This is a genomic window from Cellvibrio sp. UBA7671 (assembly GCA_002483145.1).
Lineage (GTDB): Bacteria > Pseudomonadota > Gammaproteobacteria > Pseudomonadales > Cellvibrionaceae > Cellvibrio > Cellvibrio fibrivorans.
In genome coordinates, this window is sequence record DLHJ01000002.1 from 230,686 (window position 1) to 346,028 (window position 115,343).

Below are 115,343 nucleotides of genomic sequence, written 5' to 3' on the forward strand. Positions count from 1 at the left end.
TATGACTTGATCACTGTGCAGCAGCCTGTTCCCGGTCAGTGGAAAGTCAAAACTGATATGGCGCCCAATAGCCGCGTTACGGTAGTGAGTAATTTACAGCTAGTTGTTGCACCTCTGAAAAGCAACATTAAATCCAATCAGGCATTGGATCTTGCCTATTCGTTTCAAGAGAATGGTCAAACGATTACCAATAAAGATTTTCTGGATTTGTTGACCGGTAAGGCATTGGTTTCCAATCAAGCCTCCCATGAAGTAACGGAAATTGATTTGGCAACCGCTGCGTCTGCCGATGGTATCTTCCAGCATTCCCTAAACGGTTTTGGCAATGAAGGGGAGTACGATGTCACTGTCGTGATCGATGGAAAAACCTTCAAGCGCGAATTTGTCCATCACGTCAATATTACTGATTCAGCATTTAAGCTGGAAAAGCGCGTAGATGAGGCTGATGGTAAAAAGACCTACATGTACACACTAACCGCTGATCTGGAAACGGTTGATGTAGACAAGACCAAAGTGACTGCCGTAATTAAAAACTCCAAAGACAATAACCTGGAGCGGCAGCTAAACACGATTGGTAAAGATCACTGGGAGTTCTCATTTACGCCGGTGCAGGTAGCGCGTTATGACATTGTGCTGCAAGTTGAAGGTATGCAAATTGATGGCAGCCCACTGACCGAAACCATCAAAGCAGATCAATTCTATTTTCCGGATGAGGCAAGCGTTCTTGCTGCTGAACAACCAGTAAGTGAGGCGTCTTCATCGGTAGCTAGCGAACCCGCTGCTGCAGCGGATCCTGCAACTGAAAAAGAGCCTGAAGCTGAAGAGGAGTCGGATAATTTATTGCTGTATATCAGTATCGGTATTGGCAATTTGTTGGTGTTGGTGCTGGGGTACGTTGCCTATCGCCTGATCGCAGGCAAGGGCAATAAAGATGAATTGGCAGAAATTGAAAAAACGCTTGCAACGGATTCCGGTAGTTTGAAAAAAGACGCGGCCAAAAAAACGGCTATTGATGTCTCGGATGACCAGACGGCACATATACCTATGGGAGATATGTCGGGTTCGGAGATGAGTATGTCTGACGATTTGATGGCGGATAATTTATTTCCATTGGATAATTTGGATGATTCCGATAGCAACAAAAAATAAACTCCCTTATGTCTGTAATTGATTCCGTTTTTCTATCTACTGGTGATAAATCCTGTGTTTTTCAACCGGTTGAGTCAGAGCGTTTCGCACTGGTTGACCGTTTCTATCGCGCCCAGGGTTACAAAGTAAAATGCGGTGTGAATGAGCGTGTTTATGCTATGGCTGATAAAGATGGAGCCTTTATCGCTGCGGCTCGCTTGGTACCGCAAAGTTCAGGGCATTACTGGATGCGCAATTTGTTGGTCGCGAGCGATTGGCGCGGGCAGGGCATAGCAACCTGGTTAATGCTGAAACTCTTGCCTGATTTGACTCCGCGCCGCTGCTATTGTTTTGCTCTTCCACACCTGGGTGATTTTTACGCTGCATTGGGTTTTGTGCAAAACCCATCACACTGCCCTGAAGATATTCTCCGTACTTACAATACTTATCGCACCCGTGGCCGCGATTGGGTGCTTATGGGGTATATTCAAAGGTGAACCATTTTTTGCAATCCCCGCCATAGGCAAAAGCAAATGGCTGAGGGTTTGATCCGTATCTATAGTCATTTCAAATCATGTTGTTACTATTAATAAACAAGTAGGTTAATAAGGAGCCGCTTATGAATATTGATATCGGTATTTCCCAGCAACATCGCGAGGAGATTGCCCAAGGGTTGTCACGTTTATTGGCTGATACTTACACCCTCTATTTAAAAACCCACAACTTCCATTGGAATGTTACCGGCCCTATGTTCCAAACACTGCACCTGATGTTTGAAACCCAATACAACGAATTGGCACTGGCGGTAGATTTGGTGGCTGAGCGCATCCGCTCTTTAGGATTTCCTGCGCCTGGAACCTATAAACAATACGCCGCACTCAGCAGCATCAAAGAGGAAGATGGGGTCCCTGCTGCTAAAGACATGATCCGTCTGCTAGTAGAGGGTCAAGAAGCAGTGGTGCGCACAGCGCGCTCGCTATATCCCTCAGTTGAAGCTGCTAGTGATGAAGCCACCGCTGATCTGCTAACCCAGCGAATCCAGCTTCACGAAAAAACAGCTTGGATGCTGCGCAGTTTGCTAGAGTAAATCGCACTCTCGTGTTGAAGTAGATTATCTTTTATATCTGATAAACCCGGCTTGCCGGGTTTTTTATTGTTTAAAAATTAGGCGTACAACTAGGGATTTTTTGTTAGAACTCTGTCGTAAAACTGGGATGTGAGTAAATTCGCTACAAATTTTTACTAGTGAAATTGGCGTTGAATTTTATTTTAACTACTTGATTTTTATGACTGTTTTAGGGTGATTTAAATAAATTTAATTAACTGAACTTCCCATGTTGAACATTAGTGCCTTACTAGGACGCTGGTTTGACGCGAACTTGTGACTATGTAATGGGCTGAGAAGCTTTAAGCGACCAGCCTACTACAAAGGCAAGACCAGTATGGTAACTGGCTAAGGGATACGGCAATCCCAGGACATCTACTCCAGGAGAGTGATCCCGCACAGCAGGTTACGATAACAATAAACGGTTTGAGGATAAGTTCATGCAAAGACCAATCAACTTTAAGAAGAAGATCATCGCGAGCGCTATCGCAACCTACGCTTTGGCCGGGTTCAGTGGCGTAGTACTTGCACAAGACGGTAGCGTAGAAGAAGTTGTTGTTACCGGTATTAAAGGCTCATTACAGCGTGCAATGGATGTGAAGCGCGAGGCAGTCGGCGTAGTAGATGCTATCTCTGCCGAAGACATCGGTAAGATGCCTGATGCCAACCTCGCGGAATCCCTGCAACGTATTCCCGGTGTGTCTATTGACCGCGTAAACGGTGAGGGTAGTAAAGTAACTGTTCGTGGTTTGGCAGGTGACTACAATCTGGTAACCCTGAACAGCCGTCAAATGCCGGCTTCATCTTTCGGTACCAGCCGTTCATTTGATTTTGCAAACTTGGCTTCTGAGGGTATTTCAGGTGTACAAGTTTACAAAAGCGGCCGTGCTGATGTGCAATCCGGTGGTATGGGTGCATTAATTAACATCACGACTCCTCGCCCGCTTAGTAGCCCGGGCTTGAAGGCTGTTGTGGGTGCTAAAGCAGTAAAGGATGAGTCTTCTGTAATGGAAGACGACTTGACTCCGGAAGTATCTGGTTTGTTCAGCAATACGTTTGCCGACGACACTATCGGTATTGCCCTGACTGGTAGTTATCAGGAGCGTAACAGTGGTGACCGTAACGCCAACGTTGGTGGATGGTTCTCTCACACCAAAGACGGTGGTGACTGGGCTGGCGTACCGGATAGTGAAAAACCCAGCGGTGATCGTGCTTACGCGATTCCGGTAAACATTGGTTATTCAGTGACCGAAGTTAATCGTAAACGCTTAAATGGCCAGTTTACGCTGCAATATCAACCTGTTGAGCAATTGACGGTTACGGCGGATTACTTGTACGTGCAGCAAGAAACCGAAACCAATCGTTTTTCAAGTGGGATGTGGTTCACTCGTGCAAGCGGTGTAGATGTTGAGTGGAGTGATACCAACCCGGCTTACCCAGTTTCTTACACTGAAAATACTGGTTGGCACGAACTCGATAACTCCTTGAACTACAATTTGGCCGAGTCAAACCTCAAGTCAGCTGGTTTGAATGCTAAATGGGATGCCACTGACAATTTGACTGTTGAATTTGACGGTCATAATTCGACCTCATTCTCAGGTCCAAATGGCAAGTGGGGCAACGGCAACACCTTTAACATGGGTGTGTTTGATAACTACCGTGCCAACGTCGACTTCACTGGTGACTTCCCAATCCTCAATGTGGGTTATCAGGATGGTCGCACTGGGGCTATTCCGGATGTTTCCCGTGCGCAATTGACTAACAACGTATTCCGTGTGCAGCTGCAGGACTCCTCTGTAGACGAGTACCAGTTGAAAGGCACTTATACATTTGATGATAGTTTCATCGATAACATCAAAGCGGGTGTCGGTACGAATGAAATCACTAACCACTACTTTAACTTGGGTGTTCAAGCGCAAAACCAAGGTAGTTGGAATGGTGTACAGGGAGCCAACGGTATAGGTGATATTCCCACCTCTTATTGGAAGATTGACCAGTTCTCCAAATATTTTGACAACGGTGCGACTGGAAACTCTGGATTCCAAAACAATTTCATTCACGGCAACTGGAATGATTTGTTGGCGATTGGTGCCGAGTTGTATGGAACAGATGGCGGTGATTGCCCAAGAGCATATTGCACATCTTATGATCCGACCAAAGCAAACGATGGTTTTGCGGATCAATCAACTATCGAAACATCTGATTTTGCTTATTTACAAGCGAGCTTCAAGCAAGATATTGCTGGTATGCCAGCAAACTTGGCCGTAGGTGTACGTTATGAAACGACTGATGTTGAGTCGTCTTCATACCTGTCTACCTATACTCCGTACATTCGTTGGAATGGTGGTAACGAGTATGCGCTATTACCATCAGGCAGCAACGATGAGACAACTTACGGCGATTACTCCAAAACATTGCCCAATGTTGATTTCGACATTGCACTGACAGATGACGTTAAAGCTCGTGCGTCTTTCAGCAAAACGATTGCGCGTCCAAACTACAATGACATCAAAGGTGGGTTTGTTTGGAATACTGCACCACGTATTGCAATGGGAGAAGCTTCAGCCGGTAACCCGGATTTGGATCCGTTAGAGTCAACCAACTACGATATCTCTGCTGAATGGTACTACGCAGATGCGAGCTATGTGTCTCTTGGGGTATTCAAGAAAGACGTAGTTGATTTTATTGGCACTGACAAATTGCCACTGCCCAACAGCGGTTTCCATACGCCAGTGAATGGTCCAAGATGGAAAGCGGCAGTTGCAGCGGTTGGTACTGATCTGCTTGCAATTCAGAATTACATTCTGCAGAACTACCCTGCGAGTGTGAATCCGGCGACGGGTCACATATTCGCATTAGCAGAAGATCCAATTTTGCCATTTGAAGTTAACAGCCCCGTTAACAACAAAGACGCATCGTTAGACGGTGTTGAACTTGCTCTCCAGCACACCTTCGGTGAGTCTGGTTTTGGCTTCCAGGCTAACGCCACTAAAGTGGATTCCGATACCGAGTACGATAACCTGTCAAAAGCGACTCAGTTTGCGATTTTTGGTTTAAGCGACTCGGCTAACTTTATCGGTTTCTATGATAAAGATGGTTTGCAAGTGCGTATCGCATACAACTGGCGTGACAGCTTCCTGGCTAGCATTGGCGACAGCGCGGGTTCAAACCCTGTTTACACTGAAGAGTACGGTCAAGTGGATGCGAGCGTGAGCTATGACTTCACTGATAATTTGACGGTCTCTTTAGAGGCGTTGAATTTGACTGACGAAACCATGCGTCAATACAGTCGTCATGAGAATCTGGTGCGCAATTACTGGGAAACCGGTGCTCGTTACAACCTGGGTGTTCGTTACAGCTTCTAATATGTGGAGTTGGAGTTAAAACCGGAAAAGCCGCTGGGAACAGCGGCTTTTTTAACCGTTTGCGTTAGTCTTATTTCTGTATATGCTGCTTACCAATAAAAAAGATTAGCAATTTATAGGGCGTTTATGACTGATCATATAACCCGGGTTGTAATAGTGGGCGGGGGCTCCGCAGGTTGGTTAGCGGCGGGCATTATTGCAGCGTCAAGCCCGGTTCATGTTCATGTAAGCCTCATAGAATCCCCTGATGTCGCTCCTATTGGCGTTGGTGAAGGCACTTGGCCTACCATGCGCGCAACTTTGCAATCAATGGGCATATCGGAAACGGATTTTTTCCGCGAGTGCGATGCCAGTTTTAAACAAGGCTCAAAATTTTCGCGCTGGACGAGTTTGTCAAAAGACGATGATTATTATCATCCTTTCACGCTGCCGGCCAAATACCATGAAATTAATCTGGCACCTTTTTGGTTGCCCTTTAAAGATAAAATTGCTTTTGCAAATGCAGTTTGCCCACAGGCAGTCATGTGCGATTTGGGTTGTGCACCCAAACAAATCACCACAGCAGAGTTTGCTGCTGTATTAAATTACGGATATCACTTGGACGCAGGAAAATTTGCGCCATTTTTGCATAAGCACTGCGTTGAAAAATTAGGTGTTACTTACATTAGTGCAAATGTCACCGCAATTAATTCTCATGAAAATGGTGATATTCAATCGGTAAATACGGATACCCAAGGTAAGGTTGTTGGTGATCTGTTTATTGACTGCACAGGGTTGTCCTCATTGCTGCTCGGAAAACATTACAACATTCCATTTTTATCACAAAAAAATGTCCTTTTTAATGACTCCGCCCTTGCTGTTCAGATCCCTTACGCAGAGGGAGCCGATGCTATAGCATCGCATACGCTATCAACGGCGCAAACCCATGGATGGATTTGGGATATAGGTTTGCAGTCACGTCGTGGCATAGGCCATGTTTTTTCAAGTAACTATACTACTGATGAGCTTGCTGAGCGCGAGTTACGTAAATACATCGCCCCTACGGTGGGTGAAAAAATGGCGGAAGAGTTATCCGTTAGGAAAATTTCATTTAATCCGGGGCACCGCAATATTTTCTGGCATAAGAACTGCGTTGCAATTGGTCTGTCTGCCGGTTTTATAGAGCCATTGGAAGCGACCGCACTGGTATTAATCGAACTCTCGGCAAAAATGATTGCTGAGCAGTTTCCTGCTAATCGCAGTGCGATGGATATTGTGGCTAAACGATTCAATAATACGCTACATCATCACTGGAAACAGATAGTCGATTTTCTAAAGTTGCATTACGTGCTAACAAAACGCACCGATACTGAATACTGGCGCGACAACTGTCTTGCGGGCACTATTCCCGATAGCTTGCATGAATTGTTAGCGTTGTGGAAAGTGCAGTCTCCCTGGGTGCACGATGAAATACGGCGCGAGGAAATGTTTCCATCGGCCAGCTATCAATATATCTATTATGGTATGCAAAGCACTACAGATGTCGTGGCTGCAGATAGCAGCGCGCATGGCAATAGCAAGCGCCTATATGATAAAAATTTGAGGAAGGCGGAAGCGTTGTTTATAGAAAATGCCCAGTACATCCAGCAATTAAAAAAAGTATTACAGCCTAATCGCGATCTGATCAACAAAATAAAACAACATGGGCTGCAAACCATTTAAGCCCAATTATAACGATAGCGGAAACGCTTTATCCGGGAGATATCATGCCTAATTTTGCTTTATTAAATAACGTTGCCCATAAAAATCTGCGTGTGATTCGCGATAACACCGTGCAGTTTGGCGATAATGAAAGATCTGTTGTGACATTTCCGCAAGAGTTCCGTGCAATCCAAAATGAATACCCCATATTTTTTCAGAAAAATGCAGAAACTGGAAAGTTTATCCCTATTGCATTAATGGGACTTCGCCAAAATGAAAATCTTTTTTTATCTGAAAAGGGGTGGGATGCGCAATATGTTCCAGCCTCAGTAAGAAGACGGCCTTTTTTAATTGGAGTGCAGCCACCTAAACCGGGCGAAGGTAATCAGCCAAACCGTATGGTGTATGTCGATATGGATAGCCCGCGTGTCAATGAAGCGGTAGGAGAGCCAGTATTTTTACCGCATGGTGGCTACTCTCCTTATTTGGAATCTATAGTGGATTTGTTGGAGTACATCCAATATGGAACAGAATTAAATGACCAATTTATTGATGTGCTATTGGCATATGAACTGTTGGAAGTGGTCACACTTGAGATCACACTGAAAAACGGCGAGCGCAATAATCTTGCAGGGCTTTACACCATTAACGAAGACAAGCTTAGTGGCTTGGCAGGTGGTGCAGTAGCAGATTTGCACACCAAAGGTTTTATGGAGTGCATCTATATGGTGTTGGCTTCTCATTCCAATGTCATCAAATTAATTGCCCGTGTTGAGGCGAGGTTGTCAAGCCAATAACCAACATCGCCAAGTTGTTTTTATGATTAACATTGATAAAAAAGTGAAGGTTATTGAAGGCTGCACGCCTGATAAAATCCCCGATGAAGTATTGGCTTCATCGGAACCGTTGATTTTGAAAGGTTTGGCATCCTCTTGGCCAATTGCACAAGCTGGTTTAGCTTCTCTTGAGGAAGTTGAAAAGTACTTGTTGAAATTTTACGAAGGCCAAGAGGTGGTAGCCTTTTTAGGTAAACCTGAAAATAACGGTCGCATTTTTTACGATGAAACCCTCACAGGGTTTAATTATGATTCTGTCTCGACAAAATTGGATTTTGCATTAAAACAATTGCGTCAACACGCCGAAAATTCCGCCCCCCCCACGATTTACATAGGTTCTACATCGGTCGATCAATACTTACCGGGGTTTCGTGCAGAGAATGATATCGCTTTGGGCGAGCACAATCCGTTGGTCAGTATTTGGATTTCCAACAAATGCCGCATCGCTGCCCATTGGGATAGTCCGTTGAATATTGCTTGCTCGGTTGTCGGGCATCGCCGTTTTACCCTGTTTCCATTTGAACAGATGGAAAATTTGTATGTTGGCCCTTTGGATAAAACACCTGCCGGGCAAGCCATTAGTCTGGTGGATTTTTATAATCCCGATTTCGAAAAATTTCCGAAATTTAAAGATGCATTACCCTATGCACAGATTGCAGATTTGGAGCCCGGTGATGGGTTATTTATTCCCAGTATGTGGTGGCACCATGTTGAAAGTTTGGATTCTGTAAATGTACTGGTTAACTATTGGTTTAAAGGTGCCCCCGGATTTTTTGGGAAGCCGGTAAACGCACTTTTTAATGCAGTGCTATCAATTCGCGATCTTCCACCTGAGCAACGTTCTGCCTGGAAAATGATCTTTGATCATTATATTTTTGATTACAACAAAGAAGACTTTGCTCATATACCTGAACAAGCCCAAGGTGCGATTGGCGATTTGACAGATGATAATGCCCGAAAAATTCGAGCACGACTGCTGAATCAATTAAACAGATGAGTCATTCATCCAGATAATAAATGTTTAACTATTTTTGGTAATACTATGATCGGTGGTCAAGCAGTAAAAAACGTGGTGATTGTTGGCGGTGGCACCGCGGGTTGGATGGCAGCAGCTTCTTTCGCTAAATTATTAGGGAAAAGTATTTCTGTTACCTTGATTGAGTCAGATGAAATTTCAACCGTTGGTGTTGGTGAAGCTACTGTACCTCCTTTAATATTGTTAAATCGCTATCTTGAAATAAATGAACAGGAATTTCTTGCGTTTGTTAAGGGCAGTATCAAACTAGGGATTTCTTTTGAAAACTGGAAAAACGTTAACGAAAACTACTTCCATATGTTTGGTACACCAGGTAAAGACACTTGGGCAGCAAGTTTTCAGCATTTTTGGCTGCGTGGAAAGGAGTTGGGCGTTAACCATCCTTTGGGTGATTATTCGCTGGAGCACAAAGCAGCAGAGCATAATAAATTTGCGCACATGCCCAATGCGTCGCTCAATTACGCTTACCATCTTGATGCCGGATTCTATGCGAAATTTTTGCGCAACATAGCAGAGCAGGCAGGTGCGACTCGCATTGAGGGTAAGGTTACCAATGTTTCTCTGGATAAAGATGACTATATTAAATCCATTGAATTGGCATCTGGCCACATAGTTGAAGGCGATCTTTTTATTGATTGTTCTGGTTTCAGGGGGTTACTTATCGAACAAGCGTTGCATACGGGCTATGAAGATTGGTCACATTGGTTGCCGTGCGATAGTGCTGTGGCTGTGCAGACTGAATCAGTGCGTGACCCTGTACCTTACACTCGTTCTATCGCTCATGCTTCAGGGTGGCAATGGCAAATTCCGTTGCAGCACCGGGTAGGTAATGGTTTGGTGTACTGCAGCCGTTATATATCTGACGATGACGCGAAAAAATTATTGTTGGATAATATACAAGGGCGTTTGATTTCTGAACCAAAAATCATCAAATATCGCACTGGGCAACGCCTTAAACATTGGAATAAAAACTGTGTTGCATTGGGGTTAGCGAGTGGATTTATCGAACCCCTGGAATCTACTAGCATCCATCTGATTCAGCGAGGAATCACTCGCTTGATTCAGATGTTTCCATTTGCAGGTATTCGAGCTTGTGATGTGGACGAATATAATGAGCAGATGAAAGTGGAAATTCTGAACGTGCGGGATTTTATCATTCTGCACTATCATTTAACTGACAGAAACGATAGTCCATTCTGGCAATACTGCAGAAATATGGATATTCCCGAATCACTTGAACACCGCATGAGAATGTTCCGCGAGACAGGCAAGGTGTTTATTAAATCTTATGAATTATTTTCGGAAGCTTCCTGGTTGCAGGTCATGGTGGGGCAGGGTTTAATTCCTGAAAATTATCATCCTGTGGCGAATGAAATTCCGGCAGACGACTTGGTAAAATTTCTTGCGGAAATCCGCACGCAAGTAAATCAAAACCTGCCAAAAATGCCTACGCATAAAGATTATTTGGACTTTTATTGCAAAGCGAGCGATTGGAATTAATCGTTTTTATTATTTTAAATAAACGAAACTGTTTAACGTTAGCCGCCCAACAATCGGGTTGGGGCGGAACTGGAAGTTCTCTGGAATAGATGCGGAGTGAAGTACATCACTAGGGTACATAATCAAACGATTAAAATTGGACTCATAACGGGCAATTTCCTCGTAGTATTGGTTGGAGCCATTAATATATTTTTTATGCCAACTCGTATCCTGCGCCTCTTTTGCAAGATGTTCCCCGTATATATCCATTCGCTCAGGTGAAAGCAGTTCAAATCCAGTTGCTCTATGCCGATAAAGAGATGTACCACCTTTTTCTGGTGTGCAAAGGTAATGTACACACGCCAGCTTTTCTTTGTGAATCGTATCGACATGCGGGCGCGATTGCGGCAACGCTAAACGGGCCGGTGGAGTGAGTATCAATGAATAGGTAGATTGGGAATAATTGATATTTTCTCGCGTAAGGCTAAACGCTTCACAAATTATATCGGGTAAATAAGTTTGCAATGCCTGGCTATAAAACTCAGGTACATGAGATTGTATTCCGGGGTAATAATCCGTCCCATCGCTAAACTCGCCAAATTTCACCGCGTAGCCCAATAAAGCTTCCGCTTCGTGTAAAAAATTATCGATTACCAATACAGGTACTTTTTCATTGCCAACAATCTCAATGCGATAACGGAACTGTGGGTGCAGCGGCGGCAAGAAATTGTTATTGGACATGTTGTTGAACTCATGGTTTTTATACCGCTCATTATCACTTATTCCGAAACCGCCTTCCATGTTAATACTGGTTTTAGTGATGGGGGTTAAGCTTATGCTTTTGGTAAGCATTATTTGAATCACCAATCTTCCTCGCTGTATCATCCCCACCCAGAGTCACCGGCACCCTTAATCCTTATGGTGCCAATGCAGCAATCTGGGTCGATATGTCAAATATGTGGTTAAGTTATAAACAATCCATCGTCAACGTGATGGGGCAGGATCGGCACAATCTCACGCGCCGGCTGGGCGAAATAGAAAAGCTTGCACGTGCGGAAAAGCCCTATGATCAGGCTTTGGAGAAATGGCATAGCCAATTGGCTCGCTCACAAGCCGCCGTGGCGCGTCGTCAGCAACTGGTTCCTCTCGACATTGAATTCCCCAATTTACCCGTCTGCGAAAAACGTGAAGAGATCGCACAGATTATTGCCAACAATCAGGTAGTAGTATTGGCGGGTGAAACTGGTTCGGGCAAGACTACCCAAATCCCCAAAATTTGTTTAACCATCGGTCGTGGTGTGAGCGGGTTGATTGGCCACACCCAACCGCGCCGTATTGCCGCTAATACCGTTGCCAATCGCATCGCTGAAGAATTAAAAACCACGCTCGGTGAAAAGGTGGGCTATCAAGTTCGCTTTAGTGATCAGTCCAATGAAAATACCCTTATCAAAGTAATGACCGACGGTATTCTGCTGGCCGAAATCCAGCACGATCCTTATTTGAATAAATACGATACGCTCATTATCGACGAAGCCCATGAGCGCAGTTTGAATATCGATTTTTTGCTGGGTTATTTAAAACAACTTCTCCCCAAACGCCCTGATTTAAAATTAATTATTACCTCCGCGACTATCGATCTCGAACGTTTCTCACAACATTTTAATAACGCACCGATTATTGAAGTTTCCGGTCGCACCTATCCGGTTGAAGTCTGGTACCGTCCACTCTATGAGTTTGAGGGCAGCGACGAGAGTGAAAATGAACCCGACCAATACGCGGCGATCGTCGATGCGGTACACGAAATTGAATTGCACGAAAAGACCGGTTCGGGTGCTCGCGGTGGCGACATACTCATTTTTTTAAGTGGTGAGCGCGAAATTCGCGAGGCCGCCGAAGCGCTGCGCAAAGCACAGTTTGCGCATATGGAAGTAATTCCTTTTTATGCGCGCTTGAGTTTGGCGGAGCAGCAAAAAGTATTTGCACCTCACACCGGGCGGCGCATTGTATTGGCCACTAACGTGGCAGAAACCTCGATTACTGTGCCTGGAATTCGCTATGTAATTGATCCGGGTTTTGCGCGTATCAGCCGCTATTCCTATCGCACCAAAGTGCAGCGCTTACCGATTGAACCTGTTTCACAGGCTAGCGCCAATCAGCGCAAAGGTCGTTGCGGTCGTGTCGCTGAAGGTATTTGTATCCGCTTGTATAGCGAAGACGATTTTAATTCGCGCCCGGCATTTACCGATGCAGAAATTTTGCGCACCAACCTCGCTGCCGTTATTTTGCAAATGTTGCAATTGCGCATGGGCGATATCCATAAATTTCCATTTATCGATGCACCTGATCATCGTTTGATTAGCGATGGTTTTAAATTGCTGGAAGAATTACATGCGGTCAATGCCAAAAACCAGCTGACACCAGTGGGGCAGCAACTCAGTAAATTGCCATTGGATCCGCGCCTTGCCCGTATGTTGCTATCAGCACAGGAGCAATCCTGTGTGCGTGAACTATTAATTATTTCCAGTGCGCTCTCAGTACAAGACCCGCGCGAGCGCCCCGCCGAAAAACAACAGGCAGCCGATCAAAGTCATCGCCGTTTTTGGGCAGAGCACACGGATTTTGCCGGTTTTGTAAACCTGTGGGATTATTTTGAAACCCAGAGACAGGAACTCACGCAAAACCAATTGCGCAAACTCTGCAAAAAAGAATTCCTGTCTTATTTGCGCTTGCGCGAGTGGCGCGATGTGCATCATCAGTTGTGCGTTGCAGTGAAAGATCTCGGTATTCGCGTTAATTCTGAACCGGCTAATTATGAATCGGTGCACAAGGCATTGTTGACCGGCTTGCTCGGCAATTTGGGTTTTAATCATGAAGAGCGCGAATATCTGGGCGCACGCAACCGCAAGTTTGCAATATTTCCGGGTTCATCGCTCGCCAAAAAAACACCTAAATGGATTATGGCGGCAGAGCTGATTGAAACCTCTAAATTGTTTGCCCATACGGTTGCCAAAATCGAACCAGAATGGGTCATTGCCGCTGCTGAACATTTGGTGAAACGCCAGCATTTTGAGCCGCACTATGATAGCCGCAGCGGCCAGGTGATGGTGTTTGAAAAAATTACACTCTATGGTTTGACCATCGTTGAGAAAAAATCGGTCAGCTATAGCCATATAGATCCAGTGCAGTGTCGCGAAGTATTTATTCGCGCGGCTTTGGTAGAAGGGCAGTATGACCAACACCCCAAACGGAAAAGTTTGCAGAATAAAAATCCTGACACAGACTTTTTTATACATCAGCAACAGTTGTTAAAAGAACTGGAAGATCTCGAATCCAAAGCGCGTCGCCGCGATATCGTGGTGGATGAGCAGGTGATTTTTGATTTTTACAACGAGCGCATCCCTGAGTCTGTGGTAAATCTTGCCGGGTTTGATGCATGGCGAAAAAAAGCGGAACAGCAAAATCCGAAACTATTATTCCTGACGCGAGAGATTTTGATGCGTCACGGCGCGGGTGATATCACCCAGGCGCAATTTCCCAATGAATTGGAATGGCGCGGTATGGTATTTCCACTGAGTTACCATTTTGAACCAAACCATGCTTTTGACGGTGTGAGCATTCACGTGCCCATGAGTGTTTTACATCAAGTTCCGGAGCAGCGTCTGGAATGGTTGGTGCCGGGTATGTTGCGTGAAAAATGTATCGGCCTGATTAAATCCCTACCTAAAACTGTGCGCAAACATTTTGTTCCTGTGCCTGATGTGGTGGATAAAATTCTTGCCACTTTGTCACCTGACAATAAGCCCTTGACCGAAGCGCTGGGCCTGCAATTAAAACGCTTGACCGGTGTAGAGGTGTCCAAAGAGGCTTGGCTTGAAACCAGCGTGGATGATTACTACCGCTTTAATATCCATGTGGTGGATGACAAAGGCAAGGTCATCGCTAGTGGCCGCGAACTGGCGCCACTGCGCGATAAGTATCGCGAACGTGTACAACAAAATATTCAATCTGCCGCTACCAATATTGAACGTGATGGCATAGTAGCGTGGGATTTTGCTGAGTTGCCGCAAGCGATTCAATTGCCTCGTGGTGGAATCAGTATTCGCGCTTATCCGGCATTGGTTGACAAGCAATCCTCAGTTGCACTGCAAGTGTTAGATAATCCATTGCAAGCATTGGATATAACCCAGCGTGGACTCGCGCGTTTGGTGTATTTGTCACTAGCGCAAACAGTTAAATATTTGCAGAAAGAGTTATTGAAAGGGCAAGAGGTTGCATTGACTTTAGCGGGTATTGGTAACCGCGAGCAAGTGGCCGACGATTTAATTATGGCGGCGATCAAACAACTTGCTTTACCTGATCAGAAAAATTTACCTCGCACCCAAATTGCTTTTGATGAGCGGGTTAATCTTATTAAAGAAAAATTAATTGCTTATGCACAAGATTTGGCGAGCTATCTGGTTAGCAGTTTGAAATTATTGGTTGATGTTAAAAAACAAGTCAAGCAACAAAAAAATATGTTGGTGTTAGCGTTTACGATTAGTGATATCAATCAACAATTAGCGCAGTTGTTTTATCCCGGATTGGTGTATAAAACGCCTGCGCTGTGGTTGCAGCAATACCCGAAATACATGCGCGGCATCCAACAGCGTTTGGAGAAAGCGGCGTTGAACCCGCAAAAAGATAAACTTCAACTAACGGAAATAGTGCCGCATTGGCAGCGGCTAGTGGATTATCTGGCGAAAGAGGGCGATTACCGGTTGGCGCAGAATACGGCACTGATGGATTACCGTTGGTGGATTGAGGAGTTGCGGATTTCGCTTTTTGCGCAGACCCTCAAAACCCAGGTTCCGGTATCCGATAAGCGGATGGATAAACAGTGGGAGCAGGCCATGTTGGAGGCCCAAGGTTAAGAAATGTTGATCCCTTGTAACAAATCCGGGTGTGTTGAGTCTATCCTGTAACCATATGGTGGTTAGCTGTTGGAGTGTCCATAAAATCGGATGCATCCGCTAGCTCTACTGCCTTGGCTATGATAGTTTTCTTACGGCTTGAACAGCCCCTAACGACACATAACACGCTGGAGTTCATTATGAATAACAAAATTGCTTCTCTGTCTGCTTTGGTTGGCGCTGCTTTTGTAGCATCGGCGGCGTTGGCCCCAATGGCAACAGCGGCAGATGCCACCTTTGCTGCCACCTCGTTAAACGCAGGTTATACCCTAGCGGATAACGCCGATAAAACTGATGCCGAGCACAAGTGCGGTGAAGCCAAATGCGGCGCGGATAAAAAAGCCGAAGGCGAGCACAAATGTGGCGAAGGTAAATGCGCTGCTGAGCATAAAAAAGCGGATGGCGAAGGAAAATGTGGTGAAGGCAAATGCGGTGAAGGTAAGTGTGGTGCCGATAAAGCCGAGAAAAAAGACGAAGCTAAAGAAGAGAAAAAAGCTGAATAATGCCAGCGCATTCTTTGGTGGATTATTCTGCTGCAATCGTCGGTGCAGGTTTAGGCCTGCGCCGGACGCTGCTAAATACCCTTGAAGAATCCACGCCAGACGATATCCATTTTATGGAAGTGGCACCGGAAAATTGGATTAATGTCGGTGGTCGTCTTGGTAAAAAATTTCGCGCTTACACTGAGCGTTTTCCGTTTGTCTGCCATGGTTTATCCCTCTCAATTGGTTCGCCCGCACCACTGAATACAGATTTGCTACACTCAATAAAAAAGCTGATGCAAGAGCACGGTATCCGTTATTACAGCGAGCATTTAAGTTATTGCAGCGATGACGGGCAGCTCTACGATTTATTGCCCATTCCTTTTACCGAAGAAGCCGTTGACTATGTCGCCGCGCGTATCCAGCAAGCGCAGGATATTCTTGGCCAGCGCATTGCCATCGAAAATTCTTCTTACTATTGCGCACCACAGCAGGAAATGACGGAAAGTGAATTTATCAATGCCGTCATCAAAAAAGCAGACTGCGCGCTCTTGCTTGACGTAAATAATATTTACGTTAACAGCATTAATCATAATTACGATCCCTACGAGTTCCTATCCAGCTTGCCTGGCGAGCGCACCGCTTACATTCATATTGCAGGCCATTACAAAGAAGCCGAGGATTTGCGGGTAGATACCCATGGCGCACCGGTAATTGCATCGGTGTGGGATCTGCTCGACAAAACCTATGAACTGTTTGGTGTAAAACCGACGTTGTTGGAGCGCGATTTTAATATTCCACCGCTGCCAGAATTAATGGCGGAGTTAGATGAAATCAAAACACGCCAGCGCTTGTCTTCGTCAATCAATGTTCGTGCTGGTCTATAGCATCATGAAATCGTTTCAAGAAACCCAACTGGCATTTACCCAACATTTGCGCGCCCCCGATCGCTACCCTGCACCAGCAGAAATGAACGATACGCGGATGGGTATTTATCGCGACTTGATTTACAACAATATTGAAAGTTTTATCGCCAATGTATTTCCTGTTCTGCGTTCACTGCTCAGCGACGGGCATTGGCATTCGATGGTGCGCGATTTTATTCATCGCCACCGCTGTCAAACGCCGTATTTTTTGGAAATCAGTGAGGAGTTTTTGCAGTATCTGTCGCAAGAGCGTGGCATGTGCGATGGCGACCCGGCATATTTGCTTGAACTCGCACACTATGAGTGGATTGAGTTGGCGCTGGATGTGAATGAGGCGAGTATTCCAGCGGTTTCTGCCTATCCAGAAACGCCGCTTCTATCTAAACCACGTGTTTCGCCTTTGGCTGTGTGTTTAAGCTATCAATATCCCGTACATAAAATCTCTCCCCGCCATCGACCTCTGGCACCAGAGCTGACACGGTTAGTGGTATACCGCAACCGCGAGGATAAGGTGCGTTTTATGACGGCTAATACTATGACGTTGCGCCTCTTACATTTGCTGCAAACCAACCCCCAGGCTACCTTGGGGGACCAACTGCAACTTATTGCCACCGAACTGCAGCACAACCAACCTGACGTTTTGTTTGGTGAAGCTCAGGTGCTCATTAATGAGCTGTTTGCATTGGATGTCATCAGCCATTTTGAGTAAGGGATATCCGTGACTACATTTTCACTGGTGATTTTTGCAGCCATTTGGTTATCAAAAGCGCAAAAATAGTGCAAAAAGTTTGGTCTTTTACCCTAAAACCACGTTTAATCACAAAATTAGGGCAAATTTCTTTATATAATCCGCCCGCGACATTCAGAGTGCGTTTTGTCATCTTTCTGTAACTTTATGGTCACACAATGGCAACACCCCTGAAACACAAATGTCATTTTATTAATAACACCTGACTCCCGGTGTTCAGGGTCTGAACACCAAACACACACATCCAGGAGACGACTCCATGAAAAAAACATTATTGGCTCTGGTCATTGCATCTGTACTTCCCGCCGCTGCGTTCGCCGACGTTATCGTTTATGGTAAAGCAAATGTGTCTGTGCAAAGCACCGATGAAGCTGCTCTTTCCAGCGCTAACGGCAACCAAGCTGACGGTAGCAAAGTTGAATTGCTGAGCAACGCATCGCGCATTGGTGTTAAAGGTGGTGAAGAAGTTAATTCACAGCTGAAAGTAATTTATCAATTTGAATACCAAACTGAAGTGGATGATGGTACCAACGGTAGCCAGACTTTTGGTCAGCGTAATATCTATTTGGGTTTGCAAGGCTCTGCCGGTACTATTATGGGCGGTCACTTTGATACCCCGACAAAAGTCGCGCAAGAAAAAATTGATTTGTTCAACGATCTGGAAGGTGATATCACACATATATTCAAAGGTGAGATTCGTGCGAGCAACATCGTTCAATACGTAACTCCAACCTTTGGCGGTGGATTCTCTGGTTCGGTTGCTTATGTGACTGAAGAAAATGATGGTGTGACCAAAAAAACCGGTGAAACAGGTAACGGTATTTCTGCATCATTCGGCTACAACAGCCCAACGTTTTATGTTGGTGTAGCTATGGATCAGGACGTTGAAGCTGAAGGCGTTGATTTGATTCGTGTGGTTGGTCGTTTGACTCTCGGCGCTTTCCAGTTAGGTGTGTTAGGTGAGAATTACGATAACGGTGTTGCCGATGAAGAAGATGGTGCACTGGTTTCTGCATTGTGGAATGTAACTGACAAGTGGGCGGTAAAAGCACAACACGGCAGCTCAGAAGTTAGATGGATTGATGGCGAAAGCAGCAGCATTGGTGTGGATTACAAAATGACCAAGAGCGCTACTTTGTTTGGTTATTACACCGTGGTAGAAAATGGCCAGCCAGATTTGGTTGCTGTAGACAACTACCGCGATGATAACTACGCTGGTATTGGTTTGGATTACAAATTCTAATTGTTGTAGTTCTTACTATGCGAAAATAAAGGGTGCCTCGGCACCCTTTCTTGTTTGTACGTAATTTTGATAAGTAGCTAAAAAGAGGTGATGCGATGAAATGGTTACTGACAGTTATTATCAGTGCGTGTTGCGCTACTCAGTCCTATGCCGATGACACCTGTGAAAATGCTGTTGACGCGGCCGATTCAATGAATGTAAACCAGCAGAATTGCGATTACACCGATGAAGGGCTTAATGGGGTTTTACACAAAGCCTTTAAAAAAGGTAGTGAAGGGGCAGTGCTGGAAACGGCTATAGAAAATTCTGCTGATGAGAAAATCCCAGCAACAGGAGGAGCAAAAAATCTCCCAGGTAACTCCCTACAAGCTAAAAAAGTTTTTTCACTCAGTGTTGAAGTGGATCAATGGTCAAGCGTCGCTTTAGCGCGCACGCAGTTGTTGCCTAAAGCTATGGAGCGATGCGCAAACGGTTTTTCCGTGATACGTGAAAATTATCGGCCGCTGGCGATGGGAAGAATTTCGCTGGTGATAGAATTTGTCTGCCTTGATTAACTAATTGTGAAGTGTAAAACAAAAAAAGGCCGCAAATGGTGCGGCCTTTTTTGTGGGATAAAAAATCTATTTTTGGTAATTAACCACGGCGATGTAGTGCATGGCAGTCGGTTTGTCTTGCACAAATCCGGGAATAAATTTGGATTTTTTCAGCGAGCTTTCTATGCTTGCTGCGTCTGCTTGTTTGCGTAGCGCGGCTTCGATGGTGCTCACAGTTTCCACTTTGCCATCGGCTTCAATGTTTGCCATAACGCGGGTCATTTTGCCTTCGGCAAAAAATAACTTTCCGTCACCGTGTTCTTTGGTGGAGTAGGTGGCATACCAATCACTGGTATCCAACCGCTCTTGCGGTGCGTAATAGTGAGTACCGTGTTGTGCTTGCAGAGTGCCTAAATTGGGTAGCAAAACAATCGGTGCCTGTGTGCCGGCCAGTGAATAGACAACACGCATTTGCATTCTCACCGGAACGGCTTTGCCATCAATAGTGGCGGGGGTGAAGGTGGCTGACTTGAGTGCGGATTCCGTTACTTTTTGCATGGATACCAGTGGGCTGTTTTCATAGCAGGTGACTGCGTTGATATTGCCGGTGGTCATTACATCAGCCTGGCAATAAACCGCGACGGTTTTTACGCCCTCGCCAAACGAGGCCGGCATAGTGATTTGTTTACCCAGAGTTTCTTCTGCATTGCCAAACTTTGCTGGAGTATAAGCTGCTGCATAACTCGCAATGGGTGCAATAGCCGCTAGTATTACCAGTGAGCGAATGGTTTTTTGTAGGAAATTTTTAGTCATAGTGTGCTCCTCGTGAATTATTAAACGGCTATCTGCACCCTTCTGGGTCATTGATCTCCGGCTTCATTGTTAGATTAGCACTCGGCTTAGCACACTAATGTGAATAGTTTGTGACACTTTTTGATTTAAATAGAAATAATTTAAAAATATTTAGTTATTTCTGTGATTTTGATTATAAGTTTTGCCCCGAACTAGGGGCGATTGGTTTTTTTAGTGTCCCTGAATATGTATTTTGGCTGCTTAAATCACCGTTTAAAAAGTATAGTTCTGTATTTTGGTGCGAGGCAGTCAATTTCTGTGCACATAAAAAAACCACCCTAAGGTGGTTTAATTGGATGGGGCTATTTCCGATTTCCTACCGGTAGATCCACTGCCTAGTAGGTATATTTCACATCCAGGCCAAAGCTGGTTCCTACCTGTTGTTTTAAAATTGTTACATTTTCACCGTTGGAATTTACTTGTTCGAATATACGCTCCTCATTGAGGATGTTACCGATTTTCACTTTGGTAGTGAGATTGTCAGTTGCGTACCAGGAATAAGTTATGTCCAGTGAGTTGAATGGTTGCTCGTAGGCGTCTTGATGGTTACCGATACTGCGTGCAGCAAAAAATAAACGTTCACCGAACAAGTTGTAGATCAATGATGCACTGTGTTGGCCATCGTCCGAATCAAAGCCCAGTTGGGTATTGAGTACGTATTCCGATTGACCGGTCATGCGCCGAATATTGTTGGTATAACCCAAGCCTTCTGCTGAAATAATTTCTGAATCGCTGAGTGTCAGGTTGGCGGACACAAAAAAGCCGCCGCTCAAATCGCGTAATGCTTCCAATTCAAGGCCGTAGATCTCACCGCTGGCAGAGTTTTCAAAGGTGAGTATTACGTCGTCATCCGAGCCGGGTAGGCGAGTGCTTTCAATGGGGTTGGCGATATCCTTGTAAAACAAAGTTGCGGTAAAGTTATTGCCGCTATCAAAAAACCACTCTGCTCGCACATCGTAGTTTTTCAATTCAGAAAATAACAAGCCCGAGTTGCCTTTCACTTTCATGCCTAATTCGGTGTCGATATAGACTACATCCGACATTTCGCGCAGGTCAGGACGAACAATCGTTTCGCTCGCATTTAAACGAAGTTGGAATACTTCCGTATTCATAAAACCTTCGTTCATATAAGTCACTGCGAGTGATGGATACCAATCATCCTGAACGATGCCATAGCGTTGATTGGGGTTTTCGGTAATGTCTTTAATGATTTTCAACAAGCTGTTGCCGGTGTAATCGAGCAGATCGACCGGTAATAAACCTTGTTTGAAAGTCTCTTTGCGTGCACCGCCAGAAATACGCCAGGTATCATTCCAGTTTGCATCAAACATCCCGTATGCGCCTTCGATAATTTGTCCGGCCACGTAACTTTCTGTACCAAATCCACCGCCCACACTCAATTCAAAATTATTATTGAGGTTGCCGATAGTGTTGTTATTCAGTACATCGCCTACATTGCCCGCTAATACCGCGCTTTGGTTGCCTGAGCCGTCAATGTTTGCGGTATAGCCATAATATTCGCGCGATTTTTCGTTGTAGTTGAAGCCGCCAGAAAGTGTTAATTCCAGGCTATCAAACACCAAGGGTACTTTGGCATTCCAGCCGTTGCTGATGACATTGTCTTCCAGGTTCAGGAATTCAAAACTTGCCATTGCCGCACGGGGAGAAAGCTGGGTGCTTATCAGCGCACCTGTTGTGGGGTCTACAGTATTGTCGCCAGCAACCAGTGTGTGATTGGGGACATCGGTCTTTACGGTTGAGTCAGAATAAAACCAATCAAATACCAGGGTATCCAAATGGGTTGAATTAAATTGATCGAATTTGTGTTCGCCCGTCGTTTGCGCGACTTCCAATTCGCGGTTTTCCATACGCGTTTCATAAAATGCGTATTCGCTGCCTTCTGCAAGTGTGTAATTGCTGCCGTTAAATCCGGTTTTGATGAGCGCTTCGTCGTAAATATGCTCTATGTGATAGAAGCTCGCCTGCAGTTTGTGCATGTCGGTGTATTCCAAGCTTAAATTGCTGGAAAGTAACTGACGTGTTTCTTCACTGGTGCGTGCAGTTTTTGAGTAGCGATCATCCGGAGAGCCAATATCGCGACGCTCCTGATCTTTATTGCGCCACTTGGTGTCTTGGCCGAAGTTGGCAACTGCGCCGAATGAGAGCTCTTCGTTGATATCCCATTTGTTACCGAGCGCAAGGCTGCCGGCATAATCAGCCGGTAGCGACTTCTTGTAAATCTCAACATTTCGATTTAATGAGAGAATTAAATCGCGATTGGTTTGTTGGGCAAATGCATCGCGTTCTGCAGTAGTTGCTGATTGATTCGCGCGTTTGTAGAAATCACCGATTCGTTGCTCGCTGACTACACCCTGATAAGTATTCAGCGCATTTTTTAGTTCCGTTGGCATATTGTATTTATCGCCGTGGCTGGCGTGCGTCAGGCCGTCATCGCTTTCGCTATTCATCCCGCTGCCCATTGAAACACTGAAGAGCAGTTCATCGGGGACACCTTTGGTACGCACATCAATCGCGCCGCCACCGAAATTTGCTGCCAGTTCTGGTGAGTAGGCTTTTTGTACTTTTAATGATTGAACGATAGAGGACGGAATCAGATCCAGTGGCAATACGTTGCGGGTCAACTCAGGTGAGGGGACTGCGGCACCATTCAAGGTCGTGCTCATGTAGCGTTCGCCGAGGCTGCGTACATATGCATATTTGCCGTCGAGCAGGGTGACGCCAGTTACGCGAGTTAAAGCTACTGCTACGTTGGAGTCGCCGTTACGGGCGATCTGGTCGGAACTCATCAGGTCAGCGGCAAAGGCTTCTTCCATGCGTTCAGTGACAACGGATTGGGCGGCACTCTGCTGCCTGCCGGTCACCAGCATTTCTTCTACAACGGGAGCATCAATTTGCGGTAATTCGAGTGCGGGGACTTCAACTTTTTGTTCTGTATCCTGGGCGAGAGCAATCTGGCAAATACCCAGAGAAGCGGCGGTGATGGCCAGGAAAAGCTGGCGTCGCTTGGTATTTAATGTCTGCATGGTTAAAACCTTGTATGAGCGAGGCTGTGATAGGGAGCTGCTTACGACAGAGGCGCCCGGAGGCGCCTCTGTCTGGGATCACAGGCGGTTTATGTTCTTTCCCAATTAGAGGCCAACAGTCCAGCCAGATACCCAATCATTAGCTTCTGATGCTGCACCAATGTGAGTTGGATTGGTAAAGAAGGTGCTGGTGCCTGCTGCGGGTACTGCACCTGCTACAAAGCTGTCAGCCAATTTGCTTACATCAAACACCGGGATGGTAATCGCAGCAGTAGTTGCGTCAGTGATGGCTGCCAGGGTCAGATATGCCTTGTCACTGGTTGCCAGATTTTTCAGTACGCTCACCGGCAATTGGTTGGCGGCAGTAACCACGTTGTTGTTGCCATTGGTAGCTGATGCCAACCAGGCAGCGGTGGTAAAGCCTGCATTAGATGGATCAACTTTTGATTGCGCTACACCAGCAGTACCGGCAAACAGGTTGCTCTTTGCAACTGACCAGCCGTCGGTAGCACCTTTGATCGTTTGTGGGCCTTCAGTATCGTTAAACGTGAACAATGCTTTTGAAGCCATGCTCGCGGCATTTGAAGTGACTACGCTGTTGTAGATCTCAACAAAGAAACCTTCGCGGATCAACAAGCCCAGTGAATCGCCATCTGGTGATGGGGTAGTTCCTTGGTTTCTGGTGACATTATTAGTAACGCAAGTCAGGTTAGAGATGCGCAGTTTGGTGAGAGGAGCTATATCGTCTGCACGGCCGACACCAGTGTTATCTGCTTCGACACAGTTATTGCCGCCTACACCTGTAGGATGCACAGACAATGCAAACTGGATGTTGCCTTTATAGCCATCGGTAAAGTCAAATGAGTCATCCGAAGTGCCCACAGCAACGATGTGTTTGGCACTTACCGCACCACCGAACCATTCAAAGCCATCGTCTTGTGCTGAGTAGGCTTGTACATAATCGATAATGGTTTTTGAACCTACACCGTTCAACGTCAGAGCATTCAGCTCGTTACCTTCAACTACTTTGTAGCCAGCATGTTTGATTACAACATATTTGAGTACGCCTGAGCTCTCAGCATTGTTGGCGCCACCGTAAGTGCCAGGTAAGCCTTCAGATGTGATATGGCAACCGTGTACGTTGTTAGCTGTTGTGAGGCGTTGGGCATCGGTACATTTGTTGGTAATACCGTTACCGTTGATTTGGATACCACCCCAGAGGCCACGATCAGCGATAGTTGCTGAGTTGTCGCGCAGGTCTTTTACGCCAGAGAAAATAATTGGCTTGGCTTTGGTGCCTTCGGCGATAATCTTGGAGCCGCGTGCGATACGCACGTAATCTTCACCGCGTTCAAATGCTAGTTTCGCGCCGGCAGCTACCGTCAATGTTGCCCCTTCGCCTTCCTGTGGAATGCGTTTGCCTGCTGCGGCAACGTTGCTATCTACATCTTCACCAATAAACAATGCACCTTGAAAAATGTGAACGCCGCCATCAGCCAGCTCCGGAACAAACAGGCTTACCTTTAATTGTTTCGCACTTGATGCAAAAGAGGTGTTGTAAACGCAGTTTTTGCCATCCTGAGTACCTTGCAGTTTTTGTCCATCTTGTTCGTATTGGGCGCAAGGATTAACTGCCGGGGTGGTAGTAGGTGGGTTGTTAACAGTCGTGTTGTTAGAATCAGTCACAGTGTTGCTCGGGTTCAGATTGACATCACCACCGCCGCAAGCCGCCAAAGTTGCAGCCAATACATTCAATGCAAATAGGTTTTTCAGTTTCATGAGGTCACTCTCTTCTCAGTTTCACAAGGGGTGTAAGGAAAATGTGAACGCAGTGTTGTTTCGCGTTTGTGGCGCTATCTTCAGTGACAAATATGAAATTTAAACGACAGATTTGTGAAAGATTTATTGCTGATATGTGTCGTTAATGTTTCAAATGGCAGCTAAACCCCTCATTTGGCAGGTTGGTTTGAAACACATTGAAATGTTGCAATTTGTAACGGCAGGGTGTGGATTGCACTAAATTGGGTTGTTCAAGCTATGGCGATTCGCTAAAGTGGCGCTTCCTTAAAGCGTTACTTTATGAAACGCTTCAATTGCGCATTACTGCGTCTCAGGGACATTATGAAATCCATCGTCAAATCTTTGTTTGCTCTTCTCTCTCTTGGTTTTGCCACCCCTTACACCAGCTTGGCGCAAACCGAACAGAATCCGGACCCTTGGCAAGGGTTTAATCGTGCAGTGTTTACGTTTAACGATACGGTTGACCGTTGGACCCTGAAGCCCCTGGCTAAAACCTATAAGTTCGTGATGCCTGATCCGTTGGAGATAGGTGTAAGCAATATTTTCAGCAATATTATGGAAGTGCCCAATACGATTAACGGTGTATTGCAAGGGGATTTAAAAGGTGCCGCACACGATACGGGCCGCTTGCTGGTAAATACCACTCTCGGTATCGGTGGTTTGCTGGATGTTGCGCAGTATATGAATCTGCCGGCAGATACCCCGGAGGATTTTGGACAAACTCTGGCGGTTTGGGGCGTGGGGCAAGGGCCCTATTTGGTATTACCCCTGTTCGGGCCAAGTACGGTGAGAGATGGTTTTGGCAAACCGGTAGACTATTACACCAATCCCACTACCTACATCGATCATGTCCCTACTGATAACACGGTGATGGCTGTTTCATTGACTAGTACCCGCGCGAGGCTATTGGAGCTTGAGAACGGTATAACCGGCGACCGGTACGTTTTTGTCCGTGATGTTTATTTGCAACGTCGCGATTACTTGATCAACAACGGTGAAATTGAGGACGACTTCGGCACGGAAGAGTTTGATGAAGAAGATTTTGAAGGGGAGTTTTAACCGGACGGCTACTGTAGAGTAGCCGTTTTTGTATTGGGCTGTCATGTGAACTAGCTGTCTTAGGGAAGGATCTGGAGTATTTCCAATCCTATTACATAACCCCCAGCCTCATTAGTCGTTACCCGAGCTACTCTTGTTTTTGCTTTCAAGGTTGGGCTGTGGCCATGGTCAGAAGAAACCTCCACCTCTGCCTCGGTACCAACTTCAAGACTTTTTTTAGTCTCCACCTGTAGTCCGCCGCCACTTAAGTCAAGGCATAGACCCTCTATGATGTCCGATGAAGCAGCCAATTTGGCATTCAAGGGCGCGCCGATTTTCATACGGATGAAATCGCGCTTTTCGCTGTAAGGCTTATCGTTAATCCCCATAGCTTGTTCCTCGTTATTGGTTGTTGTGTTCGTTATTGGTACTGGTGGGTTGTTTGATCTGAAGAAATCCAAATCCCACTGCTTGTGGCGATGGTCTAACCTAAACACAACTGAGTGTAGCACAGCCCCCCAAATAGCCAGAGTTCAGTGAGGGATTTCTGCGTGCTAACAGTGTTACAAACAAGCGGCGAAAAAAAACCGCGCAGGGCGCGGTTTTTTATAGCTACTGGTTTGGACTCTGTGCAATTAACGCTCAAGGTACTGGAGTTTGCCTGGCACTCCATCCCATTCTTCCGCATCAGCGGGAGAGTCTTTGATCTCGGTAATATTTGGCCAGACCTGTGCCAGCTCGGCGTTCAGCTCCAGGAATACCGCTTGGTCTTCTGGTAATTCATCTTCCGAGAAGATGGCGCCAACCGGGCATTCAGGTTCACACAATGCACAATCGATACACTCGTCCGGGTGAATCACCAAAAAATTGGGGCCTTCGTAAAAGCAATCAACCGGGCAGACTTCAACGCAGTCTGTGTGCTTACATTTGATGCAATTTTCCCCAACTACAAACGTCATAGGAGACTCCCACAAGTAACAGAATTCGATAGTCAATGCGCCAGCTCAATCTGACGCAACGCAAGAGCGCGCATTCTAAACAGCCAAATCCGGTTTGGGTAGGCTTTTTGCTTTGAATCACCCTCGAAAAACCATCATTTATGCTCGAAAAAGCGTAGTTGAGAATCGTTCTTTTTGAATACCGATTTGGGTGATAACGCATATTGAGCGTATCTATACCCACGCTGTTATTTTCCGCGCGAATAAAGTTCTTTTAATCGGTATAAATGCTCCAGTGCTTCGCGTGGAGTCAGGTTGTCCGGGTTAATTTTCTTGAGTGCATCCAACACTGGGTTGGGTAACGCATCAAATAAACCGGACTGCGCGGGAGAATCGACCAGCACCGATGCAGATGCACCCACGTTAACCGGATCAGTCAATAACACCGGTGCAGGTGCTGATTTAATCGAATGCGGATGTTCGCCATTTTCCAGCAGATGCAACTGTTGCTGCGCTTCCGCCAATACTTGTGCAGGAATACCTGCAAGTTTTGCCACCTGCAAACCATAACTTTTGCTGGCAGGCCCTTCCTGTACTTTATGCAGGAACACAATATTGTCTTTGTGTTCGGTTGCATTCAAATGCACGTTGGCTATACCCGTCACGGTTTCCGGCAGCGTGGTGATTTCAAAATAATGTGTAGCGAATAATGTAAAAGCTCGCACTTTTTCGGCGAGGTGTTTGGCGCAAGCCCAGGCGAGTGACAGACCATCAAAGGTGCTGGTACCGCGCCCGATTTCATCCATCAACACCAAACTGCGCTCGGTGGCGTTATGCAAAATATTGGCGGTTTCGGTCATCTCCACCATAAAGGTAGAGCGACCACCAGCCAAATCATCGGCTGAACCAATGCGGGTAAAAATGCGGTCAACAATTCCAATTGTCGCTTTTTGCGCAGGCACAAAACTGCCGATGTGTGCGAGCAGTGTGATCAACGCTGCCTGCCGCATATAAGTCGATTTACCACCCATATTCGGGCCTGTGATGATGAGCATGTGGCGCTGCGGATTAAATTCAAGATCGTTCGGCACAAAGGGTGCCGATGTAACTTGTTCCACAACGGGATGGCGCCCGCCAATAATATTAATGCCTGCGCGCAAGGATAATTCCGGCTTACAAAACCCGAGCGCATCGGCGCGTTCTGCGAGTGTGGCGAGCACATCCAATTCGGCAACGGCAGCAGCTGAATCCTGCAATGGAATTAATTGCACATTCAAAATATCAATCAATTCTTCGTAGAGCGCTTTTTCGCGCGCGAGTGCACGGCTTTGCGCTGACAGCGCTTTATCTTCAAATTCTTTTAATTCGGGAGTGATGTAACGCTCGGCATTTTTTAAGGTTTGGCGACGAATATAATCCGCTGGTGCTTTTTCCGATTGCGCCGTTGTCAATTCAATAAAATAACCGTGCACACGGTTGTAACCAACTTTTAATGTCGGGATACCCGTGCGCTCACGTTCACGTGTTTCCAAATCTAATAAATACTGGCCCGCATTCGTGCTGATATTGCGCAGGTCATCCAGCTCGGCATCGTAACCTTCGGCGATAACACCGCCATCGCGAATCACCACTGGCGGGTTTTCAATAATCGCGCGCGATAACAACTCTACCAAATCAGGAAAGGTCGAAATTTGCTGCGCGAGATTTTTTAACTGCGATGAATTTTTATGAGCTAACTCATTCTGTAATTCAGGATAGGTGCCTATCGACATCAACAAGCGCGATAAATCGCGCGGGCGCGCTGAGCGCAATGCAAGGCGACCAAGGATGCGCTCCATATCACCGACACGTTTTAAAATGCCATTAAAAATTTCAAACGCATAATTGTGTTGTAACTCAGCGATCGCATCCTGCCGGCCAATTAATAAATCCAGATCGCGCAGTGGGCGATTCAACCAGCGGCGCAATAAACGGCTACCCATGCTGGTAGCGGCGCGATTTAATACAGAAAATAAAGTGTGTTCATCACCGCCCGTTAAATTGATATCGAGCTCCAAATTGCGACGAGTTGCTGCATCCATAATGACCGCTTCATCGCGGTTCTCATGCGCAAGGCTGCGCACATGGGGCAGCGCAGTGCGCTGGGTTTCGCGCGCGTAACTTAATAAACAACCGGCAGCACAGAGTGCAGTTTTTAAATGGTCGCAACCAAACCCCGCTAAATCTTTGGTGGAAAATTGTTGAATTAACAACCGCTCGGCGGTTTCCAAATCAAATTCCCAAGGGCCGCGGCGACGTAAACCTTTGCGATTTTCTACCAATGCAGGCGTTGTGATGTGATCGCTAATCAATAATTCCGCGGGACTCAAACGCTGCAATTCCCCCAGCGCCGATTCCAAACCTTCAACTTCCAAGACCAGAAAACGACCGCTGGCCATATCCAGTGATGCGATTCCGAACGTCTCACCAGATTGATGCAACGCCACTAACAAATTATCGCGCCGTGAATCCAGCAGCGCCTCATCGCTCACGGTACCCGGAGTCACAATGCGCATCACTTTGCGTTCAACTGGCCCCTTGCTGGTTGCGGGGTCGCCAATTTGTTCGCACACAGCGACAGACACACCTTCTTTCACCAGTTTGGCGAGGTAGCCATCGGCCGAATGAAATGGGATTCCCGCCATAGGGATTGGTTCACCATTGGACTTTCCGCGTGCAGTGAGGGTGATATCCAGTATCTCCGAAGCGCGTTTGGCATCGTCAAAAAACAGCTCGTAAAAATCCCCCATGCGATAAAACACCATCTCGTCTTTATGCTGGGCTTTGATGCGCAGATATTGCTGCATCATAGGTGTGTGATTATCGTTGGCTTCGATGGTATTGGACATGGAGGTGACCGCTGGAAGTGGAAAACTGGCGGGCATTCTACGGGATTCGCTGGTCTATCAAAACCCTAAACAAAAACGGCAGGGTTATACAACAACCTGCCGTTTGTTGGTTTTTTGAGCGTGTTTATCAACCGATAAGCGCCTTATAGAGATTAAACACTGATATCCCGCTAATCAGTAATCCCACCAAAATCAGTAAGGTTCTGGTCGAAAACTTTTTGCACGCATAGGCCGCAAAAGGTGCTGCGAATAACCCGCCTACAATCAGGCCTGCAACCACATGCCAGATAGTTTCATCGACCAAAATAAACAGCGATGCAGCGCTGGTCAGGGTGAGGAAGAATTCAGCAAAGTTTACCGAGCCAATCGTGGTGCGCGGGTCATGGCCTGTGCCGACCAGTGTGGTGGTAACCACAGGTCCCCAGCCGCCGCCGCCCGAGGTATCTACAAATCCACCTACCAGCGCCAATTTGGCAACGTGTTTAGGTTCTTCTTTGCGGGTGGCTATGTGTTTACGGAAGGCTTTGCTCAATACGTAAACGCCCATCAACAATAAATATACGGTGATAAAGGGTTTGAGGATTTTGCCATCCACTTGTGTAACCAGCAGTGCGCCCAGTAGGCCGCCGATAATGCCGGGCACCAACAGGCGTACAAAAAGCTTTTTATTCACATTGCCGAATTTTGCGTGAGTAATTCCCGATATGCCGGTCGTAAATACCTCTGCCATGTGAACAGATGCGGTAGCAAGCGCAGGGGACGCTCCAGTCGCTAATAAAAAACTGGTAGAGGTCAAGCCATAAGCCATGCCTAATGCGCCATCGACAATTTGCGCCAGCAGACCGACCAGTAATGCATTCCAGAACATGGAATCATCCAGTGTGGTTTTAATGGTGGTAACACCGTCATCCCAACTGTTGCCAAATACTTGCGCCACACCAAACCCAACCAGACTGATTAAGGTCAGTATCGCAAACCAGACTGCAGTACGAATAACGGGATGATTTTTTTCTACTGGAGGTATGCCCAGTGCCTCATGTTCCTGATTGACGGGGCTATCAGATAAATCAAGGTTGCGGATTTTCATTATATTTTCCAGTTGTCTGGTTGGTCACGATGGAGCTATTGATCGCTTTGCGAAAGTGGCTGCATCCTATCCAGTCATATCTAATCTGGGAAATACCAAGTTCTTATGTGCTTATAACTTTCTGTGCGCACATGTTTGGTTCTAAGCAAAGACCAAAATAATCTTTTTAGATTTTCAGTCTGCCTTCTAGTATTAAATCCAGCTCACGTGAGTCATCTATAGCTACATACTTATCAGCAACCCAAAGGAGGTAATAATGAGTTTACGTTTAGGCGATGAAGCACCGGACTTTACCCAGGAATCCACCCAGGGTCCTATTAGTTTGCACCAGTGGCTGGGCAATAGCTGGGGCGTGTTGTTTTCACATCCGGCAGATTTCACTCCCGTGTGCACAACCGAGTTAGGATTGACGGCAAAATTGAAAGAGGATTTTGCCAAGCGCAATGTCAAGGCCATCGCATTGAGTGTTGATCCGGTAGATTCACACAACCGCTGGATTAACGACATCAACGAAACCCAATTAACCCAAGTGAATTTTCCGATTCTGGCTGACGCTGATCGCAAGGTCGCAACCCTGTACGACATGATCCATCCCAACGCTAACGCGACATTAACTGTGCGTTCATTGTTTATTATTGATCCGGCGAAAAAAATCCGTTTGATCATTACTTATCCAGCAAGCACCGGTAGAAATTTTGATGAAATTTTGCGTGTGATAGATTCATTGCAATTGACTGAGCATCACAAAGTGGCAACGCCGGGTAATTGGAAATCCGGTGACGATGTGGTGATTGTTCCTGCACTGCAAGATCCGGAAGAAATCGCGCGCGGTTTCCCCAAAGGCTATAAAGTTGTTAAACCCTATTTGCGGTTAACGCCGGATCCGCGTGCGTAATTCATCTGGTCAAAGCTCCGCGACGGGCAACCAATACAACGACAAAGGCGCTGGAAGCGCCTTTGTCGTTTTTGTATTTTATTTTTCCAATTTTCTTGGGTTGCGCAAAATTATGACAACAAAATATATCGTTGATGCCAATTACCGTTTTATCGCGGCTTATCAAGAGGTCAATGCGCGCATTAACCAACGTCAACAAGCGCTGGCGTTGTACGTCACGCTAGTCGTAAGTTTGTTGGCGGCGTTAGTCGCACTTAAACCCGGCGCGGGTGGGGCAGATGTACCGGTTGAATGGTTGATCGCCGGGTTTCCGGTTGCCTCGATCTGCCTGGCTTTTTTAAATTATAAAGCCGAGCGGGCGATTACCAATTTGCGCCGCTTTCTCTCGGCGCTGGAGCAATTAAATAACGCGCACGATGAATTGCCCAGTTATAACACTCACCCAACTTGGGCGCAGGGCGCCAACAAGGCGCGGCGCTTTCACGATTACGCCAGTGCGGTTCTGGTGGCAGGGGGAAATGTCATTGGCTTGGGTGCAGTTGTTAAAATTTATCCCGAGCGCATTGCAGAGACACCGCTTGCGCTCTGGTTGTCGATTGCCATCGCGGTTATTTCACTGGTTATTTTATTAGTGACACCGCACTGGAGTTACAAACCGGAACTGCAGGATAAATAAATTTATTTCCGGGCAAGCCGGTGGCAATTAAGGCTGTTGGCTTGCCGGATAACACATAGCTAATGCGATCGCTTGCCTGTTTACTTTTCCACAATCCCGCCAGCTACGCAAAAAAACCGCCTGCTGAGAAATCAACAGAGTGGTTGCTTATTTAACAGCACGGCGCACCTGTTTTTTTTCATGCAACAAAAACCTGTAATTCTCCGTTCAATATTTCTATTGATTTCAACAGTTTATAAAAAATAAAACGATTGCATCACTCTGGCATAGATGCTGCTAAATAGCTCTTAACAGAGAGCCATTGCTGCAGTACACAATGCTGATTAATGGCTCGCTCATCGTTGTAATTTCTGTCGCCACAAGCGGCTTCTGTTGACCCGATAAGGGTAGGGAGAAATTTATGAGTGCCCGTGCATACTCTGAACCGCATCATTATGATCGCCGCCATGCGCGCAACTTGTTGCGTAACACCGTGCCTGCACCGGTCGCACGTAGATCAGCGGAAATTATTACGCTGATACCGCGCGAATTTAACCGCGACAAACAAATCGAATTGGTTTATCCACCAAAATACAAAGGTGCATTAAGCACGCTTGCGCTGTTGTTAATTGTTGGATTGCACTTTGCAACGTTTGCGTATTTTTATTTCAAACCGGAAGCGCCCATTACCCAAGCGGAAATTCCACCTATGACGGTAGAGTTATATCGCCCTTCGGTTGAGCCGCCACCTCCACCGCCCAAGGAAGAGCTTCCACCTCCACCACCAAAAGTGGAAAAACCCAAACCGGTAGAAAAACCAAAACCGAAACCAGTAGAACCAACACCGGTTCCTGTGGTTGAGAAAGTCGTTGAGCCACCGCCACCTGTTGCTCCGCCACCACCACCGCCAGTGACTCCTGCAACGGCTAATCCGGGTTACTTGCGTAACCCTGCACCGGAATATCCAGAGCAAGCAGTAGAGCGCGGTTGGGAAGGTACAGTGATTTTAAATGTGCATGTATTGGGTAACGGCAAACCATCCAGTGTGGAAATCAAAACATCCAGTGGCCGTAAAGTGCTGGATACCGCCGCGATTCAAACCGTAAAACGCTGGTCATTTGTCCCAGCCAAACAGGGCGAAACACCCATCGATTCCTGGGTTGAAGTGCCGATTGATTTCAAACTTTCCAATACCTGATTGCATGTTTGTCACTCCTGCGAAAGCAGGAGTCCAGCAAGTTTTAATGGATGCCTGTGTGCACAGGTATGACGGAGATGTAGTTGTAGAAATTTTTATTTATTCGTTATTTTTTAAGGTGTATTTATCATGTCTGAGTTGTACCAACATATCGTTGAATGGACCCTGTGGGCGCTGATCGCTTTTTCAATAATTACCTGGACGCTGATTGTAATCAAAGCGGTTCAACACATATTGCTGTCGCGCCAGAACCGTAGTTTTATCAAAACGTTTTGGAGCGCACCGGATTTGCATGCGGCAGCATCATTAGAAAAATATGTAGGTGCTACTGCCCGGGTTGCCGCAATTGGTTTCCAAACCTTGCGCAATGCGGACGCAAGCCCCGCAAATGATTTGGAGCACAGTTGGGATCGCCAGGATTTACTGGAGCGTCATTTGCGCCAGCAAATCCAGAAAGAGCGCCGCTCATTGGAAAATGGTTTGGCGATCCTCGCATCTATCGGCAACACTGCGCCTTTCGTAGGGTTGTTCGGTACAGTGTTCGGCATTATTCAAGCGCTTACTGCAATTACCGCGAGCAAATCTGCCAGTATTGAAGTGGTTGCCGGCCCGATTGGTGAGGCGTTGATTGCAACCGGTATTGGTATTGCGGTCGCAGTTCCTTCAGTGCTTGCGTATAACTTTTTCTTGCGCCGTTTAAAATTAATTGCGGCCGATTTAGATGATTTTGCAACTGATTTTGTTAGCCTTGTCCAAAAAGCCGGTTTCCGTATCAAAGCAACTGCGCCAGTTATTAAAGCCGGCCAAGTACAACCTCCGCGTGGCGATGCTGGCAAAACTGAAAACGGCAAAGAGGTATTTGCATAATGGCAATTTCCAGTGGTGGTGGCGATAGCGATGAAGTATTAAGTGAAATCAATATTACGCCCATGGTGGATGTAATGTTGGTGTTGCTGGTGGTGTTTATTATCACCGCACCGCTAATGACCAATGCAATAAAAGTAAACCTGCCGGATACGGATGTTACAGTGCAAATTGAGGAGCCGAAAAAACCGGTCGTTGTCAGTGTGGATGAGCAGGGTAGGATTTATCTTGATAAAGATGAATATTCGCTGGATGTGATTGAGAGCGAATTGGCCAGCCGAAAAGCATTGGATCATGAAATTCGTTTGAATTTGAATGCCGATGAAACCGTTCCCTACGGTACGGTTGCAAAATTGATGGTGCTTATCGAAAAGGCAGGTATACAACGCCTATCTTTTATAACTGAAAAGCAGAATTAAATCGAAGCGACAATGATTTCGTCGTTTTTGACTAGAAAATATCAACAAGGATGTTGGTAGTATCATTTTTAGTATCCTATTGTAACTTCCTTGGATGCCCCCTTTTTGTAAATTAAGTGAGTGCATTTTGCCAAATACCCTGTACAGGAAAAAATTGGTTATTGTTGGTTGCGGTGCTGCGGCAACCTTGTTATTAGCCGAATTAGCTGAAACCCTTGATTCCCCGCTTGAAATTTATCTTATCGATAATAATCCCTCTGCACCTTTAGGTCTCGCTTACTCCGTTAATCACCCTGCATTTGTTTTAAACGTTGCTGCAAAGCGTATGGGGGCTTATATCACCAAGCCTGATGATTTTTATCAATGGTTATTGCAGGAGCCAATGCACTGGCGCGGTCTGTATCCCGATTTTGCAGACGTTAATTTTGCGCCAGATGATTTTGTTCCTCGCATGATTTATGCCGCATATCTGCGGAAGGTATTTTCACGCTCTGTATCCTTATTGGAACAAAAAAATATTCGTATTATCCAACTAAAAGAACCGGTGGTTGCGGTTGCGCCCTTGGCAGATGAGGCTGACGTACAGGTTTGCGTTAGCACCCAGCAGCAAAAAATTCAGGCAGACATAGTGGTGTTTGCAACAGGCAATAACCCTGCACAGCATATAGCCAGCACATGCTGTTTCGATTCGCCTTACACAGCAGCCTTTTTAAACCAGGATTGGTCTAGCTTGCATCATGTTGCGATTGTGGGCGCAGGCTTAAGTATGATTGATGCGGTGCAATTTATTTCCAGTCAGGGTTTTACCGGAAAGTTCCAGATTTTTTCCCGTCATGGCCTGCTGCCTTTGCCGCACAGTAATGAGCAGCCTATGGCTGCAGCTCCTCCGCTTGATTTAAGTAGTGTGGGCAATACCGCGCGTCAGGTTGTGCGCGCATTGCGTTTTTATGTTGAATCCAATTGCCGTGCTGGTTTTGAATGGCAGGAGAGCATTAATAAAATACGCCCACATGTCAGCTATTTATGGGCGAAGCTAACGGCCGTCGAGCAGCGCCGTTTAACCAAGGCATTACCTTGGTGGAATATTCATCGCCATCGCATTCCACCCCATGCCTATGCAAACCTGCAGCAATTGCGTGAACAAGATCGCCTAACTATTACTCGTTGTCCGGTAACGGCTATTGAGCCGCTCAACAACGGATTTCAGCTGCGATCCAGTTGTCCATTAGATGTAGATAAGGTGCTGACTATTAGCGCCGATAAAGTCGTTATTTGCAGTGGTTACGCACCGGGTGTTAATCGGATAAAAAATATTGGCGAAAAATTACTGGCTGCTGATGATCATCTGCGTCAGTCGTTGGTGAAAAACGATACTACTTTTTCAATCTCTGCTACGCATAACATTTTTGCCTTAGGTCCTGCTTTGTCGGGTTTGTTATTTGAAACCACTGCTTTGCATGAGACAAGACAGCAGGCTAATGCGATTAGCGCTGCTATCTCTGCTTTGTTGATCAACTAAGAGCACGCCCGTCATCATGAATGGCGCTATAAAATTGATTAGCCCGCAAAACTGGGATTCAAATTTTGTAGTTGATCTTCCTGGTCAGAATTATCACCCGCACGGGTAAAGCCAGCATCGGCAAGCAGTCCATGGCGCTTTAACAGAGTGCGCATGACGTTGCGTGAAATCCCCAGCAACGCAGCACCGTGAACCTGATTGGAGCGCACGTGCGCAAAGGCTTCATGCACAATCAAACTTTCCAGTTTGTCAAAGTGGTCGCTATCACCTTGCTCGGCAAACAGGCGGCGCAATTGTTTGGCAATTGCTGTCATGGGATCATCGCTATTGCCTGAGCCATTATCGGAATTATTATCCGAACCATTTGATGGTCCCTGCTGCGCAGCAAAACCTGAATGGTTGAACGTGTGTGCTTGGGTGTTTGCACTGTGCAATGGTTGATGTACTGGTTGTGGCACTTGTTGGTGCTGCGTACCAGTATTCCAGCCACCAGTGACTTTTAAATGTGCGGGTTCGATTTTGTCGCCACTGGAAACCAGCAATGCAAAATGCACCACATTTTCCAATTCGCGAATATTGCCCGGCCAGGAATAAGTCAGCAGCAATTCCACTGCGCCGGCAGAAAATTGTGGCTGGCGATAACCCATGCGCTGGCTGTAGGTTTTTAAAAAATGTTCAGCAAGTGGTAACACATCGCCCGGCCTTTCACGCAGTGGTGGCAGTTTTACTTGCGCGATATTGATCCGGTATAGCAGATCGCGGCGAAAATGTCCGGCAGACACGGCGTAATCCAGATCAACGTTGGTTGCGACAACCAAGCGTACATTCACTGGAATGCTTTTGCGCGAGCCAATCCGGACCACTTCTTTTTCTTGCAATACACGCAGGAGTTTTACTTGTAAGGGCAGGGGAAGATCACCAATCTCATCGAGAAATAAAGTGCCTTCGTTGGCGGCTTCAAACCAGCCTTCGCGTTTTCCCACAGCGCCGGTGAATGAACCTGCTTCGTGGCCAAATAGTTCGCTCTCAGCTAACTGATCGCTAATCGCGCCGCAATTGACTGCAAGAAAAGGGCCTTTGCGTCCGCTGAGTAAATGGATATGACGCGCGACTAATTCCTTACCTGTGCCTGTTTCGCCACCAATTAATACCGGAGCATCGCTAGGTGCGATTCGCTCGATATATTCCAATAAGGTTGCTGAAATGGGATCGGAGAATACTAACGCTTTCGCTCTTACTGAGAGCGGTTGCGCATTACCTCCTTCCAGGGATAAGAGAACCGGTTGTTTATTTTCCTGAATCACGATGGTTCCTCAAATTAATAGAGTGCGAGAAATTGCGTATTAATAAGCGCATTCTAGTCGTTAATGCCTGACCTTAATAAGGAATTTAAATCTATAAACTTATAACCAATTTACAAATAAAAACATGCTTAAAAAATATTAACCAGTGAAGGTTTTTGCGCAAATTAATCGCTAATTAAGCAGTGGTATAATGGATTTGTGATGTTGTTGAAAAAGCGGTTTGTGAGTGTTCGTTTGGATGATGAATTTTGTGGGGGGAAGAGGGCAGCATTGCAGAATAAGAATTCGTGGTGGGAACTTCCCACCACGATGTTTTGTCGTTTAAAGATTTATTTTTGCAAAAATATTTTTGAATTGGTGGGTTTAGCGTACACCGACGCACCTACCGACAAATTCAAATTGCGCTCCTGCGCACGCGGCAATTCCACATGCAGTGCATCTTTGCTGAGTTGATGTAAGAGTTCAATGCGCAATACCGAGCCTGCTGTGCTGACATGGGCAACACGCGCCGCGATGGCTCCTTCGCTATCGACTTCACTCAATTCAATGTCGTGCGGGCGCACATAAGCGATAGCGGCCTGGTCCTGCACACTGTTGTGTTCCGGTGCGGGCAATTTGTAATCGCCAATATGAGCCCAACCGTTATCGACACGGCTGTGGAATAAATTCACCTGGCCAATAAAATCGTACACAAATGGGCTGGCGGGATTGTTGTAAATATCATCCGGTGAACCTATTTGTTCGATGTTGCCTTTGTTTAATACCACGATTTTATCGGCCACTTCCATTGCCTCTTCCTGATCGTGGGTTACAAAGATGGAGGTGATGTGCAGTTCATCGTGCAAGCGGCGTAACCAGCGGCGCAAGTCTTTACGTACTTTAGCGTCGAGTGCACCGAAAGGTTCATCGAGCAATAATACTTTTGGTTCAACTGCCAGCGCGCGTGCCAAGGCAATACGTTGGCGTTGGCCACCGGACAGTTGATGTGGATAACGATCCGCCAACCAATCCAGTTGCACCAGCTCCAATAATTCATGCACACGTTTTTTAATGGATTCGTTGGTGGGGCGCGTCTCTTTCGGGCGCACCGTCAAACCAAATGCAACGTTGTCGAATACCGTCATGTGGCGGAACAATGCATAGTGTTGAAATACAAAACCCACATTGCGTTCACGCACATGCACATTAGTGGCATCTTCACCGTGGAAGTGCACACTGCCTGCATCGGGGTTTTCCAACCCGGCGATAATACGCAACAGGGTAGTTTTACCACAGCCCGATGGGCCGAGCAGGGCGACTAATTCACCGGTGGGGAAATCCAGTGACACATTATTCAAGGCAGTAAAATTGCCAAAGGTTTTATGCAGATTGCGGACTTGGATGCTCATACGGTTGTTCTCGCAAATTAGTTAATTACTGTGCACTTGCCGCACGCACGGCCAGTTCATGTTCGCGGGCGGCTTTCCACTCCAGCAAACTTTTTAATACCAGTGTCACTAATGCCAATAAGGCCAGCAGCGATGCAACGGCAAACGCGGCGGCAAATTGATATTCGTTGTACAGAATTTCAATGTGTAGCGGCAGGGTATTGGTTTGCTCGCGGATTTTTCCCGAGACCACACTCACCGCGCCAAACTCGCCCATCGCACGCGCATTACACAAAATCATGCCGTATAGCAGCGCCCACTTAACTGATGGCAAGGTCACGCGCCAAAACATTTTCCAACCGCTGGCACCCAGGGTAATCGCCGCTTCTTCTTGCTCCTTACCTTGCTCTTGCATCAGTGGGATTAATTCCCGCGCTACAAATGGAAAGGTAATAAACACAGTGGCGAGCACTATGCCCGGTACGGCAAACATAATTTGAATATCGTGATCGCCCAACCAGGGGCCAAAAAATCCCTGGCGACCAAACAGCAACATATAAATCAAACCGGCAATAACAGGCGATACTGCAAAAGGTAAATCAATCAGCGTGATCACAAATTGTTTGCCGCGGAAATCAAATTTGGCGATAGCCCAGGCTGCAGCTAAACCAAAAATCACATTGCAAGGCACCGCAATCGCGGCTGCAATCAATGTCAGTTTTATCGCATGTGCAGCCGCAGGTTCAGTAATTGCGGCAAAATATACCTGCGCCCCTTTGGCAAAGGCTTCGGTAAACACAATCACCAAAGGTAAAAATAAAAACAGGGCAAGAAAGGTTAGTGCAATGCTAATTAACACTACGCGCACCCAGGTTGCTTCACTGGTGGCTGCATGTGCAGCGCCAGTTTTGCGTGAATTCAGTGATGAAACAGCACCGGCCATGATTAACCTCCTGTGCGCTTATGGCTCCAATGCTGGAGCAAGTTAATGAGCAGTAATAACACGAAGGAAAATATCAACATGACCGTACCGAGTGCAGCGGCACCGGCGTAATCAAATTGTTCGAGTTTGGTCATAATCAACAGCGGTGTGATTTCAGTTTTGTAGGGCATATTGCCGCTGATAAATACCACAGAGCCGTATTCGCCAATCGCGCGCGCAAATGCCAAGGCAAATCCGGTTAATAGTGAAGGCAAGAGTGCAGGCAATAACACGCGGCTACATGTTTGCCAGCGCGATGCGCCCAAACTCGCAGCGGCCTCTTCCACTTCTGCTTCCAGATCAGCAAGTACGGGTTGCACAGTGCGCACGACAAACGGCAATCCGATAAACGTGAGCGCAACCGTTACACCCAGCCAGGTATAGGCGACTTTGATATCGGCCAACCAAAACCATTGGCCAACCCAACCTTTGGTGGTGTAAAGCGCGGTGAGTGCAATACCGGCTACGGCAGTGGGCAAAGCAAAGGGTAAATCTACCAATGCATCGATCACGCGTTTGCCAAAAAAATCGTAACGCACTAACACCCAGGCGACGATTAAACCGAAAACCAAATTAATACTAGCGGCCGCAAGCGATGCACCAAAGGTTAATTGGTAACTGGCAACTGCACGGGGATTACTGACGACCGCCCATAATTCCGGCCAACTCAGTTCAAGGGATTTAAGTACCAGGCCTGCCAGTGGAATAAATACAATTAAACTGGCGTAGAGTGCGGCGAGGCCGATGGATAAACCAAAACCGGGTAGCACCGATTTTTTCACCCAAGGTTTTTTGGGTTTTGGGACGGGCGATGATGTGTCGAACACCGCAGAAGCTATCTCACTCATTTACAACTCTCTTTGAGTACCTGTGGTCAGGAAACTGATGATTTTTAATCCCCTCCCGGCCTCCCCTTTTTCAAAGGGGAGGAGCTACTCTCCTAGGATATAAGCGGAGGGGAGTCAATCTCCCTCCCTTTAAGCGGGGCGCGTAGCCGGAGGGTCGGGGAGGGATTTAAAAATAATTATTGATAAATCTGATCAAAAATACCGCCGTCGCCAAAGTGGAACGGTTGTGCTTTAGACCAGCCACCAAAATCGTCGATTGTCACCAGCTCCAATTTTGGAAATGTTTTTGCGTGGGCTTCGGCAACCTGTGCATCGCGTGGGCGGTAATAATGTTTTGCCGCGATGTTTTGGCCTTCTTTGGTGTAGAGATATTCAAGGTAGGCTTTAGCTACTTCATAGTTGCCGTTGGCTTTTGCATTTTCATCGACCACTGCAACAGAAGGTTCAGCCAAAATTGACAGGCTAGGCACCACAATTTCAACTTCATCTGCGCCTAGTTCGTTAACTGCCAAAAACGCTTCGTTTTCCCAGGTAATTAAAATGTCACCAATGCCGCGTTGTACGAAAGTAGTAGTCGATCCGCGCGCACCGGTATCCAGCACGGGAACATTTTTAAACAATGCGCGCACAAATTCTTGTGCACCTGCATCGTCCTTACCTTGTTTTTTGGCGAATGCCCAGGCAGCCAGGTAGTTCCAGCGTGCGCCGCCAGACGTTTTTGGATTAGGGGTAATCACTTCAACGCCTTTTTTGGTCAAATCATCCCAATCTTTAATATTTTTTGGATTGCCTTTGCGGACTAAAAATACAATGGTCGATGTATAAGGAGCGCTATTTTGCGGCAGCTTGGTCACCCAGTCTTTCGGCAACAGATTGCCAATACTGGCGATAGGATCGATATCGCCTGCAAGGGCAAGTGTTACCACATCAGCGCGCAAGCCATCGATTACCGCGCGCGACTGTGCACCTGAACCACCATGTGATTGATCCACACTTACGTTGTCACCGGTTTTTTCTTTCCAGTGCTTTGCAAAGGCAGCATTGAAATCACGATAGAGTTCGCGGGTTGGGTCGTAAGAAACGTTTAACAGGGTAATATCTTTTGCAAACACACTGCCTGCAATCAGACTGGCGGCGATGAACGCAGCGGATTTAATAATTAATTTCATAATATATCTCTCTCAAGAATTAAATTCGTTTTAAAAGCGGAAATCAAAACCCAGCGCTGCTGTGCTATCCGTTGTGGCTTTGGTGCTGATCTTGTCATCACCATCTACTTCTACACTGGCGAAATAACCAAATACACGGGTGCCTGCGTTGAAGTTGTAATCCAAACCGACGGCAATACCCTCCAATTCAGCATCGGCATAAAGCGCGTTGGTTGGAGTGGTGGTTGAACTCGCGTATTGAATTTTGGCGAGCCATGGACCGGCAATTTTCCATTGCGCATTCAATACATAACCGTCTTGTTCTTTAAATGCGTTGCCGGAGGCGCCGTCCCATTCAGAGAGTGGGTTTAAACCGTTTTGCGCACCGAGGGTGGTGCCGTTAGTGCCAACAAAAGTGGATAAGCCACCGAGGCTATCAACATCTTCGTGGCGCTCAGCGGTTTGGTAAATTGCGCCGAGTTTTACCGCACCGAGTGTAACTTCACCTACTGCGCGTAGCGCATCAGTGGTCACAACGTTGTTGTCATAACCAACACCAACAAACCACTTGGCTTTACCGTAAGTCACTGAGACTGATTTACCCGAAGCAAAATCATTGTCGTCTTGCTGGTTGGTTGCACTGACCGGAACACCAGTTTCTTCCGCTTGAATTGCCGCGAGGTTTACTTCCAATCCGCCAAACCAAATAGGTGAGGTGTATTGGATAACATTGTCCGGGCGGTTTTCTCCGACGATATAAGTCCCTATATCGCCTAATGGTGAATCGTTGAAACGATCAACATCCGTGCGCAGTACCGTGTTGGTTTGCAGGGTTTTTAATGGGGTATCATTTTTACCCACAAGGATTGAACCCCAATCGCCGCGCAGACCACCAAAAATATTACGCTGGCTTAATTCGCGGCCATTGCTGTTGGTGCCGTTGTCTACATCCACACCGTATTCCAAACGGTAGAACACAGTTACGCTGGATGACGCATCAAAATCGCCTTGAATCCCCAAGCGTGAACCTGTGCTTTCCAATGCAAATGTATCTAATTCTGTTGTTACACCGGTTGCACCAACATGTTTATAGGTAGTGGCGCCTGCAGCGGTAGGGTCGAAATTAATTTTTTCCAAATCATATTGATTGGCAGTTAAATGGATTTTCCCGTAGAGCGTTGGAAAACCGGCGAATGCATTGGCTGACAGTGCAATACCTACAGCAGCGGTTAATGCATTGCGCTGAAAAAATTTTCTTGCAACGAGTGATCGCACAACCGACCGGGGTGTTTGAAATGACATGCTAATCTCCAAAAATTCACATATCACCTCCGGTGGTCCGGTCAGTGGCGTTTTTGATTGTTTGTTGTTAATTTTTACTTAAAACTTTGCTGACTACTTGGTGCTTACACCTTTTTCCCAGCGTCTTTTTTCGCGGCGTTCAATCTGCACTACCTGGCCATTGTGAATTTGTATTTCCAATGAGCCGAATTGAATGAGTGCCAGTTGTTGCTTGATCTCTTCCAATACATCTTCTGGAATAGCTGCCTGCCCGGTGCGGTAAGTTTCCATAACGACATCTCTATTGCTAAATATTTTTCAGGCCTATTGTTAAGTATTTACAAAAAGTCCTGCTTGGTGTCGCCATCATATTCAACTGTTGTTAAAACTAAAAAGACTGATTATTTATTAGCTTATAACGTCGAATTGATGGCTATAGCCGTCAAGTTTTTTGGGAGGCATCCAAAAGTGTGGTGATCAAATTTAGAAACGGAAATCCAGTCCGACAGTTAATACATTGTCGGTAGTGGCTTTGGTGCTGATTGCCGCGTCGCCCTGGGTTTCTACTTCGGCGTAGTAACTGAATAAGCGGGTTGCATCGTTTAGTGCGTAATCCAGACCGACTGCCAATGCATCAAGGTCGACGTCGCCATAGGTTTCATTACTGGGAGTTGAGGTGCTGTTGGCGTATTGGAATTTGGCTGACCATGGGCCGGCAATTTTCCACACACCATTTAATACATAACCATCTTGCTCTTGGTAGGCGGTGCCTGCAGCGCCATCCCATTCAGAGAGTGGGTTTAAACCATTTTGTGCGCCCACGGTGGTGGGCGTAGCGTTAACGAAGGTACCGAAGCCGCCAAGGGTGTCGTAGTCTTCATGGCGTTCCGCAGTTTGGTAGATAGCGCCCAATTTGATCGGGCCAAAAGTGACTTCGCCAATTGCGCGCAATGTATCGCTGTTAACCACATTGCTTTCATAGGCAGCACCAATGAACCAGCCAGTCTTGCCGTAGCCGACAGACACAGATTGGCCGGAGGCGAAATTGTTGTCGTCCTGTTGGTTGGTTGCGCCCTGTGATACACCGGTCTCCTCGCCTTGGACTGCGGCCAGGTTAATTTCCAAACCGCCAAGCAGGATGGGCGAGGTGTATTGGATAACGTTATCGACGCGGTTTTCGCCCACCAGGTAAGTACCAATATCCGCCAGTGGCGCTTCGTTAAAACGGTCAATGTCGGTACGTTGTACTGCAGGAACATAACCATTTTTCACGATGGTGCCGTTGCGGCCAGCGAGTGAGCGCAGCGGCGTATCGTTTTTACCGGCGAGCAGCGCGCCCCATTCGCCGCGCAGGCCACCAAAAATATTGCGCTGTACCAATTCGCGGCCATTGCTGTTGGTACCGTTGTCTGCATCCACGCCGTATTCAACGCGGTAGAACACATTCACACCGGCGGCCGCATCAAAATCGCCTTGTACGCCCAGGCGTGAGCCAATACTTTCAACGGTGAAGCTGTCCAGTTCGGTTGTGACATCGGTTGCGCCAATATGGCGATAGGTAGTAGCACCGGCAGCGGTGGGTGCGAACGCAATTTTTTCAAAATCGTATTGGCCTGCGGTCAATTGCAATTTGCCGTAAAGGGTAGGGAAACCAGCCAATGCATTGGCAGAAAGTGCCACGCCTACGGCGGCACCCAGTGCGGTGCGGGTGAAAGAATTTTTGGTGTGTTGTGAGCCAGTAACTGACCGGGTACGTGCTAATGACATGCTAATCTCCAAAAAAAGACATATCACCTCCGGTGGTCCGGTCAGTGTTTTATTTAGGTTATGTAAATCAATATTCAGTGTTATTAAAACAAGGCGTACTACTTTTTAACCGCAGCGACTTATCTGGCGTTGACGCCTTTGTCCCAACGTTTTTTTTCTCTGCTTTCCAATTGCACTATATGGCCGTTGTGAATCTGGATCTCCACTGAGCCGTAACGGATATGCGCTAGCTGGCGTTTGATTTCAGCCAGCACTTCGTCGGTGGTGCTTTCTATCTCTGGACGATGGGTTCCCATAACTAACCTCACAGGAATTAATCAATGCGTTATTCAGGTGGGGGTACAGGTACTTTTTCCTGAAGTCGGCGCAATCATAGGGTTGATGTTTTAAAACGAAAAATACTGATTTTTTATTAGCTTATAACGAAGTTTATAAGCCTTATGCGGAAAGTTTATTTGCCAACACTTATCTGCTTGGAATTCAGCAAATTCATTTTTTTCTGCTCAAAAAACAACACTCGCGCGCGGCGAGTGTTGTTTTTGGTTGCTTTTTATACCGGTTTAATCATCAGGGTTTTGCATAAATTTTGTCGAAAATGCCGCCGTCGCCAAAGTGTTCGGGTTGCGCCTTGCTCCAGCCGCCAAAGTCACTGATGGTTGCAAATTCAATGGTAGGGAAGTTTTTCGCAAATTCCTTGGCAACTTGTGGATCGCGTGGGCGGTAGAAATTTTTCGCGGCGATTGTTTGGCCCTCTTTGGTGTAGAGATAATTCAAGTACGCTTCTGCAACACCTGTGGTGCCTTTAGCGGTTGCGTTTTTAGTCACTACTGCAACGGGTGGTTCAGCGAGGATTGAATAAGAAGGATAAACAATTTCGATATCGTCAGTCCCTGCTTCCTGTATCGCCAGGTGCGCTTCATTTTCCCAGGCTAGCAGTACATCACCAATTCCGCGCTGTACGAAGGTGGTGGTTGAGCCACGCGCACCTGAATCGAGAACGGGAACATTTTTGTACTGCTTTTTCACAAACTCTTGTGCGGCGGTATCAGTGCCTTCGTGTTTTTTGGCGTAGGACCAAGCAGCCAAATAATTCCAGCGCGCACCTCCTGAGGTTTTAGGGTTGGGAGTAATCACTTCCACACCGCTCTTGACCAAATCGTTCCAATCCTTAATCGATTTTGGATTTCCCTTGCGCACCAAAAACACGATAGTCGATGTATAGGGTGCACTGTTGTTCGGAAGAAGTGATGCCCAGTTGTCTGCGAGCAATTGGCCTTTGGCGAGCGGATCTATATCGCCAGCGAGAGCCAGTGTCACTACATCAGCTTTTAATCCATCCAATACCGCGCGCGCCTGGCTGCCAGAACCGCCGTGAGATTGTTCCACTTTGACATCGTCCCCGGTTTTGGCTTTCCAGTGTTTGGCAAAGGAGGTATTGAATTCGCGATAGAGCTCGCGGGTCGGGTCATAGGACACATTTAACAGGGTAACGTCTTTTGCCCAGCTGGCAGAAGTGAGCAAGACGGTTGCTGCGAACAGCGCAGCGCGTTTTCTTATCAATTTCATAGTGTTTCCTTTGGAGTGGTAGATCTACAGATTAATGTCCGGTGTTTTTTTAGTGTCAGGTACATCCATGTGTTTCACGTGTTCTGTGAAAAATCCTGTGTAACACCGCTAAAGCCAGATCTATGCCAGAGTTTTTTTGAAAAATAATCTGCTTGTTTCAAAACACTTTGTTTTAAGCGACGAACAAATTGGTATAAGTAAAAGCGGCAGCGTGCCCCGTAATTTTTCTCGAAAATAATGGATTATTTTTTTACAAATTAATCCATTAATAATTATTTTGTTTTTTCATTTTTTGAACAAATGATTATTGTTAGTGTTCAAAAATGAGCTTTTTGGTGGATGTTCTTTGTTGCATTAAAAGCAATTCAGGTTCTCGGATTGTTTAAATATAAGCAAATTTCAGTCGGCGTTTTTTATCGAGAATGCCCATATCTTTCGTAAGGTTATGTGCACTTCTTAGTTAAAGAAAGGTAAAGTGATCCGCAACTGAGAAACTTTAGCGTTATGTTATGAGTCACATACCGGTTCATTAATCCCATCAGCAGTAGCGGGGTAGCTAGTCGCTGCTGTTACTTTATTAACTCTTGCTTTTATTGCGGTGATGAATGATCAATCTGTTACAGAGAGGGAAGCGATATTTAACCGCCAATGTGCTTTGTGTAAGAGCGCTCTGGTTGAGTGCGCTGGTAACTTTTTTATTTTCCCCAAATGCATTGTCGATTTCTGATCGCGCAGCAACACCCCAAGTGGAAGCTCAGCTCATCGCATCAGTGGCTGGTGTGCAGCCCGGTATGGAAATTTATCTGGGTGTTAACCAAAAAATTATTCCCCATTGGCATACCTATTGGACCAATCCTGGTGATTCAGGTAATGCCACCACTATTGAATGGACGTTGCCAGAAGGCGCGACAGCGAGCGATATTATCTGGCCCGCACCCAGCCGTTTTTCGATGGGCCCCATTACCAATTACGCCTATGAAAATGATGTCACCCTGCTGACCAAAATAAAAATTCCCGCCGATGCACAACCCAGTGAACAATTTACCGCGCAGGCATTGGTTGATTGGTTGGTGTGTGAAGAAGAATGCATTCCGCAGACGGTTGAGTTGGCGTTAAGTTTACCGATTGTTGCAGTCGGCGAATCAGCTGGTGTTGGCGATCCGCGTATCGATGATGCCTTGGCGCGCTTGCCGGTCGCCAGCCCTTGGGAAATCCGCGCAACACAAACTGAAATCGATCCTGCAACTGCCCAAGGTGAATTAACTCTGCATATTCCTTTGTCGGAGGCGCAACTCGCGCAGGTAAAGGACATCTGGTTTTATCCCTATGACTGGGGGCGTATCCAACAAAGCAGTGAGCAGTTGCGCAAACCGGTTGATGGCGGAATTGAGTTGCGTATTAAAACCGGTGAAGCACCGCTGAAGATTGGTGATGCAGTAACCGGCGTTTTAGTGATTACCGAGCAGTCAGGTGAGGTTACAACACAAAAAATCACGCGCGGATTTGAAGTGGATAGTGTGTTGCAACTTGCAAGCAACAACACGTCCGATACTGCTCTTGGTTTTTTCACGGCGCTATTTCTCGCGCTGATCGGCGGCATTATTTTAAATCTTATGCCCTGCGTGTTTCCGGTGTTATCGATTAAAGCCTTATCACTGGTAAGCCACAGCAACCAAGGTGCAGCGCAAATTCGCGCCCACGGCGTTGTCTATACCCTGGGTGTGTTGGCGAGCTTTGCGTTGCTGGCGCTGCTGCTGATTGTACTGAAAGCCGGTGGTGCACAAATTGGTTGGGGTTTCCAATTTCAATCGCCGCTATTTGTTTTAGCCGTTGCCTATTTAATGTTTGCGGTGGGGTTGAGTTTATCCGGCGTATTTTATGTTGGTGGTTCAGTGGCGGGTGTTGGCTCGTCGCTTACCGAAAAGCCCGGTTATAGCGGCAGTTTTTTTACCGGCGTGCTTGCCACTATTGTTGCAACACCTTGTACGGCACCTTTTATGGCGGCGGCACTAGGTTATGCACTTGCGCAGCCTGCAGCAAAATTGTTGGCAATTTTTTTAAGCCTCGGTTTGGGTTTGGCGCTGCCGTATTTATTGCTCACCTGTTGGCCTCGCTTACAGCGCTGGTTGCCGCGCCCCGGTATGTGGATGGAGCGTGCCAAACAAGTATTGGCTTTTCCAATGTATGCCGCTGCTATTTGGTTGGTGTGGGTATTGGTACAGCAGGCAGGAGTTAATTCAATTGTGATTGCATTGGGCGGCATGTTGTTGATCGCTTTTGCAGCCTGGTTGTATAACACCACCTTGTTATCCAGCACGCGCGCGCGCAATGCAGGAACTGTGTTTGCATTGGCATTGCTCTTGCTCACTTTGGGAATAAGTTATGCGGGTATCAATTCCAGCACTGCCAGTGTTGTAAATGCAACAAAAAAGGGCTCGGAAAAATCAGCAGAGCAAAATTGGGAACCCTATAGCGAAGCGCGCTTGAATGAATTATTGCGCGAGGGAAAACCAGTGTTCCTGAATTTCACTGCATCCTGGTGCATTAGTTGTTTGGTGAATGAACGTGTCGCGCTGAGTGATGCCAGAGTAAAGGAAACCTTCATGCAAGAAGGCATTACCTATTTAAAAGGCGATTGGACCAATCGCGATCTGGCAATTACCCAATTCCTGCAAAAATTTAATCGCAGTGGTGTACCGCTCTATGTGTTCTATCCAGCAGGGAAGTCAGACCAACCGGCAGAGCTGCCGCAAATTCTTACGCCGGACATGGTTATTTCGGCGGTGACTGATTCATCATCTCATTAACTTGCTAAAGGAGTAATTGCCATAAAAAACACAGTCCGTTGTCAATTTAATCTCTAACCTTAATAACTTTGATAGGAGTCTTTTATGTCATTCTTAAAAATCGCCGCCGCAAGTCTTGCACTTGCCTTTGTTAGTTCGCATGTAATGGCTGAACCGATTATCGATAAAGCCGCGCCCACTTTTTCTGGTAAAGCGGCTGATGGTTCAACCATTAATCTCGCCGATTTAAAAGGCAAAACGGTTGTGCTGGAGTGGACCAACCACGATTGCCCTTATGTTGTTAAACATTATGATAAAAGCAGTAACATCCCGAGCCTGCAGAAAGATGCAACTGGTAAGGATGTTGTTTGGTTGCAAGTGATTTCTTCTGCACCCGGCAAGCAGGGTAATGTTGATGGTGCAACTGCAATTAGCTTGAATGAAAAGCGCGGCGCAGCACCGACCAATACTATTTTGGATGCAGACGGTACTATCGGAAAGCTGTACAACGCCAAAACTACACCTCATATGTTTGTTATCAATCCCGAGGGGGTGTTGGTATATAAAGGTGGCATCGACAGTATTAAAACCGCCGATCCTGCCGATATTTCAAAGGCAACTCCCTACGTGAAAGAAGCGCTGGAAGCTCTGGCCGCCGGTAAGAAAATCCCTAACCCAAGCACTGCGCCATACGGTTGCTCTATTAAATATGCGGGTTAAGTAAAGCCGCTTTTGCTAGCTACTAGAAACGGGTCGCATGCGGCCCGTTTTTTATTTCCCTGATGTAAAAAGCAATACCGGGCATAACATTAAATCAACCATCTCTGCTTATTTAACAACAAGAAAAAATGCTTCTGTTTCTTTTCAATCAGTCTTGCTACATGTCTCGTCCTCTCGCAATTTTAGCCTTGGCGCTAATAACAATAAAAATTTCCCACTAATCAATAACTTATTTTTTATCAGTACTAATTTCCTCTGTGTCTAAAATCTGGCGCGACTTTTGCGAAGTGCCTATGCCGATTAATGACCGGCAAGGCGAACACTAACACGCCTTTGCCCGTAAAGCCGGTTGCACTTGTGGTTCGATTACGTTTTACGGGCACAAGGATGCGTGACGACGCCGAACGCTAATCTTGACCGGCAAAGGCTCACAACACCTGCGCCGGTCTTTTTTCGGTTTTTAGATTACTGGCAATTCAACTGATCTCTTGAGGAAATATATTAATGAAACACTCTGTGGCATTTTTGCCAGCAACCCTGGCTAAAGTTATTAATGGAATTGCCGTAGCTGCCATTTCAGGTTCCGCACTATTTTCATTAAGCGCTTCTGCTGCCGATGCGACGGCTCCGACGATTCCCGGCGTTACTGCGGCGGGTACAAAAGTAGAGTTCATCCGCGAAGGTTTTGAGGGCACTGAAGGTCCTATCGCCGCGCCGGATGGCAGTTTTTTGTTTACTGAAACGCGCGCTAATCGCATTACTAAAATCGCAACCGATAACAGTATTTCCACCTTTTTGGAAAATTCAAATGGCTCCAATGGCCTGGCTTTTAATGACAAAGGCGAGCTGATCACAGTGCAGGTTAACAATAACCAAGTGGGTATTATCTATCCCAAGGGCAAAGAAAAAGTATTTGTTAAGGATTACGAAGGTCAGCCATTCCAACGTACTAACGATTTGGTGTTGGCGAAAAATGGCGGTATCTATTTTACCGACAGTGGCCCAAGTGCTGATGTAAAAGCAGCGCCGCGTACCGGGGTTTATTACATTAGCCCTGAAGGCAAAACCAAGCGGGTAGTGGATATTAATAAAATTGCCCGTCCTAACGGTATTCAATTAAGTCGTGATGAAAAAACCTTATATGTTGCTAACACTAACGGTGAGTATGTTTTGTCTTATCCGATTAAGTCTGATGGCACCTTAGGCGAAGGTAAAAACTTTGCAAAAATTCCTGGTGGATTGCAAAAAAATGAGCAGGGTGTGTCATCCAGTGGACAAGATGGTTTAGCAATTGATGCCGAAGGGCGTTTGTATGTGACTTCAAACGCGGGGGTTGACGTGTTTGATGAGCAGGGCAAATTCCTCGGCGGCATTCCTGTGCCACATAAGCCACAAAACGTCGCCTTTGCCGGTAAAGATAAGAAAACCCTCTACATTGTTGGCCGCGGTGCAGCGTATAAAGTAGCGGTACTCACACCGGGTTTTGCCGGTCGCGTTAAATAACTTACCACTAGTTCATGGGCTGGCAGCCGCCAGCCTCCACCCGTTTCAGGGAGCAATTCATGACACGCAAAACAGCTGATGATTTTCATCCGGAAGTATTAAAACTGTTTGACCAATATGTACATGGTCAGGCATCGCGCCGCGATTTTTTAACCGGCGCAGCAAAGTATGCCGCACTAGCGGGTGTAACCGCGACGGGATTGCTGACTGCACTCAGCCCGCAATTCGCGGAAGCCCAGCAAGTAAAGCCTGATGATGCGCGTATTAAAGCAACTTATGTAGAGATTGATTCGCCCAACGGCAATGGCAAAATTCGCGGTTATTTAGTGAGCCCTGCAAACGCCAAAGGCAAACTACCAACGGTGTTGGTAGTGCATGAAAATCGTGGATTGAATCCGCATATCGAAGATATTACCCGTCGCCTGGCGCTGGATAATTTTATCGCCTTTGCACCTGATGCGCTGTTTACTCTGGGTGGTTACCCTGGCGATGAAGACAAAGCGCGCGAGTTGTTCCAAAAACTCGACCAAACCAAAACCCAGGAAGACTTTGTGACGGCGGCAGAATATCTGCAGAAATTACCCGGGGGCAATGGCAAGGTGGGTGTAGTCGGCTTTTGTTACGGTGGTGGCATTTCCAATTTTCTAGCGACTCGCTTGCCTGATCTCGGAGCGGCCGTTCCGTTTTACGGCCGTCATGCAGAAACAGCGGCAGTGGCCAAGATAAAGGCGCCGTTGTTAATACATTTTGCCAGTGAGGATGAGCGCATCAACGCTGGTTGGTCGGAATATGAAATTGCTCTGAAATCGGCAGGCAAAAAGTTTGAAGCCTATATTTATCCGAATACCCAGCACGGTTTCAATAACGATACGACGCCACGCTTTGATGAAAAAGCCGCCGCATTGGCGTGGAAGCGTACGGTCGATTTCTTTAATAAACACTTGCGTGGATAATTAATACGCGTTTAGCGACTAGGTTATTCAACGCACCTCGCAAATAATTTAAAAGACCCTGCATGAAAGTTAATTTTTATTGAGCAATCCACATTGCAGGGCGAATTCTATAGAGGTAAATTCAACAATTAAAAAGGCATTTGACGGCCATCAGCAATAACCGCGCCATCCGGTGGTTGCAGGATTTATGTGGGTTGTGTAAGTGTGGTGTTGCATTTTTTTTGAAAACTAAGCAGATTGCGTTGACTAAGCAACATCTTAATGTGTGATAAGTAGCCCGTAAGGAGTGAAACGTATTGCGGGATTTTATTTATATAAAATCCCCGTATTTCGCTAGGCTTCACACGGGCTACGATTTAATAAATACACTCATTCTGATTCCAATCAATAGTGTCCACAGTTGTATCAGTCTGTAACATTTCATTGCAATCCATGGCTCGATCTCTAGTATGACAACTGCATCCAAAGGAGATGCGTGTTGTTACCTAGAGGAATAATTATGAAATTAGCCGTATTTACCGCAATCGTCACCGCATCCAGCTTTAGTCTCGCACCATGTGCCCTGTCTGGAACCTATCAAACTGAAATTAACGCAACTTATAGCGAGTTTGATTCAGATTATTACACTGGCGATAATTACTCGATCAATCTGCAGGGGACGCAGTATTTTTCCCCAGTAGATACTGCGAATCTGCCGTTGGCGGAAGCCGCATTTTTACGCAAGGCGAGTTCTTTTTCGCTGTTGTTGTCTAATAGTGATTACAAATATGAGGGTGATAATCAAGATAGCTATCTGCGCGGTGTGAGCGTTAGGTATTTTGTGCCCAATAGTATTTTTTTTGTGGGCGCGGAGATTACGGAAAATAAATACACTTATCAATATCGCTACGGTAATGAAACAGCGCCCATCAAGGGATCAACGGATTGGGAGTCGAGCTGGAGTGCAACCCTGGGTGTTGCCCCGATAGAGGGCCTGCAGGTGTGGTCGGATTTTTATGAAGATACGGACGTTTCTGAATCATGGAATATGAACGCTAAATATGTAAAACCTCTAGGGGGCGAGCGGGCGTTTGGTGTTGAAGTGCGTTACAACGATTTTAGAGAGGCTGATAGTAATTCGCTCATTGTCAGTGCGGATTACTACTTTACACATCGTTTCAGTGTGGGCGCGGGTGTAGGCCAGATGTGGAGTGATGAATATGATGATCACACCTCATATGATATTCATATGCGTCATTTTTTCACCGAAAATACCAGCATAGAGCTTTCTTATTCTGACTCGGATTATTCGGATGGGTGGCAGCTGGGTGGGACTGTCCGGTTTTAACAGTTAATGCGTAAAATTTAATACGGGGATTTTATTTTTATAAAATCCCCGTATTTCGCTAGGTTCCAGACGGGCTACGAGTTAACGATAAGAATTAAAAGTTAGCTAATCAGATAATCAAAACCTCCCGCTGAAACTGATAGCTGCCCAACGTGGGTTGGCAGGCGTATAACTATTCCAGGTGCGCGTGCTGGGTGTGTCGTCATCAAACAAATTTTTGACAATCAAGCTGACATCAAACGTTTGGTCTGAATTGCCAATACCGATACCAAAGTCCACCAGCGTTCTGCCTTCAATCCAACCGTAAGACGACAAGGAGTTATCCGAGTTGTATTTACTGTTGTATTGCGCGTTCAGATTGGTATGGAACTCTTTGCCATTACCAATGGGCAAGCGGTAGTCAGCACCAATGTTGAACGAGTATTTCGAAGCGCCCGGTAGTGTTTCACCGCTCACATCCTTGTACGGATCTGCACCGGGGAAACTATCTTCCGAGGGTTGCGCGGAGTTGGTGAACTCCACGTATTCTGCATCGGTAATTGCACCGGCAAAACGTAAGGTAGTATTCGGGATGCCAGAATAAATACCGTCGATTTCAATACCGCGTGCTTCCACCTTCGGAATGTTGGCCGTGGCATTGGTGTAAATATCTACCGCTTTTGGCTCGGCCTGACGGGCGAGTGTTGTGCTGTATTCGTCGAATATACGGCTGGTTTGTTGGTAGTCCTTAATATTCATTTGGAACAGGGCCAGGTTAAATACCAGGGTGTTATCCAACAGTAATGATTTAATGCCCAATTCATAGGCATCAATTTTTTCTTCTGTTACCAGATTGGAAATTCCGTTGGTTGCCTGCGCAATACCGGCTTTTTCACCGTGCTGCCAGGAAGCATAGGTAGTCAGTTTTTCGTTCCATTTGTAAGTGGGGCTGATAACAAAAGACGGCAGGGTTTTTTCATAGGGCTCCACATCAAATTCGTCAAACACTACACCGATTTGCGATTGGCGCAGCGCTTTTGCTGCACCCACTTGCGCTTTTTGTGCAGCGGTCAAACTGGCATAGGTATCTCCGGGCGCGCCGCTAATTGTTTTGGCAAAATATTCATTGGCAAGTTGATCGGCCAGTGTCAGTTGTGCAGTTGAGTTATCGGTTACCAGCGTTTTGGTACCATCTGGATTGGTGACTACGCGTCCCAATGTGCCTGCAGGAATGGTGAGTGTATCGTTGATTTTGGTGGCCGCATTAACCGAGTGGAAACCACCCAGATTGACATTGTTGACCACTGCCGGATTTAGCTCAGCGCCAAATCCATGATCTTTGATGTAAGTGCCAGTGCGGTTAGTGCGCTCTTCACGGGTGAAACGTAAGCCTGTAGTCAGTACAAACTGTTCAGTGAAATTCCAGTTGGCTTGCGCAAATGCCGCCGAACTTTCGTTGTTGATATCTTGAAAGCCAGCAGGGCTATTCCATGCCATGTCCAGGCCGGAGAGCGAATTAATTAACAGGTAGCGGCCGTTGGAATCTTTATCGAGTGTATTGTATTGCGCGTTACTGGCAAACCAGGCACCGGCATCATTACCCCATACCCGTTGATACTCGGCAACGTTATTCACATCCAAATAGAATAAACCCGCTTGATAATCCACAAACTCGCCTTGCTGTGAACTTAAACGCAGCTCCTGGCTAACTTGTTTGTAGTCGTTAAAAAAACCACCGGAATTGCGCTGTATATCAAACGGCGTGCCTTCGTCGTTTACCGCATTGAAATGGTAATCTTTATAAGCGGTAATTGAGGTGATGGTGTGTGTATCCAGCTTCCAGTTTAATTCTGCAGTAGCGCCATTGCTGCCAGTGATTAGCGGGCGGCGGCCATCGGTGTTGTATTCATTTTTACCGCCACCATAGAGGTAGCTGTCTTCGTAATTGTAATTGGGGCTTTGTGTAAACCAGCGGCGCGTTAAGCGAACACTGGCATCGGAAGTATTCGGATTGTCCGCACCATTGGAGAATTTTGTGGGTGTCGGCGTGTAAATTGTGCGGCCATTAGTGCGCTCACCCGCACGCGGTTGCACGTCAAATGCAAAGCGTGCGCTGAAATCCTCAGTGGGTGTCAACAAAAATTGTACGCGCCCGGAAACACGCTCTTTGTTAGAAATGCTCTCGTCGCTGTTGTAGGCATTTTTAATATCACCCTGGCCTTTGCTCACACTGAGTGTGCCGCGCCATGCGAGTAAATCTTCAATCACCGCGCCTCCGCCTGCGAAGCGACCTTGTACTGTGTCCCATTCGCCGAGCGTAATCGAATAATTAAAATCCGGATCAAACGATGGACGTTTAGTCGTGATGTTGATTGCACCGATACTGCTGTTTTTACCCAACAAGGTTCCCTGTGGGCCACGTGTCACTTCGACGGTTTCGATATCGGTGAAATCAAAACTCGATGACAGTGCGTTATAAGCATAGTTAAAACCATCCACAATCAACCCCACCGCCGGATCTTGCGCTTCAGTTTGCCCCTGCTTGCCAATACCGCGAATGGATAGGCTGCTGGTTCTTTGGTTGCCTTGGTTCCAGGATATGTTCGCGAGGCGCTGGGTGAGGGCACTGATATCTGTCGCGTTTAATTTCTCTAGTTCTTTACCTGCTACTACTGATATCGACAGCGGAACATCCTGCAATTTTTCAATGCGGTTGCGGCTGCGCACTGTGACTACTCCCAACACCAGTGGTTTATTTTCAGCAGTTGTGTTTTGTGCAGTTGTCGCTGTCGCCGCTGCATTTTGCGCAGTGTTGTTGCTGGTGCTATTTGTTGATTGTGCAGCAGCGGCTGATGAAAAAAATACACTGGCGATGAAAAAGGCGATAGGTTTTATCGAAAAATGCTGTGTTTCTGTTGAAAATCGAGCAGCCAATGTTGGCGAATAAACGTTACGACGATAACTCATGAAAAAACTCCTGGTTTATATAGTTCAACAGAAGTGGTTTTCGCAACTTGCGTGCCAAATAAAAAATTAAACCTTCTTTTAATTTCGCCAAGAAAATATTTTTTCAATAGATTCAATCATCTGCATCAATTTAAAAATTTATATTTTAATCGTAATTGAATTTTGGCGTGCTAGTTGCAATTCCCCAGTTGTTATTTATTAACTGTTGATTATTCAAAACAATTCGGCATCGGCAAACAGGGCGCCTGCCCCTGTTAGAGTGCAAGTTCAGGAGTGAATTAATGAAAAAGAAAACGTTATTGTGGGGGCTGATCCTTGCGGCATCTACTTCGGTTTGGGCAGCGGGCGATACCAAGTCAGCACCCGAAAAAAAATCGCCGGCGGTTGCCAAAAAAGAATCTGTTAAACCCATCACTAGTACTGCTGCTAAGGATTGGGCGTATTTGCCAGTCAATACCAGCGTTCCGGTGCCGGATGCGGGCAACAGCAAGTGGGTGCGCTCACCGATCGATAATTTTGTGTTAGCGCGGTTGAATGAATATGGTTTAAAACCATCGGAAGAAGCGGATCGCGCAACTTATATCCGCCGCGTCACCTTGGATTTGTTGGGGCTGTTGCCAACCCCAGCCGAAGTGGAAGCCTTTGAAAAAGATAAATCCCCCGATGCCTATGAAAAATTAGTGGATCGTTTGTTGGCATCACCACACTTCGGTGAGCGTCAGGCACGCCGCTGGTTGGACTTGGCTCGCTATGCAGATAGCGCCGGTTTTCAGAATGACCAGACGCGTCCTAATAACTGGCGCTATCGCGACTATGTGATCAAGTCTTTTAATGATGACAAGCCATTCAATCAATTTGTGCGTGAGCAAATCGCCGGTGATGAGATTTGGCCGGATAGCCAGGAAGCAAAAATCGCCACCGGATTGTTGGCTGGCTACCCGGATAATTTTAACTCGCGCGATTTGGTTCAGCGTCATTACCAAATTGCTACCGATATGACCGATCTGGTTGGCGAAACTTTTCTCGCATCTACTATCGGTTGTGCAAGATGCCACAATCATAAAATCGACAAGATTAGCCAGGTCGAATATTTCCAGCTGCAAGCTTTTTTTGCTAACACCTTTAACAATGAGCGGATTGAGTTAGCGAAAGGCAGTGAAACGCAATGGGATATCGATTTTATTACCGCGCAGTCGGTGTACCAAGCGGCGATCAAACCGATTACCGATCAACAAAAAGCCATTCTCGACCAAGTGCGCGAAAAGGGACGTAAATATCACAACGAACGATACTTAACGGATAGCCGTGAGGCAATTTTCAAACCGAAAGAGCAGTGGACACCCTTGGATAAGTGGGTCAATGCGCGTTTGAATGCAGTGGCGTCCGAGCGCGATATTGCGGGCTATTTACGCGAAACATCACAGAAGGGGCACTCGCAATATGATCCTGCGAATGTTGAGCGTTGGGCTGAGTATGAAAAACTCACTGAAGAGTTGAAAAAGTACGACAACCTGCGCCCACGCCGCGGTTCTAAAACTTACACAGCATTGACTGAGTTAGGTACAGAAGCGCCTGCTACTCATGTGCGGTTCAATGGTATCCATGAGCGTCCGTTAGAAGCGGTTGAACCTGGTTTGCCAAAACTCTGGGCTGGCAATAATACCCAGTTGCAAATTACGCCCACTGCGACATCAACGGGTCGCCGTACTGCTCTCGCTAATTGGTTGGTAAGTGAAGAAAATCCATTAACACCCGTGTGTATGTCAACCGTGTATGGGCGCAATTGTTCGCCAAAGGTATTGCAGGAACTGTGGAAGATTTTGGTCGCGCTGGTGAAAAGCCAACCCATCCGGAGTTGTTGGATTATCTCGCTGCTGATTTTGTGAAAAACGGTTGGAGCCCGAAAAAACTGCAGCGTGAAATTGTACTGTCGGCAGTTTATCGCCAGTCATCTGAAGAGCGCGCCGATGTGGTTGCTGTTGACCCCGCCAATAAATTGTTAGCGGTTTATCCACGCAAACGTTTGGAAGCGGAAGAACTGCGCGATTCATTGCTCTATGCATCCGGCGAGCTGGACGAAACCATTGGCGGCCCTGCGGTGTTCCCGAAAGTGCCTAGTAGTTTGGTTGCGGGAAATGTGCTGAACAATGGCCAGGGCGGTGCACTCTGGGAAGATGCGAAAGATCCTAACGATCATAAGCGCCGCAGTATTTACACCTTTGTGCGCCGCAGTTTGCCTTATCCATTAACCGCATCCTTTGATCCGGCTGATCCATCCAAACCGCACCACAAGCGCGACGTCAGTACAACTGCATTGCAGGCGCTGACTTTGTTTAACAGCGATGTGGTCTTTGGTTGGTCACAAGCCCTGGCTGGTCGCGTCATTTCAGAAGCCGGTGCAAATGAAAATGCGCAATTGGATACGCTCTATGAAATTTTGTTCTCACGTAAACCAACGCGCGAAGAGAAATCAGCGCTGAAAGGTTTCCTCAAAGAACAGGAGAAATTGGTAGAGAGCAAAGCCTGGACTGACAAATTTGAAGTCGCTGTACCGACTGGATTGAAGGACACCAAAAATCTTGATCCATTCAAGGCGGCAGCATTTGTTGATCTGGTGCATGCAGTGGCTAACTCCAACGAATTCGCGTATCGCTTTTAATGTATGACTTGTTTAGCCCTACCTGCATAAGCGGGTAGGGTGAGAGAAAATTACTTACTGATTATTATTTTTAACTTATTAAGAGATTAAAAAAATGGACAACAAATCACGTCGCGATTTTTTAAAGAACAGCAGTTTGGGAGTGGGTGGTGTTGCACTGGCTGGCGCTATCCCTGGGTTCAATATTTCTGCCGCATCAGCTGCTGAGCTAATCGATCCACTTGCACCGAAAGATCCGCACTTTCCGGCGAAAATTAAATCGGTTATCTGGCTGCATCAGAACGGTGCCCCGAGTACGTTGGACTTGTACGACTACAAACCGGAGTTGGTAAAGCAAGCTGGCAAAGGCGTACCTGATTCATTCCTGAAAGGCATCAAGACCAGTACGCAAGGTGGCGTAAATGAATTATTTGTTTCCAATTACAGAAGTTGGAAACAATACGGCGAAAGCGGCGCATGGTTCTCCAATTTGTTGCCTAACCTTGCACAGCACGCTGATAAGCTGACATTTATCAAATCCAGCGTAACTATTGGTGCAACTCACGATATTTCTATTTTGAAATTGAATACCGGTGACCTTAACCCCGGCCGCCCATCGCTTGGTGCCTGGATTTCTTACGCACTGGGTTCTGCCAATCCGGATTTGCCGCCCTATGTTGTGTTGTATAACGGCGCCTCGGAACCGCGTGCAGGTTCGGTAAACTGGAACTCAGGTTTCTTGCCGGCGGTTTATCAAGGTACTGCATTCCGTCCTGGTGATTCACCAATCTATTATCTGGATCGCCCGGAATTGCGCTCTGCATTGCAACAACGCAGTTCACTGGATTTGTTGAATCGCTTGAATAAATTAAATGCGGAAAATCGCCCCTTAGATACCGAATTGAAGGCGCGGTTACGCTCTTACGATTTGGCTGACCGTATGCAAGTTGCTGCACCGGAAGCCGTTGATCTCTCCAAAGAAACCGACGCGACCAAAAAATTGTATGGCATTGACGATGCGATCACCGGCAGCTATGGCACTAGCCTACTGCGCGCGCGCCGTTTGGTAGAGCGCGGTGTGCGTTTTATTCAAGTCGTGAGCGGTGCGCCTGATGGCGAAACCGAAATCACCAGTTGGGATGCGCATGATGATCTGGATAAAAACCACGGCCTTATGGCAAAAATGGTCGATAAGCCAATCGCCGGTTTGTTGGAAGATTTGAAATCGCGCGGTTTGTTGGAATCTACATTAGTGGTATGGACTTCCGAGTTCTCCCGCACGCCTTGGGGTGAAAGCGGTACTGGTCGCGACCACAACCCATGGGGTTACACCCAGTGGATGGCGGGTGGCGGCTTGAAAGCGGGCTTCACCTACGGCGGTACGGATGAATTGGGAGTGCAGGTTGCCGATAAAGACACCGCCGTTGACACCTACGATTTGCATGCAACCGTATTGCACCTGTTAGGTTTGAATCACCTGAAAACCACCTTCATTAACAATGGCCGCTCTGAGCGACCAACAGTGGTGTTCGGTAAAGTGGTTAAAGATATTTTGGCTTGATTTATATCCGCAATCTTGTGGGGTAGCCGTGCTACCCCTGTTTCATAAATTATTGTTTGGGGCATGTTGTTTACACTTATGCGTAATCTAGTTGTTGCTTTACGTTTTGTTGCTGTCGTAATTGGGAGTAGTTTGTTAATCAGTTTTACCAGTTTTGCCCAAGAGGCTGAAATGGATATGGATCTGATGCAGACCATTGAAAGTACCAATGATAATCTCTCCTCTAACATCGCCCTGGAAAATGCAGAGTCTGCTATTGCCGATGCACAAACACTGAACGAGCTGTTTGCCGTTGTTGAAGAACATTACTCCAAAGAGTTGGCAGCTGGTAAGGATGTTGCAGAGGCTGTGGATTTAACCAAAAAAAGTGTGAAATTTTCCAGTGAAATAATAACGTTTCTTGGACAGAATGATTTTGAAAGTGCAGCCAATACCGCAACCGATTTGGCGCGCACTTGCAAAACCTGCCACAATTTTTATAAAGAAGACTAAGCATATGTTATTGCGCAGTCGTATTGCTCTGGCGCAGCTTTTGGTATTGTTGTGCTTGTGTGCCGGCCTGTCGGTTGGCGCACAAGAGCCCGATTATTCACTGCTTGATTCTGCTAGCGCGGACAATGGTAAATTATTATCCAATGATGAACGCTGCCAGGAATGCCATGGTGTTGATGGCAATATTCACGCGAACAACGAAGCCGGTAAAATCCCCAAGCTGGCAGGGCAGCACCCGGCCTATTTGTTAAAACAATTTAATGATTTCCGCAGCGGCGACCGCCACCACGATTTCATGGCGATGATGGCCAGAACAGTGGATGATGAAACCGCCGCAGATATATTTGCGCACTATGCCGCACAGCCAGTTATGCGGGGTAGCGGTACAGACGATAATCTTTTAGGTAAAAAGTTATACCTTGAAGGTGACGGCACCAGACAGATTCAAGCCTGTGCCATTTGCCACGGTATCGATGGTCGCGGTCTTGCGCCAAACCATCCATCGCCTGTTGCAGGTTTAGATTTGGAGTTTATTCCCATTATCGGTGGGCAGGATTGGCACTATCTGGATCAGCAATTGCGCGATTGGCGCAGTGGTGAGCGCACCAATAGCAGTGAAGGCATCATGAATAACGTCACCGCCAATTTGCGCGATGATGAGATCAAGGCATTAACCGATTATATTTCACGTCTTTAACCAGTTTTAAGTCTTTAACCCTTATTGGAAATAGTTTATGAAACGTTTATTAACTTTCGGTGTTGTGGCAGATTTGTCTATGGGTTTAATGAGTCCGGCATTTGCAGCGTTGAAAGAGGGGGATAAAGCTCCCCTATTTAATCTGGAAGCATCACTGGCAGGAAAACCCTTTCAATTTTCGCTCGCAGAAAGCCTGAAGAAAGGCCCTGTGGTCGTGTATTTTTATCCGTCAGCCTACACCGGCGGCTGCAATATCCAGGCGCATACTTTTTCCGTCAGCAGTGAAAAATTTGCTTCTGCAGGTGCAACGGTCATTGGTGTTTCGCTCGACAGTATTGAGCGTCTCAACGATTTTTCCGCTGATCCGGAATACTGTGCTGGAAAATTCGCGGTGGGTTCGGATGCGGATGGCAAGATCGCCAAAGCGTTCGAATTAAATGTACGTGAAGCGGTAGAAGGGAAGGTGGATTCACGCGGTGAGGCTATTGACCACGGCTTTGCCGAACGCACTACCTTTATCATTACACCTGATGGCAAAATCGCAGCTACTATCGGTGGTGTAACACCCGCAGAGAACGTAAAAACGGCGCTTGAAAAAGTTCAGCAACTTTCCGCGCGTTAACTCTGGCTAAGTTGTCCTTTAATAAATATCCGCATTCGCGGGTATGATGAAATGATATCTATAAAAAGAGATGTTCAAAAAACCACAATAAGTATATTTGCTGTTGATTGGCTGTTTAAAAATCAACAGCAATTAACCCATCGGTTTGCTCACTATCATTCAGTACAGGTAATGGCTGTTGTATGTTGACTGTCAACAATGATTTCCTGTGTAAAACAAAACATGGATGATGGTTTTTTGTTCATATTTCAGCACTTTTTAAGTGGATATGACGTTATATTAAATTATTCATGAGTTGGCCTGGTGTTTGCTATCTACTAAATTAGATTAAATAATTTTTCTAATTTAAAGCTAACTGTTTGAAGGAAAATAAATATGTCACTCCCATCAAAAAAAACCTTAGGCTTTTTGGTCAGTCTACTTTGGTTTTTAAGTGCTACTGCAGCTACGGCGCATCTTGCATTTTCTGCTGAATTTGATGCACAAAAACCTTTCGAACTGAAGAGTGAAACCACCAAGAAAACATGGGTTAATTCACCTGGCTGGATTTATCTGGATGTGCGTGCATCCCAAGCCGTTGAATACTGAAATTCCCAACAATTGGTGTGTATCCTGTGGATAGTGATTTGACTTTTTTGGAGGGTTGTATGAATACGTTAATGGGGAAAAATATTTCATTAAGCAGGCGACGTTGGATTGTATCTGCACTTATCCTGTTAGCCTATGTGTCGTTCTCACTGTCCTCAATGAATAGCGAGGCCGCTGAAAGAACTTGTATAATGACCTCGGATTTACACAACCAGTTAACCGTAACGAAAATTAATAGTGATTAGGAGATAGGCGTTAATGACTCATGTATCAAAAGTGGCGAGATCGTTGAAATTACTGGGTGCAACATTGTTGGTCACCTTGAGTTCGGGTTTGTACGTGGCGGATGCAGCCGCACAACAAGCAGCTGATCCTGCTGCTGCAGCAAAACAAGCGGTTGCTGTTCGCAAAGCAGCATTCGTTTTGATTGCCAATAACTTCAAGCCAATTGGTGAAGTGTTGCAAGGTAAAGTAACTTACAATCAGGCAGAAATTGTTAAGCGTGCTGAGCGCGTTGCCTTCCTGAGTTTATTGTTGGATGGCACTTTCCCGGATGCGTCTAACCTCGGGGAACCTACCACTAAATCCAAGCCGGAAATTTGGGCGAAAAAAGCAGACTTTGATAAACAAATTAAAGAGTTTCAGGTAAACGCTGCGGCGCTCGCCGAGATTGCTGCCAAAGAATCAACCGCGTCAGATGCGTTTAAAGCAGCTGCAAAAGCCGTCGCTGAAGGTTGCAAAGGCTGTCACGATGCGTACAAAGCAAAGTAATAGCGGTGTAAAGGTTCCGGTTTGAAATAGCGCTCATCATATCGCTCTTGCTGTGTTATGCAGCAAGAGCGATTTGTTTTGAATAGCTAAGATGTTAATTGAAATAACTGACAGGCCTGACTATGACTGAACAACTTGTCGAAGCTGCTGAAAATACCATTACCCTAGAAGATGATAATAATCTTGAAAGATCCCAGTTAAAAATATGGGATTTGCCTACCCGGGTTTTCCATTGGTTATTAGTCGTTTCTTTTATTGCTGCCTATGTCACCAATTGGTTAGGTGTCAGTTATTTTGCCTATCATTTATGGGCGGGGTATTTTGTTGTTATCCTATTAGTTTTCAGGATTGTCTGGGGCGTCGTCGGTACCCATCACGCGCAGTTTGTCAATTTTGTACGGCACCCTGTAGAGAGTGTGAAATACGCACTTCATCTCACCAGAGGTAAAGCGAAATCCTATCCTGGACACAATCCATTGGGTGCGTTAATGGTGCTTACACTGTTGTTGGTATTGCTGTTACAAGCCGTTACCGGATTATTCGCCAATGACGAAATATTCAATATTGGCCCGCTGTATGGTTACATTACCCACGAATTAAGTTTAAAGCTCACTGCCGTGCACAAAGAATTATTTTATTGGATTTTGGGCGCAGTAGTCATTCATGTCGGCGCGGTATTTTTTTATGTATTCGTCAAGCGCGAAAATTTGATCAAGGCTATGATCACCGGAAAAAAACCGGCGCATAATTTAGCCCAAGCCACAGCGATTGAATCTTCACGGATCTGGCTGGCATTAGTGTTGATTGTGGTTATTTCGGCGCTGCTGGCCTGGATCATAGTGGCCGCGCCTGAGGCCAGTTTGGATTTGGGTTATTGATCTTTATATTCAATAAAAAACCGGCGGATTTACGGCAATGCTGTAAATCCGCCGGTTTTTAGTATTTAGCTGCGTTACAAAATTCCCTCCTGGTTTCGCTCCAATAACAACTCGCCATCTTTAAACAAGCGCGATTCATGTTCGGCGTAGACTTTCCAGTTTTCATTTACGGTCAGTGGTTTGGTCGCAATCAGGATAACCTTGTCTTCGCTGGTGGTATGTTGGCTTAAATCCAACGATAAATCCCTGTCAATTAATGTCACAGTGGTGAAGGGATGCTTGCGTTCTACATATGCCAAACTGGTTGAGCAGTAAGTGTAAAGCCATTCACCGTTGGACAAGATGATATTAAAGGTTCCATAGGTTGCAATCTCACGGCTGAGCTTATCCAATACGGAAAACAACTCGGCCGCATCTGTCGCTCCTGCAGGAAAATGTTGTTGCAGTTGTTGCAGCAGATAGCAAAATGCAAGTTCACTGTCCGTTTCACCTTGTGGCTGGAATTGTCCATTAAGCTCTGGAGTGAAATTTTTTAAATCACCGTTGTGGCAAAACACCCATTCGCTATTCCAAAGGTTGCGCTGGAATGGATGGCAATTGGTAAGTTTAACTTCGCCGACTGTGGCTTTGCGGATGTGCGCAATAATGGTTTTGGATTTGATATCGGCGCGATGTACTTGTTCTGCTAATTTTGATTCGGCTGCAGGTTCGTGATCCACAAAAATATCGACGCTGTTATCGTTAAAGAAGGCGATACCCCAACCGTCTTTATGTTCATCGGTCAAACCACCGCGTGCGCGAAAGCCTTCAAACGAAAAACCAATGCTTGTCGGTTTTTTGCAACTCATTCCCAATAGCTGGCACATGCTGGTTTTAATCACTCATTCATCGTTAGGAAATTGCCGATTGCGGCAACACAAGCGTGTCTTCAGTATTAAACAAATAACCATCCAATGCACTGCTGGTCTTTGCATCTATCCCAGGCTTTTTTGCTACCAGAACGCGTAGGCTTGGATCAAATTCCGAAGGTAATGGTGCATCGATCAGCAGTGTGGTTAACGCTGGGTGATCAGCAAAAATAATATCCGGTGTTAAGCCAAGTTTTAATAATAGATCCAAATCGCCTGCCTCACTCAAATGAAGTCCAATTTTGTAACCGCGTTGGCGATAACTCGCCAGCGCCTGTTGAAAATGGGGCAGGGTGGCGTTATCCAGCAAGCGGGTATGCAATAACACTCGCTCGGGGCCGAGGCCGCAATCGCTGAGTATTTTTTCAAAGGTTTTACCGTGGTCGCTCACCACACTGATGATGTGGCGCGGTTGCACTTGCAGCGATAACAAATCTTTGCGTCCGTCAAATTGCTGCAAATAATTTAATGAGTGCAGGGTGCGCACCAGCCGATCCAGGTGAATGATTTGGTCTGTGCTATCCAGCGAATTAAAAATGCTATCAATATTGAGCGAATTGCCTGTCGCTGAGCGCACTAGCAAGTCGCTGTTGTAGCCAATCAGTGCATCGTCTGCAAAGGTGTGGATGGCCTGGAAGCGGCTACCTAAAATCAAATTACCGAAGCGCCCCCAATAACTATTGTCGGCTTTAAAAAATCCGGTTTTGGGTAATGACTTGGTGCGCGCCTGGGTTTGCAGCTGGTCATTAAAATAATTCATCAATTCTGTGAGTGGCATGGTGCGGCCTTGCATAGGATAAAAGTAAACGGTTAATGCAGCGCATCATAGAGAGAAGAAATTTTTTTATAAAAGAATTAAATATTCTCAGCTTATAACATCAGCCAAATGAGCGGGAGAGTTACTGATCGATTATAAGGATATAGGGATATATTCTTTCCAATTGCCTATAGCCATCTTTTTAAAGGAATTACTTCAATATCCAATCTGGTAGCAACTCAAAAAAACCGGTTGCTACCAGGTTGAAGAAGTGCTAGTTAAAGTTGTCTATCTTAAATCGTTTCACAATCAACTCTGCGTAACCATCGTTGGCGTTATTGCTCAACAATGCGAAGTTAAATTTGGCAACTTTGGTTAAATCCAGGGGTGTTAAACCGCCGACAAAATTGCTCAGTGGAATGCGAACGCTGGTGAACTCGGTTGCGGCGGGCAGTGTTATTTGATTGTGTGTTCCACCGTGCACAGCATATTGGCGCAACTGCAAGTTAACACTTTGGTTGGATTGGTAGGTGATATCGATAAAGCTTGAATTGCTCAGGTCAACCGATTCGGCCTCGCCGGCTTTGTCAAAACCGGTTATCGGAAATGACATTTCACCCCAGGGTGCTACGGTCATGCGCACCATGGCTACTGGTGTGCTATCCAGCAATACCAATGGATCTGTCCCCGTGGCCGGGATCAACTGTTTGGAGCCGGTGTTGCTGCCCAGTTTCCAGTTGCGGAAACCATTAATAGACAGCGACACCGGATTTAGTTGGCAGCCGCTGCCAGAAAAATTTCCTGATGTGCCCTTGGTAGTATTTACCCAGGTGCCAACCAAAAGGCCGGACTCAATACCCAACAACCCTTGCAGCTGTGTTTTGTCGGCAGTGGCGATGGTTAACCAGGGGCCGGTTAATTGGCCGCCGAGCGTTTGGGTTTCATGGGTTTTAAGATTGTAAGCTGAGCCGGTGACTTTATTGGCTGCATCAATATCAATACTCAGCAGGCCGGTATTATTGCCGTTAAAACTCGCGCTAAAACGATAAACGGCATTACTCGCACCGCCCACGCGCGTTGCGCTGACAGATCCGCTGCGCGTTTCTTTTTTCCATGTGCCGGTGATGTCATTGGCTGAAATAAATTGGGCGTTATAGCTGCTCTTGTCGCTGCTATTGCCTGTTTCAAACGCTGCTGTTTGATTGTATTGCAGCGGTGTTATCGCGCTCAATTCGGTAGGTTCAAGGGTGTTTTCCGGCAGCGCAAATCCATTCACTTCGCCATTTAATGCATTGACGAAAAACGCGAGCTTGCCGTTGCTGTTGTCTGTTGTGAAGGTGCCCTGATAAATGCCCGAATAATTGCACAGGTGAGTGGCTTCCAGATGTTCTTTTGCATCGGTAGTGTCGGGTAGTTGATGTGTGCCTCCATCGGCGGCCGAGGCTGCCGTCATTATGGTAGTCATGTTTTGTTCAAACATGGGGGCACTAAAATCAATTTGCGTCCAGTTGTTTGCTGCCGTTTGTAGTGCGGTTGAAAGTTGAATGCCATTTTCGCTGTAGGTATCGGCATCGAGCATCAACAAAAAGCGCACCATATTTTGTACGGTTTGATGAGTGGAGCTACCGTTCTCAACCAAATCGATGGGCGTAATCAATGGTTTCCCCAGGGTGCTGCCGAGTGTTATGCCGCCGATTGAAAAACTGATGGATTTTCCCTGCTCGTAGGTAAATGTTCCCGTGCTATTGGTCATGCCTGTCTGCGCGCCTGAAACAAAGCGCACGCCGGAAATACTCGTGTCCTTAAATTGTCCCTGCAGAACAGTCGCTGCTGCAGTTGAACTCGCAGCGGGTGCAGAACTGGACGTTGGTGTAGAGCTTGGCGCGGGTATGGAACTGACGTTGGCTATGGAGCTGGGTTTTGGTGTGCTATTTGTGTTTCCGCCACCGCCACATGCAGCGAGCATGGAAGATGAAATCAAAATGAATGCAATTTTGTTGTACATATGTCCCTCATAGATAGGATAAAAATTAAAATAAGTCTGTGCGCCGCAGAAAAAGCGGAGCAAAGCAAATTCAGCGCAAATCAGCGCAAGGTGAAGTTAGCTAGAGGAATTACTGCGTAGGGGGAGTGGGTGTAAACATCGCATCAGCCCACTGTGGGAGGGCTTTATAATTTTTACGCGGATCTTGCGCGATAAATATCCGCTAGTCAACTAAAAGCTGTTGGTGTAATTCACACTGAAGTATTTTTATATTTGTGATATGCCCGCTGTTATGAACATAACTGCCCATAAAAAATGGCGTCATCCTTTCTGGGATAACGCCATTTAGACATCAATAATTTCAACAGGCTGTTAGAGTTTTAAATTGGTGCCGGCTAAATTATCACTGGTAGCACTAATATTGATGTTATCCAGTGAATCACCAAGTTCAACTAATGCGCTTGCGATACCGCTGCTGGTGCTGACTTCTACCGGACTGATCAGTTTTGCATTGCCGCTAATTCCAAAGGAAACCGGGATATTATTTGTGCGTACCAGATTGCCTTTGCTATCAACTAATTGCGCATATACAAACACAATGTCTTTAACGCCAGCTTGGGGTGCTTTTCCGCTGGTATCTACCGTTAAGCGAATATTTGTTGCAGTGCCTGCGGTTACCACTTTATGTTCCGCAACGGCTTTGCCACCAATGTAACCAATGGCTTTTAATTCGCCTGCTTCGTATTTTTCCAGCGCAAAATTAAAGGGTGGGTTTTTCAGATTTTTGCTGTTATCATTTTTGTCCGGCGTTTGTTTGGCGATAATTTTTCCGTTAAGTAGCAGTTCCACTTCATCCGCATTACTAAATACACGCACATTAGCATCAGATTTTTCATTCCATTCGCTGGCGATGAATACCATGGGGCCTGAAGTAAATTTGTCAGATACTTCACTGGCATCGCGCTGGCTTTGGTAGAAGTAGTAACTGTATTTTGGTAGGCGATCAATACTCATAATGCCCGAGCTTTCCAAATCCGGCGCGTAACCACGGTTGTAATCAAACATCACCCAGTAGCCGTCAGCAAATGCCGGTGTATTGAAGTTATCGTTGTGAGCTTCTTGAATGTTGGATGCCTGCTGCAACAAACGTGTTTCGCCATCGCTTAATAATTGGCGGCTGGAGCGATCTGCCTGCAGCAAATTTGCCCATTCGGTTTGGTTTAAACCGGCATTCATGGCGTAGTATTCCCAATCACCGTATTCGCTTACGATGTAGGGCTTGCTCGGTTCTTTGTAGTGTTCCAAGCGATGTTGGCGCGCTTGCAAATAAATATCGTAACCGTATTCCTGCCAGCCAGCAGACATAGCGCCTGGATATTCTTCATCAATAATTTTGGTTAATGAATCGATAAAAGGCTCAGTCATCCAGGATTCATTTAGCGAGCACTCCCAAGCCATTACCGACGGGTGATTGCGGTCACGGCGAATTAAATCCCGGCAGGTTTGTTGAATTTGCGCCTGAAATGCCGGGTCTTCAGAAAAATATTGCCAACCTAAAATTGAATCCAGGAGAACTAAACCTAACTCGTCAGCCGCTGCCATAAACGCAGGTGAGTGCGGGTAATGTGAGAGGCGTACGTAATCAAATCCGGCGGATTTTATTTTGACAGCATCGCGATAATCTGCTGCATCAGACGTTGCGTAACCAACGTAAGGATATTCTTGATGGCGATTTACCCCGCGCAGGAATGTTGCCTCGCCATTGATCAATAATTGATTTTTTACCCACTTGAATTCGCGTATACCTATGCGTGTGGTCTGTTCGTCTACCAACGAATCGCCTTCATAAACACGGGTAACCAGATGGTAGAGATTAGGTGTTTTGGGTGACCAAAGTTGCGGATTGGCAAGCATTAAATCAATGGTGTTTTCGGCATCTGTTTTTCCGTTCACCGTTTGCAGTTCGCCAGTTTGGTCAACGACCACTTTATCGCCAGCCAATAATTTTTGCACAACACGGAATTTTTTCGGATCAATATGCGCGTTGGCGAGATGGGTTTTGATTCTGATAGTGGCTTGTTCGGCCGTAACTTGTGGATAGCTTACAAAAATTCCACCACTGGCGGTTTTTTCGGCAGCAACCGCGTCGGTAATGTGCAGATCATTATTAACCTGCAAATACACGTGGCGATAAATACCTCCGTAGGTATTAAAATCCAAATCCTTTAATGGTTTTGGGCCGGTAATGGGATTGTCGCGATTATCCAGCCGCACCATCAATTCATTGGGTGTATCCCACTTTAGTTTTTCGGTGAGATTAACCGTGAAGGGCAAATATCCACCGACATGGGTAATGAGTTTTTCGCCGTTTAACCAAACTTCAGCAACATTCTTTGCTGCTTCGAATTTTAATGAGATTTGTTTGCCTTTCCAGCTCTCTTCTGTTGCGATGGTTTTTTTATACCAGGCATCCCCCTGGAATTGTTCGTTTACCACTAGTGGCTCGATTTTGGGTGTGTGCGGGATTTGCACAGGTTCCCATTCTTTTTGCTGTTGCGCTGTTGCCAGATCGAGTGCGTTGTTGCTGCGGAAAAATTGCCAGTCTTTATCGTAGAGCGTATCACCAACAGGCGATTTATGTTGCGGCGCTGGCGAACAGGCAGCGATAAAACTACACAGTGCCAAGGTGAAGACGTGAATTTTTTTGTTAATCATATTCTCTCTCACTCGTATTTTTTTTGAATTATGTGGGTAATTACATTATTCGGTATAGTCTGCCGAAAAAAATAAAAACGCGGGTAGGGCATTGTTGTGGCGTGTTGCATCAAAAAAGCTGGCGTTTTCCCAATGCGAACCTTTGCCCCACAGGGTTTTGCAGCGAGTGCTGACCCAAGCCGGTTCCCAGTAGATAACACCCAATCCACCTGAAGCTTTTACCAATTGGGTTAATGTTAGCAGATAAAGCAGCTGGCCTTTAGCGCTGGCAGGATATTCGGGCTGCACCGCTTTTTCACCCAATACATTGCCAGCCTTGTCAAAATTATGCAGCGTCCAGGGGTAAGCGGTTTCTACAATCATCACCTCTTTGTGATAGGTGTTTTTTAATTCTTTAATGGCATCCGGCAAGTCCGGCAGTTTATAAGTGGACCACTGCGGATAATAGGAGAGGCCAATAATATCGAAATCGGTCACACCATTTTCGCTTGCCTGTTTAAACCACCAGAGCGCGTTTTCCGGTTGGGCGATATGCAATACAATCTGGATAGGTTTTTGGGATTGTTTGCTGTAATCGCGCACGGCTTTAATGCCGCTATTTAATAATTGTGCATTGCGTTGCCAATTGGGAATGCCGTGTACTATGGAGTTCTCTTGTTGCAGTATTTCGATATTGGTTTCGTTACCAACTTGCACCATGTCGGGTAACAGATTTTCTTTATCGAGAGCGGAGAGTGTCTCCGTCGTGTAGTCGTATAGCGCTTTAGCGAGTTGATTGGTATCGGTGATATGTGCCCAGGCTTTGGGAATAAATTGCTTTTCGGGGTCAGTCCAAGTATCGGAATAATGAAAATCCAGCAGGGTTTTCATTTTATTATCTTTCGCGCGTTGTAGCGTTTTACTCACATCGGCGAGGTCAGAGTATTTCGTCCAGTCGGCGTCATGCCATAGGCGCACACGCACAAGGTCAGCGCTTTTTTTGGCAAAGAGTGCAAAGGGATCCTGTTTTTTACCTTTGTCGTAGTAGGTTGCTCCGCAATCCTCCATTTCATTGACATAAGATAGATCAGCACCGACGTAAAAGGGCTTTGCATTAATTGGTACAGGTGTGTTTGCCAAAGTGCCTGCGGCGATAAAACCTATGGCAAGAAGCAGTAATTTTTTAATCATCATCTAGCTCATCTATGTGTTGTGGAATTGTGGTTCCCAAAAAAACACGGCTGCCGAAGCAGCCGCACAATAAGGGAGAGTTCCATTAACAAGTTAAAGCAGGTTTACCAACAAAACGCGCTAGAGTTTCCAGTTCAAACCAACAGAATAGCGAGAGCCAAACTCTTCATACTTGTTGATGTGGTTTGGATTGTTGGATTCCAAACCATAGGTCTTGTACGGTTCGTCGGTGAGGTTTTGTACCTGGAAGTAGACTTTGTAATGGTCGTTGAATTCGTACGACAAACTCAAATCCCAATAGCCTTCCGCATCGTTCATGCCTTCTTCGCCCATCACCAGATTGATATCGCGTTGGAATTCGCTGCGATAGCTGTAAGACGTGCGCGCTTCAAAACCGTTCAGGTAATACCAGAGCGTAAAGTTAGCGACATCTTCCGACAAGCCCGTCAAACCGGCTTTGTAATCGCTGTTCAGCGGTACAAACTGTTCAACGTTGGATTCGTTGTGCGAGTAGTTGGTGTAAATCCCCAAACCATTAAAAGGCGCCGGTAAGAAATCAAATGATTGTTGCCACAGTAATTCGTAGCCGCGAATGTAACCGCCGCTGCCGTTAATGGGGCGCGATACTTTGTATTCTTTACCATTGCTCACCACAGTTTCTGCATCGGCAGCGCGAGCGATAAAACTTTCCAAATCTTTATAGAAAAGCGTTGCAGCAAATTGTGAACCTTCGGCGTAGTACCATTCGTAAGAAAGGTCCGCTTGATCAGCGCGGAATGGATCGAGTTTTGGATTACCGGAAGTGGATTCACCCGGGTTTGAACCCCACAAATCTTCATTCAAATTGACACTCGGGCTCATCATGTTAACCGGTGCGCGTGCCATGGTTTTGGCGGCAGCGAAACGAATTAATTGTTCATCGTTCAGGTTCAATGTCCAGTTGGTACTCGGCAATACATCGCTGTAGTCGTGGTCGACTGACACTGCGTTGACGACGGGTTGCGGCTGCCAATTACCGGGAGTGACTTCTACCCAAACATCTTCTCCTTGCTGATAACCGCTGGAAGTGGTTTCAGTTTCTACATTGCGCACGCCGAGATTACCGGTAAGTGCCAATCCGAATACTTCAGTGCCCATATCCAATTGCACGTATTGCGCGCTGATATCTTCACTGACATCCCAGCTGGAAATTAAATCATCCGCATCCCCCGGTGTCGGATTTTTCAGGCCGCCGAAATAATTGTTGATGACTGCATTGCGATCAACACTCAGATAGTCGGGAAGGTCGCTCCAGTAGCTTGCACTTTTTGCATCGATAATCGCGCTGGCCGGAATGGCAGCACCAGCGTTTTGTGTAACGCTCTGTGACCAAATTTGGCCATGCTCAAATTTATCGCGGCTGGAAATAGCAGCACCAAATTTAACGGCTTGCACAAAGCCATTATCAAAGTCGCGGGTGAAATCCAATTTGAATGAACTGAGTTCATCGCCGCCTTCAGCTTGGGGTTGTACTTGAATATTGGCGACATTATTGGTGCTGGTATCAGTTAATGACGCGTCCAACAATTTGAATGTCATACGGCCGTCGTTAGTCGCACCAAAGGTTGCGCGGCCGGGAGCGCTGTTTTCAGTGCGCACTGTGGCCCAACGTTTGTCGCGGCTGGTTTCAGAAATGCCAGCGTCGGCAGCGACTGTCCACAAATCTTGCGACCACTTCACGTTTACACCGTGGCTCGTGAGTTCATCGTCTTGCACGTATTCTTCGTTCAGATTGCGCAGGGAGCTGAGGTTAACAGTGCCGGAAATTAAATCTACAGCCCCAGCGCCCAGGTTGCTGTTGGTGTAGGCCGTTGGGACTGTGCTGATCAGGTCCCACTGGTTGTCGAAATTATTGCTAATTTGGAAATCAAAACCGCGTTGGTTTTCGCTGATATCAAATGAAGACCAGAAGCCGTCATAGGCGATTTCCAGATTCTCGTTAGGTTGCCATTGGACAGCGCCCATCACACCTTGGCGTTCGTCTTCACCGCCACGCACCAGCGCAGAACCACCCCAAGGCGCGATCACGTTTGCGCCCAACTCGCTGTTCCATTGGGTGTTGTGCCAGGTATCACCGTAGTTCCACAGCTCGGCGCGTTGGGTGGCGATGGATTCAGAACGGCCTGAATAGCCAATGGCCACACCAAGGGTGTCATCGAGGAATTGGTCGATATAGGAAATGCTGACGCGTTGGCCGATGCCATTATTCGCAGCATCATCAACATCTTTGCCCAGTTCGGAAGAGGTTGCACGCAGATCGACTACCACTTTGGTGGAGTCGTAATCCAGCGGCTTGATCGTGTCCAGATTTACGGTACCCGATACGCCGCCTTCAGCAATCCAGGCTTGCGGGGTTTTGTAGACTTGGGCCGCATTGATCAATTCGGAGGGGAATTGGTCGTAGCGGATGTTGCGTGTCTCTTCCAGAATCGCAACCTCGCGGCCATTCAGGGTGGTAAAGCCGAGCATGCCGCCCATACCGCGGATAGAAATCTGGCTGCCATTACCGCGGTCGCGGTCTTGCGCCAGGCCGGGCAGGCGTTTTAATGAGTCGCTGATCGACACATCGGGCAGTTGACCGATATCTTCCGCGGAAATCGCCTCTACCACACTCGCCGAGTTGCGTTTGATTTCGGCGGCAGTTTGCAAGCTTTTAAGGAATTTGCCGGTAACGACAACTTCTTCTACCAAGTCTTCCTGACTAGCGGTGCTCTGCGCCGCGGCAATGGGGGCTAACAGGCTTACGGCAACAAACAGACTGGTGCGTACGAACGTATTCGATGGGGTGTGTTTCATGGTTTCTCTCTCGTTTGTTATATATATCATATTTATAGGCTTAATTTTTACTGATCAGTTAAAAGCTGTCAAGAGGAAACTGCATTCATCTAATTATATGACTAGTTCTAAGCAAGATTTTATGCCCCTTGGGGGGCTATGTGGGGGTAAATACGGCGGAAGGGTTTTGTCGAGAATACTGGAGTTGATACTTATGAGAAGCGAGTGACGGGCTAACGTTTATTCTTTTTCTACCAGTAATCCTGGTGCAGCCGCAATAAATCCGCCGGTATCACTTTCATCTTTTAACGCAACGCCAGAGCATTGCATGCGTATTGCCGCTTCGCATAACCACAATAATTTTTTCGCAGCAGCAGCGTGAACCAAGCCTTCGGAGCGCACATTGGAAATGCAATTTCGATCGGCATCCGTGCAGCCGACTTTGGCGTTATGGGTGAGGTAAACCCCGAGGCTATCGGGCGAACTTAATCCTGGGCGCTCCCCAATCAGCATGGCCACCATGCGCGCATTTAACAATTCGCTGACCTCATCCGCCAGTGCAACCCGCGCCTGTTGGGCGATGACGATTGGGCCTAAAGTCCAATGTGGTGGAATCCGTGATTGAATTTCGGCGATAAGTTTTGCTGCCTGTTGGGTAACTGCCATAGAGGAAAGGCCATCGCCAACAACCAATAATAAATCGATTGGTTTTTCAGCATAGTGTTGCCGTGAATAATCTTTCAAAAACGAAACGCTCGTTTCATCCAGGCGCCGTCCAAAATCCGGACGTAATAAATAGCTATGCCGATCAGTTGCGCGGCTGTGAACCTGCAGTGTTTTTAAACCTTGAGCGTGCAATTGATCAGCAAGCGAATTCACATCCAATGCAAGATGCACCGCATCGCGCGCCATGGCATGGGCGCAACTAAAATCCAACACGGCTTTAGTGGTTAAGCTGCTACCGGTGCGCCCGAGAGCGATGCGCGCTTGGGTGAATTGTTTTAAATCCTGCCAGGGGTCATCAACACTAATTGGTGCTGCTACGCCAACTTGCTGGGGAATTGTTGCAAGAGTGGATGCTGTTGACTGATGGGACGCACTTGTCCCGCTGAATCCATGATGTTCATTTTCTTGAGCCATTGTTCAAACTCCGGCGCGGCTTTTAAGCCGAGAATTTTGCGCAAATAGAGCGTGTCGTGAAACGAAGTGGTTTGGTAATTCAGCATGATGTCATCGGCGCCGGGGATGCCCATTAAAAAAGTCAGCCCCGCGTTGGCGAGCAATGTCATCAGTGTATCCATATCATCCTGATCGGCTTCGGCGTGATTGGTGTAACACACGTCGCAACCGAGCGGTACGCCCAATAATTTTCCGCAGAAATGATCTTCTAATCCCGCGCGAATAATTTGTTTGCCATCGTATAAATATTCCGGGCCGATAAAACCCACAACCGTGTTAGTAAGCAGCGGTGATAAATGCCGTGCAATCGCATAGGCGCGCGCTTCGCAGGTTTGCTGGTCAACGCCGTGATTTGCATTGGCCGACAATGCCGAGCCTTGGCCAGTTTCAAAATACATCACGTTGTCGCCAATGGTGCCGCGCTTGAGTGAGCGTGCCGCGTCGCGCGCTTCTGCTAATAGCGCGATATCAATACCAAAACTTTTATTCGCCAATTCAGTGCCCGCGATAGATTGAAAAACCAAATCTACCGGTGCGCCTTTTTCAATCAACTGGATCTGGTTGGTCACATGGGTGAGGATGCAGGACTGCGTAGGGATTTCAAATTGTTGGATCACGCCATCAACTAAATGATACAGCTCCATCAGCGCTGATAAATTATCAGTCGCGGGATTAATCCCAATCACTGCATCGCCTGATCCGTACAGCAAACCATCAATTAATGACGCCGCAATGCCGCGTGGATCATCGGTCGGGTGATTAGGTTGCAAGCGCGCAGAAATATGGCCTGGCAGGCCAATAGTATTGCGAAAGCGGGTGATGACTGAACATTTTTTGGCGACCAGAATTAAATCCTGGTTGCGCATCAATTTACTCACAGCAGCGGCCATCTCCGGGGTAATGCCGGGTGCAACGCGCGCGAGTGTTTCGGTGGTTGCGATATCGGACAGCAGCCAATTGCGAAAATCTGCAACAGTCAGGTGACTGATTTCGGCAAAGGCTTTTTTATCGTGTGTATCGATAATCAAGCGCGTGACTTCATCGCTCTCATAGGGAATTAATAATTCTTGCAGGAACTGTGCGAGCGGTACTTCAGCTAAACACATGCGCGCGGCCATGCGTTCCACATAAGTCGCTGCTGCAACGCCGGCGAGATAATCGCCGGAGCGGGCTGGTGAGGCTTTCGCCATCACCTCTTTTAAATCGCGAAACTCATAGGTCTGTAAACCCAGAGTGTGTTTGTATTGCATACTGCGACCCGTATTTATAGATGCATGTGCTTGAGCCAGATGGCTCAAGCTTAGCAGATCTTTTTTTTGCGAGCTTCAGGCTATTACACCGATGTTGCAATTGCATTATCAGAAGATGCATCGCGCTTCGCTTGGGTCATGCTGAAATACGCGAACGCCAGTGCCATCAACACCACAAAAAGTAAAGCCAGTTGTGGATTAAAATAAATCATGGTGACTAAACAAATAATCGCCAAGCCGAGCGCAATGGCAGGGAAGGCTGGGTATGCAATGGCGATAAACGGGCGATCCAGATTCGGTTCTTTTTTACGCAGTGCAAATAAGCTCATCATGGATACTATGTACATCACAATCGCACCAAACACCGCCATGGTGATCAGGTTGGCGGTGAGCGTCATACCATTAAATTGCAAGTCGTCGCTCATAATGGCGATGATACCCACCACAGCTCCAGCGATAATCGCCCTGTGCGGTGTGTTGAATTTTTCGTTCACAACTGAAAAATAGGTGGGCATATAGCCAGCGCGCGCCAGCGCAAAAATTTGGCGTGAATAACCGAGAATAATACCGTGAAAGGAAGCGACCAAACCGAATAAACCAATCCACACTAACATGTGCAACCAGTTACTGTTTTCGCCGACAATCACTTTCATTGCTTGCGGTAGAGGATCATTGATATTGGAGAGAGTACGCCAATCGCCTACGCCGCCTGCAAATACCATCACGCCCATTGCCAGCACAACCAGCGTTAAAATGCCTGCGATATAGGCGCGGGGAATAGTGCGGCGCGGATCTTTTGCTTCTTCTGCGGCCATAGCCACACCTTCAATCGCAAGGAAAAACCAGATCGCAAATGGAATCGCGGCGACTATGCCGGTGATGGCACCAGCACTGAATTCTGTTTCACCTGCCCAACCGTTGGCGACAAAATTAGAGATGGAGAATCCGGGTGCTACTACGCCCATAAATACCAGCAATTCAAAAATCGCCAGAACGACAACAAATAATTCAAAGGTTGCAGCGATGCGCACACCGACAATATTTAAACCCACAAAAATAGCGTAAGCACAGATCGCAAAGGTTTTTGGATTCACCTCGGGAAATTGCACATTTAAATAAGCCCCAATCGCCATTGCAATCGCGGGTGGCGCAAAGACAAATTCAATCAGCGTTGCAAAACCGGCGACAAACGCCATCTTGGGGCCAAAGGCGCGGCGTGCGTAAGCGAAAGGCCCACCAGCGTGGGGAATTGCGGTCGATAATTCGGTGAAGCTAAAAATAAATGTGGTGTACATAATCGCGATCATCACGGTAGTCACTAAAAAGCCGAGCGTGCCCGCCTTATCCCACCCGTAACTCCAGCCAAAATATTCACCGGAAATTACCAACCCTACTGCCAGCCCCCAGAGGTGCCACGCATTTAAAGAACTCTTCAGACTTGTACTCATCGCTACGCCCTCTGCATCTGTTTATGGATTACTTTGTGGATTGTACGATCACGGATATGTCCCTGTTACGGGAACCATAGAAGGGCATTCAGCAGGATTCGTACCAGCGACATAAAAGATGAAAAAACTGCTGGGGTAAGTGTGTGGGGTTTAATTGTTGACTAGCTGCTAAGTATTTGAATAACCATTAATTAGTACAGTTTTAATACCTGCACTTTTTTGCCATCATAAATTCTTCACAAAAAAGCTGGCCAATTGCGACAACTTTTTATGCTGCACAAGTGGTCAGGTATTTGATTGGTGAATTGATAAGTGGCACCAAAATAGCGCTTTATAGTTTGTTCGTCATACCTGCGAACGCACGTATCCAGCTTCTAATTTTATTGATGCCTCTGGATACCCGCGTTCGCGGGTATGACGATAAGTTTTATTTCGGAGAATTCCTAGATTCCCACCATTTTTTCCAACACTTGGGTTTTTTGTTCACCCTGCGCTTGGTTAAATGCCGCGCCTGCCAGTTCTGCACTGGCGATGCGTTTACGTGGGTTGAGGTGGATGATTTGCAAAATCAATCGACGTACTTTGGCCGGCGCCTTGCGTAAACGCCACGCATTTTTCCAGCCCCATAAATCAGGTACCGGCAATTTTCCGGTGAATAATTGGAACAGTATCGCGCCTAATGCGTAAACGTCAGCACCGGTGGAGGCAGGTTCATTGGCGGGTTGATACCAGTGGGTGCCATCGCCATAACTGTGCGCCGGAAAACCAAAGTCACTCAGTTTCAAATGATTTTTTTCGGCAAATAACACGTTGCTGGGGCGCAAATTACCGTGCACGATTCCGTAGGAGTGCGCGCAGGCGAGGGAGTTGCAAAGTTGTTGTGCAATGGTTAAACACTGCCCCAAGCTCAGCGATTGTGTGAGCCGCTCCTGCAAGCTGCCACCGGGTAAATATTCCATTGCGCTGATAAATACGCGTGGATTTTTTCCAGTGCCGAAAATTCGTGCGATATGTGGATGTTGCACTTGCGTTAATTTCGCCGCGTATTGCGGCGCATTGCCCAGATGATCGAGGTTTTGTTTTTTTATCACGAGAAAACGCTGGCGATTGGGATCATTAACCAAATAGGTCGCACCGAAGGGGTTTTCTTTTAATACATCGAGCAAGGTGTAATTGGGCGGAATATTGTCGCGAGTGGATTCGTTGCCCCAGCGGTTACCCTGTAAATGTCGCCCCTGGGAAATCAATAATAATTGCTGGCGAATTTCATCGACACTGGTGGGGCGTTGGTTGGGGTTGGCTTCAATACAGCGATTAATCAACGGCCGCAATGCAGCGGTCATTTGGTGTTTATCTGTGAGTTGCTCTGCATAGGTTTGTTCATTAGCGAGCACAGGCACCACACCAAAAATCAATTCATGCATAAGCACGCCGAGCGAATAAATATCGCTTAGCTGATTGGTGTGCGATGTTCCATTGTGCTGCTCAGGTGCCATGTAAGCACCCGTACCCATAATCCGTTCCTGATCAGGATCTGTTGTCTCGCTGCTGGCGTTGGCGGCCCCTTTGTTCGCAGTAAAGTATCCGGCGATTCCAAAATCCACCAAATAGGCATGGCCGTCGTAATCCACCAAAATATTGGCCGGTTTGATATCGCGATGCACCACACCATTGCGATGCGCATAACCGAGTGCGCTACAGAGCTGGATTAAAATATTTAATTTTCGCGTGAGGCTAATATCTTTGCGCGGCAATACGGTTTCGAGCGAAACACTTTTCACGTAAGGCATCACAAAGTAGGGCAGTTGCTGCTCGCTAATCCCTTTGTCGATAATTTGAATAATATTCGGATGGCTAAGACGCGCCACCAATGTGGATTCCTGTTCAAACTGCTGTTGGATGATTGGATCTTGATTCAAACTTGCGTCCAACACTTTAATCGCCACTGGCCGGTCGAGCGATTTTTGTACCGCCAAATACACTTTGGCCATACCGCCTTCGCCAATCAGCGTTTTGATGTGATACCCCGGAATTGTCTGCACGCTCAATCTCTCGCAAGTTATATGGCTGGAGTATAGATCGCCTTGTCGGACGCGTTTAAAAGTTTCCCGCTGGCATCAATGCCTAAATGGCGGCACACTATCGCCATCCTATCCGCACTTAAACAGGGTCACACAATGGATGATCATCTACATCAATTAAGCCAGCGTCTCGGCGAACAATTACTCCAGCGTAACTGGCGCATTGCCACTGCAGAATCCTGCACTGGCGGCGGAGTCGCCGCTGCCATCACCGCAATTTCCGGCAGCTCCGCCTGGTTTGAATACGGCATCGTCAGTTATGCGAACGCCGCAAAAGAAAAACTGCTCGGTGTATCCAGCGAAACACTCGCACGCGAAGGCGCGGTCAGCGAAGCCGTAGTCATCGAAATGGCGCGCGGTGTACTCGCATTGTCGGGCGCTGATATTGCGGTTGCGATTAGCGGTGTTGCGGGGCCAAGCGGTGGTTCGCCTGAGAAACCGGTTGGCACTGTTTGGTTTGCCTGGGTTACTGCAACGGGTGAAATTAAAACGGAGTTAAAACATTTTGATGGGGATAGGGCGGAGGTGCAAAAACAGGCAGTGGTTTTGGCGTTGGAGGGTGTGATGATTTTGGTTTAGTTCATTTTGAAAAAACATATTCAATTTCAGGGGTGTGATTATCGAATTTATCTTTCTGGTATTTCCAACTTATTTTTCACCTCATCCCATTGTTCATAGTTAGAGTTTGAAATCCATTCCCAACCCGCTAGGTGCGCCGGCGAACAGACATAAAAAATTTCCCTCTGTAGCATCTGCTTAATTATTGCGTTGTTGGCTGTCAATCACGCGATCCCTCTCATTTATTTTTCACGCACGATTTTCCCATCAATCGCTCATTCGGCGACAGTTTTGTATAAACGGTCGTGAATCGGTGCAGCACTAAAAATCATAACCAGGACGGCAAAAAATGAACATATTAAAGAACGACTCTATGCGACTTAAATGGATGATCCCGCTATGCGCCATTACCTTAATGACCGCTTGTGGCGGTAAGGATGATGTATTGGGATCTAGCGCCAACGCGGCACTTGCGCCTTCAGTCACCACAGTAACTCCCGCCGCAAATGCCAACGATGTATTGGTATATGACCCGATGATTACCGCCACATTTAACGAAGCGGTGGCGGTTGTCGGTGGTGGAGCGAGTGTAGTGGTGACCTGCGCTTCGCCCTGTACTAATCCAGTGGGAGCGGTGAGCATTGATAGCACTAACCGCATCGCAACTTTCACTCCCGTCGCCGATTTAATGGGCATGACCCAGTACACAGTAACTATCACCGGTGCTAAAAGTCTTGCTACCGGTCTTACGCTTAAAAGCCCCCACAGCTGGAATTTTACGACTGGTGCTGCATCGACCGCCGTTACGGTAACAGCTGTTGCACCTGGCGCGAATAGCGCGGGTGTATCAATCAATAACACGATTATCAGTGCCGACTTCAGTGAAGCCATTGCATCAGTTACGAACGCAAATTTTATGGTGACCTGCGCCGCACCTTGTGTCAGCCCAACCGGCTCAGTTTCGCGTGACCCGACCAATCGCGTCGCCACTTTTACGCTTACGCCGGGAATGCAGCTTGAGCCTATGACGGTTTATACCGCGAGTGTGAGTGGTGTTAGTAGTCTTGTGACCGGTGCGCTTTTGGCGTCGCCTTTTGTATGGACTTTTACAACAGGGAGCACTGCTGATACGACTCGTCCGCGCGTTACCTTCACGGTGCCTGCAACGACATCGCCTGGTCCTACCACCGGTGTGCCCACCAACATGGCCATCAATGCGGTGTTTTCAGAAAACATGGCGCCAGCGAGTATTTCTTCAACCAGTTTTAGCCTTACCTGCGTTGCGCCCTGCGTTAATCCTGCTGGTAACCTGAGTTATTCCGTGGGTACCAAAACGATGGTGTTTGCACCAGCGATGGCACTTATGACGAACACCACTTACACCGCGCAAATCACCAGCGTGGCGACTGATCTGGCCGGAAACGCATTAGCGGGCAATCAAGCTGCTTTACCGGCGGCGAGCAATTATGTGTGGATGTTTACGACCTCTGCCGAAGCAACTGCGGCAGGGAAGGTATCCGTCACCAATACTAATCCCGCCGACAATGCCGGAAATGTGTGCCCCGACGCAGCTATCAACGCTACGTTTATGGTGCCGTCCGGCGTGCGCATGAATCCCATCAGTGTCAACTCATCGACCTTTACGGTTACCGAAGCGACAGTCGCCAAGACGCCAGTGATTGCAACGGCTGTACTGGTTGATGCAGCAACTGGCCGCATTGCCAGTTTTGATCCGCTAAACGATCTCGTTCCCGGCGTTACCTACACCGCGACATTGAAAGGTGGCGCGAATGGTGTGAAAGATTTGGCCATTCCTGCCAACGCCATGACCAATGACTACAGCTGGGATTTTACTGCCGTGGATTGCTCGACCATCCCCCCGGTAATCATTCCTTTAGGCTCAATAGCTACTTTTGGTACTTTTGGCGGCTCGGCTGGTACTACCAATCAGGGCATTCTGACCATTATTAACGGCGATATAGGTACCACTGCCGTGTCTACCGCGGTAACGGGTTTTCACGATAACGGCGTTGGTTGCACCTACACCGAAACGGATCTGAATATCGGCACTGTTAATGGAAAAATTTACACCTCCGCACCACCACCGACAGTTGCCTGCCCGACGGAAGGCACTGCAGTCACAGCGTTAATAGCAGAAGAAGCGCGTGCTGATGCATTGATCGCCTACAACGCTCTCGTCGCCCAACCGGGCGGTCCAGACCAAGGTGCGGGCAACCTCGCCAATCTGGTGTTAGTACCTGGTGTTTATACCGCCGCTGCGGGTTCATTCATGGTGGAGGGTGGTGACTTAACTCTCGATGCACAAGGCGATACCAATGCGACCTGGGTATTTCAAATGGCCAGCACCCTTAGGGTCGGTGGCCCCGGCGCTGCTGCACCGCAAAGCATCTTGCTGGTGAATGGCGCGCAAGCGAAGAACGTGTTCTGGCAAGTGGGAACCGCAGCGACTATCAACGCCGCTGGTGGTGGAACCATGGTCGGTACCGTTATTTCACAAGCAGGCGCTGCGATTTCTACCGACGGTAATGTTGCAGTCGTCACCATCAATGGTCGGGTCATTTCGTTGAATGCGTCAGTGACGATGGTCAACACGATCATCAATGTACCTAATCCGTAATCGATCAGTAATTGGCGTCGGTAAGTGCCGTGCACTACCGACCTCATAGAGTCATTAAATTGTTGAGGAATAACCTATGAAATTTATTAAAGCGTCAGGGATGTTGGGTCTGATATCACTTACGGCAATCATTAGCTCCGTTACTCAAGCAGACGATGCGGGTTGGTATATGGGTGCTAACATCGGCCAGTCGACTGCTGACATCGACAATGATCGAATCACCGGGAATTTGTTAGACGGTGGTTTCTCTGAAATCATCATCAACAATGATGACCGCGATACCGGCTACAAGTTGTTTGGTGGTTATCAACTCAATCGCAATTTCGCATTGGAAGGCGGCTATTTTGATTTGGGTGAATTCAGCTATACCGCGACCACAATGCCAGCGGGGACCTTGGACGGTCACATGAAACTCCGCGGCATTAATCTCGACTTGCTAGGGTTTATTCCATTCAGCGAAAAGTTTTCTGCATTCGGTAGGGTAGGTGCTAATTATGCCGAAGCTAAAGACCACTTCAGTGGAACGGGAGCGGTAAATGTACTCAGCCCACGCGCGGATGAACGTGATACCAATTTAAAATTGGGTGCTGGTGTGCAATATGCATTCACCGATGCACTTGCAATGCGCATCGAAGCTGAACGTTATCGCATTAACGACGCTGTAGGTAATAAAGGCGATATTGATTTGGTGTCGGTCGGTTTGGTTTATCGCTTTGGCGTAAAATCAGCGCCGATTGCTGTAGTGCAAAAACCGGAACCTGTTCGTACACCGGTTGCGCCGACACCGCCTGCTCCGCGCACAGAAAAATATACCTTGTCGGCAAATGAATTATTTACCTTCGATAGTTCAGCGGTGCGTCAACCGCAAGCAAAACTCGATGAAATCGCGACTGCATTAAAAGGAGATGGATCACCGGATGAAATTGTTATCGTCGGCTATACAGATCGTTTGGGTTCCGATGATTACAATCAGAAGTTGTCTGAGCGCCGTGCAATTGCGGTTAAAGATTACTTGATGAACAAAGGCATAGAATCGAGCCGTCTGCGTGCAGAAGGCCGTGGTGAAGCTGATCCGGTAGTGATGTGTGACGAACAAAACAAAGCGGCGCTGATTAGTTGCTTAAGTCCGAATCGCCGCGTAGAAATTGAAAAAATGACTATCGTGCGTGAAGTAACTCCCTAGCGGAAATCTGCTGTCTACTATTAAGTAACAGCTGATAGGAAAATAAAAAACTGCCGACATAATCCAATTGTCGGCGGTTTTTTAATGTTTATTAGTTAGTGATTTACACACTATCCATCCTTTGGAAATATCCATTACTTCAGCAACACAATATTTGCCTCTGGCAAATAACATTCTGTTTGCAGCAAACCTTTATCGATATTGAACGACGTGGTCGAGACGGCACTATTTTCCTGTATTAAAAAAGTCGATTTGCTGGCTGCTGCATAATCCAGGTAGTAGATATCGGATTCCTGGCAAACTCCACCACTCATGAAATAAATGCCTTTGTTGCTGGCTTTAAGCAATTTGCTGTATTCATCGAGGTTAGCGGTTACGCGTTCAAGTGTGTCATTTTTGCCGCGCAACGCCCACAGGCCGTTTTCGCTAACGTATTGGAAATAAATATCCCCACCGTATTCGATTGCCGAGCCCACAGCGCCAAAAGTGAGCTGCTTCCACTGTTCGCCTTCAATGCGCCAGAGGTTTCTGATTTCGCCGTTGTGCTTGAGTGCAAAAAGCCGATTGATTGTGGGGAAGTAGGCGATAGGTTCGATAGTATCGGTGCCGCTTAGTAATAATGCCGTTTTATGGGTAAGCAGGTTGTGATGATAAATCTGGTTATCGGCGTTGAAGACAATGTGCTCGCCATCATCAGACCAAATAATACTATCGACTTTTTTCGGCGCAGGCTGAGTGGTGAGTTGGCGTTCTTGCCCATTCTCCACTAACCATAAATGGATTTGATTGTTGCGCACCGAGGCATAGACAACTTTTTCACCATTGGGGGAAAAGCTGGCTGCATAATTAAAGTCAGTATTTTCAGTGAGCCGGGTTTTGGCTCCGTCGAGTGCGACCAATAAAATATTGGAGCTGCGTTTTTCTTCCGTATAAAAGATGCCATTGCCATCAGCGCTGTAATGTGGGCGCGAGAAAATTTTGTCTTTGTTATCCGCTAATGGAATGGGGGTTTGTTTTCCATCCAAATATACCGCGATTAATTTCCGTTCCTCTTCGGCATATATCAGTACTCCACTACCATCGGGGATCCAGGTGATATCCGCTGCGGTAACCTCTAACTTCACGCGACTGATACGCTCTTGTTGCGCGTTTAGAAAATCGATCTGGATTTTGTTTTTATACCTGCTGGCAATTGCCGTCTTTTGATTGAGCACAGCGCTGGCAACCGGGTTAGCGGCGCCTTCAACTTCATCCAACAATGCTAATTGCTGATCCAGAATGGAATAGCGGTAGCGGCCATTGCCGGAGTTGGGGCCTTGTTTGGCCACAATCTCCAGCGTGTTTTCATCCCACCAGGTCACACTGAAAATTTGCCCTTGCCATTGGCTAAGTTGCTGCTTCTCTAATAGTCGCTCTTGTGTAAGGTCCAGAGTGAAAATATGAAAAGAATAAAGGTAATTGGATGGTTGATAAAATTGTGTTCCCAGTGGCAAGCCGTCGCGGCGTTTTACTTCAATCGCTACCAAATTATTACCGGTCGGTGACCAAGCCAGCTTGAACCAATTGCCATTACTATTGGCAATACGCCAGTCTTGACCTTCCGCATTGCGGATCACAATTTCGCTTTCGGTTTCAGTCAGCTTATCAGTAAGTAATTTTTCGCGGATATAGGCGAGATGTCGATTATCCGGGTGCGGCGTCGCGCTGCGCTCATGTCCTGTTTCGTTAGTGTAGCCCTGGGTTGTGTGGAAATCCGTTTGGTGGTTGTGCGGTAGGTAAAGGGTATTCCAGTTGATCGTCTTATAGAGTATTGCGATCGCCACCAGCACGACTAATGCCGCACCGGCAACACGCCACTGCCACAGGTTGTGTGTGTTACTTGCCTGTGTTGCAACTGCACTGGGTTCATTTGTCGTATCGGTTAAAGCATGAGCAAGAAACTGCGGCTCTACCATCAATTGATAGCCGCGCTTTGAATAATGGGCAATCAATTCCTGATCACCAATCAGCTCGCACAATGCACTACGCAGCGCGTTAATACTTTTTTGCACTGAACCATGGGTGACGACGCGGCCTTCCCATAACTGTTCAATCAGTTCTTCATTACTGATCACACGGCTTTGGTTGCGTGCGAGGTAATGTAATACCTCCATCGCTTTGGGTTGTAGTTTGATGCTTTGGTTGTGTGCCCAAAGTGTGTTGTGTGAAGGCGATACTTTCACTTCGCCCAGCATAAAGCTGGTCTCTTGATGGGCGTTCATAGCAGTCCGGAACCTGTTGCAGTCAGCATGGTTAACCCTTTTCTGGTAAGTTTTTCTTATTAGTCTGCGTGCGGCGCAGTGCATTCTGTAAGCTGCGGCATGGGTGTAATTTTGCAAGATATGAACGGGTGAATACAAGTAATGTGCGTGTTTGGATAAATTCTATCTTATTGATTTTTAAATAGAAAAATTTGGTAAGCAAAAGGTAAGCGCGAAGTTTTTGTATGGTCAGTGTTTTCATCGCTATTTGCAATATATTCAATTCACACACATCCTCTGCTGTATCGATGAGTGTCCTCTTACATCACAACCGCAAAAGGTAAGGTTATGAAACTTTCATTCATTAAGTCCTCACAAATAAAAATGTCACTGCTCATGCCTGCGCTTCTTCTCTGTCCGCTGCTTTCCTTCGCTGCACCTGAGTCAGCTCCGGGTGATGCCAAGGCTCCGCTGGTCTACATCAACCAAAACATCGGCTTTAATGTGAAGGGCTACAACTATAAGCAGTCAGAGTTTCCCTGCAATATCGATAAGGTACTGGTGAAAAATCTTGTCGAGCAAGCCAAAAGCGATGGCATACAGCTTGAGCCTGTGGGCACTGCGGACAAAATTCTCAATGGCGTGATCCCGGTGGTGGCCATCGACATTGAAAAGCTGGTGTTGGGAAATGAAGAGCGTCAATTCGGTACCAAGCAAAGTAACCCGCTTCCCAAGGTGCAGGTTACTGTTGCCTTGATCAAAGGTAAGAATGATATGGTCACTGCCAAACACACTTGCGCCATCATGACGCTTAATGAATTTACTCCATCGACCAACGTATTGGACTTGGGAACCGGAACGACTGTCTGCTCCGCAACGCGTAAATGCTTAAAGGATTTGAGTAAAGATGTAGTGGCCTGGGTGTCGCCCCAGATTAAGTAAGTAGTAAATTCAGGCGTTGCTGATAAACAAAAACCCACCAGAACAATTCAGTTCTGGCGGGTTTTCTACGCATGATAAACCATAAAAGTAGCAGTGGTTTATTGAATCCGAATAGGAATATAAGCCATGTTGTTATCGCCATTGGTTTCGGATATGTCATTGTTCTCGTCGATGATAATCCCGATCCAATAATTTTGCCCCACCGTTAAATCGCTCGGAATAAATACCGGAATAGTGGTGGTGTGTACATCATCCGGGCTGAGAGAGCCGAATGTGCCACCGCCAAGCCGTCTGTCGCCCGTGCTGATGAAATCATTGTTGGAGACATAAATTCCGAAGCTGATGTTGCTTTGCGTGGTTTTACCATTATTTTCCAGTGTAAATTCCGGGCGCACAGTAGTGCCACGGGTTACGCGGAAACCAGGTTCACCCGCGATGGTGATGCCGGTTAAAGTCGCGGTATTGGCATTGTTGCGCACTCTTACACGGTCATGGCTGGAATACTCACCATCGGCACCGGTACGGCGCCAGTGGGCTACAGACACATCATTGAAAGTACTGCTTTGGTTGCCGTACAAAACACGTGAGCCGTGCGACGCATCTTCACCAAAATAAATATTCGCCGTTGTGCCATTGGTGTGGTGATGGCGCCATGAATCACCCATCACGTTGTATTCCCAATTCACGTGCATCAAACCGAGGAAGTGTCCGGCCTCGTGCGTGATGACGGAATCAATCGGGCGTGCTGAACCTGTATAGGTGAAGTTGGATGATTTTGCGGTGGAGCTGGTCCAGGTGCGATCCGAATCCAACACAATATCTACTTCATCCAGACCATAGTGCCAACCGAAAAACCAATAGCAGTGGTAATTCATTTGCGCTACGCCCGGTGGCGAAATACTGTTTGCGTAAATTTCATTTTGGCCGTTGCCCCGGCTTACACCACCGGTTTCAGTTGTGGCATTCACGACAAAAGGTGATGGGTTGGCATTGGTAGCATTAATGCCGCGTTGCACGGCGGTTAAGTTACTGCCGTTAAAACTGATGGTGTTGATCCGCGCACTAGTTGAGTTGCCACCCCAGCGCAATTTTTTACCGCTATCGCCATCGCACTCCAACCAGGACGCACTCAGTGCGGGTTGTGCGAGCAGTACAATTAACGAGCTGACTAATAAATTAAACCGTAACATGATATGTCTCCCTATATTACTTAACGGTTAGTGGTGAAGTTGTGGCAGTCTTGCGCACAAGGTTTTCCGTTTGACCACGGAATTTCAATTCTTCATCGCTAGGTTTTGGCTCGGTGATGGCCACTTCTTTTACTGCGGCAGCCACCGGAGGCTTAACAGTAAAGGCGAGTTTCGGATTGGCCGGTACAACGCGTTGTTCGGGCTGGCCTAGCTCTGCGTTGAAGTGTTCGATCAATGCAAAAAACTCATCAGTGATCAGCGGTTCGCGATATTTTTTCATCACCTCTGCAGGCGCTTCGCCTGAGTAATCATCTGCTTTGGTAATGCCTTCAACATTCATGTTGATGCGATATAAAGCCGGTGCTTCTGCTTCATATTTTTTGCGCAGTTCTTCCAATCCTTTGCTATCGATTTGATTGGCGGCAATCCAACGCGCAGCGTCAGGTTGTTTGATCACCTTATCGAACGCAGGGCGGGGCATTTCCATGGTGTTGACGTCAAAACGCGGTTTGCCGCCAAATTCCAACGATTTTTCTGCGCCTACCAGCGGCACACCAAAGCCACTGTAGATACGGTCTTCAAGCACACGGAAGCGGCCTTCTACACAATTCACCAATTGGCAATCGCCAGGTTCACCCCCGGGAATAAACAATACATCGGCTTCGCCGCGTGCAAATGTGGGCGCCGTGGTTTCGGTGTAAGCACCACCACTGCCATCGGCACCTCCGGGAACGCGCAGGGTAATTTTTTCCGGCAGATAACCGCGGAATACTTTACCAATCTCGTAGGTTACAAATGTGTGTGGGACACCTTTGGGTTCTTCGCGAGTAGGTTCGGAATTGCGGTATTGGATATCAACGACTTTGCCATAAGCGACTGCAGCGCTCTGCGCCATCAATTCGCGCAGACCACCGGCATCTGCATCGGCAGCGCTGTGGGCCATCAGGGTTTGGCTGGAGAGAAACAGGGAACAGGCTGTTGCCAGCCCCAAAAACAATTGCGGCTTCATGACGAAACTCCTTCTATTGATTAACAACACGGCTTGGTTACAGGGTGCAATCAAGCTCTGCTAAAGAACATTCAGAATCCTTAATGTTCTAGTCGCCAGAGTAGGGGGAGTTGCGGGCGTGGGCGAGGAAATATTCCCCTTGGGATTTGGGCATTATTTCACAGCAAGCCTGAAATCCTGGCTCAGGCAATGGCTGTTGTTTTGCACGATAGGCTTGATGACAGCATAATGCAAATGATACTCTAATGATAATTATTATCAATTGGTGGTTGATTCTGATTGTTATACGTTTTCTTATCATAGAAGAGTATCTATCGATGCAGCAAAAGGCTAATCGCGTTACCCCGTTCCGAAAACTGTGCTCGTTTCAAGGGCGCGTCCTTAATGAAGCTACGCCTGAGCACATCGCACGTTTGTTTGCGACTTATCAATGTCTCAATGAGTTAACCATTGGCGGTGGAGTTAATTATCAAAGTGAGTGGAGTGCGAGTCGCTACAGTGCTGTGTCAGCGCGTCAGGATGATTATTTATTAGTGAATCTGATGGCGAGCTATCCGATTAGTGACACTTTCACTGTTGCTGTGAACGCCGACAATGCGCTGGATAAAAAGTGTTACTCATATTTATCCGCCGTCTCCAATCGCTGCGGTGAGCCGCGCAATATGCGTATTACCTTACGGGCGAATTTTTAAATGGTGCCTTATGGTCAGTACAGAAATGATGGCATTAAATGCGCGCGCCGATGCGGTTCAATTTTGGCCTGAAATGTATTTTTATGATCGGGCGGCGATTGTGTTGAGCCGTTTATTAAATATCGATGCGGGTGTGCGCTTTTGTCCGTTAGATGAACGCCGCTATTTGCGTGCGAATCATTGGCTGGATCAGCGCTGCCTCGCATTTTTTAATTAGCACCCCAAAGGATTGGGGGTTGAGTGCGGTGCTGGTTTGAGTACGCGTTTTCATCGGCTCAGTGAGCGGCATGATTGGCCCCAATTTTCCTGGGTTGATATCGATAGTGAAGAGAGTATTGCGCTCAAATCCAAAGTAATGCCAGCGATTGATAATTACCGGTTAATTGCCAGCGACCAACAGGTTGAAGAGCTTGTCAGTGCAATCTATTGGGATAGATCAACACCGCTGATGATTGTTATTGATGGCCTCTCACATGAAGTGGATGCTGAATGGTTAAAATCCTTAATGCAAATTTTGCTGACGCAGCGCTGTGGAAATACGCCAATCCGTATTTTTGTGATACTTGAAGCATCGCCAACCTGGTATGAAAAAATATTCAGTCGGATGGGGTTGCCTGCTTTAGGGCGATGGCAGTCGGCGTTTTCAAGCTTGGGAGGTGATATTCATTCAATTAAATATTTTGGTAAAAATACCCAGAACAATAAAGAGATGGTAATGGGGTTGGTGCTCAGTTACCGATGTTTCCGACAATTGCCCAAGCGTCGCTAACACCAACCAACTCAATACCGATGGCGATGGGACCGGTGACGTATGCGATAGTGATATCGACAATGATGGCGTTCTTAACGGAGTCGATAATTGCCCTAGCGTTGCCAATCTCGCACAGGGTGATATCGACGGCGATGGAATCGGTGATAGTTGCGATGCCACTGAAAATATCGCCTGTGGTCCCACCGCATTGTTTAAACCCATGAATCAAGCTGATGTTACTATTTCGTCGGGGGCACGCGGTGTGTTGTGTGTTGGCTGCGGTGTGTTGAATGCAAATAATATTATCGATTCCAGCCTCACCAACGCGGGCACGCTGGTAACCCTGGTCGGCACCGCAGCAGAAGTCTACGCCCGCGCAACCCATGGCCCCGCAACGACTTACACCGGCAGCAAAAGAGTTGGCGTTATAGTTTCAGCTCCTGTTGGTTTGCTGGATTTGTCGATTCTGGGAAAAATCAGAATCACTACACTCAATAACGGTACCCAACAACAAACCTTCGGTTTGGGTAGTGCAGTGAGTCTGCAATTGTTGGGGGTGTTTAACGAACCGAACAAATATTTATTGTTGGTCAATACCACCAATAATTTTGACTCGGTAGAAATCAGTCAGGGCGCCGTAGTCGGCGCGCTCAATTCACTTGACGTGTATGCCATGTGCGTAGCGCCACCGCCATTATAATCGTTCCTCGGGGTATTTACTTTTCGTCCCAATAAGAGCAAGTCCCGCACCATTCTGGATTTGCACAATCTCACCGGCGTGGTGGCTTTGCCGATCTATGCCAGCAGTGGTTGCCCATATCAATGAATTTCTTAACGGTTTGCATTTGCAGCATTTTCGCCATTGGCTGCAGCGATGGTTGTAGGTGTTTGGTGTTTTGGCGGGTTAAGTATGTATCCCCCCCGGCTTTATCTTTTTTGTGAAAAAGCGCAAGCGCCAACACGCCAAAGAGCAAAGCAAAGGTGCTCGGGTAGTGGATGCACTCGCGGTTACAGCTGTGACCGGAATGCTGATCGCCAACCGATTATTCCCCAACACCTTTCCAACAGGTTGGCCTGGTGTCCGCGCTTGCTCACTTACCACGTTAGTTGGGCGGCACCGGCGAACTAATCGCCGGTGCCATTCCGCCTCGTGCAATTGTTGATATAGTTGCCAGGCTTGAATATTTCGTTTTTTTAACCCTCACAGGAAACGGCTTGATGAAAACGTTGATCTCCTTTTTATTGGTTGGTGTGTTATGCAATATTCCAGTGGCAATGGCGCATGAAGGCCATGATCACAGTTTCATTACCGAACCCGCTGCCATTATTGTTGGAAAGGATTATTCAGTGCAGTTAACTCAGGAAGATGGTGGGTTTGGTTTCGGTAAGCTTCCTGAAAGCTGGCGTAAAGTACCTGCCAAAAATGCAAAGCTGCACAGGAAAGGTGATGGCTACTGCATAGTTGCTGTCACTAACGACATTGAGCAAAAGACCTTGTATGTGCTGATGACATCCAATGGCGACGTGTCCAATGCGAACTTTACCGGCGAGTTCAAAGGCCTGGAGTAATAAGCATCGACTCAAAAGCACTGTATAAAAGGCTAGTACTGTTTGCACATACAGTTTTTTGCTGTATGCTATCCCCAATGGTGTGATCTTGAATCTACCTGGTTGCAAAAAGAGCGACCCTAAAGAGCTGCCGGATAGAGTGGTTCAACAGATTTCATAGTAATTTCATAACAACGTGTTTCATTATTTTTTATGTTGAGGTGTCAGATGGATGCGAATAAAGAGAAGGCGCTGCAGGCCGCATTGAGCCAAATCGAACGTCAATTTGGTAAAGGTACCGTGATGCGTATGGGCGATAAAGAGCAAGTCGCCATTCCTGCAATTTCTACCGGTTCCCTTGGGCTTGATGTGGCGCTGGGGATTGGCGGCTTACCTAAAGGCCGGATTATTGAAATCTACGGCCCTGAATCTTCCGGCAAAACAACCCTGACGCTGCAAGTTATTGCTGAGGCCCAGCGCGCCGGCGGTACTTGTGCGTTTATCGATGCCGAACATGCGCTCGATCCTATTTATGCATCCAAGCTCGGCGTCAATGTCGAAGACTTGATTATCTCCCAGCCGGATACCGGCGAGCAGGCCTTGGAAGTCACCGATATGCTGGTGCGCTCTGGCGCGGTTGATGTATTGGTGGTCGATTCGGTTGCTGCTTTGACACCTCGCGCAGAAATCGAAGGCGAAATGGGTGATCACCATGTGGGTCTGCAGGCACGTTTGATGTCGCAAGCGTTGCGCAAAATTACCGGTAATATCAAAAACGCCAACTGCCTGGTGATTTTTATCAATCAGATCCGTATGAAAATCGGTGTTATGTTCGGTAACCCTGAAACCACTACGGGTGGTAATGCGTTGAAATTCTATGCATCTGTGCGTTTGGATATCCGCCGTATAGGTGCCGTGAAAGAGGGTGAAGAAGTCATCGGTTCAGAAACCCGTGTAAAAGTGGTGAAGAACAAGGTTGCACCACCATTTAAACAAGCTGAATTCCAGATCCTTTATGGCTCGGGAATTAACCGCATGGGCGAAATTGTTGATTATGGCGTTAAGCTGGGTTTAATCGATAAGGCCGGAGCTTGGTACAGTTATCAGGGTAACAAGATTGGTCAAGGTAAAAACAATGTGATGAAGTTTTTACAGGAAAATCCGGTTATTTCCAAAGAGCTTGAGCACAAAGTCAGAACGGAACTCCTGGCTACCCCGGCACTCTCATTAAGTCCAGGTGGTAGTGAAGTGACTGACGATGTGGAAATGTAAGTACCTGTAGGGCTGTTAAAAACCTCCGTTTGCGCTTGGGCAGCGGAGGTTTTTGTATTTAAAGCTGTGCGCTTGCATTGATTAATGCTACTCACTATGTTGTGGCTACAGTGGTAAACTGGAATTGAAAATTTGCACAAAATTAATAGGGTGGATGTGTAAGTTAAGACGATATTCGATATTCAGTCAGGCGATATTAAAGGTGGTGTTAGTAATGAAACAAATAGGTGTGTTGTTGGTAGCGTTAAGCGCATTGGTTTTTGCTGGTTGCACCACGCAGCCCAGAGTAGAAACGGACCATCAAGCGGATTTTGATTTTTCATCACTAAAGACTTTTGATGTGGCGGAGACCAAGCAGGACACTAAAGATAGTATTCTGGTTTCGCCGTTTACCTTGAGCCATATTCATTCTGCGTTGGAAGGTGAGTTAGGTAAGCGCTATCAAAATGCGGCGACAGGCGCAAAACCTGATTTTATTGTGAGTTATCACGTGGTCATCGAAGAGAAGATCGATCCCCGCAGCTACGATGATCTTTACGGGTTTGGCTACTATGGCCGCCCTTATCGCTATCCATCACCTTTCTTTCATGGTCCGGGTACTGGTTTGCGCGTGTACAATCAAGGCAGCTTGATTATTGATATTGTCGATGCAAAAACTGAAAAGCCTATTTGGCGTGGAGTTTCCGAGAAACGGTTAAGTCGCAGTATGGCGCCCCAGCAACAGCGTGAAGTGTTGAGTCGTGCTGTCACAGAGGTAATTGCCCAGTTTCCACCGGTTAATTAAGCCCGTGGTGCAATGATCCAAATGGCCGCTGTTGCGGCCATTTTTATTAGCACTGGATTTATTCTATGCAACAAGTAGTCCCTGGGGTAGTACCTACATTAAGTGACATTCGCTTCAACGCGATGAACCTTTTAGCGCTGCGCGAACATTCTGCTAAAGAGTTGAAAGAGAAGTTAGGGCGCAAATTTGCAACTGTGGAGTTGATTGACGAGGCTATTGCGGGGTTGATCGAGCTAAATCTGCAATCCGATGAGCGCTTTGCCCAAGCTTTTGTTGCCATGCGTCAGAGGCAGGGGAAGGGGCCGGTTATTATTAAGATGGAATTGCGTGAAAAGGGTGTTGATCCCGGACTGATTGGCCGGTTTGTCGATGATGCTGATGTTTTGTGGTTTGAGCTTGCACATGACACATGGCGGAAAAAATTTCGCGGCACTATACCTGCTGATGCCCGCGAGCGGGCAAAGCAAATGCGCTTTTTACACTCGCGCGGCTTTTCCAGCCGCCATATCCAGGCAGTATTTACTGCAGCAACTAGCGACGACTGGTGAAAATCCGGCTTATGTGGCTGTTTGCTGATGTGTTTCTTCTTTGTTCTAATTATTTGATTCGTCTACAGGTTTGCTACTCCGGCGAGCTTTTCATTGAGCCGAAAAGGCCTTTCTGTTACTCTGGCGCCCCGTCCTGAACGATAAATCCCCCTGCCTCGCAACGAGCGCTGCTGTTGGCATTTATCTCCATTCCGCTCCGCATTTTTCACAGTTAATCAGGTTTTACATGACGCGCTATATATTCGTAACTGGTGGTGTTGTTTCCTCATTGGGCAAAGGCATCGCCTCGGCTTCCCTGGCGGCGATCCTTGAGGCTCGTGGCCTCAAAGTAACCATCATGAAGCTCGACCCCTATATCAACGTAGATCCGGGCACTATGAGCCCCTTCCAGCATGGAGAGGTGTTTGTTACCGAAGATGGCGCCGAGACAGATCTGGATTTGGGTCACTACGAGCGCTTTATCCGTACCAAAATGACGCGTCGCAACAATTTTACTACCGGCCGTGTCTACGAAACCGTGTTGCGCAAAGAACGCCGCGGCGATTACTTGGGCGGAACGGTACAGGTTATTCCCCACATTACCGATGAAATCAAGCGTCGCATTCTTGAAGGTGGGCGCGATGTTGATGTCGCTTTGGTTGAGATCGGCGGTACTGTTGGCGATATCGAATCCCAACCCTTTCTGGAAGCGGTGCGCCAGCTAAAAGTAGAAATGGGTTCCCGTGCTTTGTTGATGCATTTGACCCTTGTGCCTTATATCGCCACCGCTGGCGAAACCAAAACCAAGCCAACCCAGCACTCGGTGAAAGAGTTGCGTTCAATCGGTTTGCAGCCAGATATTTTGCTGTGCCGCTCTGAACGCTTGGTGGACGAGGACTCGCGCCGCAAAATTTCTCTGTTCACCAACGTGGCCGAGCGTGCGGTCGTGCCGCTTCCCGATGCCGACACCATTTATTCGATTCCCCGTCTACTGCAAAGCTATGGTTTGGATCAGATTGTTGTTGAGCTGCTGGGTTTGCAGTGTCCCGTCGCTGACTTGAGCGAGTGGGACGAGGTAGTGGAAGGTAAATTAAATCCCGTGAACTCCGTTACCATTTCCATGGTTGGTAAATACATGGAATTACTGGACGCCTACAAGTCGCTGATTGAAGCGCTGACTCATGCGGGTATACATACTCATACCAAAGTGAACATTAATTACATCGATGCCGAGCGTGTTGAAAATGAAGGCGTAGATATTTTAAAAGATGCCGATGCGATTTTGGTTCCCGGTGGTTTTGGTGAGCGCGGCGTGGAGGGCAAATTAATGGCCGTTCAGTATGCGCGCGAAAATAAAGTGCCATATCTCGGGATTTGCTTGGGGATGCAATCAGTTGTGATTGAATTTGCACGCAATGTGTTGGGTTTGAAAGGTGCCAATTCTACAGAGTTTGATCGCAATTCCCCGCATCCGGTCATCGGTTTGATTACCGAGTGGATCACCTCGGAAGGCGAAGTTGAAAAGCGTGATGAGTCCTCTGACCTTGGTGGTACCATGCGTTTGGGCGCACAAGAATGCCGCTTGGTTGCCGGTTCAAATGCGCGCAAAGTTTATGGCGCCGATGTGATTGTTGAGCGCCATCGCCATCGCTATGAAGTTAACAACAATTATGTTGATCAATTGCAAAAAGCCGGTTTGAAAATCGGCGGTTGGTCGGCCGATGATACCTTGGTAGAGATGGTAGAAATTCCAGATCACCCCTGGTTTGTTGCTTGTCAATTCCACCCGGAATTTACCTCTACTCCGCGCGATGGACATCCATTGTTTACGGCGTTTGTAAAAGCGGCTTTGGCAAATAAAAAATAATCTTGGGGCGCAGATACATGCGCCCCTTTTTGTAAAGATTATTGATTGATTTTAAATCTATTCTGAAAGGAATACCTGTGTCTCAAGAAATAGTAAAAGTTGGCAATCTGAGTGTTGGTAATTCACTGCCGTTTGTATTGTTTGGTGGCATGAATGTACTTGAATCGCGCGATATGGCCATGCATGTGGCAGAAACTTATGTGCAGGTTACGCAAAAGCTTGGAATTCCCTACGTTTTTAAAGCTTCATTTGATAAGGCAAATCGCTCTTCCATTCACTCTTACCGCGGGCCGGGAATGGAAGAGGGGTTGAAGATTTTTCAAGAGATCAAACAAACCTTTAATATCCCAGTGATTACTGATGTGCACGAAATTTATCAATGTGCACCTGTTGCGGAAGTTGCAGATGTTATTCAATTACCTGCTTTTCTTGCGCGCCAAACTGATTTGGTTGTCGCTATGGCCAAAACCGGTGCGGTGATTAACATCAAAAAACCACAATTCTTAAGCCCAGGCCAAATGAAAAATATAGTCGAAAAATTTGGTGAGTGCGGCAATGATAAAATTATTCTCTGTGATCGCGGCACCAACTTCGGTTATGACAACTTGGTTGTCGATATGTTGGGCTTCCGTACCATGCGTGAAGTCAGCGGCAATGCCCCGGTGATTTTTGATGTAACCCATTCATTGCAATGCCGCGATCCTATGGGCGCTGCATCGAGCGGTCGTCGCCATCAAGTTGCTGAATTGGCGCGTGCAGGTATGGCAGTTGGTTTGGCTGGTTTATTTCTGGAGTCACATCCTGATCCTGATAACGCCAAGTGCGATGGTCCCAGCGCGTTACCGCTCGATAAACTGCAACCCTTCCTGCAGCAAATGAAATCTATTGATGATGTGGTGAAAAATTTTCCGCCACTCGACATTAACTAATAGACCGTAAAAGTAATAGACACTAACTCATTTTGTAGAAACACACTCTGGAGAAAACGAATGACTAAGATTGTTGATATCAAAGCTTTTGAAATTTTGGATAGCCGCGGCAACCCAACTGTGATGGCTGAAGTTATTTTGGCTGATGGTTCTGTAGGTTCGGCGACTGCACCATCAGGCGCTTCAACCGGTTCGCGTGAAGCACTGGAATTGCGCGATGGCGATAAATCCCGTTATTTGGGTAAAGGCGTTTTAAAAGCGGTTAACAATATCAACACCACTATTAAAAATTTGGTAGTGGGTTTCGATGCTCTTGATCAACGTGCACTTGATAATGCAATGATCAAAGCTGACGGCACTGACTTCAAAACGGTATTGGGTGCAAACGCTATCCTTGCTGTGTCTTTGGCAAATGCTAAAGCAGCTGCGATCTCCAAAAAAGTTCCACTCTATGCACATATTGCTGACTTGAATGGCACTCCTGGTAAATACTCCATGCCAGTTCCTATGATGAACATCATCAACGGTGGTGAGCACGCAGACAACAACGTTGATATCCAGGAATTTATGGTTCAGCCTGTAGGAGCTAAAACTTTTGCTGAAGCTCTGCGTGTTGGCGCTGAGATTTTTCACACGCTGAAAAAAATCCTGCACGATAAAGGCTTGAGCACTTCAGTAGGTGATGAAGGTGGTTTCGCACCAAACCTACCATCTAACGAAGACGCGCTGAAAATTATTGCTGAAGCTGTTGAGAAGGCGGGATACAAACTGGGTGACAACGTAACCTTGGCTCTGGACTGCGCTTCTACTGAATTCTACAAAGATGGCAAATACGATTTGGCTGGTGAAGGCCGTGTATTTACCACTAACGAATTTTCGGATTATTTGGCTGATCTGGCTGCACGCTACCCAATTATTTCTATCGAAGACGGTAAAGACGAAAGCGACTGGGCTGGCTGGGCAGATCTGACCCAAAAAATTGGCCACAAAATCCAGTTGGTAGGTGATGACCTGTTTGTTACCAACACCAAAATTTTAAAAGAAGGTATTGAGAAGAAAATTGCTAACTCGATTCTGATCAAATTCAACCAGATCGGTTCTTTGTCTGAAACCCTTGATGCGATCAAAATGGCACAAGATGCAGGTTACACTGCGGTAATTTCTCATCGTTCAGGCGAAACTGAAGATACCACCATCGCTGATTTGGCTGTTGCGACTGCAGCTGGTCAAATTAAGACTGGTTCTCTGTGCCGTTCAGACCGCGTTTCCAAGTACAACCGCTTGCTGCGCATTGAGGCTGAATTGGGTGCTGCTGCACCTTACAAGGGTCGCGCAGAATTCAAGTCGTAAGTTGATTTGAAAAACAAAGGCCGACTACTCGGCCTTTGTTTTTTTGATGCTAATTAAACCGTTATTAACGTTTGACAAGATTGCGCAATGTTATGAAATGGCTATTAGGTGTATTGATCATATTGCTTGCCGGGCTGCAATACCGTTTGTGGATCGGTGATGGCAGTTTGGCACAGGCGCATCGCTTGGAGGCTGATATCAAATTGCAGCAAGCTGAAAATGATCGTATGCGTGAACGTAACCGCATTCTGGATGTTGAGGTAGAAGAATTAAAAACGGGACTCGACACCATCGAAGAACGTGCGCGTAACGATATAGGCCTGATCAAAAAAGACGAAACTTTTTTTATGATTTTGGATGAAGAGCAGTAGTTGCCAATAACTACATTTTATTAACTATCCAATTTCGATATTCCCTCATGAATCACTCATCATCACCCCAAAGTCCCGCTTATTGGATTGTCGTTCCGGCTGCCGGTGTAGGCGCTCGAATGGGAGCTGATTGCCCAAAACAATATTTACCACTTGTTGGGAAAACGGTTATAGAGCATACCTTGGAGCGTTTATTGGCACTGCCGAATATCGCTGGTATTTATTTGGTGTTGGGCGCTGATGACAATTATTGGAATGATTTATCCCTCGCACAAAATAATCGTATTCAGCGTGTTGCAGGCGGCGCAGAACGCTGCGACTCGGTATTAAATGCATTGGAACAATTGTTCGATAACGCATCTCCCAATGATTGGGTATTGGTGCATGATGCCGCTCGCCCTTGTGTTCATGTACAGAGTGTTTTGCATTTGATTGAGCAAGTAAAAACACACCCCGTCGGCGGCATCTTAGGCGTGCCGGTTAGCGATACTTTAAAACAAGTGAATAATTCTATTATCGATTCTACTGTCGATCGGCGTTTATTATGGCAGGCGCAGACACCGCAAATGTTTCGCTTGGGCTTGTTGCGCGATTGCCTGCAGCGTGGGTTGGCGGAAGGCAAATTAATTACCGACGAATCCTCGGCACTGGAATCCTATGGTTATCAGCCGTTAATGGTGCAAGGGCGCAGCGATAATATAAAAATTACGCGACCGGAAGATTTGGCAATTGCTGCTATGCTCTTACAGCAACAGATCTAGCCCGTTTATTCTTCATTTAGTTACGGAAATTTAATATGTCTATGCGTATTGGTCATGGTTACGATGTCCATGCTTTTGGTCCCGGCGATAAAATTGTTATTGGTGGTGTGGTTATTCCACATCATCATGGTTTGGTTGCCCACTCGGACGGTGATGTGCTCTTGCATGCGTTGTGCGATGCATTGCTGGGTGCTGCGGCATTAGGTGATATAGGTAAGCATTTTCCAGATACAGATATGCAATATCGTAATGCCGATAGTCGTTCCCTGTTGCGTATGGTTTATGCAAAAGTAGGGCTGCAGGGTTGGAAAATTGCTAATGCCGATATGACGATAGTTGCGCAGGCACCGCGTATGGCGAATTATATTCCCCGTATGGTCGAAACCATTGCTGCCGATTTGCAGAGCGAATTAAATCAAATCAATGTTAAGGCAACCACGACTGAACGCTTGGGTTTTGCTGGGCGCGAAGAAGGTATTGCTTGCTACGCAGTGGTCTTGTTGGAAAAAGCGTAAATTACATTATTGAATAAGGATTTTTCATGCCGTTAATAGAATCTGGTTTTCGCTCTCCCTGGTGGATGTTCAATGGCGACCTGCAAACCCAGTTGCCGGTGTTATTACGTCATATCAGGTTAGATGCTTCTTCTTTGATTATTCCCACACTAGATGGTGATAATCTCAGCGCCAATATGTATTTGTCTGGATTGCAGCCACAAAAAAGATTATTAATCCTTTCGCATGGGCTTGAGGGAAGTAACGCGCAAAATTATATCCTCGGTATGGCCGAAGCGGCGCTTGAGTCAGGTGTTGCTGGCGCAGCTGTTGATGTACTTGCCTGGAATTTGCGTGGATGTGGAAAGCCAGACAATACAACTGAAAAATTATATTTTGCTGGCTCGATACAGGATTTTGAGGCGGTAGTGGCTTGGGCTGAAGGTAATGGTTACACAGAAATTTATCTCGCGGCTTACTCGCTTGGCGGAAATATTGTGCTCAAATGGCTTGGTGATCAAGGCGAAAGTGCGCAGGCTAGGGGAATTAAAGCAGTCTGCGCTGCATCAGTACCCATAGATTTACATGCTTGTGTGAGTACTTTGGATCGCTGGCGCAATCTGATGTATCGCTTGTATTTTGTTACCAGTATGAAATGGCGCCTTAAACGAAAGGCGTTTAAATTTACGGGGAAACTGGATTTGTCGCACTATTCGAAAGTTAAAAAATTTTGCGATTATGATGATTTTTTTTCAGCCCCTTTAAATGGTTATAAAAATGCAGCAGAGCTTCACGCTGCCGCCAGCGCCAAACCGTCACTCGAAAAAATTGCTGTGCCTTGTTTAATGGTGGCTGCGTTGAATGATCCATTTTTGAATGCGGATTGCATTCCGCTTGCGCTTGCTCAGCGCCATTCGTTATTGACCTTGGAGATTACGCGCTCCGGTGGTCATGTTGGTTTTTTAAGTGATCGGCTGGAGTGGTGGTTGGATACGCGATTTTTAGGTTTTTTTAAATCACTTTCATAATACAGGTAATGTTTTGACAGAGTTTTCATTGGAGTTTCCCCGCGCTTATGGGGCGTTAACTGCAGCTGCAATTTTTCGTGCACAACCTGAAGATTTTCAAGTTGATGAAGAGTTGGGTTATCTTCCTTCAGGGGCAGGCGAACATGTTTTTTTGCACATTGTTAAGCGTGGCGAAAATACTGCGTGGGTCGCTGGAAAAATTGCCGAGCTTGCCAATGTCAATGTAACTGACGTCGGTTATTGTGGGCGCAAAGATCGCCATGCGGTGACAGCCCAATGGTTTAGTGTTTATCTTCCCAAGGCTCCTGAGCCCGATTGGAGATTGTTGAATACGGAGTCGATCCAACTCTTATCTGCATCCAGACATCAAACCAAGTTGCGCCGTGGTGAGCACCAGCAGAACAATTTTGTGATCCGCTTGCGCGATGTGCAGACCGAAGATCGCAACTTGTTGCAACAAAAAATTGATGCTGTTTTTGCGCAAGGTGTGCCCAATTATTTTGGCGAGCAGCGCTTTGGTCTGGGTGGAAATAATTTACGCGAAGCTGAAGCTATCCTTGTGGGAGGAAAGCGTTATCGCGATAAACAAAAACGCGGTTTGATGTTATCAGCCGCGCGCTCCTATTTATTTAATCAGGTGCTCGCAGCGCGTGTACTAGCTAATAACTGGGCTAGCCAGATTGAAGGCGATATAACCCCACAACCTTCTGGACCGCTGTGGGGTAGGGGGCGGCCGTTGGTATCAGGGGGGTTGCTTGAACTGGAGAAAAACGCGCTGGTGAATTGGGCCGCATGGTGCGATGGTCTTGAGCATGCAGGCTTATCGCAAGAGCGTCGTGCACTGCAATTGATCCCCCGTAACGCCAGTTGGTCTTGGATTGATAATGATCTGGTATTGCATTTTTCGCTCGATGCCGGTGAGTTTGCTACGGCGATTTTGCACGAGCTTGCCCAGCTCCAGAACCAATCGACGGAAGTGTCAGATCCCGCCTAGCAGGAAACGTCGCAACCCATGGTATAGTTGCTGCTTTGGTTGCTTCGGCGCCAGCTGGTTAATTGTGCATTTATTATTTGCGTTGCCGCTGTATAAAAATAGGAGAGAATCTGGGGATGACTAACTTATTGATGCAAGGTGTAGGCATGACCTCGCTACGCACCCGTGAGCGTCTTATTCAGCGTTTACGCGATCAGGGCGTCACCAATATGCGTGTGTTAGATGTATTGCTTAATACCCCGCGTCATATATTCCTTGACGAAGCCCTTGCTCATCGCGCCTATGAAGATACGGCACTGCCTATCGGCCATGGTCAGACGATATCCCAACCTTACATAGTGGCGCGCATGACAGAAATACTGCTGGGAGCGGCAGGTGGCAAGCTCAATAAAGTATTGGAAGTCGGCACTGGTTCTGGTTACCAGACAAGCGTTCTCGCACAATTAGTGCCAAATGTTTACAGTGTAGAAAGGATCAAACCTCTGCAGGACAAAGCCCGCGAGCGCTTGCGTCAGTTGGGGTTACGTAATGTGCAATTGCGTCATGCTGACGGTGGTTTTGGCTGGCCGGAAGCTGGCCCATACGATGCTATTCTCAGCACTGCAGCGCCGCAGGCTGTTCCTGACGAACTACTGAAGCAGTTGGCACCCGGTGGTGTACTCGTAATACCGATTGGTGGAAGGGAGCAGCAACTGCACCTCATTCTTCGCGATGGCGAGACAGAGAACTATATTACCCAGATATTGGAGCCTGTTAAATTTGTTCCTTTTCTTTCAGGTACTTCGCGCTAATACTTAATCTTAAGTCTAAAGTTTGTAAGTAACGATACGTTGCATGTTTAGAAATGCACCAATAATGAATAGGAAACGTGCGAATTTACTCATCTACCCAGTGTTTTAGTTGTTTAAATCCTCTTTTTGTGCACGTTTTTATAAAAATATTAGATAATTTTAAAATAAATTTCGATTATTAAGTTCTAAATCGTATAAGAGCGATCAAAAAACAACCATAGTTCTTGAGTGATTTCATGTCGGAAGTGTCATCTAATTACCGGGTTAAATCATTAAAACTGTTCGTAATACTGATCGCTCTATTGCTGCTGGTTTCCTGTGCCTCCCATTCTCCTGCCCCTGTATTGGATAGATCCAAATCTTCTGTTAATCGACCTAAAACACATGTGGTTATCCCCGGTGATACCTTGTTTTCAATTGCTTGGCGTTACGGTTTGAAATACGAAATTCTCGCTAAGCATAACCGGATTTATCCTCCTTATGTCATTCGCCCTTCACAAGTAATCCGGTTGGATATTGCTGGAACAGGGGGAGCGATAGCAGGAAAACAACAGTCGGGAAAGGGTGATGCCAGAGTGAGCCCGGCAGTAACTAAAAAACCTGTTTCAACGCTAAAAAATACTAATAATCGTCAAGAAAATAGAACAGTCAAAAGTGCCAATTCCACCAGCAAAACACAGGCCTGGGGCGCACCACAATGGCGCTGGCCTGTTAAGGGGCCATTAATTTCATCATTTCAGGGCAGTAACGCGTTAAATAAGGGTATTGATCTTGGCGGTAAATTGGGAGAGCCTGTGCTTGCAGCTGCTGGTGGACAGGTTGTTTATTCTGGAAGCGGACTGCGCGGGTACGGCAAGTTACTTATCGTCAAGCACAATGAAACTTTCCTCAGCGCCTATGCCCACAACGATAGGTTGTTAGTAAAAGAAGGTGATTTTGTTAAAGCTGGGCAAAGAATTGCCGATATGGGTTCGAGTGGTACCGACAGAGTAAAGCTTCACTTTGAAATTCGTCGTGATGGTACTCCGGTAGATCCGTTAAAGTTTCTGCCACGACGCTAAAGTGTCACATTCATAAGTTAGAACGGGAACTTACGGATAATATCTCAGAACATATGGCATCTATGTGCAGAGGTACAGCTTGAGCGAGCTGGATGACTTACAAAAAGCCAGCCGGTTAAATAAAAATTGATATAAGGGGCTGAAAAAATGACTTTACAAAATAGGGACACAACCACATTTGATCGCGATGATGTATTTATCGCACCGGATGTAGAGTTGGATGAAGCAGAGTTGATGTTGGCTGAAGAAGATGACGAATTACCCAAGTCTTCATCGGCCAATGTAAGTGAACGAATTATCGATGATAAGTACAACAAGACACTTGATGCTACCCAGATTTATCTTAACGAAATTGGATTTTCCCCCCTGCTAAGCGCCGAAGAAGAAGTATTTTTTGCACGTAAAGCGCTGAAAGGTGATGAAGCAGCGCGCAAGCGCATGATTGAAAGTAACCTCCGCCTTGTTGTAAAAATCTCCCGTCGCTATGTTAACCGTGGTCTGGCGCTTCTTGATTTGATTGAAGAAGGCAATCTCGGGTTGATCCGCGCTGTTGAAAAATTTGACCCAGAGCGCGGTTTCCGCTTTTCAACCTACGCCACTTGGTGGATTCGCCAAACCATTGAACGTGCGATTATGAATCAGACTCGCACAATTCGTTTGCCCATTCATGTTGTTAAAGAATTAAATATTTATCTGCGCGCGGCGCGCGAGCTGTCGCAAAAACTGGATCATGAGCCAACGCCGGAAGAAATTGCCAATCTGCTCGATAAACCAGTAGCTGATGTTGAGCATATGTTGAGTCTGAATGAGCGCGTTACTTCAATTGATGCACCTATCGGTAATTCATCTGACCGCGCAATTGTGGATACCATCGCAGACACTCATGTGTCAGACCCTGCAGCACTTTTGCAAGATGCGGATTTGACTACCAGTCTCGACCATTGGTTGGATGAGTTAACCGAAAAGCAACGTGAAGTTCTTGCGCGCCGTTTTGGCTTGCGTGGTTACGAAGTCAGTACACTTGAAGAAGTGGGTCTTGAAATAGGTTTGACTCGCGAGCGGGTTCGCCAAATTCAAGTAGAGGCATTAAAGCGTTTGCGCGATATCATGGAAAAACAAGGTTTGGATAGTGCCGCTTTGTTTAGCGTTTAATTTTTCTCGGTGATATTTTTTGAGTGAAAAACCTGAGCTAATCACTCAGGTTTTTTTGTTAAGTAAAAATGAATCCTGCATCAGCGTTAGCATGTTTTATTGTTTCGTGTTCATGGCTTTATTTTAACCCCCCTCCCAAATCTATTAGTTCCCGATTCTGTTTTATTTCCTGAGCCACCAAAGTTGCTATTATTTCTGCTCCATTTTTTTGAAAGTGGGTTCCATCGGGTGCCTCAATGCTGCCAGGGGCGCCATTGGCATAAAAACTATTGGTGGCGGGGTCAACAACCAGCCAATAATGTTTCCATTCATTGGCTGCCAAACCATTCACAAATTGAATGCTTGCTGCTTCCAGATCAATCAGCGGCACTGCGTTAGCGGTGGCAGTGTCTTTAATAGTTTGAGTGTAGTCGCCGGTGTACAAATAACCGTTTTTGTTATTTTGTTTGGTAACGTGACTGTGTACCACGGGTGTGGTTTGCTGCCCCTGTGCATTTTTAATGCGTGTAGTGGGGGTAAACAATACCGGTATTGCACCGCGTTCCCGTGCAATTTTTATATATCGTTCAAGTGAGTGCTGGAATGAAAGTTCGGGTTGCTCATTGGGAAATTGTGGTTGTCCTTCGCTGTTGTTGGGGTAGGTGCAGAGATTATTTACGTCCGCTGCCCCACGTATTGGTTTACTGGAATCGCAATTCTGGTCGTTATGGCCATGGTTGATAAAGACATAATCGCCGGCCCGGATCAGCGGTTCCATCTGTGCAAACCAGCGGCCATTAAAAAAATCGCGCGAGCTGCGGCCAGCGCGTGATCCGGTAATCACTTTTATCCCGCTATCTTGGTTGAACCTAGCTTCAAATGCTTGTCCCCATCCCTTGCGTGGAAAACGTAGTTGCTCGTAAACCGCAGAGGTTGAATCGCCCACAATAAAAATACGGCGATTTGCATTGTTAATTTGCACTAACTCCTGTTGCGCCCGCAGCAAATCAAAAGGCTCATAGGCACCCTGAGGCATTAGCCCCACAATTGGCCGAAAGCTGATATCCGCCAACGTGGTATGGCCGGTTTCGCCGGTATTGTTGTCGTAATTGCGGTTGTGATGAATCAGTGAAAATAATTCAATCAACTTATCATCTGACTGAATGGGATAAGTTGCAGGATTAAAACTCCCGCTATTCCTAACGTCTAGTAATTGCAGCGCTTGTTTAAAACCTTTGCGCAATTCATTTTGTGCTGCATGCAATTGGATGGGGTTGAACGCGCCTATTTTTTTGCTGTTTACCCATTGCTGCGGACCAATAAAGCCCTGCGCTACCGCCAGATCTGAGACGATACGATCAGTCAGTGGATTGATGTTGCCAATTTGATGCTGATTGGGATTTATTTTTTCAATAACGGCTGCCATGCAGATGGGGCGTAAAATTGAATTTTTGGTGCAGTCTTCTGCATTGCCTTCGCTAACAGCAGAAAGCAGTAGCGGTGCAGTAATGCCAGCTAAAGGAAATTCATAGCGCCCGTATGCGTCAGTGATTGTTTGCAGTTGTTTACCATTTGCATCGATTAATTGTACATGTGCGTCAGTTAATGGTTCTTGCTCAATCACCAGTCCTGTTAAGTTCGGTGATTTGGGAATGCTTTGGCAGCCAGTCAATAATATACTGAGTCCTATCAAGAGGGTGCGACAGCGAGTAGCAAAGAGCTTTTTTTTGTAGTAATTCATAACAAATCCGGATCGTTCAATGTAATGAGAAGATAGTGGGTGGTGCATATCTCTAATGTTGGTGATTTTACTGTGCTCCCCATCCTGCTTTTAAGCTTTCCCACATCTCATCAAAATGTTTTTGTTCGTGTACGCGCAGGGCGTCGTATTGCGCTTCATTCAGGCTTGCACGCGCCGTTGCCAAATAATTGTCTTTATAATCGAGCAGCGCTTCATGTGCTTTTTCGATTAAAAAAGGTTTTTCTGCTGCAGATGCGTTTGCAATGGTTTGGCCTGTTGTTTCCAAATATTGGGAAAACTCTTGTTTTTGCTCCAGTTTACTAAGTAGGAGTGTGTCGCGTTTTTCACTGGGGATAGGCGAGCCTGCTTGTACTTGATCAAAAAAGTTGTTCATCTGATATTGCTCGTAAGCAGAATCTTTTAGCAAATCATAGGTTTTTCTATCTTCAGGTGAGCTGAGCAGTTGGGCAATTTGGCGATCTATTTCTGCCAGGCTTTCCTGTTGTTTACGGATTGCTTCTTCGGTATCTGCTTGCGATGAATAATAGCCGATACTGGATGCCCCCAAAATTTGTTCTCGCTGCAACAATAATTCTTGCAGCTCATTGCGCGCTTGTCCTGCCAAGCCCAATTGCGACATTAACAGCGCATATTTTTTTTCCAGAGTGCGCTTGAGGTTTTCTTGCTGGATGCTGGCAAACTCGTCCAGCTTGGAAGACGTAACAACAGGGTTTGCTGTCAGGGGAGCTTGTTTGGTGGGGTGTAAGGTGTTTTGCCCAAAGGCAATAAACTCCTGCAAACTATCAATTTTTTTCTGATAGGTTTCGCGCTCTTCCTGCAAGCGAGCATCAAAGTCTACTTGTTGCTGCGTTAACTGCTGCTGCAGGGTTTGGTGATCCAGATGGAGCACGCCATATCGTACTGATACCAATAACAATAGCGCCGCAAGTATTATGCTTACCAGTTTCATCTTTACCTCCGTAAATACGGATTCTTTAGTGGGGTGTGAGGTAAATCTGACCGAGGAATTGCCGGAGTATGCACAGCTGGTTATTGTTTTAACATTCTTGTTGATAGCTGTTTTTTTGAAGCTGGATTAGATTACATTTTCCTGATGGCTTCAAGCTTTTGAGGTGATAATAAAATCAACTCATTTCGCAGTGTGAACACATACCGGTTTAGAGGGTTAACTCTGGTAACCCGCCAGCTTAAGGTGCCAAATGACGGTTTAAGAACGGAATGACATTGTTAATAAACCTTTCCTCTCCCTCCCAGTATTGGTTCCACGCATTGCCACTGTACTCCTCTGCCTGATGTTGAACACCAAAATCGTCCAACATACGTGTGAATTTTTGATTGGCATACACATGGTCGGGGTTGTCGTCATAACGCCCCCAGTCCATTTTGAAGCCGTGTAGCTGGCGCAAATTTTCTGCGCGTGTGGGTAGACGGCTGTCCAATAAAAAATTATCGCGCAGCATGGCGACATGGGTGGTGTTGGTAATTAATTGATCGCCTTTTAATTCCACCATCAAGTCAGCATAGAAGGGCGGTTTATCCGGATTAGGTAAATACGCCTGTGCCATCAGCATAAATACCCGCGAATAAATATTGGATTCGAGATCTTTCCAGTTCTTAGCCTGATTCATCTGGCGCCAGTCAGGCTTGGATTGCATCAGCGTTTCCCCTGTTGCTGTGCCGAACGGATGCATGGCGTAAACACTGCCGAATAAGCCGGGGTAATCCATTGTCAGCTTGATGGCGGCATAACCGCCGATCATATCCCCAACCGCTGCGCGTGCAGTTGCAGATGGATTGGTGCGGAAGCGCTGGTCTATGGCCGGTATCAATTCCTGAATAATGTGATCCATCCAGCGACCACTGCTGGTAGCGTTGCTGTAAAAACTTCCCAAGCCTGGGCCGGTGAAATCCCCGGCGACAAGGATGCAGTCTTTCAAGCGGCCAGCGCGGATGGCTTCATCCAAGGTGCGTTGTACTTTTCCATCCTCAAAAAATTTTGTATTGCTCCACCCCAAACTATGGAAATAGTAAATCACGGGATAGCGTTGTTTACCTTGTTGATAAGAGGCAGGAAGATAAACTTTGATATTTCGCTCGCGCTTAATACCAATAAGATTTCCATCGAGGGCGGTCGATTTGATCGTGAAGTCGGTAATTCGGCTATCGGTAGCTGCAGCATCAATGCCCATAGTCAGTAGGAACAGGCAGAAGAATATTGTAGCGGTGTTCATAAGCGCCTCCAGTGGCAGATAGTTTCCTGGAGGCTACCCCGTAATGCCGTGATCAGCGGCCGATCCGATCGGGACGAACGCTATTCGCTCGCCATTTTCAAGTTGCGGGCGCGGTATTCGCTGGGTGTCATCTGCGTCTGTTGGCGAAATGCGGTATTGAATGTGGATTTGGAATTAAAGCCTGCGTCTTCAGCAATGGTGAGAATAGTTTTGTCTGGATAAGTTAATAACGCCTGTTTGGCGGCATTGATCCTGTAACTGTTGACCCACTCATAAAAATTGGTTTGCAGATCTTGATTAATTACTTGGGATAAATAATGCGGACTCTCACGCAACTGCTCGCTCAGTTGTTTCAGGCTGAAACCTGGTTGCGTGTAAAGCTTTTCGTTTTCCATCGCTGCGAACAATTTGGTTTTGATGCGGCGTCTGATCCCTTCGTCTAACGGCGAATTGGTGTATTTCTCTGTATTACTTTTGGCGGAAGGTGCCAGATTTACATCTTCTGATGATGCAGGGGTTAATGCTAAAGGCTTAAGCCGCGTTAGGCCAAAAAGGGCGCGCAGGGTAAAAATAATCTCTATCGTCATAAACAGATTTATTCCCAGTCCACCCACCGGCCCGATATACATGCAGTGCAATGTACGCAGGATTGCCATCATCCACTTCACCACCAAAATCAACAGTAGCCATTTTATTGCCTGCAACGAATATTCATGCGGGTTGGAAACATTCGCAAAAACCTGTTGTTCATATTTCTGCAACATTAATCGAATTCGCACCACAAGCATCGGAACCTGTAGGGTAAATATAGCGATGCACACCAACATACAACCATGGATAAACATCGCCTGATAAGCTGATGCCGGTGCAACCGCATTACCGAATTCATTACCAGTGTGCGCGGACAACAGCAGGGGAAGCAAACACAAGCTTGCTATCGCCAACAAACATTTGTGTAATTTAGGCAAAACAAAGGGGCTTGGTGTTTGCTGGCGGGTAATCTCTAGCGTGCATAACCATAAGCAGGGTGCAATCAACAACGACAACAACATCAGTCCTCCAAGCCACAAGGATTTGAATCCTGTGCTCGGGTGTAACATCAACCATTCAAAGCCAAACCCGAGTGCTTCTAACAGCAGGAATACTGAGAAATACCGCAGCCGCCATTGCGGCAATAAACTGCGCAACCCCGCTGCACTCAAGAGGCAGTAACCTATGGCGATGGCAAATAAGGAGGTTTGAATAGTGTTCATAGGGGGTAAGTAGTTTAAGGGGTGATACCTTGTTGCGATATTAGCGTGCTATCAACTTGGTTACTATGTTTCGTTGCCCGACGAAATTCAACAAGAAGAATATTTGTTATGCGGTGAAATATACCCAAAAAATTGGGATGTTAATCTGCTTAGTCTACTCAGCGGTCTGAGGCGTATAAGGCTATAATCGGTTGGTGAATTAATAATACGAATGGATGAGTTATGTCTAACAATCTTAATAAAAAGCGGAAAACATGGGTGCCTATTCATAAAGAGAATTGGTTTGGGGATTGGTTTGACCCTCATGAAAGTTACTTAAGATTGCCATCATTTTGGTGGCCATTTACGATAATCATGATTGGTGTTGCTTTGGTGTCATGGAAGGTAATACATGACCAAGAATTGGTTTGGGGTTTAGATTCGAGAGTTGAACAATGGTATGAGTGGTTCAAAATGCCATTATGGGTGTTGGCGCTCTTAATTCCTGTTCTCGGACTATTCAATGCAAATCATAAATCAGAGCAAACCAGAGCTTCAATGGAACTTACTAAAGCCCAGAATAATTTTGCAAATTATTACAAGCATCTAGAGGAGTTCTCGAAGTATGTTGGGGTTGTCAGTAAAGATTTTGATCCGTATGTGAAGGTTCAGATAAAGGCGCTGCATTCAAAACTGTTTCCGTTGGCAGATGGTGGTGATTACAAAATTTTCTATAATGGTGGCTCGCCATTAAATGCAGCTTATGAATTGGTCCGGCTCACCATTAAAGATGTACAGCAAATATCCTTGGAACTAAAAACTGCCGCGAAAGTAAACCCCGGAAGTGGGGTGTTAAGGAGACAGTTGGATTATCATTATTTATTACAAGAATTCTTTGTTTTTAGTGAAATGAAACCAGATGGTGTCTTCGTGGCGGAAAATGAAGATGAGGCTTTGATATGTGCGGTTAACTCTATTGAGGTCGAATGTGTTAACCAAATATACGTGATGTTAAAGTTATTGGATGGGATTGCAAAATTCGATGCAAAAACTGAATTACCGCACAAAGATATTCATAGGATTTATAGGGATGCGTTTCTACCTATACGGTGTAATACTTAATTAATAGCCAAAAGTTTATAGGTTGTTACCTAAATAGGGGTTATTAATGATGTGCGATCATACTGCTAAAAATAAAACACGCTTTTTCTTGGAGGGATGGGGCAATAGGTTGATGGGCTTTGTTAATGATCAGGTTAGGAAGTTAGAAGAAATTAAACAACTTATATAATTGCTGAAGGAAAAATTATGATAATTGGAATTGATGGTAATATGTGGTATTGCAGTAATGAAATATGTATTGCTGAGCCCGATGCTAAAATTGCGTTTGCTCCTACTCTTAAAGAGGCGGCAGTTAGTTATAAGTCGCAATATCATTTGGATGGTGCAGTTCCGATAGAACTGTTAGATTTTTTGGATGTTACTCCTGAGGAGTATCAGAAAGTTACCGGTTGGAAAAATACCGAGATCGTGAAACGCTAAACTCTTTAGTCGCATTATCGCTCATAAAGAATTTATCTAAATCCGCCCAGAATAATCTCGGCGGGATTTCTTTAGATCCTTGGATTATGATTTTAGTGGTCGCACCACTAGAAACAAAAAGCCCAGTTTTCGCTGGGCTTTTTATTGGATCAACTAGCTAGTAGAAAGATATAAACTACATCCTCTCCATCACCTCAATCCCCAACAATTCCAACCCTTGCTCAATAGTCTTCGCAACCAAATGACACAAACGCAAACGGCTATCGCGTACGTCAGCTTCTATGCCATCTTTCAAAATTGGGCAGGCTTCGTAGAAGGTCATATAAAGGCTGGCGATTTCATACAAATAAGTACACAGCAAGTGCGGCATGGCTTCGCGGGCGACTTGATCCAATACTTCACTGAATTGCAGTAATTTAATTGCCAGGGTTTTTTCCTGCTCTGTGCCAATAATAATCCCATTGGTCAGTGATTCCGGAGTAACACCGGCTTTGCGGAAAATACTTTGTACTCGGGTGTAAGCGTATTGCAAGTAAGGTGCTGTGTTACCTTCAAAGCTGAGCATGGATTCCCAGCTAAATATGTAATCATTGGTGCGGGTTTTACATAGGTCGGCGTATTTCACTGAGCCGATGCCCACCCTGCGTGAAATTTCCGCGATTTCATCAGCAGATAAATCGGGATTTTTTTCGCTTACCAGTGCGCCT

The 115,343-nt window shown here is 46.6% G+C and carries 97 protein-coding genes (2 of these 97 only partly in view); 60 read left to right on the forward strand and 37 right to left on the reverse strand.

Going from position 1 to position 115,343, the window contains the following annotated elements; genetic code table 11:
- The 8 genes from B4E62_RS01440 to B4E62_RS01475 all read left to right on the forward strand — a co-directional run.
- On the forward strand, positions 1 to 1,149 hold the 3' portion of the coding sequence (locus B4E62_RS01440; RefSeq protein ID WP_331350775.1) for a vWA domain-containing protein. 831 nt of this gene lie to the left of the window's left edge; the window shows 1,149 of its 1,980 coding nt (coding positions 832-1,980); its start codon lies beyond the left edge, outside the window; it ends in the stop codon at positions 1,147 to 1,149.
- A gap of 8 nt (positions 1,150 to 1,157) precedes the next feature.
- Positions 1,158 to 1,625, forward strand: coding sequence for a GNAT family N-acetyltransferase (locus tag B4E62_RS01445; protein ID WP_310071989.1), 468 nt, complete (start codon positions 1,158 to 1,160; stop codon positions 1,623 to 1,625).
- Between the two features lie 122 nt (positions 1,626 to 1,747).
- The gene (locus B4E62_RS01450; protein ID WP_310071991.1) at positions 1,748 to 2,215 is read left to right on the forward strand and encodes a Dps family protein; all 468 of its coding nucleotides are present in this window, start codon (positions 1,748 to 1,750) and stop codon (positions 2,213 to 2,215) included.
- 458 nt (positions 2,216 to 2,673) lie between these two features.
- The gene (locus B4E62_RS01455; RefSeq protein ID WP_310071992.1) at positions 2,674 to 5,598 is read left to right on the forward strand and encodes a TonB-dependent receptor; all 2,925 of its coding nucleotides are present in this window, start codon (positions 2,674 to 2,676) and stop codon (positions 5,596 to 5,598) included.
- A gap of 126 nt (positions 5,599 to 5,724) precedes the next feature.
- Positions 5,725 to 7,299 carry a tryptophan halogenase family protein gene (locus B4E62_RS01460; RefSeq protein ID WP_331350776.1) on the forward strand — a complete coding sequence of 525 codons (1,575 nt, stop codon included), beginning with the start codon at positions 5,725 to 5,727 and terminating at the stop codon, positions 7,297 to 7,299.
- A gap of 44 nt (positions 7,300 to 7,343) precedes the next feature.
- A complete protein-coding gene (locus tag B4E62_RS01465; protein ID WP_331350777.1) occupies positions 7,344 to 8,075 on the forward strand; it encodes a SapC family protein in 732 nt (243 codons plus the stop codon).
- Between the two features lie 22 nt (positions 8,076 to 8,097).
- Positions 8,098 to 9,111 carry a cupin-like domain-containing protein gene (locus tag B4E62_RS01470; RefSeq protein ID WP_331350778.1) on the forward strand — a complete coding sequence of 338 codons (1,014 nt, stop codon included), beginning with the start codon at positions 8,098 to 8,100 and terminating at the stop codon, positions 9,109 to 9,111.
- 45 nt (positions 9,112 to 9,156) lie between these two features.
- Positions 9,157 to 10,650 carry a tryptophan halogenase family protein gene (locus B4E62_RS01475; RefSeq protein ID WP_331350779.1) on the forward strand — a complete coding sequence of 498 codons (1,494 nt, stop codon included), beginning with the start codon at positions 9,157 to 9,159 and terminating at the stop codon, positions 10,648 to 10,650.
- A gap of 9 nt (positions 10,651 to 10,659) precedes the next feature.
- On the opposite strand, the gene B4E62_RS01480 is transcribed toward B4E62_RS01475, so the two are convergent.
- Positions 10,660 to 11,370 (reverse strand): DUF6445 family protein, encoded by a 711-nt coding sequence (locus B4E62_RS01480; RefSeq protein ID WP_331350780.1) that lies wholly within the window; start codon positions 11,368 to 11,370, stop codon positions 10,660 to 10,662.
- Positions 11,371 to 11,576: 206 nt separating this feature from the next.
- Between B4E62_RS01480 and hrpA the strand changes: the two genes are divergently transcribed.
- The 6 genes from hrpA to B4E62_RS01510 all read left to right on the forward strand — a co-directional run bounded on the left by hrpA (position 11,577) and on the right by B4E62_RS01510 (position 19,531).
- Positions 11,577 to 15,539, forward strand: a complete 3,963-nt coding sequence (gene hrpA, locus B4E62_RS01485) for an ATP-dependent RNA helicase HrpA (RefSeq protein ID WP_331350781.1) — start codon at positions 11,577 to 11,579, stop codon at positions 15,537 to 15,539.
- 179 nt (positions 15,540 to 15,718) lie between these two features.
- Entirely contained in the window at positions 15,719 to 16,081 is a 363-nt protein-coding gene (locus B4E62_RS01490; RefSeq protein WP_310072003.1) for a hypothetical protein, read from the forward strand.
- Entirely contained in the window at positions 16,081 to 16,947 is an 867-nt protein-coding gene (locus B4E62_RS01495) for a DUF692 domain-containing protein (RefSeq protein ID WP_331350782.1), read from the forward strand. Before B4E62_RS01490 ends, B4E62_RS01495 begins: the two co-directional genes overlap by 1 nt.
- A gap of 4 nt (positions 16,948 to 16,951) precedes the next feature.
- A complete protein-coding gene (locus B4E62_RS01500; RefSeq protein ID WP_310072008.1) occupies positions 16,952 to 17,695 on the forward strand; it encodes a DNA-binding domain-containing protein in 744 nt (247 codons plus the stop codon).
- Positions 17,696 to 17,993: 298 nt separating this feature from the next.
- Positions 17,994 to 18,977: a porin gene (locus B4E62_RS01505; RefSeq protein ID WP_310072010.1), complete on the forward strand. Its 984-nt coding sequence runs from the start codon at positions 17,994 to 17,996 to the stop codon at positions 18,975 to 18,977.
- A gap of 95 nt (positions 18,978 to 19,072) precedes the next feature.
- Entirely contained in the window at positions 19,073 to 19,531 is a 459-nt protein-coding gene (locus B4E62_RS01510) for a hypothetical protein (RefSeq protein WP_331350783.1), read from the forward strand.
- A gap of 66 nt (positions 19,532 to 19,597) precedes the next feature.
- Here the strand turns inward: B4E62_RS01510 and B4E62_RS01515 are convergent, their stop codons facing one another.
- From B4E62_RS01515 to B4E62_RS01525, 3 genes are all read right to left on the reverse strand, one after another.
- Positions 19,598 to 20,323 carry a hypothetical protein gene (locus tag B4E62_RS01515; protein ID WP_310072016.1) on the reverse strand — a complete coding sequence of 242 codons (726 nt, stop codon included), beginning with the start codon at positions 20,321 to 20,323 and terminating at the stop codon, positions 19,598 to 19,600.
- A 374-nt stretch (positions 20,324 to 20,697) separates the two neighbouring features.
- Positions 20,698 to 23,406: a TonB-dependent receptor domain-containing protein gene (locus B4E62_RS01520; protein ID WP_331350784.1), complete on the reverse strand. Its 2,709-nt coding sequence runs from the start codon at positions 23,404 to 23,406 to the stop codon at positions 20,698 to 20,700.
- Between the two features lie 105 nt (positions 23,407 to 23,511).
- Complete coding sequence (locus B4E62_RS01525) at positions 23,512 to 25,185, reverse strand: hypothetical protein (RefSeq protein ID WP_331350785.1); 1,674 nt, start codon at positions 25,183 to 25,185, stop codon at positions 23,512 to 23,514.
- Positions 25,186 to 25,527: 342 nt separating this feature from the next.
- Here B4E62_RS01525 and B4E62_RS01530 point away from each other — a divergent pair, with 342 nt between their 5' ends.
- Entirely contained in the window at positions 25,528 to 26,265 is a 738-nt protein-coding gene (locus B4E62_RS01530) for a VacJ family lipoprotein (RefSeq protein ID WP_310072023.1), read from the forward strand.
- Positions 26,266 to 26,324: 59 nt separating this feature from the next.
- On the opposite strand, the gene B4E62_RS01535 is transcribed toward B4E62_RS01530, so the two are convergent.
- From B4E62_RS01535 to B4E62_RS01550, 4 genes are all read right to left on the reverse strand, one after another.
- A complete protein-coding gene (locus B4E62_RS01535) occupies positions 26,325 to 26,633 on the reverse strand; it encodes a PilZ domain-containing protein (RefSeq protein ID WP_310072025.1) in 309 nt (102 codons plus the stop codon).
- Positions 26,634 to 26,879: 246 nt separating this feature from the next.
- Positions 26,880 to 27,203: a ferredoxin FdxA gene (gene fdxA / locus B4E62_RS01540; RefSeq protein ID WP_040391760.1), complete on the reverse strand. Its 324-nt coding sequence runs from the start codon at positions 27,201 to 27,203 to the stop codon at positions 26,880 to 26,882.
- 227 nt (positions 27,204 to 27,430) lie between these two features.
- Positions 27,431 to 30,070 carry a DNA mismatch repair protein MutS gene (gene mutS, locus B4E62_RS01545; protein WP_331350786.1) on the reverse strand — a complete coding sequence of 880 codons (2,640 nt, stop codon included), beginning with the start codon at positions 30,068 to 30,070 and terminating at the stop codon, positions 27,431 to 27,433.
- Positions 30,071 to 30,197: 127 nt separating this feature from the next.
- The gene (locus B4E62_RS01550) at positions 30,198 to 31,157 is read right to left on the reverse strand and encodes a sulfite exporter TauE/SafE family protein (RefSeq protein WP_310072031.1); all 960 of its coding nucleotides are present in this window, start codon (positions 31,155 to 31,157) and stop codon (positions 30,198 to 30,200) included.
- A 256-nt stretch (positions 31,158 to 31,413) separates the two neighbouring features.
- Here B4E62_RS01550 and B4E62_RS01555 point away from each other — a divergent pair, with 256 nt between their 5' ends.
- The 6 genes from B4E62_RS01555 to B4E62_RS01580 all read left to right on the forward strand — a co-directional run bounded on the left by B4E62_RS01555 (position 31,414) and on the right by B4E62_RS01580 (position 36,707).
- Entirely contained in the window at positions 31,414 to 32,052 is a 639-nt protein-coding gene (locus tag B4E62_RS01555; protein ID WP_331350787.1) for a peroxiredoxin, read from the forward strand.
- On the forward strand, positions 32,045 to 32,728 hold the full coding sequence (locus tag B4E62_RS01560) for a hypothetical protein (RefSeq protein ID WP_310072037.1): 684 nt from the start codon (positions 32,045 to 32,047) through the stop codon (positions 32,726 to 32,728). Before B4E62_RS01555 ends, B4E62_RS01560 begins: the two co-directional genes overlap by 8 nt.
- Positions 32,729 to 33,128: 400 nt before the next feature.
- On the forward strand, positions 33,129 to 33,905 hold the full coding sequence (locus tag B4E62_RS01565) for an energy transducer TonB (RefSeq protein WP_331350788.1): 777 nt from the start codon (positions 33,129 to 33,131) through the stop codon (positions 33,903 to 33,905).
- A 129-nt stretch (positions 33,906 to 34,034) separates the two neighbouring features.
- Positions 34,035 to 34,772, forward strand: coding sequence for a MotA/TolQ/ExbB proton channel family protein (locus tag B4E62_RS01570; protein WP_331350789.1), 738 nt, complete (start codon positions 34,035 to 34,037; stop codon positions 34,770 to 34,772).
- Entirely contained in the window at positions 34,772 to 35,188 is a 417-nt protein-coding gene (locus tag B4E62_RS01575) for a biopolymer transporter ExbD (protein WP_331350790.1), read from the forward strand. Before B4E62_RS01570 ends, B4E62_RS01575 begins: the two co-directional genes overlap by 1 nt.
- A gap of 127 nt (positions 35,189 to 35,315) precedes the next feature.
- On the forward strand, positions 35,316 to 36,707 hold the full coding sequence (locus B4E62_RS01580; RefSeq protein WP_331350791.1) for an FAD/NAD(P)-binding protein: 1,392 nt from the start codon (positions 35,316 to 35,318) through the stop codon (positions 36,705 to 36,707).
- A gap of 38 nt (positions 36,708 to 36,745) precedes the next feature.
- Here B4E62_RS01580 and B4E62_RS01585 read toward each other — a convergent pair whose 3' ends face one another.
- The 10 genes from B4E62_RS01585 to B4E62_RS01630 all read right to left on the reverse strand — a co-directional run bounded on the left by B4E62_RS01585 (position 36,746) and on the right by B4E62_RS01630 (position 46,970).
- Positions 36,746 to 38,011 carry a sigma-54 dependent transcriptional regulator gene (locus tag B4E62_RS01585; protein WP_331350792.1) on the reverse strand — a complete coding sequence of 422 codons (1,266 nt, stop codon included), beginning with the start codon at positions 38,009 to 38,011 and terminating at the stop codon, positions 36,746 to 36,748.
- Positions 38,012 to 38,340: 329 nt separating this feature from the next.
- Positions 38,341 to 39,399: a sulfate ABC transporter ATP-binding protein gene (locus tag B4E62_RS01590; RefSeq protein WP_331350793.1), complete on the reverse strand. Its 1,059-nt coding sequence runs from the start codon at positions 39,397 to 39,399 to the stop codon at positions 38,341 to 38,343.
- A 25-nt stretch (positions 39,400 to 39,424) separates the two neighbouring features.
- Positions 39,425 to 40,321 carry a sulfate ABC transporter permease subunit CysW gene (gene cysW, locus B4E62_RS01595; protein WP_331350794.1) on the reverse strand — a complete coding sequence of 299 codons (897 nt, stop codon included), beginning with the start codon at positions 40,319 to 40,321 and terminating at the stop codon, positions 39,425 to 39,427.
- Positions 40,322 to 40,323: 2 nt separating this feature from the next.
- Complete coding sequence (cysT, locus tag B4E62_RS01600) at positions 40,324 to 41,208, reverse strand: sulfate ABC transporter permease subunit CysT (RefSeq protein WP_331350795.1); 885 nt, start codon at positions 41,206 to 41,208, stop codon at positions 40,324 to 40,326.
- A 176-nt stretch (positions 41,209 to 41,384) separates the two neighbouring features.
- Entirely contained in the window at positions 41,385 to 42,377 is a 993-nt protein-coding gene (locus tag B4E62_RS01605; protein ID WP_310072058.1) for a sulfate ABC transporter substrate-binding protein, read from the reverse strand.
- Positions 42,378 to 42,407: 30 nt separating this feature from the next.
- The gene (locus B4E62_RS01610) at positions 42,408 to 43,658 is read right to left on the reverse strand and encodes a porin (protein ID WP_331350796.1); all 1,251 of its coding nucleotides are present in this window, start codon (positions 43,656 to 43,658) and stop codon (positions 42,408 to 42,410) included.
- Between the two features lie 93 nt (positions 43,659 to 43,751).
- The gene (locus B4E62_RS01615; protein ID WP_310072063.1) at positions 43,752 to 43,928 is read right to left on the reverse strand and encodes a YezD family protein; all 177 of its coding nucleotides are present in this window, start codon (positions 43,926 to 43,928) and stop codon (positions 43,752 to 43,754) included.
- 192 nt (positions 43,929 to 44,120) lie between these two features.
- A complete protein-coding gene (locus tag B4E62_RS01620) occupies positions 44,121 to 45,404 on the reverse strand; it encodes a porin (protein ID WP_331350797.1) in 1,284 nt (427 codons plus the stop codon).
- A gap of 119 nt (positions 45,405 to 45,523) precedes the next feature.
- Positions 45,524 to 45,700: a YezD family protein gene (locus B4E62_RS01625; protein WP_310072066.1), complete on the reverse strand. Its 177-nt coding sequence runs from the start codon at positions 45,698 to 45,700 to the stop codon at positions 45,524 to 45,526.
- Positions 45,701 to 45,971: 271 nt separating this feature from the next.
- Positions 45,972 to 46,970, reverse strand: a complete 999-nt coding sequence (locus B4E62_RS01630) for a sulfate ABC transporter substrate-binding protein (RefSeq protein ID WP_331350798.1) — start codon at positions 46,968 to 46,970, stop codon at positions 45,972 to 45,974.
- Positions 46,971 to 47,575: 605 nt separating this feature from the next.
- Between B4E62_RS01630 and B4E62_RS01635 the strand changes: the two genes are divergently transcribed.
- The 5 genes from B4E62_RS01635 to B4E62_RS01655 all read left to right on the forward strand — a co-directional run bounded on the left by B4E62_RS01635 (position 47,576) and on the right by B4E62_RS01655 (position 54,259).
- Entirely contained in the window at positions 47,576 to 49,777 is a 2,202-nt protein-coding gene (locus B4E62_RS01635) for a protein-disulfide reductase DsbD family protein (protein WP_331350799.1), read from the forward strand.
- Positions 49,778 to 49,861: 84 nt separating this feature from the next.
- Positions 49,862 to 50,476, forward strand: a complete 615-nt coding sequence (locus B4E62_RS01640) for a redoxin domain-containing protein (RefSeq protein ID WP_310072073.1) — start codon at positions 49,862 to 49,864, stop codon at positions 50,474 to 50,476.
- Positions 50,477 to 50,980: 504 nt separating this feature from the next.
- On the forward strand, positions 50,981 to 51,979 hold the full coding sequence (locus B4E62_RS01645) for an SMP-30/gluconolactonase/LRE family protein (RefSeq protein WP_331350800.1): 999 nt from the start codon (positions 50,981 to 50,983) through the stop codon (positions 51,977 to 51,979).
- Between the two features lie 59 nt (positions 51,980 to 52,038).
- A complete protein-coding gene (locus B4E62_RS01650) occupies positions 52,039 to 52,932 on the forward strand; it encodes a dienelactone hydrolase family protein (RefSeq protein ID WP_331350801.1) in 894 nt (297 codons plus the stop codon).
- A 499-nt stretch (positions 52,933 to 53,431) separates the two neighbouring features.
- Entirely contained in the window at positions 53,432 to 54,259 is an 828-nt protein-coding gene (locus tag B4E62_RS01655; RefSeq protein ID WP_331350802.1) for a putative porin, read from the forward strand.
- 117 nt (positions 54,260 to 54,376) lie between these two features.
- Here B4E62_RS01655 and B4E62_RS01660 read toward each other — a convergent pair whose 3' ends face one another.
- Complete coding sequence (locus B4E62_RS01660) at positions 54,377 to 57,205, reverse strand: TonB-dependent receptor (RefSeq protein ID WP_331350803.1); 2,829 nt, start codon at positions 57,203 to 57,205, stop codon at positions 54,377 to 54,379.
- A 281-nt stretch (positions 57,206 to 57,486) separates the two neighbouring features.
- On the opposite strand from B4E62_RS01660, the gene B4E62_RS01665 reads away from it, so the two are divergent.
- From B4E62_RS01665 to B4E62_RS01705, 9 genes are all read left to right on the forward strand, one after another.
- On the forward strand, positions 57,487 to 59,091 hold the full coding sequence (locus B4E62_RS01665; protein WP_331350804.1) for a DUF1549 domain-containing protein: 1,605 nt from the start codon (positions 57,487 to 57,489) through the stop codon (positions 59,089 to 59,091).
- Positions 58,989 to 59,864 carry a DUF1553 domain-containing protein gene (locus B4E62_RS01670; protein ID WP_331350805.1) on the forward strand — a complete coding sequence of 292 codons (876 nt, stop codon included), beginning with the start codon at positions 58,989 to 58,991 and terminating at the stop codon, positions 59,862 to 59,864. The genes B4E62_RS01665 and B4E62_RS01670 overlap by 103 nt, the downstream gene beginning before the upstream one ends.
- Positions 59,865 to 59,958: 94 nt before the next feature.
- Positions 59,959 to 61,404, forward strand: a complete 1,446-nt coding sequence (locus tag B4E62_RS01675) for a DUF1501 domain-containing protein (protein ID WP_310072091.1) — start codon at positions 59,959 to 59,961, stop codon at positions 61,402 to 61,404.
- A gap of 78 nt (positions 61,405 to 61,482) precedes the next feature.
- Positions 61,483 to 61,896: a hypothetical protein gene (locus tag B4E62_RS01680; protein ID WP_310072092.1), complete on the forward strand. Its 414-nt coding sequence runs from the start codon at positions 61,483 to 61,485 to the stop codon at positions 61,894 to 61,896.
- Positions 61,897 to 61,900: 4 nt separating this feature from the next.
- Entirely contained in the window at positions 61,901 to 62,593 is a 693-nt protein-coding gene (locus tag B4E62_RS01685; RefSeq protein WP_310072093.1) for a c-type cytochrome, read from the forward strand.
- Between the two features lie 37 nt (positions 62,594 to 62,630).
- The gene (locus tag B4E62_RS01690; RefSeq protein ID WP_310072094.1) at positions 62,631 to 63,215 is read left to right on the forward strand and encodes a peroxiredoxin; all 585 of its coding nucleotides are present in this window, start codon (positions 62,631 to 62,633) and stop codon (positions 63,213 to 63,215) included.
- 375 nt (positions 63,216 to 63,590) lie between these two features.
- Positions 63,591 to 63,803, forward strand: coding sequence for a DUF6152 family protein (locus B4E62_RS01695; protein WP_310072096.1), 213 nt, complete (start codon positions 63,591 to 63,593; stop codon positions 63,801 to 63,803).
- A gap of 258 nt (positions 63,804 to 64,061) precedes the next feature.
- Positions 64,062 to 64,574, forward strand: coding sequence for a cytochrome c (locus tag B4E62_RS01700; protein WP_331350806.1), 513 nt, complete (start codon positions 64,062 to 64,064; stop codon positions 64,572 to 64,574).
- Positions 64,575 to 64,696: 122 nt separating this feature from the next.
- Complete coding sequence (locus B4E62_RS01705; protein WP_331350807.1) at positions 64,697 to 65,452, forward strand: cytochrome b/b6 domain-containing protein; 756 nt, start codon at positions 64,697 to 64,699, stop codon at positions 65,450 to 65,452.
- Positions 65,453 to 65,526: 74 nt separating this feature from the next.
- Here the strand turns inward: B4E62_RS01705 and B4E62_RS01710 are convergent, their stop codons facing one another.
- The 10 genes from B4E62_RS01710 to B4E62_RS01755 form a co-directional block, all read right to left on the reverse strand.
- Entirely contained in the window at positions 65,527 to 66,318 is a 792-nt protein-coding gene (locus B4E62_RS01710; protein ID WP_331350965.1) for a class II glutamine amidotransferase, read from the reverse strand.
- A 25-nt stretch (positions 66,319 to 66,343) separates the two neighbouring features.
- The gene (locus B4E62_RS01715; protein ID WP_331350808.1) at positions 66,344 to 67,138 is read right to left on the reverse strand and encodes a hypothetical protein; all 795 of its coding nucleotides are present in this window, start codon (positions 67,136 to 67,138) and stop codon (positions 66,344 to 66,346) included.
- A gap of 253 nt (positions 67,139 to 67,391) precedes the next feature.
- Positions 67,392 to 69,122, reverse strand: coding sequence for a hypothetical protein (locus tag B4E62_RS01720; protein WP_331350809.1), 1,731 nt, complete (start codon positions 69,120 to 69,122; stop codon positions 67,392 to 67,394).
- A 351-nt stretch (positions 69,123 to 69,473) separates the two neighbouring features.
- Entirely contained in the window at positions 69,474 to 71,816 is a 2,343-nt protein-coding gene (locus B4E62_RS01725) for a glycoside hydrolase family 2 protein (RefSeq protein ID WP_331350810.1), read from the reverse strand.
- A gap of 45 nt (positions 71,817 to 71,861) precedes the next feature.
- Entirely contained in the window at positions 71,862 to 72,989 is a 1,128-nt protein-coding gene (locus B4E62_RS01730) for an arabinogalactan endo-1,4-beta-galactosidase (RefSeq protein ID WP_331350811.1), read from the reverse strand.
- A gap of 117 nt (positions 72,990 to 73,106) precedes the next feature.
- Entirely contained in the window at positions 73,107 to 75,821 is a 2,715-nt protein-coding gene (locus B4E62_RS01735; RefSeq protein WP_331350812.1) for a TonB-dependent receptor, read from the reverse strand.
- A 219-nt stretch (positions 75,822 to 76,040) separates the two neighbouring features.
- Entirely contained in the window at positions 76,041 to 76,940 is a 900-nt protein-coding gene (eutC, locus tag B4E62_RS01740) for an ethanolamine ammonia-lyase subunit EutC (protein WP_331350813.1), read from the reverse strand.
- On the reverse strand, positions 76,841 to 78,229 hold the full coding sequence (locus B4E62_RS01745) for an ethanolamine ammonia-lyase subunit EutB (protein WP_331350814.1): 1,389 nt from the start codon (positions 78,227 to 78,229) through the stop codon (positions 76,841 to 76,843). Before B4E62_RS01745 ends, eutC begins: the two co-directional genes overlap by 100 nt.
- A gap of 83 nt (positions 78,230 to 78,312) precedes the next feature.
- Positions 78,313 to 79,677 (reverse strand): ethanolamine permease, encoded by a 1,365-nt coding sequence (gene eat / locus B4E62_RS01750; RefSeq protein WP_310072127.1) that lies wholly within the window; start codon positions 79,675 to 79,677, stop codon positions 78,313 to 78,315.
- Between the two features lie 443 nt (positions 79,678 to 80,120).
- Positions 80,121 to 81,719 (reverse strand): serine/threonine-protein kinase, encoded by a 1,599-nt coding sequence (locus B4E62_RS01755; RefSeq protein WP_310072129.1) that lies wholly within the window; start codon positions 81,717 to 81,719, stop codon positions 80,121 to 80,123.
- Positions 81,720 to 81,854: 135 nt separating this feature from the next.
- Here B4E62_RS01755 and B4E62_RS01760 point away from each other — a divergent pair, with 135 nt between their 5' ends.
- The 3 genes from B4E62_RS01760 (at position 81,855) to B4E62_RS01770 (ending at position 86,137) form a co-directional block, all read left to right on the forward strand.
- Positions 81,855 to 82,337 (forward strand): nicotinamide-nucleotide amidohydrolase family protein, encoded by a 483-nt coding sequence (locus B4E62_RS01760; RefSeq protein WP_310072131.1) that lies wholly within the window; start codon positions 81,855 to 81,857, stop codon positions 82,335 to 82,337.
- 328 nt (positions 82,338 to 82,665) lie between these two features.
- A complete protein-coding gene (locus B4E62_RS01765; protein WP_331350815.1) occupies positions 82,666 to 84,954 on the forward strand; it encodes an Ig-like domain-containing protein in 2,289 nt (762 codons plus the stop codon).
- A 76-nt stretch (positions 84,955 to 85,030) separates the two neighbouring features.
- Positions 85,031 to 86,137 (forward strand): outer membrane beta-barrel protein, encoded by a 1,107-nt coding sequence (locus B4E62_RS01770; protein WP_331350816.1) that lies wholly within the window; start codon positions 85,031 to 85,033, stop codon positions 86,135 to 86,137.
- 134 nt (positions 86,138 to 86,271) lie between these two features.
- On the opposite strand, the gene B4E62_RS01775 is transcribed toward B4E62_RS01770, so the two are convergent.
- Positions 86,272 to 88,398, reverse strand: coding sequence for a winged helix-turn-helix domain-containing protein (locus tag B4E62_RS01775; protein WP_331350817.1), 2,127 nt, complete (start codon positions 88,396 to 88,398; stop codon positions 86,272 to 86,274).
- Positions 88,399 to 88,725: 327 nt separating this feature from the next.
- On the opposite strand from B4E62_RS01775, the gene B4E62_RS01780 reads away from it, so the two are divergent.
- The gene (locus B4E62_RS01780; protein ID WP_310072138.1) at positions 88,726 to 89,319 is read left to right on the forward strand and encodes a hypothetical protein; all 594 of its coding nucleotides are present in this window, start codon (positions 88,726 to 88,728) and stop codon (positions 89,317 to 89,319) included.
- A 98-nt stretch (positions 89,320 to 89,417) separates the two neighbouring features.
- On the opposite strand, the gene B4E62_RS01785 is transcribed toward B4E62_RS01780, so the two are convergent.
- The gene (locus B4E62_RS01785; RefSeq protein WP_331350818.1) at positions 89,418 to 90,509 is read right to left on the reverse strand and encodes a CARDB domain-containing protein; all 1,092 of its coding nucleotides are present in this window, start codon (positions 90,507 to 90,509) and stop codon (positions 89,418 to 89,420) included.
- Positions 90,510 to 90,525: 16 nt separating this feature from the next.
- Positions 90,526 to 91,518 carry a hypothetical protein gene (locus tag B4E62_RS01790; protein ID WP_331350819.1) on the reverse strand — a complete coding sequence of 331 codons (993 nt, stop codon included), beginning with the start codon at positions 91,516 to 91,518 and terminating at the stop codon, positions 90,526 to 90,528.
- A gap of 245 nt (positions 91,519 to 91,763) precedes the next feature.
- Between B4E62_RS01790 and B4E62_RS01795 the strand changes: the two genes are divergently transcribed.
- The 19 genes from B4E62_RS01795 to rpoS all read left to right on the forward strand — a co-directional run bounded on the left by B4E62_RS01795 (position 91,764) and on the right by rpoS (position 107,890).
- Positions 91,764 to 92,210 carry a TonB-dependent receptor domain-containing protein gene (locus tag B4E62_RS01795; RefSeq protein WP_331350820.1) on the forward strand — a complete coding sequence of 149 codons (447 nt, stop codon included), beginning with the start codon at positions 91,764 to 91,766 and terminating at the stop codon, positions 92,208 to 92,210.
- 10 nt (positions 92,211 to 92,220) lie between these two features.
- Positions 92,221 to 92,427, forward strand: coding sequence for a hypothetical protein (locus tag B4E62_RS01800; RefSeq protein WP_331350821.1), 207 nt, complete (start codon positions 92,221 to 92,223; stop codon positions 92,425 to 92,427).
- 36 nt (positions 92,428 to 92,463) lie between these two features.
- On the forward strand, positions 92,464 to 92,979 hold the full coding sequence (locus B4E62_RS01805; protein WP_331350822.1) for a hypothetical protein: 516 nt from the start codon (positions 92,464 to 92,466) through the stop codon (positions 92,977 to 92,979).
- 202 nt (positions 92,980 to 93,181) lie between these two features.
- On the forward strand, positions 93,182 to 93,661 hold the full coding sequence (locus B4E62_RS01810) for a hypothetical protein (RefSeq protein WP_331350823.1): 480 nt from the start codon (positions 93,182 to 93,184) through the stop codon (positions 93,659 to 93,661).
- Between the two features lie 518 nt (positions 93,662 to 94,179).
- Entirely contained in the window at positions 94,180 to 94,530 is a 351-nt protein-coding gene (locus tag B4E62_RS01815) for a DUF6488 family protein (RefSeq protein WP_331350824.1), read from the forward strand.
- 207 nt (positions 94,531 to 94,737) lie between these two features.
- Positions 94,738 to 95,781 (forward strand): recombinase RecA, encoded by a 1,044-nt coding sequence (recA, locus tag B4E62_RS01820; protein WP_310072152.1) that lies wholly within the window; start codon positions 94,738 to 94,740, stop codon positions 95,779 to 95,781.
- 214 nt (positions 95,782 to 95,995) lie between these two features.
- Entirely contained in the window at positions 95,996 to 96,565 is a 570-nt protein-coding gene (locus B4E62_RS01825) for a DUF4136 domain-containing protein (RefSeq protein WP_331350825.1), read from the forward strand.
- Positions 96,566 to 96,630: 65 nt separating this feature from the next.
- Positions 96,631 to 97,113 carry a regulatory protein RecX gene (locus tag B4E62_RS01830; RefSeq protein ID WP_331350826.1) on the forward strand — a complete coding sequence of 161 codons (483 nt, stop codon included), beginning with the start codon at positions 96,631 to 96,633 and terminating at the stop codon, positions 97,111 to 97,113.
- A 226-nt stretch (positions 97,114 to 97,339) separates the two neighbouring features.
- Positions 97,340 to 98,959 carry a CTP synthase gene (locus B4E62_RS01835; protein WP_331350827.1) on the forward strand — a complete coding sequence of 540 codons (1,620 nt, stop codon included), beginning with the start codon at positions 97,340 to 97,342 and terminating at the stop codon, positions 98,957 to 98,959.
- 77 nt (positions 98,960 to 99,036) lie between these two features.
- Positions 99,037 to 99,888 carry a 3-deoxy-8-phosphooctulonate synthase gene (gene kdsA, locus B4E62_RS01840; RefSeq protein ID WP_331350828.1) on the forward strand — a complete coding sequence of 284 codons (852 nt, stop codon included), beginning with the start codon at positions 99,037 to 99,039 and terminating at the stop codon, positions 99,886 to 99,888.
- Between the two features lie 60 nt (positions 99,889 to 99,948).
- A complete protein-coding gene (gene eno, locus B4E62_RS01845; RefSeq protein WP_310072163.1) occupies positions 99,949 to 101,238 on the forward strand; it encodes a phosphopyruvate hydratase in 1,290 nt (429 codons plus the stop codon).
- A 92-nt stretch (positions 101,239 to 101,330) separates the two neighbouring features.
- Complete coding sequence (locus tag B4E62_RS01850; RefSeq protein WP_310072165.1) at positions 101,331 to 101,609, forward strand: septum formation initiator family protein; 279 nt, start codon at positions 101,331 to 101,333, stop codon at positions 101,607 to 101,609.
- A gap of 47 nt (positions 101,610 to 101,656) precedes the next feature.
- Positions 101,657 to 102,370, forward strand: coding sequence for a 2-C-methyl-D-erythritol 4-phosphate cytidylyltransferase (ispD, locus tag B4E62_RS01855; RefSeq protein ID WP_310072167.1), 714 nt, complete (start codon positions 101,657 to 101,659; stop codon positions 102,368 to 102,370).
- Between the two features lie 41 nt (positions 102,371 to 102,411).
- On the forward strand, positions 102,412 to 102,885 hold the full coding sequence (ispF, locus tag B4E62_RS01860; RefSeq protein WP_310072534.1) for a 2-C-methyl-D-erythritol 2,4-cyclodiphosphate synthase: 474 nt from the start codon (positions 102,412 to 102,414) through the stop codon (positions 102,883 to 102,885).
- A 26-nt stretch (positions 102,886 to 102,911) separates the two neighbouring features.
- Complete coding sequence (locus B4E62_RS01865; protein WP_331350829.1) at positions 102,912 to 103,892, forward strand: YheT family hydrolase; 981 nt, start codon at positions 102,912 to 102,914, stop codon at positions 103,890 to 103,892.
- A gap of 13 nt (positions 103,893 to 103,905) precedes the next feature.
- A complete protein-coding gene (gene truD, locus B4E62_RS01870; protein WP_331350830.1) occupies positions 103,906 to 104,886 on the forward strand; it encodes a tRNA pseudouridine(13) synthase TruD in 981 nt (326 codons plus the stop codon).
- 116 nt (positions 104,887 to 105,002) lie between these two features.
- Complete coding sequence (locus B4E62_RS01875) at positions 105,003 to 105,677, forward strand: protein-L-isoaspartate(D-aspartate) O-methyltransferase (RefSeq protein ID WP_310072172.1); 675 nt, start codon at positions 105,003 to 105,005, stop codon at positions 105,675 to 105,677.
- A 236-nt stretch (positions 105,678 to 105,913) separates the two neighbouring features.
- Positions 105,914 to 106,738, forward strand: coding sequence for a peptidoglycan DD-metalloendopeptidase family protein (locus B4E62_RS01880; protein ID WP_331350831.1), 825 nt, complete (start codon positions 105,914 to 105,916; stop codon positions 106,736 to 106,738).
- Between the two features lie 147 nt (positions 106,739 to 106,885).
- Positions 106,886 to 107,890 carry an RNA polymerase sigma factor RpoS gene (gene rpoS, locus B4E62_RS01885; protein WP_310072177.1) on the forward strand — a complete coding sequence of 335 codons (1,005 nt, stop codon included), beginning with the start codon at positions 106,886 to 106,888 and terminating at the stop codon, positions 107,888 to 107,890.
- 118 nt (positions 107,891 to 108,008) lie between these two features.
- Here rpoS and B4E62_RS01890 read toward each other — a convergent pair whose 3' ends face one another.
- The 4 genes from B4E62_RS01890 to B4E62_RS01905 all read right to left on the reverse strand — a co-directional run bounded on the left by B4E62_RS01890 (position 108,009) and on the right by B4E62_RS01905 (position 113,115).
- Entirely contained in the window at positions 108,009 to 109,610 is a 1,602-nt protein-coding gene (locus tag B4E62_RS01890; RefSeq protein WP_331350832.1) for an SGNH/GDSL hydrolase family protein, read from the reverse strand.
- A gap of 67 nt (positions 109,611 to 109,677) precedes the next feature.
- Positions 109,678 to 110,580: a hypothetical protein gene (locus tag B4E62_RS01895; protein ID WP_331350833.1), complete on the reverse strand. Its 903-nt coding sequence runs from the start codon at positions 110,578 to 110,580 to the stop codon at positions 109,678 to 109,680.
- Between the two features lie 238 nt (positions 110,581 to 110,818).
- Complete coding sequence (locus B4E62_RS01900) at positions 110,819 to 111,862, reverse strand: alpha/beta hydrolase (protein WP_331350834.1); 1,044 nt, start codon at positions 111,860 to 111,862, stop codon at positions 110,819 to 110,821.
- Between the two features lie 80 nt (positions 111,863 to 111,942).
- Entirely contained in the window at positions 111,943 to 113,115 is a 1,173-nt protein-coding gene (locus B4E62_RS01905) for a helix-turn-helix domain-containing protein (RefSeq protein WP_331350835.1), read from the reverse strand.
- 222 nt (positions 113,116 to 113,337) lie between these two features.
- Here B4E62_RS01905 and B4E62_RS01910 point away from each other — a divergent pair, with 222 nt between their 5' ends.
- Together B4E62_RS01910 and B4E62_RS01915 are read left to right on the forward strand one after the other, a co-directional pair.
- Positions 113,338 to 114,216, forward strand: a complete 879-nt coding sequence (locus tag B4E62_RS01910; RefSeq protein ID WP_331350836.1) for a hypothetical protein — start codon at positions 113,338 to 113,340, stop codon at positions 114,214 to 114,216.
- Positions 114,217 to 114,402: 186 nt separating this feature from the next.
- Positions 114,403 to 114,636 carry a hypothetical protein gene (locus B4E62_RS01915; protein WP_331350837.1) on the forward strand — a complete coding sequence of 78 codons (234 nt, stop codon included), beginning with the start codon at positions 114,403 to 114,405 and terminating at the stop codon, positions 114,634 to 114,636.
- Between the two features lie 175 nt (positions 114,637 to 114,811).
- Here the strand turns inward: B4E62_RS01915 and argS are convergent, their stop codons facing one another.
- Positions 114,812 to 115,343, reverse strand: partial view of an arginine--tRNA ligase gene (gene argS, locus B4E62_RS01920; RefSeq protein WP_331350838.1) — the final stretch only. 1,208 nt of this gene lie beyond the right edge of the window; the window shows 532 of its 1,740 coding nt (coding positions 1,209-1,740); its start codon lies beyond the right edge, outside the window; the stop codon is at positions 114,812 to 114,814.

What these genes read in the sequence shown, in the direction of transcription:
- B4E62_RS01460 (WP_331350776.1), top strand. Translation starts at nt 5,725, where the DNA reads ATGACTGATCATATAACCCGGGTTGTAATAGTGGGCGGGGGCTCCGCA.
- B4E62_RS01695 (WP_310072096.1), top strand. Translation starts at nt 63,591, where the DNA reads ATGTCACTCCCATCAAAAAAAACCTTAGGCTTTTTGGTCAGTCTACTT.
- B4E62_RS01785 (WP_331350818.1), bottom strand. Translation starts at nt 90,509, where the DNA reads ATGTTACGGTTTAATTTATTAGTCAGCTCGTTAATTGTACTGCTCGCA.
- B4E62_RS01630 (WP_331350798.1), bottom strand. Translation starts at nt 46,970, where the DNA reads ATGAAATTGATAAGAAAACGCGCTGCGCTGTTCGCAGCAACCGTCTTG.
- B4E62_RS01520 (WP_331350784.1), bottom strand. Translation starts at nt 23,406, where the DNA reads ATGCAGACATTAAATACCAAGCGACGCCAGCTTTTCCTGGCCATCACC.
- fdxA (WP_040391760.1), bottom strand. Translation starts at nt 27,203, where the DNA reads ATGACGTTTGTAGTTGGGGAAAATTGCATCAAATGTAAGCACACAGAC.
- ispF (WP_310072534.1), top strand. Translation starts at nt 102,412, where the DNA reads ATGCGTATTGGTCATGGTTACGATGTCCATGCTTTTGGTCCCGGCGAT.
- B4E62_RS01680 (WP_310072092.1), top strand. Translation starts at nt 61,483, where the DNA reads ATGCGTAATCTAGTTGTTGCTTTACGTTTTGTTGCTGTCGTAATTGGG.
- B4E62_RS01915 (WP_331350837.1), top strand. Translation starts at nt 114,403, where the DNA reads ATGATAATTGGAATTGATGGTAATATGTGGTATTGCAGTAATGAAATA.
- B4E62_RS01880 (WP_331350831.1), top strand. Translation starts at nt 105,914, where the DNA reads ATGTCGGAAGTGTCATCTAATTACCGGGTTAAATCATTAAAACTGTTC.
- B4E62_RS01660 (WP_331350803.1), bottom strand. Translation starts at nt 57,205, where the DNA reads ATGAGTTATCGTCGTAACGTTTATTCGCCAACATTGGCTGCTCGATTT.
- B4E62_RS01890 (WP_331350832.1), bottom strand. Translation starts at nt 109,610, where the DNA reads ATGAATTACTACAAAAAAAAGCTCTTTGCTACTCGCTGTCGCACCCTC.
- B4E62_RS01770 (WP_331350816.1), top strand. Translation starts at nt 85,031, where the DNA reads ATGAAATTTATTAAAGCGTCAGGGATGTTGGGTCTGATATCACTTACG.
- B4E62_RS01635 (WP_331350799.1), top strand. Translation starts at nt 47,576, where the DNA reads ATGATCAATCTGTTACAGAGAGGGAAGCGATATTTAACCGCCAATGTG.
- B4E62_RS01470 (WP_331350778.1), top strand. Translation starts at nt 8,098, where the DNA reads ATGATTAACATTGATAAAAAAGTGAAGGTTATTGAAGGCTGCACGCCT.
- B4E62_RS01775 (WP_331350817.1), bottom strand. Translation starts at nt 88,398, where the DNA reads ATGAACGCCCATCAAGAGACCAGCTTTATGCTGGGCGAAGTGAAAGTA.
- B4E62_RS01790 (WP_331350819.1), bottom strand. Translation starts at nt 91,518, where the DNA reads ATGAAGCCGCAATTGTTTTTGGGGCTGGCAACAGCCTGTTCCCTGTTT.
- B4E62_RS01690 (WP_310072094.1), top strand. Translation starts at nt 62,631, where the DNA reads ATGAAACGTTTATTAACTTTCGGTGTTGTGGCAGATTTGTCTATGGGT.
- B4E62_RS01710 (WP_331350965.1), bottom strand. Translation starts at nt 66,318, where the DNA reads ATGTGCCAGCTATTGGGAATGAGTTGCAAAAAACCGACAAGCATTGGT.
- B4E62_RS01685 (WP_310072093.1), top strand. Translation starts at nt 61,901, where the DNA reads ATGTTATTGCGCAGTCGTATTGCTCTGGCGCAGCTTTTGGTATTGTTG.
- B4E62_RS01570 (WP_331350789.1), top strand. Translation starts at nt 34,035, where the DNA reads ATGTCTGAGTTGTACCAACATATCGTTGAATGGACCCTGTGGGCGCTG.
- B4E62_RS01550 (WP_310072031.1), bottom strand. Translation starts at nt 31,157, where the DNA reads ATGAAAATCCGCAACCTTGATTTATCTGATAGCCCCGTCAATCAGGAA.
- B4E62_RS01875 (WP_310072172.1), top strand. Translation starts at nt 105,003, where the DNA reads ATGACTAACTTATTGATGCAAGGTGTAGGCATGACCTCGCTACGCACC.
- B4E62_RS01480 (WP_331350780.1), bottom strand. Translation starts at nt 11,370, where the DNA reads ATGTCCAATAACAATTTCTTGCCGCCGCTGCACCCACAGTTCCGTTAT.
- eno (WP_310072163.1), top strand. Translation starts at nt 99,949, where the DNA reads ATGACTAAGATTGTTGATATCAAAGCTTTTGAAATTTTGGATAGCCGC.
- B4E62_RS01455 (WP_310071992.1), top strand. Translation starts at nt 2,674, where the DNA reads ATGCAAAGACCAATCAACTTTAAGAAGAAGATCATCGCGAGCGCTATC.
- recA (WP_310072152.1), top strand. Translation starts at nt 94,738, where the DNA reads ATGGATGCGAATAAAGAGAAGGCGCTGCAGGCCGCATTGAGCCAAATC.
- B4E62_RS01510 (WP_331350783.1), top strand. Translation starts at nt 19,073, where the DNA reads ATGAAATGGTTACTGACAGTTATTATCAGTGCGTGTTGCGCTACTCAG.
- B4E62_RS01445 (WP_310071989.1), top strand. Translation starts at nt 1,158, where the DNA reads ATGTCTGTAATTGATTCCGTTTTTCTATCTACTGGTGATAAATCCTGT.
- B4E62_RS01825 (WP_331350825.1), top strand. Translation starts at nt 95,996, where the DNA reads ATGAAACAAATAGGTGTGTTGTTGGTAGCGTTAAGCGCATTGGTTTTT.
- cysW (WP_331350794.1), bottom strand. Translation starts at nt 40,321, where the DNA reads ATGGCCGGTGCTGTTTCATCACTGAATTCACGCAAAACTGGCGCTGCA.
- B4E62_RS01565 (WP_331350788.1), top strand. Translation starts at nt 33,129, where the DNA reads ATGAGTGCCCGTGCATACTCTGAACCGCATCATTATGATCGCCGCCAT.
- B4E62_RS01810 (WP_331350823.1), top strand. Translation starts at nt 93,182, where the DNA reads ATGAATCAAGCTGATGTTACTATTTCGTCGGGGGCACGCGGTGTGTTG.
- B4E62_RS01815 (WP_331350824.1), top strand. Translation starts at nt 94,180, where the DNA reads ATGAAAACGTTGATCTCCTTTTTATTGGTTGGTGTGTTATGCAATATT.
- eutC (WP_331350813.1), bottom strand. Translation starts at nt 76,940, where the DNA reads ATGGCTCAAGAAAATGAACATCATGGATTCAGCGGGACAAGTGCGTCC.
- mutS (WP_331350786.1), bottom strand. Translation starts at nt 30,070, where the DNA reads ATGTCCAATACCATCGAAGCCAACGATAATCACACACCTATGATGCAG.
- B4E62_RS01535 (WP_310072025.1), bottom strand. Translation starts at nt 26,633, where the DNA reads ATGGGGATTAACGATAAGCCTTACAGCGAAAAGCGCGATTTCATCCGT.
- B4E62_RS01495 (WP_331350782.1), top strand. Translation starts at nt 16,081, where the DNA reads ATGCCAGCGCATTCTTTGGTGGATTATTCTGCTGCAATCGTCGGTGCA.
- B4E62_RS01655 (WP_331350802.1), top strand. Translation starts at nt 53,432, where the DNA reads ATGAAATTAGCCGTATTTACCGCAATCGTCACCGCATCCAGCTTTAGT.
- B4E62_RS01465 (WP_331350777.1), top strand. Translation starts at nt 7,344, where the DNA reads ATGCCTAATTTTGCTTTATTAAATAACGTTGCCCATAAAAATCTGCGT.
- B4E62_RS01865 (WP_331350829.1), top strand. Translation starts at nt 102,912, where the DNA reads ATGCCGTTAATAGAATCTGGTTTTCGCTCTCCCTGGTGGATGTTCAAT.
- B4E62_RS01590 (WP_331350793.1), bottom strand. Translation starts at nt 39,399, where the DNA reads ATGAGCATCCAAGTCCGCAATCTGCATAAAACCTTTGGCAATTTTACT.
- hrpA (WP_331350781.1), top strand. Translation starts at nt 11,577, where the DNA reads ATGTCAAATATGTGGTTAAGTTATAAACAATCCATCGTCAACGTGATG.
- B4E62_RS01525 (WP_331350785.1), bottom strand. Translation starts at nt 25,185, where the DNA reads ATGAAACTGAAAAACCTATTTGCATTGAATGTATTGGCTGCAACTTTG.
- B4E62_RS01605 (WP_310072058.1), bottom strand. Translation starts at nt 42,377, where the DNA reads ATGAAATTAATTATTAAATCCGCTGCGTTCATCGCCGCCAGTCTGATT.
- B4E62_RS01625 (WP_310072066.1), bottom strand. Translation starts at nt 45,700, where the DNA reads ATGGGAACCCATCGTCCAGAGATAGAAAGCACCACCGACGAAGTGCTG.
- B4E62_RS01715 (WP_331350808.1), bottom strand. Translation starts at nt 67,138, where the DNA reads ATGCCACTCACAGAATTGATGAATTATTTTAATGACCAGCTGCAAACC.
- B4E62_RS01745 (WP_331350814.1), bottom strand. Translation starts at nt 78,229, where the DNA reads ATGCAATACAAACACACTCTGGGTTTACAGACCTATGAGTTTCGCGAT.
- B4E62_RS01850 (WP_310072165.1), top strand. Translation starts at nt 101,331, where the DNA reads ATGAAATGGCTATTAGGTGTATTGATCATATTGCTTGCCGGGCTGCAA.
- B4E62_RS01910 (WP_331350836.1), top strand. Translation starts at nt 113,338, where the DNA reads ATGTCTAACAATCTTAATAAAAAGCGGAAAACATGGGTGCCTATTCAT.
- cysT (WP_331350795.1), bottom strand. Translation starts at nt 41,208, where the DNA reads ATGAGTGAGATAGCTTCTGCGGTGTTCGACACATCATCGCCCGTCCCA.
- B4E62_RS01610 (WP_331350796.1), bottom strand. Translation starts at nt 43,658, where the DNA reads ATGTCATTTCAAACACCCCGGTCGGTTGTGCGATCACTCGTTGCAAGA.
- B4E62_RS01490 (WP_310072003.1), top strand. Translation starts at nt 15,719, where the DNA reads ATGAATAACAAAATTGCTTCTCTGTCTGCTTTGGTTGGCGCTGCTTTT.
- B4E62_RS01800 (WP_331350821.1), top strand. Translation starts at nt 92,221, where the DNA reads ATGGTCAGTACAGAAATGATGGCATTAAATGCGCGCGCCGATGCGGTT.
- B4E62_RS01905 (WP_331350835.1), bottom strand. Translation starts at nt 113,115, where the DNA reads ATGAACACTATTCAAACCTCCTTATTTGCCATCGCCATAGGTTACTGC.
- B4E62_RS01835 (WP_331350827.1), top strand. Translation starts at nt 97,340, where the DNA reads ATGACGCGCTATATATTCGTAACTGGTGGTGTTGTTTCCTCATTGGGC.
- B4E62_RS01765 (WP_331350815.1), top strand. Translation starts at nt 82,666, where the DNA reads ATGAACATATTAAAGAACGACTCTATGCGACTTAAATGGATGATCCCG.
- B4E62_RS01530 (WP_310072023.1), top strand. Translation starts at nt 25,528, where the DNA reads ATGAAATCCATCGTCAAATCTTTGTTTGCTCTTCTCTCTCTTGGTTTT.
- B4E62_RS01730 (WP_331350811.1), bottom strand. Translation starts at nt 72,989, where the DNA reads ATGATGATTAAAAAATTACTGCTTCTTGCCATAGGTTTTATCGCCGCA.
- B4E62_RS01700 (WP_331350806.1), top strand. Translation starts at nt 64,062, where the DNA reads ATGACTCATGTATCAAAAGTGGCGAGATCGTTGAAATTACTGGGTGCA.
- B4E62_RS01830 (WP_331350826.1), top strand. Translation starts at nt 96,631, where the DNA reads ATGCAACAAGTAGTCCCTGGGGTAGTACCTACATTAAGTGACATTCGC.
- B4E62_RS01650 (WP_331350801.1), top strand. Translation starts at nt 52,039, where the DNA reads ATGACACGCAAAACAGCTGATGATTTTCATCCGGAAGTATTAAAACTG.
- B4E62_RS01500 (WP_310072008.1), top strand. Translation starts at nt 16,952, where the DNA reads ATGAAATCGTTTCAAGAAACCCAACTGGCATTTACCCAACATTTGCGC.
- B4E62_RS01515 (WP_310072016.1), bottom strand. Translation starts at nt 20,323, where the DNA reads ATGACTAAAAATTTCCTACAAAAAACCATTCGCTCACTGGTAATACTA.
- B4E62_RS01620 (WP_331350797.1), bottom strand. Translation starts at nt 45,404, where the DNA reads ATGTCATTAGCACGTACCCGGTCAGTTACTGGCTCACAACACACCAAA.
- B4E62_RS01450 (WP_310071991.1), top strand. Translation starts at nt 1,748, where the DNA reads ATGAATATTGATATCGGTATTTCCCAGCAACATCGCGAGGAGATTGCC.
- ispD (WP_310072167.1), top strand. Translation starts at nt 101,657, where the DNA reads ATGAATCACTCATCATCACCCCAAAGTCCCGCTTATTGGATTGTCGTT.
- B4E62_RS01720 (WP_331350809.1), bottom strand. Translation starts at nt 69,122, where the DNA reads ATGTACAACAAAATTGCATTCATTTTGATTTCATCTTCCATGCTCGCT.
- B4E62_RS01795 (WP_331350820.1), top strand. Translation starts at nt 91,764, where the DNA reads ATGATAATTATTATCAATTGGTGGTTGATTCTGATTGTTATACGTTTT.
- eat (WP_310072127.1), bottom strand. Translation starts at nt 79,677, where the DNA reads ATGAGTACAAGTCTGAAGAGTTCTTTAAATGCGTGGCACCTCTGGGGG.
- B4E62_RS01675 (WP_310072091.1), top strand. Translation starts at nt 59,959, where the DNA reads ATGGACAACAAATCACGTCGCGATTTTTTAAAGAACAGCAGTTTGGGA.
- B4E62_RS01615 (WP_310072063.1), bottom strand. Translation starts at nt 43,928, where the DNA reads ATGGAAACTTACCGCACCGGGCAGGCAGCTATTCCAGAAGATGTATTG.
- B4E62_RS01900 (WP_331350834.1), bottom strand. Translation starts at nt 111,862, where the DNA reads ATGAACACCGCTACAATATTCTTCTGCCTGTTCCTACTGACTATGGGC.
- B4E62_RS01705 (WP_331350807.1), top strand. Translation starts at nt 64,697, where the DNA reads ATGACTGAACAACTTGTCGAAGCTGCTGAAAATACCATTACCCTAGAA.
- B4E62_RS01575 (WP_331350790.1), top strand. Translation starts at nt 34,772, where the DNA reads ATGGCAATTTCCAGTGGTGGTGGCGATAGCGATGAAGTATTAAGTGAA.
- B4E62_RS01895 (WP_331350833.1), bottom strand. Translation starts at nt 110,580, where the DNA reads ATGAAACTGGTAAGCATAATACTTGCGGCGCTATTGTTATTGGTATCA.
- B4E62_RS01780 (WP_310072138.1), top strand. Translation starts at nt 88,726, where the DNA reads ATGAAACTTTCATTCATTAAGTCCTCACAAATAAAAATGTCACTGCTC.
- B4E62_RS01735 (WP_331350812.1), bottom strand. Translation starts at nt 75,821, where the DNA reads ATGAAACACACCCCATCGAATACGTTCGTACGCACCAGTCTGTTTGTT.
- B4E62_RS01555 (WP_331350787.1), top strand. Translation starts at nt 31,414, where the DNA reads ATGAGTTTACGTTTAGGCGATGAAGCACCGGACTTTACCCAGGAATCC.
- B4E62_RS01505 (WP_310072010.1), top strand. Translation starts at nt 17,994, where the DNA reads ATGAAAAAAACATTATTGGCTCTGGTCATTGCATCTGTACTTCCCGCC.
- B4E62_RS01665 (WP_331350804.1), top strand. Translation starts at nt 57,487, where the DNA reads ATGAAAAAGAAAACGTTATTGTGGGGGCTGATCCTTGCGGCATCTACT.
- B4E62_RS01725 (WP_331350810.1), bottom strand. Translation starts at nt 71,816, where the DNA reads ATGATTAACAAAAAAATTCACGTCTTCACCTTGGCACTGTGTAGTTTT.
- B4E62_RS01475 (WP_331350779.1), top strand. Translation starts at nt 9,157, where the DNA reads ATGATCGGTGGTCAAGCAGTAAAAAACGTGGTGATTGTTGGCGGTGGC.
- B4E62_RS01760 (WP_310072131.1), top strand. Translation starts at nt 81,855, where the DNA reads ATGGATGATCATCTACATCAATTAAGCCAGCGTCTCGGCGAACAATTA.
- rpoS (WP_310072177.1), top strand. Translation starts at nt 106,886, where the DNA reads ATGACTTTACAAAATAGGGACACAACCACATTTGATCGCGATGATGTA.
- B4E62_RS01640 (WP_310072073.1), top strand. Translation starts at nt 49,862, where the DNA reads ATGTCATTCTTAAAAATCGCCGCCGCAAGTCTTGCACTTGCCTTTGTT.
- B4E62_RS01645 (WP_331350800.1), top strand. Translation starts at nt 50,981, where the DNA reads ATGAAACACTCTGTGGCATTTTTGCCAGCAACCCTGGCTAAAGTTATT.